Source organism: Hymenobacter sublimis, assembly GCF_023101345.1.
Classification (GTDB): Bacteria; Bacteroidota; Bacteroidia; order Cytophagales; family Hymenobacteraceae; genus Hymenobacter; species Hymenobacter sublimis.
This window is the reverse complement of the sequence record NZ_CP095848.1, coordinates 2439019-2554361: the sequence shown is the minus strand read 5'-3', so window position 1 is coordinate 2554361 and position 115343 is coordinate 2439019. Positions and strand designations below refer to the sequence as shown.

Annotated in this window: 93 protein-coding genes, 2 tRNA genes and 1 CRISPR repeat array (2 of these 96 only partly in view); of the genes, 45 read left to right on the top strand and 50 right to left on the bottom strand. The window is 58.5% G+C overall.

Features of this window, described 5'->3' with window-relative positions:
- Positions 1–4938: a CRISPR direct-repeat array (repeat unit 29 nt; unit sequence ATTTCAATTCCACACAGTCCGATTGAAAG); it reaches 1531 nt to the left of the window's first position.
- A gap of 195 nt (positions 4939–5133) precedes the next feature.
- The 9 genes from cas2 to MWH26_RS10610 form a co-directional block, all read right to left on the bottom strand.
- Positions 5134–5397, bottom strand: coding sequence for a CRISPR-associated endonuclease Cas2 (cas2, locus tag MWH26_RS10650; protein WP_247974263.1), 264 nt, complete (start codon positions 5395–5397; stop codon positions 5134–5136).
- 1 nt (position 5398) lies between these two features.
- Positions 5399–6406 (bottom strand): type I-B CRISPR-associated endonuclease Cas1b, encoded by a 1008-nt coding sequence (gene cas1b, locus MWH26_RS10645; protein WP_247974262.1) that lies wholly within the window; start codon positions 6404–6406, stop codon positions 5399–5401.
- Between the two features lie 84 nt (positions 6407–6490).
- Complete coding sequence (gene cas4, locus MWH26_RS10640; RefSeq protein ID WP_247974261.1) at positions 6491–7000, bottom strand: CRISPR-associated protein Cas4; 510 nt, start codon at positions 6998–7000, stop codon at positions 6491–6493.
- A gap of 57 nt (positions 7001–7057) precedes the next feature.
- Positions 7058–8125 (bottom strand): CRISPR-associated protein Cas7, encoded by a 1068-nt coding sequence (locus MWH26_RS10635; RefSeq protein ID WP_247974260.1) that lies wholly within the window; start codon positions 8123–8125, stop codon positions 7058–7060.
- A gap of 35 nt (positions 8126–8160) precedes the next feature.
- Positions 8161–9501, bottom strand: coding sequence for a hypothetical protein (locus MWH26_RS10630; protein WP_247974259.1), 1341 nt, complete (start codon positions 9499–9501; stop codon positions 8161–8163).
- A gap of 12 nt (positions 9502–9513) precedes the next feature.
- Entirely contained in the window at positions 9514–11673 is a 2160-nt protein-coding gene (gene cas3, locus MWH26_RS10625) for a CRISPR-associated helicase Cas3' (RefSeq protein WP_247974258.1), read from the bottom strand.
- Entirely contained in the window at positions 11670–12236 is a 567-nt protein-coding gene (locus MWH26_RS10620) for a hypothetical protein (protein ID WP_247974257.1), read from the bottom strand. The genes cas3 and MWH26_RS10620 overlap by 4 nt, the downstream gene beginning before the upstream one ends.
- Before the next feature lie 28 nt (positions 12237–12264).
- Positions 12265–12879 carry a CRISPR-associated endoribonuclease Cas6 gene (locus MWH26_RS10615; protein ID WP_247974256.1) on the bottom strand — a complete coding sequence of 205 codons (615 nt, stop codon included), beginning with the start codon at positions 12877–12879 and terminating at the stop codon, positions 12265–12267.
- Between the two features lie 359 nt (positions 12880–13238).
- The gene (locus tag MWH26_RS10610; RefSeq protein WP_247974255.1) at positions 13239–15338 is read right to left on the bottom strand and encodes an ExeM/NucH family extracellular endonuclease; all 2100 of its coding nucleotides are present in this window, start codon (positions 15336–15338) and stop codon (positions 13239–13241) included.
- 530 nt (positions 15339–15868) lie between these two features.
- Between MWH26_RS10610 and MWH26_RS10605 the strand changes: the two genes are divergently transcribed.
- The 8 genes from MWH26_RS10605 (at position 15869) to MWH26_RS10570 (ending at position 22138) form a co-directional block, all read left to right on the top strand.
- A complete protein-coding gene (locus MWH26_RS10605; RefSeq protein ID WP_247974254.1) occupies positions 15869–16432 on the top strand; it encodes a class I SAM-dependent methyltransferase in 564 nt (187 codons plus the stop codon).
- A 412-nt stretch (positions 16433–16844) separates the two neighbouring features.
- The gene (locus MWH26_RS10600) at positions 16845–18281 is read left to right on the top strand and encodes a sensor histidine kinase (protein WP_247974253.1); all 1437 of its coding nucleotides are present in this window, start codon (positions 16845–16847) and stop codon (positions 18279–18281) included.
- Positions 18282–18290: 9 nt separating this feature from the next.
- Positions 18291–18677, top strand: a complete 387-nt coding sequence (locus tag MWH26_RS10595; RefSeq protein ID WP_244696589.1) for a response regulator — start codon at positions 18291–18293, stop codon at positions 18675–18677.
- A 229-nt stretch (positions 18678–18906) separates the two neighbouring features.
- Positions 18907–19176, top strand: a complete 270-nt coding sequence (locus tag MWH26_RS10590) for a hypothetical protein (RefSeq protein WP_244696588.1) — start codon at positions 18907–18909, stop codon at positions 19174–19176.
- 14 nt (positions 19177–19190) lie between these two features.
- Complete coding sequence (locus MWH26_RS10585; protein ID WP_247974252.1) at positions 19191–19532, top strand: hypothetical protein; 342 nt, start codon at positions 19191–19193, stop codon at positions 19530–19532.
- Positions 19533–19561: 29 nt separating this feature from the next.
- On the top strand, positions 19562–19840 hold the full coding sequence (locus MWH26_RS10580) for a hypothetical protein (protein WP_244696586.1): 279 nt from the start codon (positions 19562–19564) through the stop codon (positions 19838–19840).
- Positions 19841–20114: 274 nt separating this feature from the next.
- The gene (locus tag MWH26_RS10575; protein ID WP_247974251.1) at positions 20115–20930 is read left to right on the top strand and encodes an alpha/beta fold hydrolase; all 816 of its coding nucleotides are present in this window, start codon (positions 20115–20117) and stop codon (positions 20928–20930) included.
- Positions 20927–22138 (top strand): PAS domain-containing sensor histidine kinase, encoded by a 1212-nt coding sequence (locus MWH26_RS10570; protein ID WP_247974250.1) that lies wholly within the window; start codon positions 20927–20929, stop codon positions 22136–22138. Before MWH26_RS10575 ends, MWH26_RS10570 begins: the two co-directional genes overlap by 4 nt.
- 38 nt (positions 22139–22176) lie before the next feature.
- Here the strand turns inward: MWH26_RS10570 and MWH26_RS10565 are convergent, their stop codons facing one another.
- Positions 22177–22809: a DUF1989 domain-containing protein gene (locus MWH26_RS10565; RefSeq protein ID WP_247974249.1), complete on the bottom strand. Its 633-nt coding sequence runs from the start codon at positions 22807–22809 to the stop codon at positions 22177–22179.
- Positions 22778–23470 (bottom strand): guanitoxin biosynthesis heme-dependent pre-guanitoxin N-hydroxylase GntA, encoded by a 693-nt coding sequence (gene gntA / locus MWH26_RS10560; protein WP_262920618.1) that lies wholly within the window; start codon positions 23468–23470, stop codon positions 22778–22780. Before gntA ends, MWH26_RS10565 begins: the two co-directional genes overlap by 32 nt.
- 823 nt (positions 23471–24293) lie before the next feature.
- Between gntA and MWH26_RS10555 the strand changes: the two genes are divergently transcribed.
- The 5 genes from MWH26_RS10555 to MWH26_RS10535 all read left to right on the top strand — a co-directional run bounded on the left by MWH26_RS10555 (position 24294) and on the right by MWH26_RS10535 (position 30186).
- On the top strand, positions 24294–25916 hold the full coding sequence (locus MWH26_RS10555; protein ID WP_247974248.1) for an OmpA family protein: 1623 nt from the start codon (positions 24294–24296) through the stop codon (positions 25914–25916).
- A 222-nt stretch (positions 25917–26138) separates the two neighbouring features.
- Entirely contained in the window at positions 26139–27146 is a 1008-nt protein-coding gene (locus MWH26_RS10550; RefSeq protein WP_247974247.1) for an SDR family oxidoreductase, read from the top strand.
- Positions 27147–27318: 172 nt separating this feature from the next.
- Positions 27319–28905, top strand: a complete 1587-nt coding sequence (locus tag MWH26_RS10545) for a sensor histidine kinase (protein ID WP_247974246.1) — start codon at positions 27319–27321, stop codon at positions 28903–28905.
- Positions 28906–29348: 443 nt separating this feature from the next.
- Entirely contained in the window at positions 29349–29741 is a 393-nt protein-coding gene (locus tag MWH26_RS10540) for a hypothetical protein (protein ID WP_247974245.1), read from the top strand.
- Between the two features lie 250 nt (positions 29742–29991).
- The gene (locus MWH26_RS10535) at positions 29992–30186 is read left to right on the top strand and encodes a hypothetical protein (RefSeq protein WP_247974244.1); all 195 of its coding nucleotides are present in this window, start codon (positions 29992–29994) and stop codon (positions 30184–30186) included.
- Positions 30187–30326: 140 nt separating this feature from the next.
- On the opposite strand, the gene MWH26_RS10530 is transcribed toward MWH26_RS10535, so the two are convergent.
- The 8 genes from MWH26_RS10530 to MWH26_RS10495 form a co-directional block, all read right to left on the bottom strand.
- Positions 30327–35330, bottom strand: a complete 5004-nt coding sequence (locus MWH26_RS10530) for a DNA repair ATPase (protein ID WP_247974243.1) — start codon at positions 35328–35330, stop codon at positions 30327–30329.
- A gap of 39 nt (positions 35331–35369) precedes the next feature.
- Complete coding sequence (locus tag MWH26_RS10525; RefSeq protein ID WP_247974242.1) at positions 35370–35792, bottom strand: endonuclease domain-containing protein; 423 nt, start codon at positions 35790–35792, stop codon at positions 35370–35372.
- A 188-nt stretch (positions 35793–35980) separates the two neighbouring features.
- Complete coding sequence (locus MWH26_RS10520; RefSeq protein WP_247974241.1) at positions 35981–38149, bottom strand: flotillin family protein; 2169 nt, start codon at positions 38147–38149, stop codon at positions 35981–35983.
- 273 nt (positions 38150–38422) lie between these two features.
- Positions 38423–38827 (bottom strand): PH domain-containing protein, encoded by a 405-nt coding sequence (locus tag MWH26_RS10515; protein WP_247974240.1) that lies wholly within the window; start codon positions 38825–38827, stop codon positions 38423–38425.
- A 40-nt stretch (positions 38828–38867) separates the two neighbouring features.
- Positions 38868–39521 carry an OB-fold-containig protein gene (locus MWH26_RS10510; RefSeq protein WP_247974239.1) on the bottom strand — a complete coding sequence of 218 codons (654 nt, stop codon included), beginning with the start codon at positions 39519–39521 and terminating at the stop codon, positions 38868–38870.
- 319 nt (positions 39522–39840) lie between these two features.
- A complete protein-coding gene (locus MWH26_RS10505; RefSeq protein WP_247974238.1) occupies positions 39841–40065 on the bottom strand; it encodes a hypothetical protein in 225 nt (74 codons plus the stop codon).
- A gap of 54 nt (positions 40066–40119) precedes the next feature.
- On the bottom strand, positions 40120–40821 hold the full coding sequence (locus MWH26_RS10500) for a PspA/IM30 family protein (protein WP_247974237.1): 702 nt from the start codon (positions 40819–40821) through the stop codon (positions 40120–40122).
- Between the two features lie 128 nt (positions 40822–40949).
- Positions 40950–41348, bottom strand: coding sequence for a CesT family type III secretion system chaperone (locus MWH26_RS10495; RefSeq protein ID WP_244696569.1), 399 nt, complete (start codon positions 41346–41348; stop codon positions 40950–40952).
- 196 nt (positions 41349–41544) lie between these two features.
- On the opposite strand from MWH26_RS10495, the gene MWH26_RS10490 reads away from it, so the two are divergent.
- On the top strand, positions 41545–42303 hold the full coding sequence (locus MWH26_RS10490; protein ID WP_247974236.1) for an XRE family transcriptional regulator: 759 nt from the start codon (positions 41545–41547) through the stop codon (positions 42301–42303).
- 196 nt (positions 42304–42499) lie between these two features.
- Here the strand turns inward: MWH26_RS10490 and MWH26_RS10485 are convergent, their stop codons facing one another.
- Complete coding sequence (locus MWH26_RS10485) at positions 42500–42967, bottom strand: hypothetical protein (protein WP_247974235.1); 468 nt, start codon at positions 42965–42967, stop codon at positions 42500–42502.
- A gap of 139 nt (positions 42968–43106) precedes the next feature.
- On the opposite strand from MWH26_RS10485, the gene MWH26_RS10480 reads away from it, so the two are divergent.
- Positions 43107–43997 (top strand): alpha/beta fold hydrolase, encoded by an 891-nt coding sequence (locus MWH26_RS10480; protein ID WP_247974234.1) that lies wholly within the window; start codon positions 43107–43109, stop codon positions 43995–43997.
- A gap of 337 nt (positions 43998–44334) precedes the next feature.
- Here the strand turns inward: MWH26_RS10480 and MWH26_RS10475 are convergent, their stop codons facing one another.
- Entirely contained in the window at positions 44335–45345 is a 1011-nt protein-coding gene (locus tag MWH26_RS10475; protein ID WP_247974233.1) for a J domain-containing protein, read from the bottom strand.
- Positions 45346–45624: 279 nt separating this feature from the next.
- On the opposite strand from MWH26_RS10475, the gene MWH26_RS10470 reads away from it, so the two are divergent.
- Positions 45625–48039 (top strand): PAS domain-containing sensor histidine kinase, encoded by a 2415-nt coding sequence (locus MWH26_RS10470; RefSeq protein ID WP_247974232.1) that lies wholly within the window; start codon positions 45625–45627, stop codon positions 48037–48039.
- Between the two features lie 55 nt (positions 48040–48094).
- Here MWH26_RS10470 and MWH26_RS10465 read toward each other — a convergent pair whose 3' ends face one another.
- The 4 genes from MWH26_RS10465 to MWH26_RS10450 all read right to left on the bottom strand — a co-directional run bounded on the left by MWH26_RS10465 (position 48095) and on the right by MWH26_RS10450 (position 51827).
- Positions 48095–48997, bottom strand: coding sequence for a histone deacetylase family protein (locus tag MWH26_RS10465; RefSeq protein WP_244696563.1), 903 nt, complete (start codon positions 48995–48997; stop codon positions 48095–48097).
- A 307-nt stretch (positions 48998–49304) separates the two neighbouring features.
- Positions 49305–50048 (bottom strand): LytR/AlgR family response regulator transcription factor, encoded by a 744-nt coding sequence (locus tag MWH26_RS10460; RefSeq protein WP_247974231.1) that lies wholly within the window; start codon positions 50046–50048, stop codon positions 49305–49307.
- Positions 50026–51081: a sensor histidine kinase gene (locus MWH26_RS10455; protein WP_247974230.1), complete on the bottom strand. Its 1056-nt coding sequence runs from the start codon at positions 51079–51081 to the stop codon at positions 50026–50028. The genes MWH26_RS10460 and MWH26_RS10455 overlap by 23 nt, the downstream gene beginning before the upstream one ends.
- Before the next feature lie 269 nt (positions 51082–51350).
- A complete protein-coding gene (locus MWH26_RS10450; RefSeq protein WP_247974229.1) occupies positions 51351–51827 on the bottom strand; it encodes a DUF4890 domain-containing protein in 477 nt (158 codons plus the stop codon).
- A 1104-nt stretch (positions 51828–52931) separates the two neighbouring features.
- Between MWH26_RS10450 and MWH26_RS10445 the strand changes: the two genes are divergently transcribed.
- From MWH26_RS10445 to MWH26_RS10435, 3 genes are all read left to right on the top strand, one after another.
- Entirely contained in the window at positions 52932–54503 is a 1572-nt protein-coding gene (locus MWH26_RS10445) for a TROVE domain-containing protein (protein WP_247974228.1), read from the top strand.
- Between the two features lie 1362 nt (positions 54504–55865).
- A tRNA-OTHER gene (locus MWH26_RS10440) sits at positions 55866–56014 on the top strand.
- Between the two features lie 307 nt (positions 56015–56321).
- Positions 56322–57725 (top strand): RtcB family protein, encoded by a 1404-nt coding sequence (locus tag MWH26_RS10435; protein WP_247974227.1) that lies wholly within the window; start codon positions 56322–56324, stop codon positions 57723–57725.
- A 617-nt stretch (positions 57726–58342) separates the two neighbouring features.
- Here the strand turns inward: MWH26_RS10435 and MWH26_RS10430 are convergent.
- Complete coding sequence (locus MWH26_RS10430) at positions 58343–58837, bottom strand: hypothetical protein (RefSeq protein ID WP_247974226.1); 495 nt, start codon at positions 58835–58837, stop codon at positions 58343–58345.
- Between the two features lie 404 nt (positions 58838–59241).
- Between MWH26_RS10430 and MWH26_RS10425 the strand changes: the two genes are divergently transcribed.
- A complete protein-coding gene (locus tag MWH26_RS10425) occupies positions 59242–59691 on the top strand; it encodes an OsmC family peroxiredoxin (RefSeq protein WP_247974225.1) in 450 nt (149 codons plus the stop codon).
- Positions 59692–59709: 18 nt separating this feature from the next.
- Here MWH26_RS10425 and MWH26_RS10420 read toward each other — a convergent pair whose 3' ends face one another.
- Complete coding sequence (locus MWH26_RS10420; protein ID WP_247974224.1) at positions 59710–60249, bottom strand: MOSC domain-containing protein; 540 nt, start codon at positions 60247–60249, stop codon at positions 59710–59712.
- 347 nt (positions 60250–60596) lie between these two features.
- On the opposite strand from MWH26_RS10420, the gene MWH26_RS10415 reads away from it, so the two are divergent.
- Both MWH26_RS10415 and MWH26_RS10410 read left to right on the top strand, forming a co-directional pair.
- Positions 60597–61280, top strand: a complete 684-nt coding sequence (locus MWH26_RS10415; RefSeq protein ID WP_247974223.1) for a Dps family protein — start codon at positions 60597–60599, stop codon at positions 61278–61280.
- A gap of 353 nt (positions 61281–61633) precedes the next feature.
- Positions 61634–61715, top strand: a tRNA-Leu gene (locus tag MWH26_RS10410).
- Between the two features lie 214 nt (positions 61716–61929).
- On the opposite strand, the gene MWH26_RS10405 is transcribed toward MWH26_RS10410, so the two are convergent.
- The 5 genes from MWH26_RS10405 to MWH26_RS10385 form a co-directional block, all read right to left on the bottom strand.
- On the bottom strand, positions 61930–63513 hold the full coding sequence (locus tag MWH26_RS10405) for an NFACT RNA binding domain-containing protein (RefSeq protein ID WP_247974222.1): 1584 nt from the start codon (positions 63511–63513) through the stop codon (positions 61930–61932).
- 33 nt (positions 63514–63546) lie between these two features.
- The gene (locus tag MWH26_RS10400) at positions 63547–64029 is read right to left on the bottom strand and encodes a hypothetical protein (protein ID WP_247974221.1); all 483 of its coding nucleotides are present in this window, start codon (positions 64027–64029) and stop codon (positions 63547–63549) included.
- A 6-nt stretch (positions 64030–64035) separates the two neighbouring features.
- Positions 64036–64809, bottom strand: coding sequence for an MBL fold metallo-hydrolase (locus MWH26_RS10395; protein ID WP_247974220.1), 774 nt, complete (start codon positions 64807–64809; stop codon positions 64036–64038).
- A 124-nt stretch (positions 64810–64933) separates the two neighbouring features.
- Complete coding sequence (locus tag MWH26_RS10390) at positions 64934–65311, bottom strand: response regulator (RefSeq protein ID WP_110978142.1); 378 nt, start codon at positions 65309–65311, stop codon at positions 64934–64936.
- A gap of 81 nt (positions 65312–65392) precedes the next feature.
- On the bottom strand, positions 65393–69469 hold the full coding sequence (locus MWH26_RS10385; protein WP_244696550.1) for a PAS domain S-box protein: 4077 nt from the start codon (positions 69467–69469) through the stop codon (positions 65393–65395).
- Between the two features lie 108 nt (positions 69470–69577).
- On the opposite strand from MWH26_RS10385, the gene MWH26_RS10380 reads away from it, so the two are divergent.
- Together MWH26_RS10380 and miaA are read left to right on the top strand one after the other, a co-directional pair.
- Entirely contained in the window at positions 69578–70708 is a 1131-nt protein-coding gene (locus MWH26_RS10380; protein ID WP_247974219.1) for a glycosyltransferase, read from the top strand.
- Between the two features lie 119 nt (positions 70709–70827).
- A complete protein-coding gene (miaA, locus tag MWH26_RS10375) occupies positions 70828–71724 on the top strand; it encodes a tRNA (adenosine(37)-N6)-dimethylallyltransferase MiaA (RefSeq protein ID WP_247974218.1) in 897 nt (298 codons plus the stop codon).
- 154 nt (positions 71725–71878) lie between these two features.
- On the opposite strand, the gene MWH26_RS10370 is transcribed toward miaA, so the two are convergent.
- Positions 71879–72217: a hypothetical protein gene (locus tag MWH26_RS10370; protein ID WP_247974217.1), complete on the bottom strand. Its 339-nt coding sequence runs from the start codon at positions 72215–72217 to the stop codon at positions 71879–71881.
- A 458-nt stretch (positions 72218–72675) separates the two neighbouring features.
- A complete protein-coding gene (gene pfkA, locus MWH26_RS10365; protein WP_247977085.1) occupies positions 72676–73647 on the bottom strand; it encodes a 6-phosphofructokinase in 972 nt (323 codons plus the stop codon).
- 267 nt (positions 73648–73914) lie between these two features.
- Between pfkA and MWH26_RS10360 the strand changes: the two genes are divergently transcribed.
- Positions 73915–74343, top strand: coding sequence for a tellurite resistance TerB family protein (locus tag MWH26_RS10360; RefSeq protein ID WP_247974216.1), 429 nt, complete (start codon positions 73915–73917; stop codon positions 74341–74343).
- Positions 74344–74532: 189 nt separating this feature from the next.
- Here MWH26_RS10360 and MWH26_RS10355 read toward each other — a convergent pair whose 3' ends face one another.
- From MWH26_RS10355 to MWH26_RS10340, 4 genes are all read right to left on the bottom strand, one after another.
- A complete protein-coding gene (locus MWH26_RS10355; protein WP_247974215.1) occupies positions 74533–75726 on the bottom strand; it encodes an aspartate aminotransferase family protein in 1194 nt (397 codons plus the stop codon).
- A 195-nt stretch (positions 75727–75921) separates the two neighbouring features.
- A complete protein-coding gene (locus tag MWH26_RS10350; RefSeq protein WP_247974214.1) occupies positions 75922–76401 on the bottom strand; it encodes a hypothetical protein in 480 nt (159 codons plus the stop codon).
- A 34-nt stretch (positions 76402–76435) separates the two neighbouring features.
- Positions 76436–76894 carry a hypothetical protein gene (locus tag MWH26_RS10345; protein ID WP_247974213.1) on the bottom strand — a complete coding sequence of 153 codons (459 nt, stop codon included), beginning with the start codon at positions 76892–76894 and terminating at the stop codon, positions 76436–76438.
- A gap of 30 nt (positions 76895–76924) precedes the next feature.
- Positions 76925–77476, bottom strand: coding sequence for an RNA polymerase sigma factor (locus MWH26_RS10340; RefSeq protein WP_244696541.1), 552 nt, complete (start codon positions 77474–77476; stop codon positions 76925–76927).
- 283 nt (positions 77477–77759) lie between these two features.
- On the opposite strand from MWH26_RS10340, the gene MWH26_RS10335 reads away from it, so the two are divergent.
- Positions 77760–78611, top strand: a complete 852-nt coding sequence (locus tag MWH26_RS10335; RefSeq protein WP_247974212.1) for a hypothetical protein — start codon at positions 77760–77762, stop codon at positions 78609–78611.
- A 12-nt stretch (positions 78612–78623) separates the two neighbouring features.
- Here the strand turns inward: MWH26_RS10335 and MWH26_RS10330 are convergent, their stop codons facing one another.
- Positions 78624–79358, bottom strand: a complete 735-nt coding sequence (locus MWH26_RS10330) for a DUF481 domain-containing protein (protein ID WP_247974211.1) — start codon at positions 79356–79358, stop codon at positions 78624–78626.
- A 349-nt stretch (positions 79359–79707) separates the two neighbouring features.
- On the opposite strand from MWH26_RS10330, the gene MWH26_RS10325 reads away from it, so the two are divergent.
- The 3 genes from MWH26_RS10325 to omp85 all read left to right on the top strand — a co-directional run bounded on the left by MWH26_RS10325 (position 79708) and on the right by omp85 (position 83079).
- On the top strand, positions 79708–80778 hold the full coding sequence (locus MWH26_RS10325) for a chemotaxis protein CheB (RefSeq protein ID WP_247974210.1): 1071 nt from the start codon (positions 79708–79710) through the stop codon (positions 80776–80778).
- Positions 80779–80938: 160 nt separating this feature from the next.
- Positions 80939–81481, top strand: coding sequence for a hypothetical protein (locus tag MWH26_RS10320; RefSeq protein WP_247974209.1), 543 nt, complete (start codon positions 80939–80941; stop codon positions 81479–81481).
- Positions 81482–81723: 242 nt separating this feature from the next.
- Positions 81724–83079, top strand: a complete 1356-nt coding sequence (gene omp85 / locus MWH26_RS10315) for an Omp85 family outer membrane protein (RefSeq protein WP_247974208.1) — start codon at positions 81724–81726, stop codon at positions 83077–83079.
- Between the two features lie 443 nt (positions 83080–83522).
- On the opposite strand, the gene MWH26_RS10310 is transcribed toward omp85, so the two are convergent.
- The 6 genes from MWH26_RS10310 to MWH26_RS10285 all read right to left on the bottom strand — a co-directional run bounded on the left by MWH26_RS10310 (position 83523) and on the right by MWH26_RS10285 (position 89309).
- Positions 83523–84479, bottom strand: a complete 957-nt coding sequence (locus tag MWH26_RS10310) for a transketolase family protein (protein ID WP_247974207.1) — start codon at positions 84477–84479, stop codon at positions 83523–83525.
- A gap of 115 nt (positions 84480–84594) precedes the next feature.
- Complete coding sequence (locus MWH26_RS10305) at positions 84595–85356, bottom strand: phytanoyl-CoA dioxygenase family protein (protein WP_247974206.1); 762 nt, start codon at positions 85354–85356, stop codon at positions 84595–84597.
- 122 nt (positions 85357–85478) lie between these two features.
- The gene (locus tag MWH26_RS10300) at positions 85479–86876 is read right to left on the bottom strand and encodes a vWA domain-containing protein (protein WP_247974205.1); all 1398 of its coding nucleotides are present in this window, start codon (positions 86874–86876) and stop codon (positions 85479–85481) included.
- A 153-nt stretch (positions 86877–87029) separates the two neighbouring features.
- Positions 87030–87932 carry a transketolase gene (locus tag MWH26_RS10295; RefSeq protein WP_247974204.1) on the bottom strand — a complete coding sequence of 301 codons (903 nt, stop codon included), beginning with the start codon at positions 87930–87932 and terminating at the stop codon, positions 87030–87032.
- Positions 87933–88177: 245 nt separating this feature from the next.
- Positions 88178–88627, bottom strand: coding sequence for a thioredoxin-dependent thiol peroxidase (bcp, locus tag MWH26_RS10290; RefSeq protein WP_244696531.1), 450 nt, complete (start codon positions 88625–88627; stop codon positions 88178–88180).
- Between the two features lie 112 nt (positions 88628–88739).
- Entirely contained in the window at positions 88740–89309 is a 570-nt protein-coding gene (locus tag MWH26_RS10285) for a lipocalin family protein (protein ID WP_247974203.1), read from the bottom strand.
- 223 nt (positions 89310–89532) lie between these two features.
- Between MWH26_RS10285 and MWH26_RS10280 the strand changes: the two genes are divergently transcribed.
- Entirely contained in the window at positions 89533–90873 is a 1341-nt protein-coding gene (locus MWH26_RS10280; RefSeq protein WP_244696529.1) for an NAD(P)/FAD-dependent oxidoreductase, read from the top strand.
- 324 nt (positions 90874–91197) lie between these two features.
- On the opposite strand, the gene MWH26_RS10275 is transcribed toward MWH26_RS10280, so the two are convergent.
- Positions 91198–93204, bottom strand: coding sequence for a M23 family metallopeptidase (locus MWH26_RS10275; protein WP_247974202.1), 2007 nt, complete (start codon positions 93202–93204; stop codon positions 91198–91200).
- Between the two features lie 373 nt (positions 93205–93577).
- Positions 93578–94192, bottom strand: coding sequence for a fumarylacetoacetate hydrolase family protein (locus MWH26_RS10270; RefSeq protein WP_247974201.1), 615 nt, complete (start codon positions 94190–94192; stop codon positions 93578–93580).
- Between the two features lie 311 nt (positions 94193–94503).
- On the opposite strand from MWH26_RS10270, the gene MWH26_RS10265 reads away from it, so the two are divergent.
- Genes MWH26_RS10265 through MWH26_RS20145 form a run of 3 tightly spaced genes read left to right on the top strand, consistent with a single transcriptional unit; the run spans position 94504 to position 96029 of the window.
- Positions 94504–95301, top strand: a complete 798-nt coding sequence (locus tag MWH26_RS10265; protein WP_247974200.1) for a M48 family metallopeptidase — start codon at positions 94504–94506, stop codon at positions 95299–95301.
- A gap of 24 nt (positions 95302–95325) precedes the next feature.
- Complete coding sequence (locus MWH26_RS10260; RefSeq protein ID WP_244696524.1) at positions 95326–95895, top strand: hypothetical protein; 570 nt, start codon at positions 95326–95328, stop codon at positions 95893–95895.
- Positions 95896–95897: 2 nt separating this feature from the next.
- Positions 95898–96029 (top strand): hypothetical protein, encoded by a 132-nt coding sequence (locus tag MWH26_RS20145; RefSeq protein WP_262921937.1) that lies wholly within the window; start codon positions 95898–95900, stop codon positions 96027–96029.
- A gap of 55 nt (positions 96030–96084) precedes the next feature.
- Here MWH26_RS20145 and MWH26_RS10255 read toward each other — a convergent pair whose 3' ends face one another.
- Entirely contained in the window at positions 96085–96795 is a 711-nt protein-coding gene (locus MWH26_RS10255; RefSeq protein WP_247974199.1) for an alpha/beta fold hydrolase, read from the bottom strand.
- Positions 96796–96871: 76 nt separating this feature from the next.
- The gene (locus MWH26_RS10250; protein WP_247974198.1) at positions 96872–98257 is read right to left on the bottom strand and encodes a UDP-N-acetylmuramate--L-alanine ligase; all 1386 of its coding nucleotides are present in this window, start codon (positions 98255–98257) and stop codon (positions 96872–96874) included.
- A 391-nt stretch (positions 98258–98648) separates the two neighbouring features.
- Between MWH26_RS10250 and dnaB the strand changes: the two genes are divergently transcribed.
- On the top strand, positions 98649–101207 hold the full coding sequence (gene dnaB / locus MWH26_RS10245) for a replicative DNA helicase (RefSeq protein WP_247977084.1): 2559 nt from the start codon (positions 98649–98651) through the stop codon (positions 101205–101207).
- A gap of 205 nt (positions 101208–101412) precedes the next feature.
- Positions 101413–101811: a response regulator gene (locus MWH26_RS10240; RefSeq protein ID WP_247974197.1), complete on the top strand. Its 399-nt coding sequence runs from the start codon at positions 101413–101415 to the stop codon at positions 101809–101811.
- Positions 101812–102036: 225 nt separating this feature from the next.
- Here the strand turns inward: MWH26_RS10240 and MWH26_RS10235 are convergent, their stop codons facing one another.
- A complete protein-coding gene (locus MWH26_RS10235) occupies positions 102037–102717 on the bottom strand; it encodes a hypothetical protein (RefSeq protein WP_247974196.1) in 681 nt (226 codons plus the stop codon).
- A gap of 209 nt (positions 102718–102926) precedes the next feature.
- Here MWH26_RS10235 and MWH26_RS10230 point away from each other — a divergent pair, with 209 nt between their 5' ends.
- The 10 genes from MWH26_RS10230 to MWH26_RS10185 form a co-directional block, all read left to right on the top strand.
- Positions 102927–103286 carry a winged helix-turn-helix domain-containing protein gene (locus MWH26_RS10230; protein ID WP_247974195.1) on the top strand — a complete coding sequence of 120 codons (360 nt, stop codon included), beginning with the start codon at positions 102927–102929 and terminating at the stop codon, positions 103284–103286.
- A gap of 326 nt (positions 103287–103612) precedes the next feature.
- Positions 103613–106162 (top strand): TonB-dependent receptor, encoded by a 2550-nt coding sequence (locus MWH26_RS10225; RefSeq protein ID WP_247974194.1) that lies wholly within the window; start codon positions 103613–103615, stop codon positions 106160–106162.
- A gap of 215 nt (positions 106163–106377) precedes the next feature.
- Entirely contained in the window at positions 106378–106674 is a 297-nt protein-coding gene (locus MWH26_RS10220) for a hypothetical protein (RefSeq protein ID WP_247974193.1), read from the top strand.
- A gap of 254 nt (positions 106675–106928) precedes the next feature.
- Complete coding sequence (locus MWH26_RS10215; RefSeq protein WP_247974192.1) at positions 106929–109358, top strand: TonB-dependent receptor; 2430 nt, start codon at positions 106929–106931, stop codon at positions 109356–109358.
- A gap of 172 nt (positions 109359–109530) precedes the next feature.
- Positions 109531–110238 carry an ABC transporter ATP-binding protein gene (locus MWH26_RS10210; RefSeq protein ID WP_311136859.1) on the top strand — a complete coding sequence of 236 codons (708 nt, stop codon included), beginning with the start codon at positions 109531–109533 and terminating at the stop codon, positions 110236–110238.
- Positions 110239–110252: 14 nt separating this feature from the next.
- Positions 110253–111671, top strand: a complete 1419-nt coding sequence (locus MWH26_RS10205) for an ABC transporter permease (RefSeq protein WP_247974191.1) — start codon at positions 110253–110255, stop codon at positions 111669–111671.
- Positions 111672–111675: 4 nt separating this feature from the next.
- Complete coding sequence (locus MWH26_RS10200; protein ID WP_247974190.1) at positions 111676–113061, top strand: ABC transporter permease; 1386 nt, start codon at positions 111676–111678, stop codon at positions 113059–113061.
- A 230-nt stretch (positions 113062–113291) separates the two neighbouring features.
- The gene (locus MWH26_RS10195; protein WP_247974189.1) at positions 113292–113876 is read left to right on the top strand and encodes a Crp/Fnr family transcriptional regulator; all 585 of its coding nucleotides are present in this window, start codon (positions 113292–113294) and stop codon (positions 113874–113876) included.
- Positions 113877–114390: 514 nt separating this feature from the next.
- Positions 114391–114927, top strand: a complete 537-nt coding sequence (locus tag MWH26_RS10190; RefSeq protein WP_247974188.1) for a (2Fe-2S)-binding protein — start codon at positions 114391–114393, stop codon at positions 114925–114927.
- A 91-nt stretch (positions 114928–115018) separates the two neighbouring features.
- Positions 115019–115343, top strand: the 5' end (the start) of a protein-coding gene (locus MWH26_RS10185; RefSeq protein ID WP_247974187.1) for an FAD binding domain-containing protein. The gene runs 698 nt beyond the window's last position; 325 of the gene's 1023 nt are visible here — the first part of the coding sequence; it begins with the start codon at positions 115019–115021; its stop codon lies off the right edge, out of view.

Below are 115343 nucleotides of genomic sequence, written 5' to 3'. Positions count from 1 at the left end.
GGGATGTGTACCAAGTGCTGGAGCCTGAATTTCAATTCCACACAGTCCGATTGAAAGGCACTACTGCGTGGGGCTCATACCCCACCGTCTTGCATTTCAATTCCACACAGTCCGATTGAAAGGTACGTCGGTGGGCGTTTTCTCGTATCTTACCCCTATTTCAATTCCACACAGTCCGATTGAAAGTACCCATTGAAAGTTGTTCGGCTAGACGCTGTAAATATTTCAATTCCACACAGTCCGATTGAAAGAGGACCGGGTGCCGGTGCTTCGGAAGGGGGCCGGCATATTTCAATTCCACACAGTCCGATTGAAAGCGACGGTCTTAAGGGTACCCCGCAGTTCCTTGATTAATTTCAATTCCACACAGTCCGATTGAAAGGCAAGTACTTTACTTGCCTACCTCGCGGCTACTAACATTTCAATTCCACACAGTCCGATTGAAAGTAGCGCGAGTACGATGCCTCCGACAATAGCCCTACCAATTTCAATTCCACACAGTCCGATTGAAAGCGACCAAGGAAAACCTAGTGAGGTAGCGGCCATTCTAATTTCAATTCCACACAGTCCGATTGAAAGCTTGCGCACCCGCGGCGGCTTCGGCTACTGTCACCTATTTCAATTCCACACAGTCCGATTGAAAGTGCGTTAAGCGGCACCGGCAACCTAGCTGCTACCACATTTCAATTCCACACAGTCCGATTGAAAGAATTAGCCGATGCTGCAAAGGCAGAGGCCGTTGCGAATTTCAATTCCACACAGTCCGATTGAAAGCACTAGCGACCTGTTACGCTACCTGGCGGAAGCCCGCATTTCAATTCCACACAGTCCGATTGAAAGTTGACCGCCAACGCAATAAGCTGCCCGTGTTTAATCATTTCAATTCCACACAGTCCGATTGAAAGTGCAACAGCGCGAAGGCACCGACCGCATTACCATCAATTTCAATTCCACACAGTCCGATTGAAAGAAGAACCACCACCACAAGCCGCTAGAGACAATAGACATTTCAATTCCACACAGTCCGATTGAAAGCGTCTCCAGTGAGTGCGGCCACTACAAGGGCTACACCTATTTCAATTCCACACAGTCCGATTGAAAGGTGGAATACGTCGCGCGAACGCCGCCAATAGTAATAATTTCAATTCCACACAGTCCGATTGAAAGTGGTGTGGGGTTGGTTACGGGTGGCGGGCACTGCTTATTTCAATTCCACACAGTCCGATTGAAAGGCTCCGAGGCGGGCGACGAGTTTACCACCACCACCTAATTTCAATTCCACACAGTCCGATTGAAAGGGTGGTCGAGGCGCAGGGCCAGGGCTTCGAGCAGGTATTTCAATTCCACACAGTCCGATTGAAAGTTTGGGTTTTGCTTCGACCTCTGGCTGAACCAGCGCATTTCAATTCCACACAGTCCGATTGAAAGCCAGTGGACACGGTGCTGAACACCTGGTACACGCTAATTTCAATTCCACACAGTCCGATTGAAAGCATCCGTTACGGCTTGCTTTAGGCTCAGCATCAGCATTTCAATTCCACACAGTCCGATTGAAAGGCTAAATCAACCCACAACTGGCTCGGCCGCTACCTATTTCAATTCCACACAGTCCGATTGAAAGCAGTGCTCTGGTTGGAAACGAGGAAACCAAGACCACATTTCAATTCCACACAGTCCGATTGAAAGATCCTGACGGTACCCACGACGTCCGCACCTACCACATTTCAATTCCACACAGTCCGATTGAAAGGCCTTCTTGCTGGGGCACAGCAATACGCTTGCCGAATTTCAATTCCACACAGTCCGATTGAAAGGTGTGGCCGAAACTCAAGCTGCCGAGCTTGCAACTAATTTCAATTCCACACAGTCCGATTGAAAGTCGCTAATCAGCCCTCCGAGCGAAGAGGCTTTGCGAATTTCAATTCCACACAGTCCGATTGAAAGTTGGTTTACGCGCATCACCCTAGATGAAACCATTAATTTCAATTCCACACAGTCCGATTGAAAGTAAACCGCCCCGACCGTTGTAGCAGTCGGGGCGGTTATTTCAATTCCACACAGTCCGATTGAAAGTAGTTCCATGACAGTACCAGTAGGCACCAGTTATAATTTCAATTCCACACAGTCCGATTGAAAGAGGTCTGAAATTGGCTTTCCCCGTCGAAGATGCTGCTATTTCAATTCCACACAGTCCGATTGAAAGCCAGCTTCTCCCCCTCGGGCACGACATGGCGCAGCAATTTCAATTCCACACAGTCCGATTGAAAGAGTTGAGTACTTGGAGTACCTCAATGAGAACTCCTACATTTCAATTCCACACAGTCCGATTGAAAGATTGAGCGTCGTAGTATCATTGCCGACTGCCAACACGATTTCAATTCCACACAGTCCGATTGAAAGGCTTCGAGGTAGGCGACGATTTCGGCGTGGGTCATTATTTCAATTCCACACAGTCCGATTGAAAGGCGCAAGGGCGCCTAAGCTATGAGCACGATTCTCTAATTTCAATTCCACACAGTCCGATTGAAAGGAGAAGCGTAACCGCAGCAGAAATGCCGGTAAAAGATTTCAATTCCACACAGTCCGATTGAAAGGAGTTGACGGTTCAGCTTCCGCTCCGGCGAGCAGGCATTTCAATTCCACACAGTCCGATTGAAAGTAGCTGTCGTTTCTGAGCGCGTGCCCTGGCTGTCTTATTTCAATTCCACACAGTCCGATTGAAAGTGCGCTCGAAAAAGCACATCGCGCCCATGGAATCGAATTTCAATTCCACACAGTCCGATTGAAAGGTGATGCGCGTAAACCAATCGGCTAATTTCTCCCCCTATTTCAATTCCACACAGTCCGATTGAAAGTAGTTCCTGTTCTGGAAAATCTACTCATTTCCGTGAATTTCAATTCCACACAGTCCGATTGAAAGGCTGTTGCAAAAACCATCGCCGAGTTCGGCTTTACCCATTTCAATTCCACACAGTCCGATTGAAAGTATGGTGGTTACACCTCCATCCTTAGGGCTACTCTTAATTTCAATTCCACACAGTCCGATTGAAAGGCTTGCTGGGCTGCTGGATCAGGCCGGCAGCCAGCAATTTCAATTCCACACAGTCCGATTGAAAGACACCGGTCCGGGCACGCCGAGCCGCATTGCCTCGAATTTCAATTCCACACAGTCCGATTGAAAGCGGGGCTACACACCGAACAGTTCCCCGCCTACTTCATTTCAATTCCACACAGTCCGATTGAAAGCCTTTTGGTGGCGTTACATCCCAGAAGCCTTTAGCTATTTCAATTCCACACAGTCCGATTGAAAGTGCCTGCATGATGTTCATTTTTACCTTCCATATATTATTTCAATTCCACACAGTCCGATTGAAAGGGACATCTCAGGGCAGTATTCTCAGGTGCCGTGCTCATTTCAATTCCACACAGTCCGATTGAAAGCCAGCAACTCGTGCACCTACCGCTGCTCACCTACCTATTTCAATTCCACACAGTCCGATTGAAAGCCAGCCCGCGTAGCACACCCGATAACTCCCGGTGCAATTTCAATTCCACACAGTCCGATTGAAAGGTACCGGCGCGACAAACCATTGACCACCGTAAAGCCATTTCAATTCCACACAGTCCGATTGAAAGTCACCAGCGAGCAACTCGGCGGCACGAATGTAGTACATTTCAATTCCACACAGTCCGATTGAAAGCAGCGCGACTTGCTACCTCTATTGATTTTCAAAGTATTTCAATTCCACACAGTCCGATTGAAAGACGCCACCCAGGACGACGGCACGTGTACGTACACCCATTTCAATTCCACACAGTCCGATTGAAAGTGGTTTGAACCGGCGGTCTGGCAAGGCTTGCTCGGATTTCAATTCCACACAGTCCGATTGAAAGGAAACACGTAGCGCAAGCTGTCCCACCCGATGGGGTATTTCAATTCCACACAGTCCGATTGAAAGTACACCTCGACATCCGCCGTACCTGCGGGCAGTTCCACATTTCAATTCCACACAGTCCGATTGAAAGTTTTCGGCAAAAGGGTTAACTCCATCAGCCGGGGTATATTTCAATTCCACACAGTCCGATTGAAAGCTGCGTGTCCTGTAGTGACCGATCCGGACCCAGACCATTTCAATTCCACACAGTCCGATTGAAAGCCGTGGCGTTGGTGGGTGGTAGCTGCAATCGTAGTCATTTCAATTCCACACAGTCCGATTGAAAGGCGGTATGAAGTCGCCTGCCTTTCAATGGTACGCGGATTTCAATTCCACACAGTCCGATTGAAAGCGGCGCGGCGTTCTAGCCCCAGCCCCAAACAATGCAATTTCAATTCCACACAGTCCGATTGAAAGAAACGCGCTTGAGAGCCTTAGAAACGGCCCTGCAAAATTTCAATTCCACACAGTCCGATTGAAAGCGTCGTAGTACAGCTCGTGCAGCACCCCGCGGCTGTATTTCAATTCCACACAGTCCGATTGAAAGAGCTACCCGTGCCCGCGTCCACATCTTCCAGATCGTATTTCAATTCCACACAGTCCGATTGAAAGCCGCGGGTGCCCGTGCCAGCTACTACGCGGTTGGAGATTTCAATTCCACACAGTCCGATTGAAAGTCGAAGCCTACACCCATCAACTGCCAGCTAACCTGCAATTTCAATTCCACACAGTCCGATTGAAAGCCTGGTGAAACGAGATACCACACCCAGCGCACACGATTTCAATTCCACACAGTCCGATTGAAAGGCGCACGGCGCTGAATTTCTCGGCCTTGTATTTCGCATTTCAATTCCACACAGTCCGATTGAAAGATGGGAGCATCAGCCGAGGCGTCCTCGAAATTGATGTATTTCAATTCCACACAGTCCGATTGAAAGGGATTCGACCTCGCTACTCGGCTGCATCGGTTGGCTATTTCAATTCCACACAGTCCGATTGAAAGCCGTGGCAAAAAGGCCGCTGGTGAAATTCAAAGCTAATACTTTACTCATCAAATGGTAACGTAAAGTCGTCGCATGGCAATCCTATGATTTTCCTGGGTTAGCGACGACTACTGGAAATCAAAGACTTATACTTTGTACTGTGTGATTAATGCTCAAATAATACGATCAACCAGTGCACCGACGACCTATTTCACTTATAAAAACGTGTCCAACTTGTTCTTTTCCTGGCCCACTACCTGCTTTTCCAGCCACTGCTGACTACGACTTTTGAAAATTAATACGCTGTCTTCGTCAGTATCTAGGAAGTTATGGGCTTTGGCCAGTAACTCCTTAAGTTTTACTTCGGTTATTTCGCCCTCGAAAACCGAGTTTTGAATCCAATTTAGGTAGCGACGACAGAGTTTGAGCATTTTGCCCACGCGCTTCTCGCGGATATCATATACCAGCAATACATACATCTTACCACCACGCTTTAAAGGGTTTGTATTCTTCCATCTGCATTAAGTGCTTAGTGAGCTTGTAGCACTCAAGCTTGATTAAGTGCTGGTAACTGACGCTACGCTTGAGGCTACGGTGTTGAATTGTTTCCTTCAGGCGCTCTTCAAAAACGCGTACCACAGTTTTCTTCGCGGGTTCTTTCAGTACGCAGCGGCCTAGGTCCTGCACAAAATCATTGGGGCGAATTTCTCGCTTGTTGAGTACCCGGAAAATCAGACGATCTACTAGCAGGGGCTTGAAAATCTCAGCAAGATCTAAGGCCAGCGAGAACCGGCGAGTACCAGGCTCGTGCAAAAAGCTAATGGTAGGGTTGAGCTGCGTATGATAGATCTGCGAAAGACAGGCCGAGTAGCAGAGCATGTTGCCAAACGACATAAGTGCGTTAAGTTCGTTTTGAGGCGGTTGAGTGGTACGCGTGCCGAAAGCGTAATCGGTAGGTACCAGCCGGTCGAAGCCGCTGTAGTAGGTCTGACGAATGTTGCCTTCCAGCCCCATGAGCTCAGGTACGGCATTGGCGAACGGTAGGGCAGCCACGTAGCCCTCTATCTGATCGATGTGAGCGGCTACGTCCCGGCCGCGGCTCTGGTAATAACGTAGGTTCTTGAGTAGATTGAACGCGGAACCCTCCACAAACTTGCGGGCGAGAGCAATGCGCTTGGTTTTAGACGTGTAATGTTGAGTTTGCTGCACCTGAAGCTTGCCTGCCAGCAGGTACTCCTTGGCCATGAACGAACCGGTATAGTGCTCGTAGTAGTCGAAAAAGTGCACTGAGACGCCGTTCTTACCTAGGAAGTTGTAGAGGCTGGAGTTAGCATCGAGTGAACCGAACACGTAGAGATCTGCCACATCCATTATGGGCAAATACTTCACTTGTCCGGGTAAGCCTTGCTCATCGTAAGCGGTGTATTGTAAAGTATTGTCCTTCCGGCTCAACCGGCCAGGATTGAACAGATAGTATGTCTTCCTCATATCATTAATTAAGCTGATTCCTTTTAGAAAGGCGGCACAAATCTCATTTCACATAAAACCAGACACCTAGCCCTATTGTACCACTCACTCGCCCACATAGCAAAACTCGTAGTAACTACACTGTCGGCAGAAAGGCTTATTGATAGTAGGCGGACAAGGCGTGTTATCGGATTGCAGCTGCTGAATACGAGTTAGCCATTGCGGAATATCTGCCCGGTCAGCAGGGGTGAGAGCAACGGCCAGCGTTTGACGAAGCTTCGGGTATTCCAATAGGGCCGTAGGGCCTTCCACGCCGGCTTCCTCCAGCAGCCAGAGATAGTACTTGAGTTGAGCAATGTGTGATTCTTCTAGCTTCTGCGATGTTTTGATTTCGTGAATAACACGCCGATGCGGATCATAGAAATCAATCTTGCTGCCGCCAATACTGACTTCCTTATACCGCTCAGCCCGCTGTGGGTAAGCTGTCTGGTGTAATAGCTCGCCGCCCGCTACGGCCTCGGAGGTATGCTCCATCCACAAATCACGGTCGAACAGCCACAGTTTGCGGTGGCAGACGTGGTAGTACTTGACGTGGGTGGCGGTGATGGTGCGCATAGAAGCAAAAAAGAATCCTGGCTCCACGCGAAGCAGAGCCAGGATAGCTGATGGGGTTTATACTTGCTGCTCGTAGCTGAATGCCCGCAGCCGGCGTGCTATTTCTTGCTCGGCGTCAGATAGCGCATCGGCGCGTTCTTCTTCCGTAAAGACGTATTCGGCGGCGCTAGGCGTAATAAACAAGTCCACGCCATTTACTTGTTCGAGCACAGGGCGAGCTTTCGGCCGCTCGCTGCCTTCTGATTCGGGTACCAGCTTCGCCCGGATGGCGGCCCCGATGGCGTTGGCGTTGTCGGAAACGGCAACGGCCAACGTCTTCATCAAATCAAACGTGCGACTTTGGTTGGTGAGAATGCGCCAGTCGAGCAGGGCTTTAGCCAGAGCGGGAATTAGCTTCTCGCGCTGCTCCGGCGGGCACACTAGGCACGGTCCGAAGGAATTCACGCCCGGTTGCCACCCAGTAGCTTGCAGGGCTTCGCGAATGGCGGGCGTCACTTCCGGCTCCGTGTCGTTGGTCGACACGCAAAACAGGGTGCGCATGTCCACGGCTACATCATACACGAATAGGCCACTGGCGCGGGTATTTTCAGGAATCCACTTCCGCAACACGCTCCGGTCGGTACCTTTTAACAAAGCAGCTAGTTCTTCCTCGCTTAACTCCTTATTATCGGCGTCCCGCACAATGACCTTGTGTAGAGTAGGCCGGTCGCTGCGGTCAAACGTGATGTTCTCGCTGCTCATGCCGGCTAGCAAAGGATGCAGGGGGCGCATGGCCGAGATAGAAAGTGGGCTACGCCTTTTCAACGTGCGGTTGTCACCACCTTTTTGGGCTCGCATCCAGCCGCCAACGAGTTGGTCAGGGTGCCGCGGGTCGCATGCCGACCACGGTTCACCTTCGCCAAGCTTGCCGTTCTTATCGAGGTTGGACACGAACGTAACGGGTGCGGGCGACAGGCCTAATTCCGCTAAAAATACTTCCAGCACCGAGCGTTTCACCTGTTGGCCGCTGGAATAAGGCATTCGGGTAGAAAATTGCGGGTCGTAGTAATATTTCTGTCCCTGGCTGACGCCAAACACAGTGTGCGAAGCAGACTTGAGGCCCCGGAGGTAGAGAAAAGAATTCATATAGAAAAAAGTAAAGACTAAAGACCAAGAGTTGATTACGCGGGAGTAGCCGCCTGTTGACGGTCAGCCAGCGCGTAGCAGAACCGCACCAGCGTCAGGAAATAGGGAAAGTTGTCGGGCGGCATGGTATCCACACGCTGCGCCAGACTCTTGAACTTGTCGAGCGTGTCGGTTGGGGCATTTTCTACCACCGTAGTGAGGGCAGCAATGAAATTGCGGCGGTTGCCCGCCTGCAACACGTCATCTACCGCATTAGCATTGCCGCGGCTGAGTTTTTTGCCGGCACTTCTGTGCAGCACCAGCAGGTCGGCAGCTTCTTCCGCGCGCGACCAAAGGGTTTCATCATTGAGCATGGCGAGTAACCAGGAAATGTAAACGTGGTAAGTAACTAAGAGCGAATTGTCGTTTTTGCTGTAATCGGGAAGTTTGGTTTTTTCGCCGGGCTTGGTGGCGGGCATCAAGCCGCGCAGGCCCTTCGGCAGCAGAGCGTAGGTACCGATGGCGCCGGCTTGACAGGCTTTGCGGAAGCCGAAGCCCGACCCAAACAGATTCTGAATAAAGCTGCGGTTGCTGGTGTATTCACCCTCCCCAAATAACTTCCGGTATAAGTCGAACGGCTTACGAATGCCCATCAAATCCACGGGCACGAAGCCCACGGTCGTGTTGGTTTGGCCAAGGTTGTACACGTACACGGTTTGGGTGCGAGCCGTGGGCGGCAGCAGTTTCACCAAGGACAGCAGCACATCCGTCCAGGGCGCAGTTTCGGCGCTCATGATGCCTTTGTCAACCGAAAAAGCATCAGCAGGCAACAGTTCTCCATTCTGGGCTCCTAAGCTTGCATTATAACTGCGTAGCCACTGGCCATTCCAAGTGTTCACTTGGTTAGGACGCAGTTCGTGGCGGTCCGTGAGCAAGCGACGATATACGTGCCAGCCTTGCTCCAAAGCCAGCAGCACTTCCGGCACGGGTATCAGCAGCGACAAAGCGCCCTGTACACCCACGCCTAATGCGCCTCCCACCCACGAAAGCATTACCTCATCAGCCGAAATAGGCATGGTGGCTCCACTTACTTGCCCCGATGTAGTAGCCAGCACGTCAGTACTCGGAAAACCTACCGGGCTTGAGCCTGCCGGGTCTTCCCGAATAAATTTCAGCAACTCACCAATGCGTTTGTTGCGGTCGGTAGCATCAGGATATTGGCCTTTTTTGAAGGGTGGATTACTGAGCCGGGAATTACCGCCATGCATGATATACTTTGGGTGGTCGAAAAACAGCGGGATAAACCGTTCCTCGAAATATTCAGCCACACTTAGGCTGAGTCCGTGGGCGGCATTGTAGGCGGCCAGAAACTGGCGGCCGATAACGGCAGTAATCATCGGCGAAGTGGATTAAAGGAATTCATAGCCGGTTTCGGCTAGCAGCCGCTCCATGTGCAGGCCTGTTTCGGGTGAGTAGGCTTGCTCATCAATCAGATAGGGATTGTTGCCGTGCGGGTGCTGGCGCAGTTTGGCTCGTTGAGCATCCCGGTAGTTCAGCGGAATTTCAAAGCGGGGCCGCTCGTCGGGCGAGGCCTGTGAATAAGCTTCGTAGTCTCGCAGCCACACGCCCGTAACTGAATCAATTTCCAGCAAATCCAGCAGCACCGACTTCGGTTCGTGGGTGAGCAGCGGCAACAAAAACTGGCCATTACGAAAGCGGGCGAAGCCGTCCAGCGAGGTCAGTTCTACTGTGGGGTACACGGCATCAATCAAGCCGGCCAAGTCCCGCTCGCGCAATACAATGCCTTGGTCGGGTAGCAGGTCGTAGGTGCGTTGCAGTACGTCCACGTCATAGGGTCGGGCAGCCGTTTTGGTCGTGGGTGGGGCCACTACGTACACAGGTTGCAGCTTACGTTGCGCCGGCTCCAGCCGACGGCGGTTTACGCGCCCGAAACGCTGGACCAAGGCATCAACAGGGGCCGTATCGGTCAGCATGCAATCAAAGCTGATATCCAGGCTTACTTCCACTACCTGCGTGGCTACCACGATACAAGGGCCCGGCTGCTCGTCAAACTCCTTTTTTAATTGATTTTCAAGCTCGGCCCGGTCCATCCGACGATACCGACTGTGGAGCAGCATCTTGGGCGTGTCCGGGTATAGCTCCTGCAAGTCGTGGTAAAGCTGTTGGGCGTCCTTTACCCGGTTACGCACAATTAGCACCTTAGCGCCGGCCTGCAACTGCTCCGCCAGCACGGCGCGAGTTGCGTCCCAATCGGGTAGCTTGTGCACAGTGTGGCGGTCATAGGTGTCCAGCTCTTCTTCGGTAAGGGTGGTGATGCGCGTGGCCTCCGGCCCACCAAGCAGCGCTAGTACCTGGTCGTAAAGAGCTGTGGGCATGGTAGCCGTGCCTACGTGGACCCGGCAGCCGATACCGTGTAGCGCCTCCACCAACCGGAACAGAATGGCTTGGGTAAGGGCGCCGTAAGTGTGAATCTCGTCCAGGATAACATCAGCGCCTTGCAAGTCAAGCAGTAAACTCTCATAGCCTCGCGTGGCAAACACGATGCCCATCAGCTGGTGCGGCGTAAGCACCTTCACAGCTGCCCCTACTTTGTCCTGCAGGGCTTTTTCTTCCTCTTTAGCTTGGTATGCTACTACCCGCGACGAGCCGTGTAGTAGCCGCACATCTACTTCCTGCTCCTGCAACGCTTCCCCAATGCGGCGCCACATGGCATTGATAGAAGCCTGAAACGGCAACGTATAAAACACCCGTCCCCGGCAACGGCGCAGCAGGTAGTTTGTCTTGCCTGCGCCGGTAGGCGCCGTTACCAGCGTGTGTGGCTTGCCCTCGTCGGTAGTTTGCTTGGTTGATAAGGGATAAAGCGGATGCGTCCCAGCAAAGGGCGCCAAATCGGGCGAGCGGAATAAGCGTGGCAGAGCCAGTGTGGTGCGCTGCTGCAGGGCTGAGGCCAGATGGTCAGCTGCCACCAGTAGTCCTTTCCACGGCGACCAGCCCAGTACCCGGCCTTCAATCAGCGCGTAGGCGCGCTCCGTACACCATTCAAATGCTGTTAAGGCTTCTGCTCGGCTGATGGGTTTTGTGGCTATTCCTACTTCCGTCAGGACCGCCAACGCCGGCCCCGACCATTCTTCCCACCGCTGGGCTGGCGCGTCCAGATGCGTTTTCTCAAAGTTCTCGCCCATCTGGTCGAAATCATACAAGCCATAGCCTGATGAGTCGCGAGCCAATGATTTATGGTGCGCTACCAACATGTCAAATAGCGGCTCCCATTGTATCTGAGGCAATAGGGGCAGGAAGAATAACGACGCCAACTCGTGCCGAAAAGGTTTGTCGGCCGGGGTACGCTTAGCAGTTAGGCGGCGCTGAAACTCAGGATGAGCTTTGCCAATGTCATGTAGCAAGCCCCCAAGCCGAGCCAGTTCCGGATTAAGATTTCGGCCATGTGCAATGGCTTCGGCGGCTTCGGCTACGTGAAGCAGATGGTCGGCGAGCAGCAAACCGCCATTTTCGGGACTTTTAGCCCGCAGCGCAGTAACAGATGCACTCATGACTGCGGCAGATAACGAACCGCGCGGCCCGTGATGGAAAGCTGCCCGTACATTGGCGCGTTGCCAGTGAAGCGGTTGAAGCCAACTAGAAAGCTTCCTTCACTGGTGCCGTCTTCAGTAAAGTGCAGCTCGAATCCGTCCAGGGCCTCAAACCCTTCCTGGGAAAGCTCTTGTATTGGCCCCGTGGGCAGTACAAGGTCCTCGTTACGACAAAGGCACAAGTGTTGTCGCGCTGCTCGTTCAGCATCTTCTCGCGTCGAGAAAGCCAGGTGCAGCACCGGATTTAGCAGCACATTACGTAGTAGGATCCCCCGGTCACGCCCCAGAATCCGACCCGTACGCTTTTCTTCTTTGAAAGCCCGCGCATGAACTACCTCTTGCTGTTGGCTCAAGGTATCATAGCTCAGCCGGTGCCGTAGAATCTGCGCCACCCCTAACTTCTGGCGCATTCCTTCAATTACAGAAGGGGTGAGAAACTGTTGGGAATAGGTCTCTCCATCTCTTACCGCCGTCCAAGGCTTGAGGTAGCCAAAAGGGCCAGTGTACTTTACCGCGTAAAGCATATCACAAAATCAATAAATCGTGTAAAATCTATTCCAGCGCCCCGCACCCCAGCCCCGTGCTATGGCCTACGCCCACGCACCAGGCAAAGCGGATTTGCTCAGCGGTGCCGGTTACGATGACGGGGCACTGACTGGCGCGGCACTGCACGGCCTTATAACGGAAAAGCTTGGTTTTAGCCCCAGCATAGTGCCGGTCGAAGCGGACGGCGGCACCGGTGTCGTCGAGGCCGGCTTGACGGAGCTTGTGGCGCAGGGTGGCCGTGAGCAACTCGTCGGCGCGCGGGTCTTCGTACGTGAGGTGGTCAGCGGGTTTGCCGGCTTCAACCTCCCACTTTACAAACACGGGACTCAGCACCCGCAACCACTGCTCGCCATCTTGGAACTGGGGTGGCGTAATGAGGCGCGCGTCGCGGACGGTGAGGCCCAGGCCCAAGTCCGGCTCCCGGATGACACCGCCGACAAGTTGATGAATCAGCTGCGGGTCGTGGGCGGAAATAGACCAATGGGCACCGTTTCGATACTGTAAGCCGTTGCGCCCGGCTTGGCCACCGCGCAGCCACGACAGGGAATAAAGGGAGAGGCCATTGTGCAGTTCGTCATTATGACCTAGCCACCGGTGAAACGCGCCCTTAAGCGTAGGCAAGTGGTCAAAAGGCAATGGTTTACCGGCTGTGAGGTATAGGCTCAAGCGCATAGAAGCTCGCTAACTATAATAGAATGAAGAGCTCCCAAGATGGAGAATATTTTAGGTAAACAAATGGGAATACTAAAAAAATAAGTATTTCAAGCTGCGCATTAATAATACAGCTTTCTAAATAAGTTGGCAGAAGCCTGCTGATTGCTATGCACCTAGGCTGTATAGATAGTAAGAATGTTTAGGCAAAAAGAACGTCATGCCGAGCGCAGCGAAGCATGACGTTCTTTCCGTTACTGTCTACGCAGCCTGATAAGACAGTTATTATCACCACTAGCCAGAGGCTCACTAACAATCCTGCTCGCAGCTTACTCTTTCATCACCCGCTGGGTGCGGTTGAGGTTGCGGCCTTGCAGGCGCACCTCGTAAATGCCGGGGGCCAAGTGGCCGGTGTAGCGGTTGAGCTCGGCCTGAAGCAGGCTACCGGAGCCGTGCAGGCGAAGCATGGGTATGCCCTGGGGCAGAAGCACTTCCAGCGTGAGTGGGCCAATGTTTTTAGGCAGGTCAGCCAGGGTAAAGGTGCGGCCGCCCGCGGCGGGCTTGGGGTACACAAACAAACGGGGCGTGTTCATATTGGCGGGGGTAATGCCGGCGAAGTTTACGCCAATGAGCACCGGGTCGTGGTCAGAGGAGCGGAAGGGGGTGCTTACGTCGGTGGCCGCGCCGGCCACATCGAACTGCAGAAAAAGCGGCTCCCCGGAGTTGATGTTCCACTTGTGCACGTCGATAAACCCCACCATATTGGACGTAACGATGCAGTGGTCGAGGGAGCCGGTGAGGCCCTTGAAGACGTAGGAGGCGCTGGTGGGCGGCGTCACAACGACCAGCCCCGCAGCCCGCATGATGTCAATGGGGTCTTCCTCGTAGTTGGCGTTGTAGTCGCCAATGCAGACGACCCGCTTAGTGCCGGCCGGTACCACGGTGGTATTCACGAACTGCACCAGGGCATTGGCCTGATTCCGGCGCCGGTCGTTGGAGCCGCCCTGGCCGTCGTTTTGGTCAGCATTGACGCCCGTGCCGCTGCCCTTGGACTTGAAATGGTTGATGACAACGGCCAGCGTATCGGGGCGGGCCTTGCGGCGGGTGGTAAACACCTGGGCCAGGGGTGGCCGCTCAAATACGCCCGTTACCGTAGCTACCCGCGCCTCCCCAAGCGGCGCCACCACGGCCGGCTTGTAAATAATAGCGCACCGAATGACATCCGTATTGTTCGGCTGCTGGGTAGTTCCACCGTCGTTCACGAAAGCGTACGTGCCGGGGCCCTGGGCTTGGTTGAGGCCGTTCACCAGGTCCTGAATGGCGGAAGCCGGGCCCGTGCCATCGTTTTCAATTTCCGTGAGGCCAATGATGTCCGGGTTCATCTGAACCAGCCCCTGAATGATTTTGCTGCGCTGACGGACGAAGTCGGCGGGCGTTTTGGCTCCGCGTGGGGTCGGGAACCCGCCGCCGGCCCCGTCGCCGTTGAAGTAGTTGAGCACGTTGTAGCTGGCTACTTTCACATCGAGGGGCCCAAATACGGGCACGGGTGGGCGCGTAACCACCAGGGCCGGGGCGTCGGGGCCGGGCAGGGGCTGCACCCGCCACTTCCCGAAGCCATACCCCAGAATGCCGCGCAGCTGGGCCACGGTGCTACCCACCCGAACGGTGCGCAGGGTGGGGTCGAGGAAGGGAACGGGGGTAGGGTTGGTGGCCGCGCTGCCATCGTCCAGCAGAATGGAGCGGTCGAGGTTGGCAGCTTGGTAGGCATTGATGGCCGCCAGGTTGCTGGTGCCGGTGCTCCGGGTGCCGGTGGCGGGGTCGTCGTTTGGGTCAATAAACTGGGTGGGTTGATACACGGGCCCGCCGGTAGTGAGGGTCAGCTCGCCGCGCTGGCGCAGGGTGTACACGTCGGAAACGGTGAGTGGTACCGGAAACTGCACCCGCATGCCCTCGTAGCGCTCCAAGGCCGCCCCGGAGTAGGGGGGCAGCGGCAGGGTAGTGAAGGCGGGCAGCGCATTGCCGCTGGAGAGTACCGTAACGGTAGCCTCGGTGAGCACGGCCTGATCGAAGGAGGGCGCGGCCCCAGCTTCCTGCACGGTTCCGGTTAGCTGCACTTTGTCGCCCAGGGCTACTTTGGTTTCCGGCTGCACCACAAACAGGGCATCGGAGGTGGCGGGGTTGCCATCGGAAGCAGCGGCGGCTTCCTGCACGTAAAATCCTCCTGGCGTCAGGCCCGGATATATCCCCGTCACGATGGCCTGAATGGTGTAGCTGCCCGGCTTGGCCGCCCCCGCACTACCCTGAATACTGCCGATGCGCGTAATGGCAGGCTCCTTGCGCGGCGGCTGGCCCCCGCTAGTAGCCGAGGCGGGGGCGTGAAGCCAGCAGGAAAGCAGCAAGAAAATCAAGGCAGAATGGCTGTGGCGCATGGGGCGGGACGAGTTGTCGTGTAAATAGTAATTATAAAAGTAATATTTAAAAGTGAAATAATTATAAATAACTCCGAAGGCCTATATGTTCTTCCCGGGTATTTACATGGTACAGGCTTAGGGTTACCGCCGTAGGTAGGTACTTTCGCAATAGGCTAAACAAGTGACTGAAGTAAACTGATTTCCAGCGTAATACGGCCCACTCATATAGAGCAGTACCGAGCCGCCTCGCTTGAACCACGAGGGTAGATTGGCAACGTCAGTCGGGGAAGTGTCAGCTCTCGGTATGAGGGCTCTGTTCCGCCTGTATTTTCACGAGGCAGTATTAAAAACAGCGGCTGGCCTCGCCATGCAAGGGCTTGCCCCAGCTTCTTCGCCTCGCTGGGAATGACAGTTCCTCGTTTCCGCTTTTGCTGTTTGCCCTGCTTATACCGGAGAGAAACGGCCTTATGTGGTAGCCTGAATCGAGTTGCCTCCGTACAACCAGCAACCGGTTCGCGCGTTATTTCCTTTTCCAGCCGGTGCGGCTTATGCTTTCTTCCTTTGTCGAAGAGTTCTTTCGAAATCCGGCCACGGTGGGGTCTTTGGTACCCAGCTCACAAGCCCTAACCGACAAGGTAATGGAGCCTATCGATTTCGATACGGCTACCTGTATTGTGGAGTACGGACCCGGAACGGGAGTTTTCACTGAGGTCCTGATGAAGCGGCGCAAAGCCGGCACTGCCCTGGTGCTCGTGGAGGTAAACCGGCGGTTCTGCCAGTTGCTGCAGCAGCGCTACGCCAGCCACGCCGACGTGCACGTGCTGCATGGCTCAGCCGACCAAACCGGGGACTACCTCCGCCGGCTGGGGCTACCCCAACCGGACTATGTGGTGTGCGGCTTGCCCTTTTCGTCGTTGCCCCGGCGGCTGGGGTGGCGTATTCTGGAGCATACCCGGCAGCTGCTAGCTCCGGCCGGCAAGCTGATTCTCTTTCAATACTCGCTCCAAAATAAGAAGCTGTTTGCCCGGTTTTTCCGTGCCCTAACCGAGACCCACGTGCTGCAGAACCTACCGCCGGCCTACGTGCTGGTGTACCAACCGGCAGACGAATAGCTGCCTTGCAGAAAGCGACTGGTGCCTACCGCGCGTTGGTACGGGCTTGCGTAAGCAAAGTATTTCCAACCAGAGGCCTTGGTGTAAGGGCCGGAGGTAGGGGCTAGGCCAGCGGCGGCAGGCCCACTCTAACACCTTGCCTATGAGCAATAACCGCCCACGCGCTGGCTGGGTAGCGGCAGCACCCGGTTGCAGGGGTAGCGCGGGGTGGGAATATTTCTAGAAAATATTTTCTAGGCCAGACGATACGGCTGCGTGTGAAAGTGTAAATTCGGCTGGAGCGCTGTAGTGGCGCATGATCGGTTGTGGAGGTACAAACAGCTAAGAGCTCAAAAAAACGGAGCGCTGCTACTTTATTCTAACGGGCCCTTTCAGCCGAATAGGATAACTAAACTCATATGCTCGTCTGCTCATGAACATAGACATGCAGCTGGTAGAAAATGAGCAACGGTTTCGCTCGTTGTTCGAAAATAACCCCGACCTGGTGCTGTTTCAGAACCAAACCGGTGTTATTCTGGATGCGAATCAGGCTTTTCTGGAGGTGGTACACCGGCCAAAGGAAGCGGTGCTGCACCGGCCCTTTTCCGACTTCCTACCTCCCGACAAAGCCCCGCTGTTTGCCGAGAAACTGGCCGAAGCCTTCCGGGGTCATAAGGTAGAATTTGAGGTGGAGGTGAAGATTAACGGCTCCGAGCCCCGGGTGCTGAACGTAACCAAGGTGCCGCTACGGGTTGAGGAGAAGGTAGCGGGCGTGCACATGGTGGCCAAGGATATTACCGTGGAGGCAGCCTCCCGATCCATCATTGCCCAGCAGGCCCGGCGGCTCAATACCATCTTCGAGAGCATTACGGATGCGTTTTTCCTGCTCGACCGGCGCTGGACGTTCAACTTTGTCAACAGTGAGGTGGAGCGCCTATTGGGGATGAGCCGGCAGCAGCTCCTGGGCAACACGGCCTGGCAGGTATTCACGGGCCAAAATCTCGACGAGTTTTATCAGCAGTGCCGGCTGGCTATGGCCTCAGGAAACGCTGTGCACTTTCAGGCCTTCTTTGAGCCCCGGCAGCTGTGGCTGGAGGTAAAGGCGTTTCCTTCCGAAGAAGGCCTCTCGGTGTACTTCACGGACGTAACAGACAAGGTAAAGGCCCACCAGGAGCTGTACCGCCAGAACACCGACCTGCAGCAGTTCGCCTACATCGTGTCGCATAACCTGCGCGCGCCCCTGGCCAATATGCTGGGCCTAGTTGACTTGCTGGTTGGCCAGGAGCGGGAGCAGCGGCAGACCCCGGAGTACGAGCAGCTGCTACACCACTTGCTGCTCAACACCCGCCAGCTCGACACCGTCCTGCACGACATGAACACCATCCTAACGGTGCGCGACAAGCAAGGGGTGTCGGAGCCGGAGCAGGTGCCCCTAGCCGAGGTAGTGCGGCAAGTAGTTGACAGCCTCCGGGATTCTTTGGACGAGTGCGGGGGCGAAATCCACGCCGAAATACCCGCCAAGCTGTGCGTGCGCGGCATCCGGGCCTACCTCTACAGCGTTTTCTTTAACCTGCTCTCCAACGCCATTAAGTACCGCTCGGAGCAAAGGCCGCTGCGCATTACCATTACTGCCACGCCCAGCCAGCCGGGGCCCGGCACGCAGGTAGAAGTAGCCGACAACGGCTCGGGTTTCGACACGCAAAAAGCCGGCGCGGATGTCTTTAAGCTTTACAAACGATTTCATACCCAGCCGGAGGGGCGCGGATTGGGCTTATACCTAGTAAAAACGCATGTTGAGGCAATGGGCGGACGCATTACGGTGCACAGCACCGTGAATGTCGGCACCCGGTTCCTTGTACATTTATCCTAAAGAGCAAGCATGCATACCGTGTTAATCGACGACGACATGACGAGCATCTTCCTGATGCGGCTGCTGCTGCAGCGCGAGGAGTTTGCCGATTCCATTACCTCTTTTCAGTCGGCGCAGGAGGCCCTGTGCTATTTGCAGCAGGCCCCGGTGCCGGAGCTGCCCCAGGTTATCCTGCTGGATTTGAACATGCCCGTAATGAACGGCTGGGAGTTTCTGGAGGCGCTCCGGCCCGTGGCTCCCCACGTGCTGGACCACACCCGCATCTATATCCTCACCTCGTCGTTGGCCCAAACTGACCTGGCCCGGGCCGACCAAAATCCCCTGGTTACCCGCCTGATTCATAAGCCCTTGGATAAGTCGGAAATCGAGCTTATTAAGGCTGAAGCTGCGGAGTAAACCCGTAATGGGCGGGCCGCAAACGCGAGTCTGGGGCAAGAGGTGGCGCGCTACGTAAGATTCCTTTGGGCTACTAACTAGGAAGTTGGCTAGGGAATACTGAACTTAACTGCGGCGGGCGGGCTTGCTACCGGTATAAGCACCGCTTCTAGCCAGCGCCTTTGCCATTTTCGGCACCTGTCGGCCCCTTGCGCAGCACTTCTGCCACGCGCTTTTTTCCCATCTGCTCATGTCTGCTTTTTATCAGCCCTCCGCCGAGCTGCTGCGCGCTCTTGGCTTCGTTGTATTTGCTTCTCCGCCCGGTCAGTTGCGCTACAGCCGCAACAGCGCCTGCGGGCAGGAAACTATAGTAGTATATGAGGATAGGGAGCTGACCTTGCTGGAAGTGGTGAATGGGCAAATGCTTTACAACTTTCAGGGCCGGGTGGCCTCGGAGGCTGAATTTCGCGTGCTACTGCGCCAGGTGAACTGGGCCGCCGAGCTTTCCCCTGTTACATAATTTTTCTATTCTGCATGACTGATTCTTACTTGCGAAGCCTCGGCTTTGCCGCGGTTTCCACCACACGCGGTGCCAACCAACCCACGTTTCGCCAGGCTTGGCGCTATCAGCACGAAGTCGCCACCCAGGACGGCGCCCGTCTGTTCATTGAGCATCCGCTGGGCATTGAAGGCTGCCGGTTAAGCAGCTTGGCCGCCCCGCTCGCGAGGCAGGATGTGTTTGCCACAGTAGCCCTGCACGATGAATCGGGCCTGGAAGCAGCCATAGAAAATTTCTATGCTGCGCACGGGGGCCGCGGAGCCGTGGCCGCGCCGGTTGCTACCAGCGCCTACTTGCCTTACCGCCGCCAGCAGTAAGGTCCGCTTCTTCATTTTTTCCTTACTCCGTGGACCAAGACCTGCAACTCAGCCTGGCTAACAACGCAAAAGAATGGTTGGCTTTATCACTTTCCATTTCCTCAGCCGAAAAAGTAGCCTTCAGTAAAATCCACGACGGATTCTTTACTACCTACGGCGCCGACTTTATGGCGCACGTGTACCGGACTACATTTGAGCAGACGCTGCAGAACATGCCGGACACGGAGCGCATTAAGCTCCTATCAACCTTTAAGAAGGCTATGGACCAGGCCATAGATGAGCACTACGCCGCCATGCATAATTCCTGATCAGGCCTTGCTCGATTCGCTAATGGCTTAGCCGTTTTTCTCTGCCACGGCGGTCAGCAGCTCTGCCCTCGCAAATAGGGTAAACCCTACTGCCCTCCACTACTTGCTGAGGTGCGGTAGGGTTTGCTAGTGTGAAGCGGCTGTAAGCAAGAGTAGTTTACTTGCCTGCTCATACTCCTCAATTCTTATAAACCACTACCTTAGGAGCAGAAGACAGCGCACGTAGCCCTAGCAAAACCGCGTTACCGCGGGCGCTGGCTGTCGGTTCCACGGTATGGATGTTCTCACTCGCAACAACGTCAGCATTTCCGGGGTAGGGGCGCAGGCCATGGTATTGGTGCACGGCTTCGGCTGCGACCAGCGCATGTGGCGGCTGGTAGCCCCAGCTTTCGAGGCGCGCTACCGGGTGGTTCTGCTTGACTTGGTGGGCGCCGGCAACTCCGACCTAACCGCCTACGAGCCGGGCCGCTACGGTACCCTGCTGGCCCACGCCGAGGATGTGCTGGCCGTGCTTGCGGCCCTGCACCTGCACGAGGTTGTGTTTGTGGGGCACTCCGTTAGCGCCATGATTGGGGTGCTGGCCGCCATTCAGGAGCCGGCCCGCATTGGCCGGCTGGTGCTGGTGGCGCCTTCCCCGCGCTTTCTTAATGATACCGACTACCTCGGAGGCTTCGAGCAGGCCGACATTGAGGAGCTACTCGAGGCCATGGACGACAACTACTTGGGGTGGTCGGGGGCTGTTACGCCGGTGATTATGGGCCACCCCGACCGGCCCGACTTGGCGGCGGAGCTGAACGCCAGCTTCTGCCAGACCAATCCGACTATTGCCCGGCACTTCGCCCGCGTCACCTTCCTCTCAGACAACCGGGCGGATCTGGCCCGGGTGCCAACTCCAACCCTGGTTTTGCAGTGCGCCCACGACGCGCTGGCGCCCCTGGCCGTGGGCGCCTACCTCCACCAGCACTTGCCCGTGAATGAGCTGGTTGTCCTGGACACCTCCGGCCACTGCCCGCACCTGAGCGCCCCGGCCGCCACAATCAGGGCCATTGACCACTTTTTGCTGGGGAAAACCCCTACACCGGAGTCATGAGCACACCCAATGATGAGCTGCTCCCGGAGCTGGACCTACGCCTGACGCAGGAAAATCTGGATGACCTCTACGAACACGCACCCTGCGGGTACTGCTCCTGCCTCCCCGATGGCACCCTGGTAAAGCTAAACCATACCCTGCTGAGCTGGCTGGGCTACGAGCGGTCTGAGTTGGTGGCGCGCCAGTGTTTGCAGCAGCTGTTTACCGTGGGTGGCCGCCTGCACTACGAAACGCACTGCGCCCCGCTGCTGCTAGTCCGCAACCAAGTGCGGGAATTGAGCTACTCACTCCGGCGCAAAGACGGCTCTACCCTGCCCGTGCTAATGAACGCCCAGTTGTTGCGCGACTCCGACGAGCAGCCCTTGCTCGTGCGCGTGACCTTGTTCGACATTACGGAGCGCCGCAAGTACGAGCAGGAGCTGTTGCGGGCCAAGGCCCAGGCCGAGGAGCAGCGCGAGCAGCTTGCTCAGGCCAATGAGTTGCTCACCAGCAAAAACGAGCAGCTTACCCGTATCAACTCCGATCTGGACAGCTTCGTGTACACCGCCTCCCACGATTTAAAGCAGCCCATTGAAAACATGGCGGGCCTGTTTCAGGAGCTACGGCGCACCGTCACCTTCCACGACCCCGAGGCGGCCGACATGATGGGCATGTTTACCCAGGCCCTGCAACAAATCCTCACAACTATCAAGGGGCTGACGGAGGTAGTGCAGCTGCAGCGCCAGTTGGAGCAAGTACCCCTGGAACTAGTGGTCCTGCAGCCTTTCACGGAAGAAATTATTAGGAGCCTGCAGCAGGTAAACGGCCAGAACGCCACGTTCACTCTCGACTTTGCGGCCGCTCCTACCGTGTGCATGGCCCGGCCCGGCTTGCATAGCATGCTATACAACCTGCTCAGCAATGGCCTGAAATACGCCGAGCCCGGCCGCCGCCCGCACATCCGAGTCAGCACCGCAGCCTCCGACGACGCAACCGTGCTCAGCGTCCAGGACAACGGCCGGGGCATCGACCTAACCCGCTACGGCCGCCAGCTGTTTCAGCTGTTTCGTCGCTTCCACCCCGAGGTAGTAGGTTCCGGCATGGGGCTTTACCTAGTCAACCGCTTAGCCCACCAAGCCGGCGGGCGGGTGGAGGTGGACAGCACTGTGGGGCAAGGCACCACCTTTCGGGTGTACCTGCCCCAGCACACTACCTGCCAACTCTCCTAAGAACAATACGCCAAAGGGTCGTTAGCTGGCTTTCTGTGCTAGGCGGTAGCAGGGTCAGCCGTTTCTGCCGCCGGAGTTGCCGGATCCAGAATCTGGTAACCGATGGGTTTAAAGGCGTAATTATTCGACATTTCAGCTGAGCAGGCCGTCATGCCAATCAGCAGGTCGGTTTTGGCCTCCAGAATAACGTAGTCGCCGGCTTTGCTTTTGGGAGGCAGCACATCCACCTTGCCCGTGGTGCCGTCCACGGTTACGTGCATGAAGATATTGAAGCATATAGGTATGGCATCGGGGCTGATGCCATACTGCTGCAGAGCCTCGCAGAGGTTGCCAAAGCAGCCCCGGTGCGGATGCTGATGCCCGTAAATGATGCGAAACGTATCGGCGCTGCAGGGCGTGAGCAGGAAGTCGTGGCGGCCCACGGTGTCTTCCACTAGCTCAAACATCACGTTGCTCCGGTTAGAGTAGAAGGGGTGCCCTTTGGTCAGAAAAATAGTTTCGGCGTAATCGATGGTACGGCCCGAGGACAAGTATTCGGCGCGGTCAGCGAGGTTATAGCAGATAAAGTCGGAAACCTGCTCGCCTTCAATGTCAACTACTTTAAGCTGTTGGCCTTTGCGCAGGATGAAGGCCGTGCCACTACGCGGCGGAATGATGGTTAACTGAGTCATGTTGGCTTAAAAAAGGACATTTCCATGCTTGGTCGTAGGCTTTGCCAGTGTACTGGTAGGCTTCTGAGGCGGTGCCAAAATCCTGGAGCATGGGGTTGATGGAGCCGGAATAGGCCACGTCGCGGGTACGGATGGTGTCGCGCAGGTTCTCGTAGCGGCCGTTGGCCCGGATCTGCTCGAACTGGGCATGGGCGTTGAACACCAGGGTAGGGTAGGTGAACCGCCGCGCCGGCCGGGAGCTGCCCGGGTGCAACCCAATCACAAAAAACGCTTCCTCCTTGAGGCTAAAGCTGAAATCAGGAGAGGTAGGGTCGGCCACCACCCGCCGGTCGTAGCCGTAGCGCTGGGCGTCCAGGTTAGACAGCGCTTGTAGGCGTTGCCAGAACAGCTCCTCAAACAAAGCCTCGTTTGGTACGTCAGGGCCCTTGAAGATGATGGCGGCGCTGTGGTAGAGCTTCTCCGACTGCCGGTACGTGTCCACAAACTCGTACAGAAACTCCAGGATAGCCGCGTCGTCTTTGGGGCAGGCCAAGTGGTCAACCACTAAGCACTGCAGCTGCTGCCAGGTAAGGGCCGTTTTGGCGGCCACGCACGGGAAATCTTTCTTTTGTATAAAAGAAAGATACTCGTCAGTGTATATATTATTTTGAATATCAACCATGTGTACTGTCTGTTTTCGGCGAGAAGCCAGGAAAAATTAAACTTCCCTCGTTGTGCTTTACGCGGAAAGTCGACAGTACGTTCGTACGGTTGAGCTGGCAGACGCCCCCATTTTTTGGTGACGGTATGGTTCAGGTTGGAAGCCCTGCGGCCTACTAGTTGGCTACAGAAGTTCGCAATCTGTTAACTGAGCGGTAGTTACTCAGCAGTGAATGCATACGAAAAAACGGCGAAGAGGTGCTGAATACACCTGCGGATTATGTTTTTATCAGTAAATAATTAGCGTAAAATCATGTACAATAAAGTGTAATAGCAGGAGCGAGATACCAGCAACTTACTTGCAACGGTTGAGCTTGCGCAACAACACCGGGCGGGCACGTTAGCAGTAAGCCAGAGCCGGATTGTCAGGTAGCTGGAAAACCGTGCTAACTGGGTAAACCTTACACCACGCGCCGCCGAAGCACATGGGGTGTTGGCATATGCAGTAGCATACTGCTTGCCCTCATGTCGCTGGAGGTGAGGCTCTTTTGTCGGTTTGCTACCACACGTGCTGAATAGGTCGGTGGAATAGACGCTTCTACTTGGCCATCATGGTATTACTACCTCTGCAATAGCCTGCGAGTTGGTTTGTATGCCCGACGCAACGTGCTTTTTGTCGTTGAAGTAGTCTCTGTGTTTACTTCTTCCTATCATTCAGATTAGGGCCTGTGGCAGCACCGAAAAGAGTGAAGATTTTGGCTACCATGTTTTCTATGGCATTATATTATGATATTTATGTAAATTAGTTATTGGAGTAACTAAGCGAATTCCCTGCGCAAACCAGTATGAGTCAGGAGCAAACGTTAGCAAACACGGTACAAGCCAGCCTAACGGGTGAGGCATTGGCGCCTTTGAGCGCTGCCGTGCAGGCTACGGCACCGGCCGTTCAACAGGCAGTAAGCCACATGCTGGCGCTGGTAATTCCGGCTTTTGCCAGCCGCAGCCAGCAACCTGCCGGCGAGGAGGCCCTGTGGAGCTGGATGGAACGGGCCCCCGCTCCTGACTGGACGGGCCTGCTTAACACTACAGAGGCTCACTCCTGGCGCGGGCGGGGCGTAGCTTTGCTAGAGGCGCTGTTGGGCCCAATTTATGCCAGCCGCACCCGGCAGATTAGCCAGGCTGGCGGCGTGCCCGCGGAGGCCATGCCCCTGCTAGTGGACGTGGTGGTGGCCGCAACCCTGGGGGCCCTGCGCCACCATGCGGCCGCCCAGCAACTAGATGCCACCGGTATTAGCCGCTGGCTGCAGCAGCAACCCGGGGCGCTACCCCATGTGCCACCGGCAGAAGCAGCGGCAACTCCGCCGCCCCGCCCGGAGCCCACCCAGGCAGCCCGTCCGGCTCCTCCCCGGTCTGCCACGCGCCCCGCCCGCAAGGCCAACCGCCTGGGTACAGCCCTGCGCACTTTCTTGCACGTGCGGCTACCGCGGCGCTACTGGCCCGTGCTGTTGCTACTACCTGCCCTGGCGTTTGGGTTTGGTATTGGGCGCTGGAACTCTCCTTCTTCGGCTGCCCGCCAGCAGGTGGCCCTGGCCTCACCACCATCCGCGCGCGAGGAAGCTTCCCCACCCGTTGAGGCCCAGCCTAGCCCCGATGCCGCGGCCTACCTAGCAGCTAACCTGACAACGACGACCGAACCTGCTCCGCCCGAGGCGGCCCCCGCACATTACGCCGTTGGCCCAGAAATGTACCTGGATTACCCCGGCCAACCGGTGCTGTTGCTGCTCGGGGATGGTACCAGCCAGCGCGTGGCCGCCCGCTCCACTGAATACCAACTGTACCGCCTGCTGGCCGGCGCCGCCCAGCCCTCCGGCCCCCTGCGCCAAGAGGCAAACTGGATTCCAGTTGATCAGGCCTATTTCCAAGCCGGGCAGACGACGCTGCCGGCGGCGGCGCAACAGCAGCTGCGTAACCTGGCCAACATCCTACGGGCGTTTCCGCGGGCCCGTATTCAAGTAAGCGGCTACAGCGACAGCCTCGATGGGCAGCACTCAACCCAGGCCCTGAGTGAGGAACGGGCCCGGGCAGCCGTGCGCGCCCTGCGCGGGTTCGGCATTGGGGCCAACCGCCTGCAAGCGCGCGCCAGCGCCGGCCCCAACGACTACGCTTCCCCGGCCACCGACGAGGCGGGCAACTATTATCACCCCTACCTGAGCCTGCAATTCGTGGGCAACCTGCCGGCGGGCGTCATCGTCCGGAACCCGGCAAGCGCGGCCCTTGCCGGCAAACCACGCTCGAGCGCTGCTTCCCGCGCGGCAGCACGCCTGCACACTTCCAAAAGCGCGCAAGCTAGGGCCCGGCGCGCAGCCCGGTTGCGCCGGCTCCGAGCCAAAAAACAACACCGAGCCAGAAAGAAACTGTGGTTTCAGCGGTTGGGTCAGCGCATTCGGGGCGAACGGGCCAGCCGCTAACCAAGCCCCGTGTATTTGCCCGGGTAGTAGGGGCCAGATTGGGTTGGGCGAGGCTGACCAGGCTGCGCCGCACCAACCGGAAGCAGGGTTAGCTAGCGTTGAGGTAAAGGGCAAAACAGCGCTAGTACGCCAGCGGGAGTACTACCCGCCGGCGACAGGTAAGAATGGGCTTTAGGCAAGAAAATGGATAACTAATCTCGGAATGGCTCGTTGCATAGAACTATGAAAGATGAAAACAAACTCAGCCGCCGTCAGATAATCAGTGGGTTAAGTGCCAGCTTGGCCGTTGCCACTGTAGGATCCGTGTTACCCGTGGAAGGAGCCGCCCTCTCGCCCGAAGCGGCCCCCGAACCCCTGAAAGACCCGACCACTGCCTACCCCCGGCCCCCATTTAAAAGCCAGACCCAGCCCTGGCCGGGGCTGGCCTCCAAAATGGACCCCGTGCCCGACCACGGCGAGAAAAGCTACAAGGGCTCCGGCCGCCTCAAGGGGCGCAAGGCCCTGATTACGGGCGGCGACTCCGGCATGGGCCGGGCTGCCGCCATTGCCTACGCCCGCGAAGGCGCCGATGTAGCCATCAACTACCTGCCCGCCGAAGAAGCCGACGCCAAGGAGGTAGTGGCCCTGATTAAGGCCGCCGGTCAGAAAGCCGTAGCCATTCCCGGCGACCTGCGCGACGAAGCCTTCTGCAAAAAGCTGGTTGAGGATACCGTGCGCCAACTGGGCGGGCTGGATATTGTGGTTAGCAACGCGGCGCGGCAGCAGCAGCGCCAGTCCATTATGGACCTCACCACGGAGGACTTCGACGCGACGATGAAAACCAACATCTACGCCCCGTTCTGGATTATTAAGGCGGCCTTGCCCCACCTGAAGCCCGGCTCGGCCATTATCGGTACTACCTCCGAGCAGGCCACCGACCCTTCGGCCGACCTGTACGACTACGCCCAAACCAAAGCGGCCACCACTAATTTCGTCCGCTCCCTGGCCAAACAGCTGGCCCCGAAAGGTATCCGGGTGAATGGTGTGGCCCCCGGTCCCATCTGGACGCCCCTGCAAGTTAGCGGCGGCGCCACCCAGGAGAAGCTCCAGAAATTCGGCGGCGACACCCCCATGAAGCGCCCCGGGCAGCCCGTGGAGCTAGCCTCCATTTATGTGCAGCTCGCTGACCCGCAGGCAAGCTACGCCACCGGGCAGGTGTACGGGGCCAGCGGCGGTGCCGGCATGCCATAGCCCGCCGCCGCAGTACCCCTTCGCAAACATGCACCACGCCCCGGCCGCCACCGGGGCGTTTTTTCAGCACAACCAGGAACCGATGAGTGGCCCGAGAAGGCCTTGCGCCCGCCGCCGTTCGTTTTTGTGTTGGCTACGTTAAAGGCCACTTTTAGCTTTCGATTTTGTTGTTATGGACTCTGGCGTGTCCCTTGCTCAGCAGTTGCAGGCCCTGGAAACAGTACCTGATTCGTACATAGTTGTCTCGCCTGAGCTGATTATTCTCACGGCCAGTAACGCTTATCTTCTAAACACCCTGAAACGGCGGGAGGAGCTGGTGGGCCGCTACCTCTTCGATGCCTTCCCCGACAACCCCGCCGCGCCCGAGGCCAATGCCGTGCGTAACTGGCGGGCCTCGCTGGAGCGAGTAATTGCCACCGGCCAGCCCCACCAAATGGCCTTGCAGCACTACGATGTGCTTGACCCTGACCGGCCGGGCCATTTTGTGGAGCGTCACTGGAAACCGCTGAATACCCCCGTGTTTGACGCGCAAGGAAAGCTGCGCTACATCATTCACAGCAGCGTCAACGTGACGGAGGAGGTACTCTCGCGCCGGGCCCTACGCGTAAGTCAGCACCGGGAACACGACGCTTTGGCTGAGGCGGAACGGGAGCGGCTACGCCTGAGCCACTTGGTGATGCAGGCCCCGGCCGCCATCTGCCTTCACCACGGACCCGAGCTGGTGTACGAATTCGTTAATCCCTACTACCAGCAGCTGTTTCCGGGCCAAGAGCTGGTAGGAAAACCTATGCTGGATGCTGTGCCCGAGCTGCGGGATTCGTTTATGTGGCATCAGCTGCAGGAAGTGTACCGGACCGGCCGGAGCCGGCAGGAGCATGAGGTGTGCATTCCGCTGACGCGCCCCGCCCAGGCCGAGCCCGCCGATGCGTATTTCAACTACACGTTTCAGGCCCGCTACACTGAGCATCAGCAGGTAGATGGAGTGTACGTGTTTGCCTTTGAGGTGACGGAGCAGGTGCGGGCCCGCCAGCAGGTATTGGCCCTGAATCAGGAGCTAAACCAGGCCAACCAGCAGCTCACCCGCGTCAATGACGACCTCGACGGCTTCGTGTATATGGCCGCCCACGACCTGCGAGGCCCCATTAACAACCTGGAAGGGCTGGTGCAGGCGCTCAGTGAGACGCTACCCGATCCGCCCCCAGCCGAAGCAAGGATGCTGCTGAACATGATGCAGGATGCGGTGCTACGCTTCCAACGGACGCTGGTGCAACTCAGCGATGTACTGCAGCTGCACCAAGCCCACGACCCCGTGGCGCCCCCCGTGGAGCTTGCTACCATTGTGGACGACCTGCGCCAGGACTTGCTGCCAGCCCTGCAGCAAACCGGCGGTGTCTTGGAGGTCGATGCCGACGCTTGCCCTCAGGTGGCTATGCCGGCCAAGAGCCTGCGCTCCTTGCTGTATAACCTGCTCAGCAATGCCATTAAGTACCGCCACCCCGACCGGCCGCCCCATGTGCGCATGAACTGCGGCACCCAGCACGGGTTCTGGCACCTGACCGTACAGGACAACGGCCTGGGCCTAACCGCCACCCAGCAAGCTTCGCTGTTTGCCCTCTTTCGCCGCTTTCATAACCATGTGGAGGGCTCTGGCCTGGGCCTCTACACCGTTAAAAAAATAGTGGAAAACCTAGGCGGCCGCGTAGAAGTGCACAGTGAGCTAGGCGTAGGCTCTACATTTTCAGTCTACATCCCAAGCTAGCCCTAGCTGCTTTGGGCATGGTATGGGTAGGAAACCCGCTATTCAGATACTGGTTTACCTCCCGCAGGTGGGCGGCGGTTTCGCTGCCGCTGCTGGTCAGGTTCAGCTAGGCCATGCGGTTGGCCGTCAAGCACGCGCAGAGTGTCTTAGCCCTTGGGCGTGCTTGACGGCCAACCGCGGCCGCCGTACTTACGAAGAATATGTGCTGATGCTCGATAAAGAGCTGGTTGTCAGCGCTGGTGGTGAGGTATTGCTTGCCCATAAGAAGGTAAATTAAGTGGGTAGCAAGGGAGGGCTGATGGGTGGAGGTACCAAAGCTCTGGCTATCAGAGATACTAAGGTTCAAGTCACGCGGCACTGAACTCTAGCGCGACAGTGGAATACAATCTTCACGCTGTGCTACATTGGCGCCAGCTGGGTTAGCTAAATGAAAAAGGATACATGTGGAAGAATCAGGTTACGGAGAGCATTTTGATGGAATGGATTTTGACTGGTTTGCAGTTGACACTTCAGGAGAGATAGGCTTGTTTGCGTCGAGTGGATATGGAGAAATACCACTTGAAGTAAGACGTAACTTTCAGGCTTACGATACGATTACTTCTGGCTTCATATTACCGAGGCTTGGTACCTCAGCTGTCTGGAAAGACTACGCTTGGTATGGCTTGTTTGTATATGACTGGCTTCATTATAGTGGTCCTTATATAAAACAAGCTGAGCCTGTTATCCTGTCATCTAGAATTCATGCTGACCTACGAAAACGGATTTTGGCTATACCAGGCCTGCCGCATCTAAATGTACTCTTCTCCACAGCGCGGGAAGTGGTCATACAGAGGTAGCTTCTAGAATTTACTGTATGTCCTCCGCGCTCAATCTACCAGCAATGCTTTCCCGCTATCCAGCATCTGCTGAAAGAGCTAACCGATGCCGGAGTTGCTAGGAGATAAGCTGCCAGACAGCATAGACGATCAGGACGGTTCCAAGAAGGGTAGTTAAGTAGAAGCCTAGTTTCGAGGGAGAGCCAATGACAAAATGAGTTGGTAAAAGAGGATCATACCAAATAGAAAGTGAGGATTCTTTGGAATAGCCGTGGTCATTGACTTCCTGAATTATCTGGCGGTTGTCCTCAGTAAGAAAGCAAATCGTGGCGTACCGATCATCATCGGTTTTCCGGAAGCTGATAACAGTGCCTTGCGTGCGGAGTCCGCGGTGATGCAGCCGCAAGAAGCGTCGCCTGCTATGTTGACCAGCAACCGGCAGGGCACAACCCGCAAGGATTGTTAGTAGGAACTCGGTAAGCGAATTGTGCGTGAACATCTTGGCCCTTACAATAGCAGTGAATGTCAGGCGAAAAGGCTGAGTTAATTTGGCAACGTCAGCACGCGAGATGCTTCGGTTGCACCTCTGGCGTTCTGGATTGATGCTTACTCCCGTTTCAACGCCTCCCGAATTCCGCTCAGGCCACCGGCAATGTTTTCCAGCTTATCGAGCATCTGTAGGAGTTGGCCGGCGCCGGAGTTGCGCAGGTTGTCGAGGTAGGTTTGCTTGATTTGCTGCCAGCGGGCGGCTTGCTCGGGGGTGAGCCAGCCGAGCAGCTCGCGCAGTTTGAGCAGGTTGGCTTCGGTGGCGCTGGTCAGGGTTTGGGCTTCGCTTTCGTAGTGGGCGGCCAGGAGCTGCTCAATTTCCTGGTCGTTCATGACGGGGCGCACTTTCTCGGCCAGCTTGTTCATGTTGCGGTAGGAGCCCTGGAGCTTGAACGGCGGCTCGGTGCGGTAGGCGTCGGCCTGGGCGGCGCTGGCAATGTAGGCCACATTCACGCGGGCCACCACGTCGCGCAGGCGCAGCAGCTTTTGCAGCACCGCCACATATTCGTTCAACTCCTCGGGCGTCTGGTTGCCCTCGAAGCTGAGGCCGTCCTGCTGCCCGGTTTCGGCCAGGCGGATGAGGGCGGGCACGTCCTGGGGGCTTTGGGTGGCGAGGCGGGCCAGGGCCGCGTTGCTGGTGAGGGCGTTTTCGAGGTAGGAGAGGCGGAAGGCGTCTTCAGAGCCCGCCGTGAGAATGTCGCCGAGGTTATAGATGTCGGCGCGGTTGGCTAGCATGTCGGGCAGCTGGAACACGTCGCCGCTTTCGGTGTAGGGGTTGCCGGCCATCACCACTGCCACCTTGCGGCCGCGGAAGTCGTAGGTGCGGGGGCGGCCCTGGTACACGCCCTCAATCTTGCGCTGGGCGTCGCAGAGGGAGATAAACTTCTGCAGAAACTCGGGGTTGCAGTGCTGGATGTCGTCCACGTAAATCATCACGTTGTCGCCCATCTCGAAGGCCAGGTTCAGCTTCTCCAGCTCCTGCCGCGCCCCGGCGTTGGGGGCCTGGGCGGGGTCTACACTCGTCACGGCGTGTCCGATTGCGGGCCCGTTGATCTTCATGAAGATGAGGCCCAGCCGGTTGGCCACGTACTCCATGAGCGTGGTTTTGCCGTAGCCGGGCGGCGAGATGAGCAGGAGCAAGCCCATCAGGTCGGTGCGCTTACCTTCCCCCGCCGTCCCGATCTGCTTAGCCAAGTTGGCCCCGATGATGGGCAGATACACCTGGTCGATGAGACGGTTGCGCACGAAGGAGGTGAGCACGCGGGGCCGGAAATCTTCCAGGCGCATGTCCTCGGCGGCCCGGGCCAGCAGCTGCTTTTTCACCTCCTGAAACGCCTCGTACTGGACTACCGTGGCGCGGTCGTAGTGCAGCAGTCGGCGGCGGAAATCGGGGAAGTTGAGCTGGTAGGTCCGGTTTTCGGGGATGCGTGGGTGGCTGCCCTGGAGGTTTTCGAGTATTTCGAGGGTAGGGGTGTGCACCACGCGGGCCGGGTCGTAGGTGCCAGTGAGCAGGAGCACGGCAGTTTCGAGGGCTAGCCCAGCGGACCCCACCCCCAGCCCCTCCCCGGTGGGGAGGGGTGCGTTCTGGAGTGAGGGCACTTGCTTTGCTTGCATAGCCGTCTGGCTCCCCCTCCCCACCGGGGAGGGGGTTGGGGGGTGGGGTCCACGGAACTGCGCCGCCTGCACCCACTGTCGCACCAAGTTAAACTGCGCTACCGGCTGGTCCTGGAGGCCCATCACCGACTGCTGAAACAGCTCCGTGGCCTGGCGCTCCTGCAGCTGCTTCTGTAACTGCTGGTAGAGCTCGGCGGCTTCGGCGGCAATGATGAAAGTGCCGGTGTGGGTCAGCTCGTGGAAGAGGTAGTCGCCGGCATCCGCCACCTGGGCGGGGGTGAACAGGCCGGTTTGCTCCGCGAAACGGTTTACGGCCATTTGCAGCTCGGTTTTGAGCTCGTCGAACTCCTGGGAATCGGGGAAGACCTGGAGCAGCACCCCGATGCCCTGGAGCTGCCGCTCCCAGTGGGCCCGCTGGTCGGGGTTGGCGAAGCGCAGCCAGTAGAGGGCCGCGGCGGCGCGGGTGTCGGCCGGGTAGCGGAGTAAGTCTGCCGTGCGCGTGAGGCGCACCAGGGCCGTGAGCAGCAGGGCGGCGTCGTGGTCGTGCACGCCTTTAAGGTAGCCTTCCTGGTAGCGCGCGGCCATAAACTGCTGCACGTAGGCCAGTAGCTCGGCGGCGCTGAGGTGGCCTAGCTCGGGTACGGACAGCACAGCGGGGTGGCCCGCTTCCGCATCGGCGGGCGTGGGGTGCTGGGCCGCCTGCAGAATGCGCCAGGCCAGGAACTCGGCCCGGTACACGTCCTGGTTTTCCGACAGCACGGTTTGTTCCCAGACGGGCTTGGAGGCCAGCAGGGTCGGGTCGGTTATCTTCTGGAAGAAGTTGGTGCCGGTGAGGTGGTAGTGCAGGTCGCCGTCGCGCAGCACCACGGTCAGCTCCAGAGGCTGGGTGTTGACGGTAAAGGCATGGGGGCCGAACTTAAGGGTCTGGCCGCCGTCGGCGTAGAGGTCGGCCCGGTCGCGGAGCTGGCGCACGGCATCCTCGCGCAGGGTTTTCAGCCGGCTCTGTACGTCGTCCGACTTCACCGAGTCGCCGAGGTTGATGAGCTCCTGGGCCGTTTGGCGCACCTTTTCCACCATCACGTCGGCAGCAAAGTACCCGTTGATATCCGCCACCGATTCCAGGCGGGTGAGGCGGCTTTGCACGGCCTTTAGCAGCCGCTCGGCGCTTTGCAGCAAAGCCGTGGCGCGCTGGTTGCGGGCCGCTACCAGGGCCGTTTTCTTCGACTCGAAAGCTTCTACTACCTGCTCGCGCCGGGTGGTGAGCTGCTCAATGAACTGGTCGAAGTCGGGAAACTTGCCTTCCAACTCTTCGAGCTGCACCATGAGCTTGGTCAGGTACTCGTCGCACTTGGCGGGCGTATCGGCCAGGTCGAGGTAGTTGGTCAGGGCCTGCTCCAGCAGTTTGAGCTGGGCGGTAAACTCGGCCTGGGCCTCGGTGCCGGCCAGGGCTTGCCGCCGCCGCTTCAGCGCCGCCCGAATCTGGTTGAAGCGGGCGTACACGGTCGAGATGTTGTCGATGATGGCCGTGGTCTGGGTCGGGTCGGGGATGGGCAGGTTGCTCACTACCTCAATCAGCAGCTCCAGCTCCTGGGCCACGGCGGCCGTTTCCTGCTCGCGCTGATCGGCCTCTACGGTTTTCTGCACCTGCTCTACGCCTTCAGCTATGGCCTGCACGCGCTGGGAGTAAGGGGCCAGGGCATCGGGCTTGAGCAGAAAGTCCACAGTTTGCAGGGCCACTTCTTTGCTCAGGGCTTCCAAGTCGGTGGCATGCTTTTCCACGGCCGGCAGCTCCACGTAGCGCAGCTCCTTCAGGGAAATTACCTCGCCCCGCACCCCGCGCAACTCGCCCAGCAGCTGCACAAACTCCGTGACGGTATCGGGCGCAGAGCGGCGGATGCGGCCTATTAGCTCGTCGGCTTTCTGGAAAATAGTTTGGGTTTGCTGGGCGGCGTTTTTGCGGATGCTCTGCACCTTCTCAAACTCCTCCACGGCGGCCGTGGCCGTCTGGCGGATTTCACCCAAGGGCTTGGCCAGGGCCTGGGCGGCGGGCTCGCGCAGCCAGTGGTAGGCGTCGGTGAGGCTGGTCGTTTGGCGAATCAGGTCGAGGTAGAGGCCAGCGTAGGAGTCGTCCTTACTGGTCAGCGTCAGGATTTCCTGCACCTCGCTCATGGCCCGCACAATCTCCTTGTTACCCAGCTTGTAGAGGTAAGAATCGGAGGTGACGGGCAGCTGGAAATCCGGGGCGGTGTAGGGCGTCTGCCAGATCTGCACGGCGTGGTGCTTCTTGGGCTCATCGTCGGCCCGGAAGTAGCACAGCTCCCCATTCTCGAACAGAGCATAGCCGTGGCACACGATGGGGTTATCGACGCGCTGGGCAATGCGGTTGTAGCTCAGCAGCAGGTAGGTGCCGTGGTCCTTGTTGAAGAACACATACAGGGAATCCTCCCCGTTGGGCGACACGACGCGCTTCTCGAACAGCATCTCGCGCAGGCCGTTATCGAAGAGCTTGTTGTCGCCGGTTTGCAGGTAGAAGCCGTGCGGAAAGATCAGGCCCTGCCCGTCGGGCAGCAGCACGCAGGCATCGGCCAGGGCATCGAGGCGCTGAGCAGTTTTGAGCTTGTGGTTGAAGATGAAGTAGCGGTACTGCTGCTCCTGGTAGGGCCGGATCTTGAGCAGAATCAGATTGCCCACTACCGCATAGTAGATTTCCGAGTCGTCCAGGGTCTGATCCTTATCGTCGACCGGCTCGCTCAAAATGCCCTGCCCGGTGCTGGTGTTGTCCTCCACCTTAATGGTCAGGTCGCCGCCCACGGTTTCCACGAACACCTTGTCCTCGATACTGATGTGGGGGTGCTTGCCGCCGCGCTGCATGTCACGGGTGGCGCGCTTCCATTGGAACTCGTGCTGGGGCGGAAAGGTGTACTCGTGGTCGGAGCGGTTGTCGAGGTAGGTAAGCGTCTCGCCCTGCATTAGCCACTTAAACGTCTTTACGTCGGAAGCACTCTTGCCCACCCGAAACACCATAAACAAGTGCGCCCCAATCACCGCGAACTTCACGAACTGGGTGTTCTTGTAGTAGCGGTACAGGTTGCGGAACTCCTCCAGAAACTGCGGGTTCTGCAGCAGCTCCAGGCCCAGCGGCCGGAAATCGTGCTCGGCATATTCGTACACCCCAAATACATCGGCCAAGTCCGGCTCCGCTTTCAGCCCCAGCACCACGTTGTACCCGAAGATGAACCGCTGCCCCACCGGCACCATGTCCCAGGGCACGCAGTTATTTTCAGTGGTAATGCGGCCGGTGCCTAGCAGGCGCGTATCCACGGCCCCAAACACCTGCTTGCGCTCGGTATTGAGCAGGTCCAGGCGCTGGCGCAGGTCGGTGCTGCTCTTGAGCAGGCGGTTGCGCAGAATTTCGTAGGTGCCGGTTTCGAGTTGGGTAGTTTGTTCCATAAAAGCAGCCCGAACATCAGCTAGGGCTAAGACTAGAAACTAGTTCCCCTCCTCAGTTGAGGAGGGGCTAGGGGTGGTTGACGATGATAGAACGATGGTCTGAAAAGCAGCCTCAATAGTCGCTAATACACTCTCGATATGTTGCAAGCATAGCTCGTTCTCAAAGCGCAGCACTTTCAGGCCTAAGCTGCCCAGATAAGCGTCCCGTTCGGCATCCTGCGCCTCACCATTAGCCGTGAAATGTCCGGCGCCATCCAGCTCTACCACCAGCTTTTTGCTTGAGCAGTAGAAGTCCACGATGTACGGACCGATGCCATGCTGGCGACGAAACTTGCGGCCGGCTAGTTGGCTGCGCTGAAGTGCTTTCCAGAGCAGAGCTTCGGCAGGTGTGAGGTTGCTGCGAAGTGTGCGGCGGATAGCTTTTTGATAGCCTAGATTATGAATGTGATTTGTATCAGGCATAGCTATAGAAGTCTAGAGGCTAGTTCCCCTCCTTATCCAAGGAGTGGGTAGGGGTGGTTGAAACACTAGATTTAGAAAACTAAAACTAGTAGGTTGTTCAGACGTGCGGGTCAACCACCCCCAACCCCTCCTCATCTGAGGAGGGGAGCTAGTTTTTAGTTTTAGTTTCTAGCTGGGGTAGTCAATCTTTACTTCAGCTCTAGCATCTTGGCCGGCTTGTCGCCGATGCCCATCACCTGCGCGGTGCTGGCCAGCTGGGTGATGGTGGCACGCGTGGCGTCGTCGCCGGCTTGGTTCATCATCTTTAGCAGTAGGGCCGAGACGCTGAGGTTCTTCATGTCTTCACTGCTCAGGCCGAACTGATCCACAAAGCGACGCAGGTTGGTTTTGAAGTCGCCGCCCCCGTCCAGGGAGAAGAAGGCGTCTTTCACGGTGCCCAGCACTTCGGAGTTGTGCACGGCGCGGTCCACCATCTTACCCTTCGTGATAGAGCCAATAATCTGGTCGAAGAACATCGTTTCCCCGCCCACAATGTCGATTTTGGCGGCCTTGAGGGCCTCGCCGATAACATCGGCCTGGGAGGCGGCAATGTCCTTCTGAATGCTAATCTGGGCCAGCTCCACCGACTTTTCCTTGTCGAGGCGCAGTTTGAACTCCTCGTGGTCTTTGCCCACGCCATCGAGCTTTTTCATGGCGTCGGCCTTGGCCTCGATGCCCTTGGCTTCCACCGCAAACTTCTGCTCCGATACGGCGGCTTCGGCCAGGCCCTTCTTCTGGTCGGCGTCGGCTTTGGCCTGAATGATGTCGGCGTCGGCGAGGCCTTTTTCACGGTTGATTTTGGCGGCTACCAGGCCTAGTTTTTCGTCGGCTTCGGCCTGGGCACCGGCTTTGGCTTGAATGGCCTGGGCTTCGGCGGCGGCGGTAAGCTGCAGCACCGTGGCCTCGGTTTCGCCTTCTTTCTGGCGGGCGGTGGCTTTGGCTTGCATCACCTGGGCTTCGGCTAGGCCCACGGCGGTGGCTTTGCTGGCTTCGGCTTCGGCCAGGGTACGAATGGCTTGACCCTTGAACTCAGCGGCGGCTTTCTCGGCTTCGGCGTCAATTAGGGCCTGCTTGGCGCGGAACTCGGCGGCTTGTTTTTCCATGTCGGCATTGCCTACCAGAGCCACCGTGGCGGCTTCGGCCTGCTGCTTGGCGGCGGTCAGGGCCACCAGCTTTTCGCGGTCGGCCTGGGCCTGGGCGCGGGTGTCCTTTATCTTTTCTTCTTCCTGAACCGTGGCTTTTTCTACCGTGATTCGCTCCCGAATGATGGTTTGGATGTTCTTTTTCTCTTCTTCCAGAGCCTTTTCCTTTTCAATCTGGGCCAGGGCCACAATCCGCTCCCGCTCGTTGGCCTCCAGGGCTTGGGCCTGCGCGACGCGCTCGGTTTCCACGGCGTCGGTGCGCTGCTTGTTGCGCTCGGCCACCAGCACCTGCCGGTCGCGGTTCTGCTCAGCCACGCGCACTTCTTCTTCGGTGGCAATGCGGGCCCGCTCTGATTTCAGACGCTCTTCCTGCTGTACTTTTTCGGCCTCCGCGGCTTCACGAGCCTTGATATTGGCTACCTCGCGCTTCTGCTTTTCCTGGTTTTCAATCAGCTGCTTTTCCAGCTGCAGGATGGTTTCCTGGGCCTCAACGTCCTGCTTCTTGATGGTTTTCTGCTGCTCCCGCTGGATGGAGTTGGCCTGAATCTTCTGCTCCGAGGTCAGGGCAATGATTTTCTTGATGCCCTCGGCGTCCAGAATATTGTCTTGGTTGAGCGCGGTCAGCGGGGTTTGCTCCAGGTAGTCGATGGCGCAGTCGTCGAGCACGTAGCCGTTCAGGTCGGTGCCGATAATGCGCAGGATTTCCTGCTTAAACTGCTCGCGGGAATTATACAACTCGATGAAATCGAAGTGCTTGCCTACCGTCTTTAACGCTTCTGAAAACTTGGCGTCGAAGAGGTTTTCCAGGGCCGCGGGGTCGGAGGCGCGGTGGGCCCCGATGCTCTGAGCCACGTTCAGCACGTCATCGTGGGTTTTGTTGACGCGCACGAAGAAGTTCACCTTCACATCGGCCCGCAGATTGTCTTTGCAGACCAGCCCTTCGGAGCCAGCCCGGGCAATAACAATGGTTTTGAGCTTGATGTCCATCACCTCCATCTTGTGCAGGATGGGCACGATGAAGATGCCGCTAAAGGAAACCTTGGTTTCGCCCATGCCGGTCCGGACGAGGGCTTCGCCCTGCACCGCCTTCTGGTACATGCGGGCAATGATGGCTAGAAAGCCCAATAAGAGGACGGCAACGATGAGTATCACCGCCAGGGAGAGTTGTTCCAACATGGAAGTAGGGGGTAGGGGTAAAGAAATAGATTCAGAGGTAGGGCGCCCTAGCTAGGGCGCGGGTTGGTAGAGACTAGGGATGCCGGTTCCTGTCCGCGCAGGGCAGGAGCCGCCGGCAGAAGGTTAGGAAAGAAAAGGTTGGGGTAGGCTCAGCGCCAGCGGGTAGCTCACGGAAACAGCCACTCGGCCAGCCAAGCGAAGAAATCGGCCAGTAGGCCATCCAGCAGCAGACTGCCCAGCCAGTGCCAGAACGTTTTTAGAGTACCCAGCAAGTCAATCATGACGGATAGCAGGATTAAGCTGTAACAACCCAGCCAGAAAACCAGCCTTGGCGGCGGGTGATACCAGCACGGAATCAAACTTGCCGTAGCGTATTGCCAATCGGTCGTCGAGCGAAAGGGCCGGGGAGCTAATGGGGGTATGGGTAGGATAGATGCTGGTAATGTCCTGTCCTGCCAGGCGCAGGCGCAGCGGCCCGGATGTAATAATGAGTTTCTGCGGCGTAATGGTGTAGGCAGTGGACAAGAGTAGATAGATAATAAAGCAGACCGGTACGAGCACCACCAGGCCTGCTACCCAGCGTTGCTGGGCTACGGCCAGCAGCAAAAAGAAGCCCAGGCCGCCCAGAATCGGCCCGAAAAGCCACCAGCTTATATTGGACTTAAACACCTGATTCATGGCGAGTAAAGCGTGCACTAAAGGTAGCAGAATTTAGCACTCAGGACACCTCGTAGGGTTCAATTACGTAGCAGCGGCGCTGCTCATCATAATCAATCACCAGGGCCGAGTCGCCCTTGCGCAGCTCCGTGGTGGCGTCGGCGGCTCGCACGTTGAGCATCAGGGGGGCGCCGTTGGGCACTGCCACGCTGGCCTGGCCCAGGTGCTGCTGGCTGGCGGGTAGCAGAATGGTGCAAACCTTGCCCAGGGGCCGGGTACCATCGTGGTGGTCTTTCTCGAAGGCGGCAAACACATGCACGAACGGCGTGGTCAGGACCTTGGCAACCAGCAGCGCCACCAGCAGCAACGGCAGCAGTAGCAGCAACCCCAGCTGCCAAGAGCTGTTACCCAGGTAATAGTTAAGCAGAATGCTGCCTACCCACAGCGGTAGGGCCACAAAAGCCACAAACACCATCAGCGGCACCCGACCCAGGTTGAAAAAAGCCAAAGCGTGATTTAACCAACTTACGCCCATGCCCTCAGGGGCGTGAAAGTGGGTGTGGTGCAGCTCCGGGTGATGATGCACGTCCAAATCCAGGGACTTGAAATCGAGCAGGCCGGTAATTACGGTCAGCCAGTAGAGCAGCACAAATACCAGTAGGGCCGTGGGCAGCAGATTGGCTGGCAAAAGCGCCGCGTGAAACAGGTCAGTCATCGTACCAAAAAAGCAAGCCGCGCCGCATTAGCGCGCATCTAGGTCGGAAAGAACCGAAAAAGCCAGCAAAGCTCCACCATATTAGCAGGTTACTACCCCCACCGGCAGCTACCGCAGCGCGCGTTTTTCGTGCTCCGGCCGGCACAGGTAGCGGCTTACCCTCGCGCCGTACAGGCCAATGCCAGCAACCGGTATTCTGACCACCGACGAAGGTGGTAGCTGCTCAAACAGGTTCAGCAGACTGGCCGTGGTCAAAAAACCACGCCAATCCAATGGAGTAGTTTCATGGGTTGAGGTAGGGAAGAGGGCCAGGGAAACGTTACGCTGCCGGGGCTGATGGCGGAGTTACCAGGAGTTCCAGCTCGGCGTTGCGGCGCTGCAGGCGCTTGGCATAGTTCCGGTAGGCGTTAAGAATGAGCACCCAGCCAAGTACCATCATAGAACCCATTTCTTTTGCCTCGAGATAGTGCAGAATGCGGGCTAGGGCAATGAGAACTATCGTGGCGCTGCCTGCATACAGGAGAATTTTTTCACGGGTATTCATGTGCATTGAATCTAGCCTGGGTTCATGATATATCTGAGCTATTGACAGCATTGCCTACAGCCCCAGCTTCGCCTTGAGAGCTTGCAACTCCGTAGCGGCCTGGCTGCTGCCATCTTTGCCCAGCGCCCTGTCAATTTCCTGGTCAATGGATTTGCTTTCCTGGGCAATCTGCCCGTACGATTCGGCCAGGGCTTCCTCGGTAGCTACCTTTTCCTTCATACGTTCCAGCAGGGCCACCGTGCCCGATGAGTCGAGCTGGGCTAGCTGTTGGTTGATGGTTTTGGTGGCGGCGCTAACCGTAACGCGGGCTTTGAGGGTGCGCAACTCATTGTCCCACTGCGAAATGGTTTGCTTAAGCTGCTGCACATTCTCGTCGAGCTGCCGGGCCGAGGCCTCGAACTTCTCCTGCTCCTGGGCGGCGCGGATGGCGTGGGCCTCGTGCTGGGCCTTTTTGGTTAAGGCTTCCGTGGCGAGGCGGTCAGCTTCGGCCGGAGCCAACTCCTGGCGGCCCGACTTCTGGAGTAGCTGCACTGCTTTGCCCTCGTATTCGAGCGCCTGCGCCCGCCCGGTTTCGGCCTCATTACGGCTGCGGATGGCCAGTGCTTTCACCTCGGCCAGCGCGTGCAGGGCTTTGTCTAGGTCCTGGCGCAGGTCGCGCAAGGCTTGCTCCGTGAGCTTAATTGGGTCTTCGAGCTGATTAACGGCCGAATGCGCTTCGGCCTGGCCGATTTTAAAGAGACGCGTGAAAAGGTTCATAGCAGTGTAGGATGAATGAGGGGTAGCGCGAAGCTCCAGCTTCGCATCCTAGGTAGAACGCCGGTGGGCAGTACGGGGCCTTGGCGCGGGCCACATCGGACAAAGCTGGAGCTTCGCCGCCTCGAAGATCAAGCCTTGGAAAAGGCAATCAGCTCGTCGCTGAATTCGCTGAGCAGCAGGGCCAGGGAGTTGAATACCGCTTCCAGCTCGGGCCGGTCGAGGTGCTCTAGCTGCAGGGTGTCGCGGAAGATGACCTTGCGGCCCGACTCATCCAGCACGAAGGCGCCGTGGATGATGTCGCGGTTTTTCTGGAGCAACTGCTGGTACACCTCGCAGGAAGGGCCCGGCAAATCCAGCAGGTGCTGCTCCAGAATCAAAAGCGGTTCTCCGCAGCTAAGCACCAGATGCCGGATACCCTGGTCGAGCTTATTGACAACCAGAACGTTGGCGGCCGCCTCTTCGTGGCGGATATCAAAGCCCAATTCCAGCAAAAAGCCCTTGATAGTTGTAAAGTAGCGGTTGACCATACAGTGGATATAAGGGTAGAAGAAAAAGCGAACCGAGTGCTACCTGCCTTGGCCAGGTAGAGCCAGCGACTAAGTTTGGCTCAAAAAAATAGCTGAATTCAGCAAAGCAGTTCACTGTATTCTGGTAGTTTTACGATGCAATGGTACTGAAGTTTCAGTATATGCTCAAAGTTTGAGCGAAAATATTTTTGCTACGATGTCACACGTCGGAAAGAACATCCGCAAGATAAGAACGGTTAAAAAGCTGAGTCAGGCGGCTTTTGCCGAATTATTCGGGCTGGCCCGTCCCAGCGTAGGGGCTTACGAAGAGGGCCGCTCGGAGCCCAAAATGGAGACGCTAATTCAGATTGCTCATCATTTTGGCCTTTCCGTTGACCTGCTACTAACGAAAGAACTGACCGTAAACGACCTCTATGGTTTTGAGCGGTACCAGCAACCAGATACCCCAGCGGCCGACGCCGCTTCGGAGGGAACTTCGGGAGCTACTCCCTACGTGCCCACGGCCCGGCTCATGGAGTACATTGTGCGGCACCACGACGCCGCTTTTGTGCAGGGCCTGGCTACCCTAACGTTTCCGCCCGAGCTAGGGGGCGCCACCCGGGCCTTTGAGATGCAGGGCGCGGATATGCAGCCCACCGTTCGGCACCAGGATGTGCTGCTAACCTGCCGGGTAGACAAGGCCACGCTGCGCCTGCGGGCGGGCCGCCTGTACGCCTTCGTGCTGCAAAATCAACTGTTGGTGCGCCGGCTGCTGGAGCACCGTTCCGACAACGTGCTACGCCTGCGGGCCGATAACCCCGACTATCCGGTGCAGGACGTGCCTTTTACAGATGCCCTGGAAGTATGGGAAGTGCAAGGTGTGTTCAGTACCTACTTGCGCCCACCGGCCTTGGTAGAGGAGCGGGTAACGCGCCTGGAGCGGCAAGTGGAGGAGCTGCTGGCCCGGCTAGGCTAGGCTACCTAACCGGGGAGGTAGAAAATAGGGGGAAGTTGGAATCAGAAAAAACCGGTTTGCCGGCCATCCGCAAGCCTGTCGTCCTCGTCCGTCAGGTCCCGTAACCCAAACAACGGCCGATCAGAAGCTGCGCCCCCAGGGCAATGACGACGGAAAGCACCATGCCGGCTGGCCTACCCATCTTCGCCCGCGCAACCTAGTGCGGCAGTGGGCCCGGCGTATAGGCCGCCCATTCGCTTTCCAGGGCTAGCTGCAGGTCTGGTTGCTGGCTGCCCACGGACCAGTCCAGCGCCTCCGCGGCAGCACCAAAGAACTGGATATCGTAGTGCATGAAGTGCCGGCTTATATGAATAAGGCTTTCTACTACCAGCTGGTTATAGAGGTTAGAAGAGGGTAGCACCACGCCTACCTGCTGCAGGGCGGGCACTGAAATCCGGGGGAGCCAGTTGGTTGCCAGCCAATACTGATCGTCGAGGCTAATATTGGGCAGGTAGTGCAGGTCGAGAATGGCAGTGTGAACTACGCCGAGCTCCAGCAGGTAGACCACAGCGTTCATGCCTTCCTGAAACCGGGTCATGCGCTGGTGGGGCGCGCGCCATTGCACGCGCAGGAGTGATACATCAGAGCGGTATTGTACTTGTAAGTCGGATAGATTCAATAACATCGTAGCTGCCTGCGCAGAAAACAGGCGAAAATCGGCGGGGTAAATGGGCTGGGTGCCGATACGGGAAATGGGGCAAACAGTTGAGCTTGCCCCAGCTCTTGCCCGCAGAGTGCGGAAGGAAGCGGATATTTGCCCCCACATGAGTACTTCTACTTCTCCGGCTTCGGCCCCTGTCCCGGCCGCCCTGCCGTCCGCTATTCGTTTGTTGCAGTTGAAATTTCGGCTGCTAGCGGCGCTTTCTACAGAATTGGCTTTTGGTGCCGCCTGGAAGCTGTTTACTACCCCGCGCCGGCTGCCCGAAAAGAAGTGGGAGCCTGCCGCCCTGGCCGGGGCGCGCCGCTTCGAGGTAACCATCAATCGGGGCCAAGTGGCCGCCTACGAGTGGAACCCGGCGGGCCAGCGCACGGTGCTGCTGGTGCACGGCTGGGAGCATCGGGCCAGCTTCTGGGGGGCCATGGCCCGCCACCTGGCCGCAGCGGGCTTTCGGGTAGTAGCCCTGGATGCGCCCGCCCACGGGGCATCCGCCGGTACGCGCGTAACGCTGCCCGCCTACGCCCGCGCCGTGCAGGCCGTAGCCGACGAGCTGGGCGAGGTGTACGCCGTGGTGGCGCATTCCTTGGGTGGGGCTGCCACGGCTGGTGTGCCCGTGCGCTTTAACCAGACCAAGGGCGGCCAGTTGCCCCGCTTGGTATTGCTGGCCGTTCCGGGGAGCACCAGCGCCGTGGCCCAGCGCTTCGCTGAGCTGCTCCAGCTGCCCCCGGCAGTGGTGGCCCGCATGGCCCGCTACGTACGCGAGCAGCACGGCCGCGACGCGGAAAGCTTCAGCCTCGTCCGCACCGGCCACCGCTTGCCCGTGGGCCGTGCCATGCTCTTTCACGACCACGACGATGCTAGTATTCCCTTCGCCGAGGCCCAGGAAATAGCCGCCAGCTGGCCCGGCCTCGACTTCCGGCCCACCACTGGCCTGGGCCACAACAAAATCATGCGCGACCCTGCAGTGCTGGAACAGGTAGCCGAGTTTCTACGGTAAGCAAGCACTCCGGCCATCCTCCCGGCGCAGAATGAACCAAATATCACTTCCTGAAGGCTATGAGGCGAAGAGCAGCCGTTTTGCAACGAATTTAGAGCTAAAAAACGTCATGCCGAGGCATGGCCGAAGCATCTCGCGGGCTGACATTGAGGTAGTAAACCAAGTGTCAGCCCGCGAGATGCTTCGGCTATGCCTCGGCATGACAAGCTGAGAATTGCTGTTCACGCGCTCCACCCCAGATTCCTCCTGCGTCGGAATGACAGCGTGGGGAGCGAACCAAGCACAGCGCGCGAGGTACGCCTGGATGTAGGCTGGGAAAAGAAGTGAAGGAGTTGATTTACACCGTTTCGTGACCCTCGGCAGCAAGTTGGCGCAGCACTTCGCGCAGGCCCTCCGGCTCCAGCATACGCTGACGAACGTGGGCTAGGTACTCCGCCTCGGCGCGCAGGTGGCGCTTGAGCTGGCGGATTTCCTGCTCCCGTTTCTTGCCGGTACTCCCGAAAAAGCCGTTTTCACCGAATTTCAGGGCGTTCAGCTGCTGTTTAAGCTCCGTTGTTTGTTGATGCAGGGCCTGGGTGTAGCGCGCCAGCACGTCGTCGTCGGTGGCCTCGGTGGGGCCGGCTTCCGAGAGTAGCTGCAGCAGGGTGTACAGGTCGTTGGTTTCGTAGGCCTCGGTAATGCGCTGCATCAGAGCCGTTTTCTGCTGCTGGGCGGCTGGGTCGCGGGCCAGGTCGGGGTGATGCAGGCGGGCCAGCTGGCGGTAAAGGGTTTTGGTGTTCGACAGCAGGCGCTGCTGCTCTTCCCGGGCCTGCTGGGCGGCCGCTTCCTCGGCTTTCTGGGCCTTGGATTTGCGGCGGGTGCGGGCGTGGGCCGCCGCTTGCTCGTGGGGCGGCAAGTTGGGGTCGATGGTAGGGGTAGGGGCCTCGGAGGCAGGAGCATCATCCGCTTCCTCCACCCGGCGGCGCGGGGCGTATTTACGCAGAATATCCTCGGCATCTTCCCCAAACCTATCCTGCAGGGCCCGCGCATTGCCGACTATCACCTCCTGAATCTGGCGGTGCTCCAGGCGGCTGAAGTAGTCGAGCAGCAAGGCTTCTTCCAGGGGCCCGAACAGGGCGCGGCGGGCTTCCACCACGGTAGCCGCCGCGGGGCCCACCTGCTGCCAATAGCGGCGGCGCGCTTCGGCCTGCTCCTGGCGCACTTCCCGCAGGCGCTGGCGCAGGCCTTCTACCTGCTCCACGGCCGCCCGAAACGCCTGCTGGGCCGGGGTGCCGGGCGCTTCTCTCGGGGCTGAAACGGGTAGGGCGTTGGCGGCGGGCAGGTCGGTGGCGGGGTTATGCAGATTCATGGGGCAAAGGTAAGGCAGGAGTTACGTGAAGCCGGCGGGGTAGCAGGCGCAGGGCCACTACCTAAAACCAGCCCCGTTTGTACCCGTATATTCTGGGTAATAGCTCCCAGGTAATTAGAACTTTTCCCGCTTATAGGTGCTGAGCAGGGCCTCTTGGTGACGCAGGTGTTAGTGTAGCGCTTCAACTGGGGCTGGTGTGCTACTTTCGCTTATTGTTGTACGGTGTATCTATGGTAGCTTTTCTAGGCTGCTGATTTCGCGTAACTCTCTTATCTCTCCGTGCTTTCACTTCCGCTGAGTCTGGCTCCTGCCGACGAGTTGTTGCCCGCATTGCTGGATCTATCAATTAGTGGCATCGTGTGTTACACGCCAGTGCTGGATGCCACGGGGCAAATACTGGACTTCGTCTTTTCCTACGTCAATCCAGCGGCTCAACGCCTGCTGGGGATGCCGGCGCAGCCTACCACTACGTATCTGCAGCAGTTTCCGCAGGCGAGGAGCAGCGGGGCCTTTGCCTTCCACGTCGCGGCATTCGGCTCCGATGAGCCCCGGCACTATGAGGAGCTCTACCAGGATGAACAGTATGACACCTACTGCCGGGTAGTGGGCCGCCGCCTGGGCCAGCACCTGCTGGTGAGTTTTTCCTTTAGCCAGGAGCACAACGAGCGCGCCGCTGAACAGGCCCTCCGCCAGAGCCAGGCCCGCGAGCAGGCCGCCCGGGCGGAAGCCGAGCGGCAACGAGCAGAGCTGACGAACATATTTGAGCAGGCGCCCGTGGCTATTGCCATCTTCGAGGGGCCCGACCATGTCATCAAACTGGTAAACGCGGCCCACCTGGAGCTTTGGGGAAAAACGGCCGCGGAAGTATTGCATAAGCCCTTGTTTGAAGCCATTCCCGAAGCAAAGGGAGCGGGCTACGAGGAGTTGCTGGCCGGAGTCATGGAAACCGAAAAGCCCTTTGTCGCCAAAGAGCTGTCGGCCAACCTGAAGCGCCACGGCCAGCAGGAGCTGGTGTATTTTGATTTTGTGTACCTGCCGTGGCGAACTGAGCAGGGCACCGTATCGGGCGTCATTGTGGTGGCTACCGACATAACCCAGCAGGTAAAGGCTCGGCAGCAGGCGGAGGCGCTACAGGCCGATTTGGTGGCAGCTACCCGGCACCAGGTGCAGGAACGCAACACCTTGTTTCAGGTATTCGCGCAAACGCCGGCCGCCATCTGCATACAGCGCGGCCCAGACCACCGGTACGAATACGCTAACGCCGCGTACCTGCAGTTTTTTCCGGGACGCCAGATTCTGGGCAACACCGTTGCGGAGGCCATTCCCGAAACCGTGGACAGCGGAGTGCTAGCCCTGCTCGACCACGTGTATCAAACCGGCGAAACGTACTACGGCGAGGAGCTGCCCCTGCTGATTGCTCAGCCTGAGGGCCCGCCGAAGCTGATGTACTTCACCTTCACCTACCAAGCCTTCCACGAAAACGGGGAGATTGTGGGTATTTCCACCTTTGCCTACAACGTAGCGGATCAGGTGCTGGCCCGGCAGCAGCACGAGGTTCAGCAACGCCGGTTACATGAACTGTTTGAGCAGGCGCCAGTAGCCATTGCTATTTTCCGGGGGCCGCAATACGTCATTGAGCTGGCCAACCCGGCCGTGTGCGCCATTTGGGGCCGCACGCCGGAGCAGGCCCTGGGCACTCCCTTATTCGAGCTGCTGCCCGAAGCGGCGGGCCAAGGCTTCGAGCAGTTGCTCGATGGGGTAATGGCTACCGGCGTGCCCTACGTCGCCAACGAGCTGCCTTCCCACATTGATCGGCACGGCCGCCGCGACTTGGTGTACTGGAACTTTGTGTACCAGCCCTTGCATGATGGGGGCGACCAAATTACGGCCGTGACGGTGGTGGCTACCGAGGTAACCGAGCAGGTGCTGGCCCGCCAACGCGTGCAGGACCTAAACCAGGAACTGGCGGCTTCCAACGACGAGCTCAGCAAAACCAACGCCCAGCTCACGCGCACCAACATCGACCTGGACACCTTCGTGTACACGGCCTCCCACGACCTCAAGGCGCCCATCACCAACATCGAAAGCATCATGCTGGCCTTGCGGGAGCATCTGCCCAGGGAAGTTCAGCAGCACGAGCTGATTAGTCATTTGCTGGACCTGCTCGACCACACGGTGGCGCGCTTTCAAACTACCATTGCCCAGCTTACCGACCTCTCCAAGCTGCAATTGGCCCACGCCGCCCCTGCCGAGCCGGTGCTACTCGCGGCGGTGGTGGAAGATGTACGCCTGGACCTGGCCCCCGACCTGCAGGCCGCCGCTACCCAGCTCATGGTGGAAGTAGCCCCGGATTTGCTGATTTCCTTTGCCCCGCAAAACCTGCGCAGTATCGTGTACAACCTGCTCAGCAACGCCGTGAAGTACCGCGACCCGAACCGTTCGTCCAGGGTGCAGCTGCGCGCCGAAAGCACACCGCAATACGTGCTACTTACCGTGCAGGACAATGGCTTGGGGCTGAACGAACTGCAACAACGCCAGCTGTTTGGCCTGTTTCAGCGCCTGCACACCCACGTGGAGGGTACGGGTGTAGGCCTCTATATTGTGAAGCGCTTGATAGAAAATGGGGGCGGCACTATCAGGGTGCAGAGCGAGGTAGGGGTAGGCTCAACCTTTACGGTTTCGTTTCCGGTGTAACTCCGGCCGCCTCCTTTGTTCATTTTTACGCTGGCGAGCCTGCGCCCGGAGTAGGCTACCCAAACACTTCGTAGGCCACCCGGAAGGTGGTACAGTGGGCATCCACAATGTCGCGGAGCTGCTCAGAGTAGCCGCCGCCCATGCTCACGGCTACGGGCAGCTGGTGCTGCTGGCAGAGGCGCAAAACGTATTCGTCGCGGCGGCGGCAACCGGCTTGGGTTAGGGCCAGCTTGCCGAGCTTGTCGGTAGCCAGCACATCAACGCCGGCTTGAAAGAAGATGAAATCGGGCTGAACTTGGGCGAGTAGGCGAGGTAGGGTGTCGTGCAGCATGCGGAGGTAAGTTTCGTCGTCGGTGCCCAGGTCCAGGGCCACGTCCAGGTCCGACTGCTCCTTGCGCAGGGGGTAATTGGCGCCGGCGTGCATGGAAAAGGTAAATACGCGCGGCTCCTCCCGGAAAATGCTGGCCGTGCCGTCGCCCTGGTGCACATCTAGGTCCACTACCAGCACTTGGCGCACCAAGCCGTGGTGGAGCAGGTGGGCGGCGGCAATGGCTATGTCGTTGAGCACGCAAAACCCCTCGCCCCGGTCGCGGAACGCGTGGTGGGTGCCCCCGGCCAGACTCAGGCCAATGCCGTGCTCCAGGGCCTTGCGCGCCGACTGCACCGTGCCGGCCGAGCTGCTCAGGGAGCGGCGCACCAGCTCCGGACTCTGGGGCAACCCCAGCCGCCGCACCTCCGCCGCCGAGAGCTGCAAGTCCCGCACGCGCTGCCAGTACTCCATGGAATGTACCCGCAAAATATCCTCCTCGGCGCACAACCCCGGGTCGTAGAAATCTTCCGGTGGGGCAATGCCCTGCCACAGCAACTGCTCCCGAATCAGGGCATATTTGGCAATAGGGAAGCGGTGGCCGGCGGGCAGTTGAATGCTGTAACGGTCGGAGGTTGCAAGGCAGGGCATTAGGCGAGAGGAATCGGGGTGCCGATTTGTACGGCTGACGAGCGGAAAAGCTGTGGCGTCGGACGAAAGCCGCGTAACTCAGCGCTACGTACGTTTCTCCTGGTTCCGCTGACTTTCGGTTCTGCGCTTACCAGAAACGGAGTAGCGTTTCTGGCACTATCCGCCCGTCATCGTGGGGCTGGCTTTTCTGCTTACGCCTTTCCTATAAGCCCGTCATCCTGGGCATTCCGTGCATCAAGCGGCGACGAAGGACGACGGGCCTTTTTATTCGCTCAATCACCATTTCACCATGTCACCATTTCACCCCCTAGTGCATGTTGCGCTCCTCAATCAGTTTGAAGAAGGCCTCCGCGTATGATTCGCCGATGGGGATAATGGCCTCGCCCATATAGATGCGGTTTTTGCGGATGGAGTCAATGTGGGCCACGGCCACGATGTAGGAGCGGTGCACGCGCACGAAATCCTGGGGCGGCAGGCGGTCCTCGAAGGCCTTCAGGGAGTTGAGAGTAAGAATGGGTTTGGCCCCGGCGTAAATCTTGATGTAGTCCTTCAGGCCCTCCAGGTAGCGGATGTCGCGCAGGTTGAGGCGCTGGGTGTGGTAGTCGGCCTTCACGAAGATGTAGTCGTCGTGGGGGGTAGCACTGGGCGCGGCCGGCGGGGTAGGGGCCGGGGCGGCAGCCGGCTCGGGCTGGTGGGGCGCCAGGCGTTCTTGGGCTTTCTGGGCGGCTTTCACGAACCGCTCAAAGGCAATGGGCTTGACCAGGTAGTCTAGGGCATTCAGGTTGAAGCCTTCCAGGGCAAAGCCCTCGTAGGCGGTGGTGAAAATTACGAGGGCCTGGGGCTGCATGCTGCGCACAAACTCGATGCCCGTGAGGTCGGGCATTTGAATATCGAGAAACAGCACATCTACTTGTTCCTGTTGGAGCACCGTCATGGCTTCGAGGGCGCTGCGGCAGGTGCCCACCAGCTCCAGAAACGGTACGCGCTCCACGTAGCTGGTGAGCAGGCGCAGGGCCAGGGGTTCATCATCAACGAGCAGGCACCGGAGCATACGCTAAAGTCAGAGTGAGTTCTACCATAAATTCATCGTCGGTTTCCTCTACGTGCAGCTGGTGGCGGCCGTCGGGGTAGAGCAGGTGCAGGCGCTGGCGCACGTTGGGTAGCCCGATGCCGGAGTTGGGGTCGTGGCCGCCGGTGCGGGGAAAGCGCGAGTTCTGCACCGTGAATAGCAATTGGTCTTCGCGCACAATCAAATTCACGGCAATGCGCGAAAAGTTCTGGGCGCTGATGCCGTGCTTAAAGGCATTTTCCACGAACGGAATCAACAGCATAGGCTCAATTAAATGCCCATCCAGAGGCCCATCCACGGTAAACCGAATGTCTACTTCCTCGGGGTCGAGGCGCAGGCGCTGCAAGTCAATGTAGGTGCGCAGGTACTCCGTCTCGCGGGCCAGCGGCACCCTAGCGGCGGCCGACTCATATAGCATGTAGCGCATGAGTTGGGACAGTTGCATGATGGCCTCCGGCGTGTCGTCTGATTTCAACTGAGCCAGGGAGTAGATGTTGTTGAGCGTGTTGAACAGGAAGTGCGGGCTTACCTGCGACTTAAGAAAGGCCAGCTCGGCCGTGAGTTGCTTGTTTTCCAGGTCGCGCCGGGCGCTATCGGCGTCAAACCATTCGCTGGTAATGCGCAGGCCGCTACTAATAATCCAGACCAGAATGCCCATCACCCACAGACCCTGGGGCGGCCGCGAGTAGTGCATGGCGCCCGGCGGCCGGTGGTGCATGGGCTGGATAATGCCCGCCATCCGCAGTAGCATGGGCATGTACATCAACCCCAGCAAACCCAAGGCTACCAGGAAATAAAGCGCAAACTTCTTCCGGGCAAAAAGGCGCGGAATCAGCACGTAGTAATTCAGGTAGAAGTAGCCCGCCAGCTGCAGCGGCAGCGTCAGGTGTCGTAGCTGAAATGGCGGCGGGTTATCCGACAGCAGACGCGGAATAAAGGCTACCCCCACCCAGGCCGCGACGTGCACAACCACGCGCAGCACCCGCTGACGAGTGGTTTTGTTCTTGCTTAACATCAAGTGGCTGGCTGTGCTTACAATCGGTAAGAATACGAAGGGCCTTGGAAACCCGTGCCGCTGAGCCGCACGAAGGACCTACTTCCGTCAGAGTAGGCCCCCAGTAGCGGGCCGTTTAAACTGGAGCAGGTCTTTCGTGCGGCTCAGCAGCACGGGTACGGGTCAGGAATTAAGCAGCGCCTCTCATGAACATGTCCTGCTTCGACTATTCGGCCGCCGGATCAAGCACGATGGTCTAGCATTTTTCAGACACTATCTGGTTGCGCCGCTTAGCGGGTGCCGCCGGCTGGCGGGCCGGGGCGGCGCATCCGCTCCTGCTTTTTGGCCTGGTACTGCTGAAATTGCTCGGGCGTGAGCACTCCTTGCAATTTAGCATTGGTGCTTTCATCGAGGCTGCGCATTTGCTGCATGCGAGCCTGACGGTCGGTAGTTTCGCCGCTGGCGCGCAGGGTCTGCATCTGTTGCATTTGCTCTTGCTGAATAGCGGCCACCTTAGTTTGCTGGTCGGCCGTGAGGTTGAGCTCCTTGGTCATTTCCGCCAGCATGTTGCCGCGTCCGCCCCGGCCACCCGCACCACCACGGCCTTCTGTGGGAGCCGTGGCGTCAGTGGCAGTGCCTTTGGCTTTCACCTTGTCTTTCTTGGCTTTGACTTTGGTTTTAGCGGGAGTGGTCTGGGCCAGAGCGGCGGGAGCGGTAGCGCCGGCCAGCAGACCGAGCAGGAGGGAAGTTGCCAGAAACTTTTTCATAGGGTAGTAAAGGAAGAAAGAAGAAGTAAACGCTGACCTGGTTTAGTAGATCAGTGCTCAAACCTACTCCTGGCCTTTCCGGGGCGCTAAAAACATCTACTAACCCCGTCATTTCCTCGACGCTACCCCCGCTTTAGCTGCAACAGCAGCTGCACAAGGTTAGAGCTGAGGTGAACAGGACTGATATGCAGAGACGCGACACTTCGCGTCTCTTCGTTGAACGGTCTGTACCGCATGTGGCGCTAAGCAGGTTGTTCTGGTAGCAGACGCGAAATGCGCGTCTGCTGCTACACCGTTACACACTATGCAAAAACTCCTTAATCAGAATGAAATATCGTTTGTCTGGTAAAGCAAAAGGGTAAAAATTTAGTTTTATTCTTTCTAAATAATTAATAAAAACCTTGAAATAAACCTTTGAAAGGGCATTTAATTTATGTGTGAAAAATATTTTAAAAATTTATGAACCAAACTTGTTGGTAAGAAAATAACTTTTCTACCTTTGTCGCGTTCAACAGCCCAAACGCTAACGACTTTTACACCTTTCCTGTCATGTGCCGCCACTTTAATCAAGATATGCCATCACTCAGCAAGCTGGATCGGGAGATTCAGCCGGGGTTCGGCGCGCCAGCAGACAGGTAAGGTTTCTACTCTAGAACCATCCTCCGCAAACGCCCGAATCATATCAGATTCGGGCGTTTTTGTTTTCATCTTCTATCTATCCTACTTCCCATGATGTTATTCTCTTTACCCCTCGCACTCCATCCGTATTACCCTCAATTGCCCGCGACTATCAGTCGTTGCGACTTGGCAAAACGGTAGTAAACCGGAGTAGCAGCAATGGCTAAAGGCTAGCACCTCTGCGTAAGCAAACACGGTGTAAACTTGGCTTAGTCAAATTAATTTATCTGGTTATTTAAAATAAGATCATCCTATTTTTGGGGTGTAAAGGGAAAGTATTGTCTTTGATTTTCTAAAGTTTTATTTAATAATTCGTGCGTGAATTATGCTGGAAAAAGTGTGTGCTTTCCTAGGTAAAAAGTACGAGTTATTTATTCTGGTTATAGCCGTCATTCATTAGTACTCACTGCCTGATTTTTCTATCCGATGCGTTTCAACTTCCCCTTCCGCCCGCCTACTCCGGCTCCGGTGCTCAACCACGAGGGTGCACCGGCTACTATGCTCACTCCCGCGCTGGAGCTGTACGCCGCCGTGGCTACTGCCGCCCTCAGCGACCAGTTCTACGAAACCGCCGATACCCGCTTAGTGCGTCTGCGCGAATTAGTGGCTCGCAACGATGCGGAGTTCGTGGCCCGCCTAGCTGTGTATGCCCGCGAAAGGCTGTATTTGCGCTCCGTGCCGCTGGTATTGGCCGTAGAGCTGGCCCGCTTGCACCAGGGTACCAACCTGGTCAGCCGCCTGGTAGCTCGTGTGGTACAGCGCCCCGACGAAATCACGGAGCTGCTGGCCTATTACGCCCAAGCCAACGGCCGCACCGGCCTCAAAACCCTCAACCGTCTCTCCAAGCAGGTGCAGAAAGGGTTGGCCCAAGCCTTCAACCGCTTCGACGGCTACCAACTGGCCAAGTACGACCGGGCCGGCACCGTGCGCCTCCGCGACGCCCTGTTCCTGGTGCACCCGCGCCCCGCCGACGAAGGCCAGCAAGCCTTATTTAACCAGCTGGTGGCCGGCACCCTCCCTACGCCCTACACCTGGGAGACTGAATTGTCGGCTCTGGGACAGGTAGGATTTACGTCGGAGGCAGAGCGGGCGGCCGCTTTCCGCCAGAAGTGGACGGAGCTAATTGGTAGCGGCAAGTTGGGCTACATGGCCCTGCTACGCAACCTGCGCAACATCCTGCAGGCTGGTGTACCAGCCGAGGCAGTAGCGCAAGTGTGTGCCACCCTCGCCGATGCGCGGGCCGTAGCCCGCAGCAAGCAGCTGCCCTTCCGCTTTCTGGCCGCTTACCGTGAGGTAAAGGCTTTGGAAGCAGGCACGCTGCAGTCGGTGCTGATGGCAGTGGGGTTGCGCCAGAGCCCGGTGCCGCAGGTGCTGGAAGCCCTGGAAGCGGCCATCGGCCACAGCGCCGCCAACCTGCGCGGCTTCGGCTCGGAAACTCGGGTAGTGGTAGCTTGTGACGTGTCGGGCTCCATGCAACAGCCTATTTCTCAGCGCAGCAAAGTGCTGTACTACGACGTGGGCCTGGTGCTGGGCATGCTCCTGCAGAGCCGCTGCCAGAACGTGGTAACCGGCATGTTCGGCGACACCTGGAAGCGGCTGACGCTGCCCCGTGGCCCCATTTTGCGCAACGTGCAGGAGTTTTACCGCCGCGAAGGCGAGGTAGGCTACAGCACTAACGGCTACCTGGTTATCGAGGACTTGCGCCGCCGCCGGGAGGTAGTAGATAAGGTAATGCTCTTCACCGACTGCCAGCTCTGGAACTCTCACTTCAACGGCACCAACATGGCCAAAGAATGGGCGGAGTACCGGCGCACCGTTGCTCCACAGGCCCAGCTATACCTCTTCGACCTAGCCGGTCATGGCACCGCGCCCCTGCAAGTACACCCCGAACAAGGTGCAGCCCTGATTGCCGGCTGGTCGGATAAGATTTTCGACGTGCTGGCCGCCCTCGACAATGGCGGATTCGCTCTTACCGAAATCGAACAGATAGTGTTGTAATGGGCAACTAGAATATCCCATTTAACTGTCACACGGCGCCCTGCGAAGCATCTCGCCCGGCTAACAATAGAACAGCTGTAGAGACGTGACACTTCGCGTCTCGGCGTCAGAACGACCAGGAACCGCGCAGTCTAAATAACGTCAGCAATGACAAGACGCGAAGTGTCGCGTCTCTACAGCCGGGCAAAGAAGCGCCAGATGCTGCGGTAGTACTGACATCAGATCAAGTAATCAGGCATCATAGAAACATGTCTGTCAACTAATTATCCTCCGTGTTGCATAGTTCTCCAGCATTCCTATCCCATTATTTCTACCTAAACCACGCGGCCCCGGGAGTGGCTTGCGGCAACCCGAAAAGCGGTGCCACTCCCGGGTTACGGCCCGACAATACCTACTCTAATGAACCGAGAACTACAACAATAAATAGCCCATAGCACCCTCGACGCCCTGGCACGAGGCAACTACGAAAACCCGGTGGCCCGCTGAAAAACGGCAAACTGGTAGAAGTCCAAACAGAACCGTGCCAGAAGTTCGAAACGCCGTTACCCCGTAAAATGGCTAAAATATAGCTGGAGCGTAGTTTTTTACGTTTTTCAGTATATCATAATCATCTTTTGTAACGTTCATAGCCATGAAGTTCTCTTACCAAACTCCTCGTATGGTAACATAAGTACTCCCAGAAGCTATGGCTTCTACTGCTTGGGACGGCGGCTGACCACCTGATGGCTGCCGCCGGCCGGGGCGGCTTACCGCCGAAGCGCTGTGCTTCGGCGGCCCGCTCCAAACCGGCTGACTTCCGCCCGTTTGGGTGCCGTAGGCAGGCGTTACTTCGTCTTGGTTGAATACACCGGCATCCCCGGTGTAGGGTTCGATTCCCATCCCGCAGTTCCGGCTGCGGGGTACTCGCCAGCCGCTTGTTGCCCCAACGCAGAGGGTCAGCCGCATTATCACCCTGCCGGGTGTCGTAGGGCAGCGTTACTTCGGGTCGCCCGTTCGATTCGGGCCAGTCCAATCAGGTTGTTTCTCTTGGACTGTAGCTCAGCTAGGTAGAGCAGAACGGCCTTCGGGCCGGTCATTTCGCTGCTCGTTTGTTGCCCCGGTAGGTTTTGTTTTTTCCGCGGGAGTGGGTGCCGTAGCCAGGCCATACTTCGCGCTCTTAACGCCCAGGTCGCGGGTTCGAATCCCGCTGGTGGCTGCTTCGGTGGCCGCTGTAGCTCAGTCAGGTAGAGCAGGATAAAAGGCCTGGTGCTTGTTAGCCCCACCCCCACGGAAAATAAAAAGGTGAGTGTCGGAAGAAAGCGCTACTTCGTTGGTTGGCCTTCTGTAGCCCGCGGGTTCGAATCCCGTCTTGTCCGACTGCGGGCAAGTGGCTGAGTGGTCAAAAGCACCCAGTTTACAGAACGCTTTTCGCTGATTACCTCACCGCTGGTACTATCTGTTCGGGTGCCGTAGGGCGACCATACTTCGCACTGTGGTTGCCCGGGTCGTGGGTTCGAGTCCCACCAGTTGCTACCCTTGGGTGGTGGCTGTAGCTCAGAAGGTAGAGCAGGATATAGGGGCCGCCCACCTGTTGCCCCGAACAGATTTTTTTGAATACTCTTGAGCGGCCGGAAGGTGTCGTGGAGCAGGCATACTTCGTCTGAAAACCTAAGGGCCTGTCCGCCTTATTACCCTTCTAACCGCTCTTTTTCTCTGGCTTTCGGATGCCGTAGGGTCGCGTTACTTCGGCCTGACTGCGGGTGCACACCCACCCCTCAGGATACGCGACTCGCCCGTTGCTCCGCAGCCGAAAATTTCTTCTAGTACATTCTTATTCGCATGGCCTCACAACTACGCGGCAACGACCTTCGGCAGCTTGGCTTCCCGGAAGGTCGGGCCATTGGACTCGCGCTGGCTCAACTGCAGCGCAAGCACCTCAAAAAACTTTCCCAAACCGACCAGCTAACCCTGCTCAAAAGCCTGCTGGCTGACCCTTCTACCTACCTCACCCACCTCGACTGGAGCCACACGGCCGCCGCTTTGCTACCCCCGCCCAGCCGGCACATTGCCCTTACGGAGCGCAAGGAATACGCTGTATTTGGCGCCGAGTACATTGAGCAGGGTGCCATCCATCAGATGGAAACGGCCATGAAGCTGCCCGTAACCGTGGCTGGGGCCCTCATGCCCGACGCTCACCACGGCTACGGTCTGCCCATTGGCGGGGTGCTGGCTACGGATAACGCCGTAATTCCCTACGCCGTGGGTGTGGACATTGGCTGCCGGATGGCCCTGTCGGTGTTTGCCTTGCCGCCTAAGTTTCTGGAGCAACGGGTACAGGAGCTGCGTAAGCTGCTGCTGGACCACACCAAATTCGGCAACCGCGACGTATTCCGCCACGGCCAGAAGCTGGGGCACGCCGTCCTCGACCGCCCGGAGTTCCAGGAAATTCCCTTTCTGCGCAACAAGCTCGACACGGCCGCCGCGCAAATCGGCTCCTCCGGGGGCGGCAACCACTTCGTGGAGTGGGGCGTGGTCGACATCACCGACCCCGCCAATGAGCTGGGCGTGCCGGTAGGTCAGTACCTGGGGTTGCTTTCGCACTCCGGCTCCCGGGGGCTAGGGGCCAGCATCGCCAACCACTACACCAAACTGGCCCAGGATACCTGCCAGCTACCCGCCGAAGCCCGCCACCTCGCCTGGCTCGGCCTCGACACGGAAGCCGGACAGGAGTATTGGGCGGCCATGAACTTAGCCGGCGACTACGCCTCGGCCTGTCACCACCAGATTCACCAGCGCCTGGCCAAAGCCCTCGGCGAGCGGCCCCTGGCCAAAGTGGAAAACCACCACAACTTCGCCTGGAAAGAGCGCCTGATGGACGGCCGGGAGGTAGTGGTCCACCGCAAAGGAGCCACGCCGGCCGGCAAAGGGGTGCTCGGCATCATTCCGGGCTCCATGACGGCCCCCGGCTTTATCGTGCGGGGGCGGGGCGAGGCGGCGTCCTTGTCGTCGGCTTCCCACGGCGCGGGTCGGCAAATGTCGCGCACCCGGGCCAAGCAGGAGCTGGGCGAGGCCGAAGTGCGCCGCTACCTCCAACAGCACGGTATTGAGCTGCTGGGCGGGGGCGTCGATGAGGCGCCCCAGGCCTACAAAGACATTCACGCCGTGATGCAAAGCCAGACTGAGCTGGTGGATGTGCTGGGCTCCTTTAGCCCGCGCATCGTGCGCATGGAAGGCGGGGTGTAGGGTTTTGTTACACATGAAAAAGGCCCCGATGCATTATCATCGGGGCCTTTTTCTATTTCGATGCAGCTAAGGTCGGTGACGCCGGTGACGGTACACCGCCGTGACATGGTAGGTAGAAGTGGAAAATACGCCCGGGCCGTGGGATCGAACCGGCAGAGCTGGTAGCAAATCAGCTAGCAATAACAGCGCTACAGCAGTAGCCGCCAGGTTGGGAGTGGAGGCACACGAGTTCATGCTCAATGAAGTAAGACATACGCAACACTGGAAATGGCCTGCTACCGATGTGTGGGCGCAAGGCACTAAAGTATAGGACGGACGCCGAACAGTACCTGGCTTAGAAAGCCAGAGAACATAAGGCTGCCCTATATACGTTGACAAAGATAGAAGTGGATTTACTAATCAGCGGATTTTCCGGGTTTAAACTGGGTGTATGCTCGACGAACTAGGCTTTATGGCCTATAAATCAATAATACAGCCTTCTAAAAAGAACACAAATTTATACGCGCCTGGCTATGTAATGCGACACTTGTTAAGCCAGAAAGACGTCAGCAGCTTGCCCGTGGTGGGGCAGGGGTATGTTGACCCGTTGCTGAGTTAGTAAGAACTTATGGTCCGTATTAGCTAGCCGCGGAGTTTCCCCGGGCCGACGTGCTTTTGGCTGGCTGGCTCGATTCAAGAGCAGTAAGCAGCCGGGCTACCTCAGCCGCCTCGGCCGTAAAGGCCGCATGCCGGGCCTGTAACAACGCCTGGGCCGTGCTGCCGCTCCGGACCAACTCCATGCGGGCCTCCTCGGCAAACTCGCTGAGCCACACCGGGGGAGTGGCCCGACCAGGAGCTAGTACGGCCGTCAGGGTTGGTAGAGAGGCTAGTCGGCGGCGGGCCCAGGCGGCGCGTTCTGGCATCCGGCTCAGTTCCAAAGCCATCTGCTCGGCGCGGTGCTGACAGGCGCGCAGGTGTTCGCGCAGAGCTACGGTATCAGCCGCCTCGGGCGTTGGCTCGGCGGGAGTGGCCTGCTGGGCCAGCGTAAGCGCGGCCTGGGGCAACGAGGCGGCCATGGGCAGCTTCCGCACCCCGCGCTCCACCTGCGACACCATGGCTTTGCTGAGTTCCATACACCGGCCCAAACCAGCTTGGCTCAGACCAAACCACGCCCGTAGCCGCGGCAACGGGCTAATCGGTTCATCACGCATAACAAGGATTGCTTTACTACTGAAAAACGTGCAAAAATAGTAAAGCAGCTGTCTGGTAAAGAATTTTCTTGTCAGGATTTGCTTGAAGTAAAAAGCTAGGCATCTAGGGCAGCTCAGGGGTATCCATTGGTTCCGGCTGGTGTGCTTGTTGGCCTAAACAACCAAGGGTAGGCACTCGGGAGCAATGGGCTACCTTTTTTAGATTATGCCGGGAATTTTGGATTTATATTAGCGGACAACTGTTTTGCTTGTTGCAATTCGCTATGGCAGCGAAGTCAGGTTCCCACAATTATTATTTGATTAGTTAGCTTTTTCAGTAGATAATCATGGCTGTTTCCCCCATTAAGCGTACAGCTACTGCTCGCTGGCACGGCCGTGGTACCGATGGCACGGGCCATCTTACCACCGGCAGCACTATTCTTGACAACTGTCGCTACAGCTACCATACTCGTTTTGAAGAGGGCATTGGCACGAACCCGGAGGAGTTGATTGCTGCGGCTCATGCGGGCTGCTTCGCCATGAAGCTGGCTTTCGGCTTGCAAGCGGCCGGCTTTAGCGTCGAATACATTGATGCCCGCTGCGAAATAGTGCTGCAAGAGGGGTGCATCCGCGAATCGAACATAACGGTAGAGGCATCGGTGCCGCGCCTACCTGCCGCCCGGTTTCAAGAACTAGTGGACGATGCCCGGCAAAACTGCCCAGTTTCGCAGGTGCTGCGCGTTGATACCCGCTGCACCGCTCAGCTGCGCGAGGTGCAGCAGACAACCACCAGTTAGCGCCAGGAAGCTATGCCATTAGCTGCCTGGCTCCGCTGGCGGTGTGGGCTCTATCCGCACTAAGTCGCCGGCGCGCATGAGGCCTCCCTGCACAATGCGGGCCGTAAGACCACCGTGGCCGCGCATGGCATTATAGCCGCCCGGACCCAGTTCTTCCTCCATGCGGGAGCAAGGGTGACACTCGCCCGTAATTTCCAGCACTACCTCTTCTCCGATGCGGATTCGCCGGTTTTTCAGGGCCAGCAGGTTCAGCCCGCTCACGGCCAGGTTGCGCCGCAGGCGGCCCGGGTCAACAGGCTCAGGCAGACTCAGGTAGCCCGCTACCGCCGCTAGGTGCTCATGCTGAATCAGGGTTACCTGGCGCTTGCCGCCGGGCTTGGGGCGGGCATGGTCGCCGTGCAAATGGCGGTCGGTTTCGGCCGTAGCTTCGGCCACCGCTAGCATTGGCTCGCGCCGCACGGGCCGCAGTCCAATCCACTCCAGACGCCCAACTTGGGGTAAGGTGTTCAGCATCTGCGCAATTGTTGATTTATCGTCGCCGAAAAAAGGAAAAGGCATAACAAGGCTAGTTTACAAGTAGCAGTCAAGAACGGCCCATCAGGTCATGTTGCCGTTAATGGAACACGGTAGCGGAAGCCTACCTGGAAAGGACGGGCCGGGCGGGGCTCAGCGCAACTACGAAGTTACTCTCTGCGCCGGCGCTGGCAACCGCAACCGTCCGCCCACTCGATCAACTAGGCCCGAGGGCTGACCGCTGAGCCTAGCTAGCCCGGGGTAAGAAACGTGCTGCCTTCGGGGTAAATATAGCCGCCGCGCTAACCTGCGCCGCACTTATGCGTATGGTAACACGGCGGTGCGCTACTGGCTGCCCGCCCTTCTCCGTACTTTATTTTCCTGCAACTATCATGGCCAAAACCACCGCCAAAAATGCTGCGGCCGCATCGGCTGCCCCTACTGCTTCGGCTACTAAAAAGGCTGCTTCCTCGAAAGATAATGGCGCTGCCAACGGCCAGACTGGCCCAAGTGTGCAGCCCATCCTGAACCAGCAGTTCAACGCGCCTGCTCCTCTGCAGAAGTATGGCACGGTGTCGCAGCGCCTACCTATTGGCCTGGATGCCAACATTCGCCAGGAGAGCGTGGAGATGCTGAACCAGATGCTAGCCGACACTTGCAGCATCCGCGACATGTACAAAAAGCACCATTGGCAGGTAGTAGGCCCTACTTTCTACCAGTTGCACCTGCTGTTTGACAAGCATTACGAGGAGCAAGACGCTCTAATTGACATGATTGCCGAGCGCATCCAGATTCTGGGTGGCGTAGCCGTGGCCATGGCCGCTGACATTGCCGAGGTGACGAGCATCCCGCGCCCCCCGCGCGACCGGGAAGAAGCTCCCGTGCAGGTTTCGCGCCTGCTGGAGGCTCACCAAATTATTCTCAAGAACTGCCATGACTTCGCTAAGCGCGCCGACGAATCTGGCGACGACGGCACCAACGACCTGATTGTGAGCAATGTGATGCGCACCAATGAAATGCAGGTATGGTTCGTCTCGGAGCACGTAGTAGACACGCCCCTGGCCCGCGCTGAGTAGCTGCTTACACTTCCTATTGCACCAAAAAAGGCTCCCGCGCGGGAGCCTTTTTTGCGCACTATAGCCTGGGAAGGCTTATGCACTGTGAAGATAGACGCAATAGTAGGAGTAGGGAGTTGAAGCAAGCTGTGAAACGGAACAGCTGAAATCAGTTGGAAAAACATAGCAATTGTTTCCGGCTGACGCTGAGGCTGAAACCTTAGAATAGAAGCTAAATCAAGGCTTGCTTCCGAAAAAATAGCCTACCGGATTTGGAGCCTAGCCTTCAGCCCTCTACTTTTGTCCTCGATTCGCCGCCTCAGTGAATCCGAAAGCCTCGGCTTTTGCCAGTGAAAGAGTACTTACCATTATCTGCGCACGTGGTGAAACTGGTAGACACGCCATCTTGAGGGGGTGGTGCCTTCGGGTGTGGGAGTTCGAATCTCCCCGCGCGCACTCTACAACAGCCCCGCTTCGGTTTCCGGAGTGGGGCTGTTGGTTTTTACGCGGCGGCCATCGTAGCCGAGAGTTTTACTACTGATAGGTCCCGTAGAACCCTTGACTTGAAATGATCTTCCTGCTTGCCACCCCGCGCTACCCTAGCAATAGGTCAGGTACTTTCAGTTGCTGGCATACATAAAAGCTGCTACCCAAAAATCTGCCTGCATACTTACTCTGCCCGTTCAAACGGATTGGCGGGTACTACTAGCAGTACGTTTTCGCGTTCCACTACTACTTGGCCGGCAATGGCGCCCTTGGGCTTGCGTACAAATTTCTTGGGCGTGTACGTGACCGGGCAGAGGGAGTCGTTTTTGCGGCGCGAGTACCAGGCAGCCAGCTGAGCGGCACGTTCCAGCACCGGCGCCGGCACCGCGTGGCCAGGCCGCTGCCGCACTACCACGTGGGAACCCGTGACGTCCTTGGCGTGCAGCCATAGGTCGTCTTTGTGGGCGTAGCGCTGAGTGAGTAGGTCATTGTTTTGCGCATTGCGGCCTACCAGAATGGTAAAGCCGCTGTCTTCGAATACCTTAAACGGCAGCTCTTGAGCTGCTTTGGCCGCCGAAGCTGGATCGAGGCCGTGCTGTTTGCGCCACTGCCGCAAGGTGCGTAGCTCGCCAGCGGGTAGGGCTGCTAACTCTTCCAGACGCTCCAAGCACCAGAAGGCTTCCGTTTCACGGCGCTCGGCGCGGGCGTTGAGCTCCCGGGTTTCCAGCTGCTGATTTTTGGCTTTGCGGTAGAGGTTCTGGGCCGTGCGCTGGGGCGTTTCGGTAGGCTTAAGCTTGATCGTGCGCGGCTGGTTATCCTGGTAGAAATCAACGACTTCTACCTGCTTGGCGCCGGCCGGAATCTGGGTGAGGTGGGCCATAATCAGGTCGGCGGTTTGGCGGTAGCCCACGGTATTTTCCAGGGCGTGTAGGCGGCGTCGGGCGTGCTGGGCGCTGGTAGCGGCTTCATCGGCGCGCTTTTCTAGTTGCTGGCGCAACTGCCGTAACTCGGCTTCGTAGGCGCGGCGGTTGAGCAGCAGCGGCACGAAGCGACGCAGCGCCCCAATGGGGTCAGTTGCTGGCAGGGTGTACTCTACCTCGCCCACGGGCAACAAACTCAGGCGCGTGCGGCCGTCCAGGCGAATGATGTAGAAAGCCGCCGGGTTTTCCAGCTCCAGCACGGTTTCGCGTACAAGCTGCCACTTGGTTTCTAGCGGGGCGGGGTCATAGCCGCGAGTGCGCAAGTAAGCCAAAGCCACATCGTTGAGGCTGGGGTAGGCCTTAAGCGGATTGGCGGGCAGCTCAGTAGGCCTGAGAGGGGTAGGGGCCGCAGCATCGACCACCGGTAGTAACTCCGCATCGGCGGTGTAACGCTGATGAAATAATTCGGCGGGCGCCTCGGGGGTAGGGCGGAATACCGCGTTGGGTCGGGTGCTGTATAACTTGAACAAAAGAGTGGCCCCACTCTGAAAGCTTAGCTGTAGCACCCGGTCGTTAGGCCAAGCGGCCACCGCTGCTACTTGCTGGCCTAGCAGTTCTGGTAGCAGGTCCACAGAGTTCTGCCGGGCCCGGTGAAACGATTCGGGCATCGCCAGCATGGGGCCAGCCGCGGCCAGGTGTGCCTTTAGCCAGAATTCCTGCGCACCATTTGTCAGGCCAATCACCAATTCATCCTTCTCCTGCGAAAAGCACGTTGCTACCGTGTAACCGGCCAATTGTTGAGCAAGAGCCGGCGCAAGTTGGCGCAGAAAGTAATAGTTGGTGTGCATGAAATAGGTAGGAAGCTACGATTCAACCACTTGCTACAGAAAAAGTAAGCGAGTGAGAATACGCCTATTTTCAGCTGCCGCAAGCCGGAACGGCAGCAGTGTAAACAGGATGATGCAGAGTGGAAATAGAAACGGAAGTAATAGCTGTGGTAAGTGAAGTTTACCGTCAAGCATTGGCTCCCATAACAAGGCAGAAACGCCCATTGCTATCAGAAAGGAAGAAATACTACCAAACCCAAAAGCTATCAGACTTGCGCGCTGCCGAAGCAGTAACACAGTGCCAGAACCATATGGATTCGGTTCGATCCAGCCGGTAACTTGCGGCCACGTTGCCCAATTAGTGAACATAGAGAGCCGCCAGATAGCAAACCTATTGGCCTGAATTGTACCTCGAAAAAGCTCTTTTTGAGGGATAAAAGTAGAAGAGCAGGCTGTGTTTGCTTCGACAATGCGTAGCACATCCTCAGGCGCGAGTTTCGATACGAGGATGTCTTCTGTTGATGGTATCCACCACATAATAAACTAAACCTGCACTGTCACGCGCAGGCCATCATACGCCAGCTTGATGAAGCTGGGTAATTCGGCCTCAATTTCGCGGTGACGACCCAACTGGTGGCTAATGTGGGTGAGGTAGGCGCGGCTGGGAGCCAAGTCTTCCAGAATAGCCACGGCTTCCCGCAGGGTGAAGTGGGATATGTGCTGCTCGTGGCGCAGGGCATTCAGCACAATGACTTCGGAGCCACGCATGCGTTCCAGGGCCTCCGGCCCGAGGTGGTTGGCGTCGGTGACGTAGGTGAAACTGCCTACCCGGAACCCTAGCACCGGTAGCTTATAGTGCAACGCCCGAATTGGTTGAAATTCTACGCCTTCTACCCAGAAGCTTTCCGTGTCGCTGAGGATGGGGTGCATCTGGACCTGCGGAATACCGGGGTACTTGTGCTCGGAGAAGATGTAGGCATACTCGCGCCGGAGCTGGTCCAGTACCCGCGGCTCGGCGTGCAGGGGCATGTCCTGCTGCTGGCGGAAATTATAGGCCCGGATATCGTCGAGGCCGCCCGTGTGGTCCTTGTGCTCATGGGTGAACACCAGCGCATCCAGGTGGTTGATGTGCTCCCGCAGGGCCTGCTGCCGGAAATCAGGGCCCGAATCGATGATGATGCTTTTGCCTTGTACCTGCAGATGCACCGACACCCGCAGCCGCTTGTCGCGGTAGTCCACAGATCGGCACACTAGGCAGGAGCAGCCAATGACGGGCACGCCCTGCGACGTGCCCGTACCAAGGAAGGTGATTTCCATGAGAAATAGGGTCTTGGGGTCCTGGGGTCTTAGGGTCTTGGATGATGTGCCACTACACAGAAGTGAGTGTAAGTAAAACCGCCATCCAAGACCCTAAGACCCCAGGACCCCAAGACCCAACTAATTAACCGATGTACTGCTTCACCACACGCACGAGGGCATCAAAGTCCAGGGGCTTAGGCAGGTAGTCGGTGACACCGGCTTCCCGGAACTGCTCCATAGAGTAGTTGTTGGCGTTGCCGGTAATGGCAATAACCGGAATTTTGGCAATGCGCGGGTCGGAGTGGCGGCGGATTTCGCGGGTGCATTCCATGCCGTCCTTCACGGGAATGTTGATGTCCATCAGCACGCAGTCAATGGGCTGACTTTCCACCTGCTTAATGACTTCGCCGCCATTTTTGGCCGAGACAATGCGATACTTCTGGAGTTCCAGAATTTTCTTGGTCAGGTTCAGGATAACGGAACTGTCCTCGGCAATCAAGATAGTTTTAGAGTCGGCCATGAGAGGGAGAAAGAGTGGATACTTCGGTGAGGGGTTGTGAGGATGTTGTCAAACGCCAGGCGCGAAAAGCGAGGTGGCTGGCTACAAGGCCCGGGTAAGTGCAGGGTAGGCGGCCTTGAATTGTGCAAAGTAATCAAGCAGACGTTGAAAATCCGCCGGTGTATTTTCCGTACGGCCATTTTTCAACTCATGTTCTAATGCTTTGGCACATTCTGCCATCTCCTGAATACCCAACGTGAAACCCGTGCCTTTTAATTGGTGCAAATGTGGCAAAATCTGCTCGTACTGCCCGGCACCTACTAATTCAGCCGCTTCGCTGAGCACCTGCTCGGCTTCCTGCTCGAAGTCTTGGTAGAGCTCAGCCGCAAACTCGCCGCCGCCCAATTGCCGCAACTGCTCCACAATTTCCAGGTCGATGGGTGGAATAGTGGCTGGCTCGGTGGTCGTTGCGTCCGCCTCGGCTGGCAGCACGGCCGTAGCCGTGGCGCGGCCCGTGGTCCAGCGCCGCAACACGGCGTACAGGTCCTGGCTTTTCACTGGCTTCGAGACGTAGTCGTCCATGCCCTGCTGCACAAACCGCTCAGCGTCTTCCTTCATGGAGTAGGCCGTCATGGCCACAATGGGCGGGCAGGCACTGCCCAGGCGCTGCCGGATTTCCTGCATGGCAGTAACCCCATCCATTTCCGGCATCTGGATGTCCATGAAAATTAAATCGTAGGTAGCCTTAGGCGCCGTGGCCTGACTGATGGCCTCGAAACCGTCGGAGGCCACCACAATGTCGCAGCCCAGCTTGTCGAGTAGGCGCGTGGCTACCTTCTGGTTGATGGGGTTATCATCGACTAGCAGCACCCGCGGGGCTGATTCAAAGCGCACCACTTCCTGGGGCCGTTCCCGCGCCGTGAGCCGCTCCTGCACAATTTCCTCCTCGTTGTGGGCTACCTGGCAGCGAATTGTGAACCAGAAAGTCGAGCCGTCGCCCACATTGGAGTAAATGCCGATTTCGCCGCCCAGCAGGCTGGCGAGCTGCTTGCTGATGGCCAGGCCCAGCCCCGTGCCGCCAAAGGCTTTGGTCGGGGTCGTGTCGAGCTGGGTGAAGTTGGTAAACAGCAGCTTCTCGTTTTCCTCCGAAATGCCAATGCCCGAGTCCTGCACGGCAAAGCGCAGGGTATGCTCCTCCCCATCCGTCACGGTCGAGGACACGATAATGCTCACCGTACCGGCGGCCGTAAACTTGATGGCGTTGGAGGTAAGGTTGCTCAGGATTTGCAGCAGCCGCGTTTCGTCCGTGATAATAAAGCGCGGCGTGTGCGGCGTGATGTGGTACGTGAAATTCAGATTCTTTTGGTTGGCCCGGTTGGCAAACAAGGAGTGAATCTTATCCAGGGTGTAGTGCAAGTCGATGCCGGACTCGCTGAGTTGCAGCTTGCCCGCCTGAATTTTCGACAAGTCCAGAATATCATTCAGAATAGCCAGCAGGGCATCGGAGGATTTACGCAGGGTATCCACGTACTCCTCCTGCTCCTCCGATGACACGGTCTGGTGGAGCAAATCAATCATGCCAATGATGCCGTTCATGGGCGTGCGTAGCTCGTGGCTCATGTTGGCCAGGAACAGCGTTTTGGCCTCCAGGGCCTGCTCGGCGGCCTCCTTGGCACGGCGCAAGTCGTCCTGCATCTGCTTCATCTCCGTGATGTCGCGGGCAATGCCTTCCGTGCCGGCTGCTTCTCCGTTGCCTACCTGACGGGCATTTACCAGCACGCTCACTGCATGGCCATCTTTGTGGCGCATGGCAATTTCGAAGTTGCGGGCCTCGCCATTCTGGCGCACGCTTTCCAGCAGGGAAGCGCGCTGCTGCGGATACGTGTAATAGTCGCCGATGTAGTGACCCAGGGCCTCCTCCGGGGTATAGCCCAGCATGTCCATCACCGAGGGGCTGAGCAGCGTGAGCATGCCGTCGGCATCCGTGCGGTAGTACACGTCCTGGAACGACTCGAAAATGGCCCGGAACTTCTCTTCTTGCGCGGCCAGCTCCAGCTGGGAGCGTTTCGTCTCGGTAATGTCGTGGGCAATGCCCGATATTTCCTCAAAGGAGCCGTCGTCGAGGTAGATAGGGTTGAGGTAGATTTCGCGCCAAGTGTCGTGGCCCCGGGCATCGCGCAGGCGTACCTCAAACCGCTGCGGATGACCCTGGAAGGCCTTGCGGTAATTCTCAATGAAGGCCTTGCGAGCGTCTTCCTCCATCAGGGCCACATCGGCCTGCCAGAGGTTCACGTTCAGGGCCGGGTACACGCCGTTGCGGCGCAAGAAGTAGGCGGCGTAGTTGCGGTTAAAGGAAGCCAGGCGGGAGTGCGTATCCACGGACCACATCAGGTGGGAACCGCTCTCAAAAATGGCGTTCAGGCGGGCGTTCTGCTTCTGAATCTGAACCTCATTGCGCTTGCGTTCAATGGCCAGGGCCACCTGGTTGGAAATAAAGTGCAGAATCTCAATATCGGCCGCCGCGTAGGCATCGGCCTTCTGGTAGTCCTGCACGGCGATGACGCCAATGATTCGCTCCCCAATGCTTAGGGGGGAGCAGAGCATGACCTCGGGCATCAGTCCGTAGGCCGTAATGGTGCCGGTCTGAATTAGGTCCTGCAGCTCCTGGCGCAGCAGGTACTGGGGCCGCCCCGTCCGGATGATGTACTCCGACACGCCCGAGGAGAAGGGCCGGGCCATCATGCTTTGGTCGCCGCCCTGGGCGTTCTGATCCACGAAATAGGCGAACTGCAGCTGGGTGCGGGCCTCGTCGCAGAGGGCAATGTAGAAGTTATTGGTTTCAATGATCTTGCTTAGCTCCCGGTGAATGGCCCCGTAAAGAGAGTGCAGATCCTTGGAGCTAATGGCCAGATTAGCAATGCTATAGTACACCTTCTGCAGGCGCTCGGCCTTGATGCGGTCCGTGATGTCGTGCAGAATGGCGCGGGTGCTTACCGGCTCGTTGTCCTGCCAGGAGCAGCTGATGGAGCCGATCAGGTGAATCGGCTTGCCCGATTTGGTCAGGAACACCGTTTCGAGCTTGTTCACCTTTTCGCCCTTGTACAGGTTGCGCAGCTGGTAAAGCAGCTTGGCCTTGTAGTAGGGGTGCACCACATCCGAGAGGGTCAGGTGGGGTAGGTCCTCGTCTTCGTAGCCCAGCTTTTCCTTCCAGGCCTTATTCACGAACAGAAACCGGTTGTCGATGCTCAGGTTCTGAATCAGGTCGTGGGCATTGTCGAGGAAGTCCTGGAGGCGGTTGCGGTTGTCGGTGAGGGCGCGCACGGCCACCTGCTTGTCGGTAATATCCCGCCCTACAAACAGAATTCCGGTAATAACGCCCTGTTCGTCCCGCTCAAATTCAGAGTGCCAGAAAAAGGTGCGGCCCTGGCCGGAAATCGTCAGCAAGGAGCGTTCCGTGAAATCCTGCAGCTCCTCTTCATCAATGGCCCGGTGGAAGGCGTAGCGGCGCGGGGCCTGTTCGGCCACCGGCGCAAACAAAGTAAAGTAGTCCTTGCCGTAGAGGGTAGGGGCCGGGCGGCCCGTCAGCTCGCAGAAATACTCGTTAACGTCCTGGATGCGGGCTTCTTTATCGAGCAGCAAATAGCACATGCCGGCCCGGCTGAGCACGTCCCGAAACTGGCCGCGAGAAAAGTCGGCCAGCTGCGAAACTACGGAGTCCTTGAGGCCGGTAGCGGCCTGCACCGTTGGGTTCACGTAGGCCGCAATGTCGCGCAGGGTCAGCAACACCAGCAGGGTTTCGCCGGCACTCAAGCGGCTGAGTGTGGCCCAGGCTTCCAGCCGCTGGCCGTCGGGCCGGTGGCCGCTCCAGCGGGAGGAGGTCTTTTGGCCCGTTTGGATAACCTTTAGCACCAGTTCCCGCAGCTGCAGTTCCGAGGTGAGATGGTTGTCGGCGGCGGACTCCGGGCTGAGGGCAAATGCCATGGGGCCAGCGCCTAACAGCATGGGCCGGGTGGTGCCCAGGTACTGGACCGCCCGCTGGTTGCAGTCAAGCAAAGTTCCCGTTGAGTCGTAGAGCAGCAGGCTGTCGAATGACTCTTCAAACAAAGCCCGATACACGTCGGCTGACAAGCCGGAGCCCTGGGGGTAGGCTGCCGCCGATGTACTCTGAAGTGTGTTCATGGAAGAAGGAGGATGCACGGGAGCAGGCTTGGCGCAAGGCCAGGCACCGGATGAAGTTCTTAAATTGGCGACAATTCCTGAAACTACCGCCCTTTCTCGACTAGGAACTTGCCCTCTCCTGCGCCGCTTCGCCTGGTTTTCACCGTTACCACAGATTTAAATTACGACCAACGGATGCAGCGCATCTGTGGTTCCCTGGCCCGGGCTGGCTACCACGTGCTACTGGTAGGGCGGCAGTGGCCAAGTTCCTTGCCCCTTACCCCGCAGCCCTACCAGCAGCACCGCCTGCGCTGCTGGGCTACGCGGGGCAAGCTGTTTTACCTGGAGTTTACTGTGCGGCTGCTGCTGTTTCTGCTGGGCCAACGGGCTGCCGCCTGGTGCGCCATCGACCTAGATACAGCCCTGCCCGTGTGGCTGCGGGCCCGGCTGGCTCGCCAGCCCTTCATCTACGATGCCCACGAGCTGTTTACGGAGGTGCCGGAGGTAGTAGCCCGCCCCCAAGTGCAGCGGTTGTGGCGGTGGGTAGAGTGCTTTATTGTGCCGCGCGCCACGCGGGCTTACACCGTGGGCCCGGCCCTGGCGGCCCTGCTGGAGCAGCGCTACGGTCGGCGCTTCGAGGTAATCCGCAACATTAGCCGCCTCACCGACGAAGAGTTGCCCCCAGCCCCGGTTGCCGCGCCGGCTGGCGGCTTTATCCTGTACCAGGGCGCCCTGAATGCCGGCCGCGGCCTGGAACAACTGCTGACTGCTATGCCGCAAGTACACGGCCGGCTGGTGGTGTGCGGCGAAGGTGACTTATCGGCTGCTCTCCGGGCCCAGGCGGCCCACTTGGGCCTGCTGGCAAGTGGGCAGGTAGAGTTCCGGGGCTACGTGCTGCCAGCCCAGCTGCGGGAGCTAACCCGGCAGGCCACGGTAGGCGTGATGCTGCTCGAAAATCAGGGCCTGAGCTACTACTACTCCCTGGCCAACAAGTTCTTTGACTACCTGCACGCCGGCATCCCGCAGGTGGTTATTGACTTTCCCGAGTACCGGGCCCTCAACGAGCAGTACGAGGTAGCCGACCTAATTGCCGATCTGGAACCGGCTACGGTGGCGGCGGCGCTTAACCGCCTGCTGCCGGGCGGTGATGCCGCCCACTACCACCAACTAGCCCTCAATTGCCGGCAGGCGCGGGCTCAGCTTAGCTGGCAGCACGAAGAAGCGCGGCTGCTGGCCTTGTACCGGGAAGTAGTAGGGTAGGGGCGGTAGCAGAGCCTAGTATTGGCTGCGGTAGTGTTGTTGGCTTAGTCAGCGCGCAGGGCCCGCGCAAGCTCTGTACGCCCGTATCTTTGCCGGCTCACCTTCCTGCTACCCTCGCCATGCTTGCCGAACTTACTGCTGCCACTGAACCCACGCTTTTGGTTGTTACGGGGCCAACGGCCGTCGGCAAAACGGCCTTGTGCGTACGCTTGGCCCAGCAGCTGCAAACGGAAATCGTGTCGGCTGATTCGCGGCAGTTTTTTCGGGAGCTGAACATTGGCACGGCCAAGCCTACCCCCGAGGAGATGCAGGGCGTGCCGCATCACTTCATCAACTCCCACAGCATTACGGAGGAGTACAACGCCGGCCGGTTCGAGCAGGATGCGCTGGCCCTGCTGGCGCAGTTATTTCAGCGGCACCGGGTAGTTATCCTGACGGGCGGCTCGGGCTTGTATTTGCACGCCGTAACCGAGGGCCTGGATGAGCTGCCCGCCGCGCCGCCCGCCGTCCGGGAGCAGTTGCGGGCTGAGTTGGGTGCCCACGGCTTGGAGCCCTTAGTAGCGGAGCTTGAGCGCCTCGACCCCGTAACCCACGCCCGCATCGACCGCCAGAATCCGCAACGGGTGCTGCGGGCCCTGGAAATTAGCCGGGCCACGGGCCAGCCCTTTAGCTCTTTTCACGGAGCCACGGCCGCTTCCCGGCCATTTCGGGTAGTGAAAGTGGCCCTCACCCGGGAGCGGGACGAGCTTTACCAGCGCATCGACCAGCGCATGGATCAGATGCTGGCCGCTGGCTTGGAAGAAGAGGCGAGAAGTCTCTACCCCCACCGCCACCACAACGCCCTCCAAACGGTGGGCTACCAAGAGCTATTCCAATACTTCGAGGGGCACTACGAGTATGCCGAGGCCGTGCGCCTACTCAAGCGCAACTCCCGCCGCTATGCCAAACGCCAGCTCACCTGGCTCCGCCGCGACCCGCAGTACCAGTGGTTTCATCCGGATGAGGTGAACTTGTGAGATGGTGAGTTGTGCCATGAGGAGCGGAGCGCGGCTATCCGTGCTGACCAGCATGGCTACCCCTTCTAATGTGACGAGCCCTTACCTCCGCGCTGGAAGTAAGGGCTTGTTACTGAAGCAACAGGTGCGCCATTGTGCAACAGCGCCGTCTGCTTTAGAACTGCCGGCCTACCTTTAGTTGTAGGGTGGCAAGGGAGTTGCCAAATGTGTCGTTTTGAAAGGATGTTTTGCCTCCGACCAGCCATTGTGAAGTGGAACCTAGGCTTACATCCAGGTTGAGGGAAAACATGTAGCCGGCATGCAAGCCCTGCTCGTGGTCGAGCGTGAGCGTCTGAGCTCCTGAATTCCAATCGACAATACGGGTAGCCGGGGCGCCGTAGCGGTTGGAGTAGCCAACGTAGCCGCCCCCGCCTAAGGCAAATAATACCTGTTTGTTGTTGCCAAAGGGGTAGAGGTACACTTCCTGCTCAAGGTTCACAGCTTCATAGCTCATGGCATACGGAACGGTGACACCCCTGCTGCCAGCCGTACGCGGATCATTCAGATTATACGGTGCATACACCGTCGCGTACGATTCGCGGCTGCCACCGACAAAAGCTAGGCGCGTGCCGGTACCCAAATACCGGCCAAAAAAGGGCGCGTACTCGATGTGTCCCTTTAGAGCCATATAATCGCCGGTACCCATGCCAGCCGAGCCCACCGCTAGGTGTAAACCGGCGCGATGCGGTGCGGGCGCAAGTGGCGCCTGAGAGTAAGCCGGAAGTGTGGTGGAAAGTACGAGCGCACTGAGAATAGCGGTGTAATGCATGTTCAACTTGCTTAGTGAGTTAAGAATACCAGAGGAGTGAATATTGAGTGAATATATAGGAAATAAATTAAGCTAAAAGCGGCGCCCCTGTTGCACAAGGACGCCGCTTTTAGCTTAGTAACAGGAAGGGGAGTTACTTAACCCTACACGCTCAATATTTCTACCATGCGCATGAAGCTCTGGTTGATCATCTTCTTTTTGTGGATGGTATCTACGAAGGGGGTGTACACGAGCTTGCGGTCTACGATGCCGGCCATGACGTTACGCATACCGTTCGTTAGGCCCTCTACGGCCGCAATGCCAATTTGGGAGGCCAGCATGCGGTCAGAGGCAGACGGGGCGCCGCCGCGCTGGATGTGGCCGATAATAGTTACGCGCGTGTCTAGTTCCGGAATGGCTGCTTTCACCTGCTGGGCCACGTTGTGCACGTTGCCTTCTTCCTCCCCTTCAGCTACTACCACCAGAAAGGAAGTTTTCGAGCGCTGCCAGCTGGATTTAAGACTATCAATTACGGCTTCGGTAGACATTTGCGTTTCCGGGACCATTACAATTTCGGCCCCACCGCCGATGGCGCACGGAATAGCAATGTAGCCGGAGTCGCGGCCCATCACTTCCACAAAAAAGCAGCGGTCGTGCGAGTCGGCCGTGTCGCGGATTTTGTCGATGGCCTCTAGGGCCGTATTCACGGCCGTATCGTAGCCAATGGTATAGTCGGTGCCGTACAGGTCGTTATCGATGGTGCCGGGAACCCCCACCGTCGGAATGCCAAACTCCTGCTCAAAAATCATAGCACCGGTGAAGGTGCCGTTGCCCCCGATGGCTACTAGGCCGTCGATACCATGGTTAACCAACTGGTCGAAGGCCTGCTGGCGGCCTTCCTTGGTCAGAAATTTCTGGCTGCGCGCCGATTTTAAAATCGTGCCCCCCTTTTGGATGGTGTTGGCTACGGACGCGGAATCCAGTTTAACAAACTCACCCTTGATCATGCCGCTGTAACCGCGCATGATGCCGTAAACTTCAATGCCGTGGTAAACGGCCGTGCGTACCACCGCGCGGATAGCCGCATTCATGCCGGGCGCGTCGCCTCCGCTGGTGAAAACTGCAATGCGTTTCATCATAAATCTGTTCGGTACTCAAACAAAAGCCCGACAAAGCCGGGCCGGGCAAAGGTGGTAAATCCGCGGGGAATGTACAGCTTGTAGCCCCGTAAAAGATAAAATAGGTCCCACGGACGGCTATTTTTTCTCGGGCTGCGTATGCGAGCTATTGCACAACGGGCCGCAACTGGCTATCTTGACTAGTACAATGGCCCGGCCCCGATTACGGGGCCGTTGTGCTTTCGGCTGCCCTGTCCCACCCATTCTACCTAATGCCCCGTTCGTATGTTTGGTTTTTTTGAAAATGAACAGACCAAGAAAGTCAAAAGCCACATCATGAACCTGGTGGCACTGGCCAAGGCCGATGGGCATATTGACGAGCGGGAAATGAGCTTCATTGTAGCCGTAGGCAAGAAAAACGGCATGCGCGCCGACGAGGTACGCTCCATTGTGGGCAATGCCAGCGCCGTGCGGCTCATTATTCCGGAGAATGACTCCGAACGGTTCGACCAGATTTTCGACTTGGTCGACATGATGCTCGCCGATGGGGTAGTAGACGATACCGAAATGGACTTCTGCGTGGATATGGCTGAGAAACTCGGCTTCCGCAAGGATATAGTGGCCGTGCTGGTGCGCAAAATCTCCCAGGGCGTGAAAGACGGCTTCCCCCGCGAGCAGATCAAGGAGGATACACAGGCGTTTTTGGAGAACTAAATAGGAGCAGAAAGGAAAGCTAGCGAGGCGCCAGTTGTTCTGGTCATTTGCTACCCCGGTTAAGCAGCGCAGCCCTTGGTATCCGTGATGACACCAAGGGCTGCGCTGCTTAACCGGGGTGAGGTTCTGTTCGGGCTAGCATCTGCGGCATTTGTCCAGATGCGTATGGTGCCTTGTTTGGCCGGCGGGTTACTGCACTACTGTATCAATGGCGCGTAGCAGCGCGGCGCAAGCCTCGTCAATTTGGGCGTCGGTGATGGTTAGCGGTGGGGCGATGCGCAGGGAATTGTCGCAGAACAGGAACCAGTCGGTGAGGATGCGCTCCTGCCAGAGGGCGTGGTCGATGATGGGCTTAAGCACTTCGAAAGAGTCAAATTCCACCGCCATCAGTAGCCCCCAGCCCCGCACCTCCCGAATGGCCGGATGAACCAACTGCCGGCGGAAACGGGCCGCCTTTTCGGCCACGCCGGCCAGCAAATTCTCCTCCTGAATCACCCGCAGCGTAGCCAAGGAGGCCGCGCACGACACCGGATGGCCCCCAAACGTAGTGCAGTGCCCCAGAATAGGATTGGTTTTAAAACCGGCCATAATTTCTTGGGAAGAAATAAAGGCCCCAATGGGCATGCCGCCGCCCATGCCCTTGGCCGTGAGCAAAATATCGGGCTCAATGCCGAACTGCTCAAAGGCCCAGAACGTGCCGGTACGCCCGAAGCCGCACTGAATCTCGTCAAGAATAAGCAGGGCACCAACCTCAGTGCAGCGTTGGCGCAGGGCCGGCAGGTAGCCGGGGGCGGGCACCCGCACGCCGGCCTCACCCTGCACCGTTTCAATGACCACGGCGGCCGTGTGCTCGTCGATTAGCTGGAGGTCCTCGAAGTTGTTGTGGCGGAAGTGGCGCACATCGGGTAGCAAAGGACGGAAGGCGTTTTTGAAGCCTTCGGAGCCGGTGATGCTCAGGGCCCCGTGGGTAGAGCCGTGGTAGGCGCTGTAGCTGGACAGCAAGCCCGTGCGGCCGGTATGGCGCTTGGCCAGTTTTAGGGCGCCTTCTACGGCCTCAGTGCCGGAGTTGGTGAAGTACACATTGTCGAGGTGGGCCGGCAGGGTGTGGTGCAGGGCTTCGGCGAGCTGGGCCGGCGGGGCCTGTACTACCTCTCCGTACACCATCAGGTGCAGGTACTTATCGAGCTGATTCTGAATGGCCTGGAGTACGCGCGGGTGGCGGTGGCCCACGTTGCTGACGCCAATACCGGAAATTAAATCGAGGTAGCGCTGGCCTGCGGCATCGTACATGTACACACCTTCGGCACGCTCAATTTCGAGCAGCAAAGGAAAATCGGAAGTCTGGGCCTGGTGGCGCAGGAATAGCTGGCGGGGAGTAAGCATACGAGGAAAACAGCTGCGGGCCGCAAAGGTACGGCGGAGGCCGAAGTTTGCCGACCGGGCCAAGGGAGCCCCTCGCCAACGAACTACCCCACGTGTTGGGGTGAACTTCACTGAACCCTGCCGGTGGCCACAAAAAAAGCGACTGCCAGGGCAGCCGCTTTTCGCGCGAAGGAAAGGAAGGAAAGGAAAGGGGCCTTACTCGTCGGAGCGGGAGGCGGGGGAGAGGGTACGGGCCCCGCGCCGGTCGGCTACGCGCTTAATGACCTCGCGAGTAAAGTCGCGCTCGGCCATGTAGAGCTTGCCTACCTGCCGGATGCTGAGCAGCTTCTGAAACTTGGTGAAGTAGTCTTTCTCCAGCTTTACTTCCTGCTCGCGCAGGTCCATGGCCTGGGTTAGGTTGTCCTTGATTTGCTGGTCGGTGAGGGCATCGGGGGCCGTAATGCGCAGTTGGCGCAGCCGGCGGTTCAGCTCCCGGCGCTTGTCGCTGAAGTCGTTATAGACGGGCCAGAACTTCTGGGCCTGGTCTTGGGTCAGGGCAATCTTATCGGTGATGTAGGCAATCTTGGCGTTTTCCAGTTGGCTTAGCCGGTCCGGCCGGCCGGCCTGGGCAAAGGCCGTGGCAGAGGCCACGGCCAGTACCAGCACCACCAGAACGCTACGCAGAAAATATTTCATGGGAGAAAAGCGAAGTAGGCGCAAAAGGTAAGACTTAGAGGTAAATGTCCTCGGTGGGCTGCGCGTCCAGCACGTCCTGCACCTCGGCGGGGGAAGCGTGCAAGTACTCCTCGGCGGGCACCTCCGGGGTAGCGGCGGGCAGCTCGGCCAAGTCTGTCAGGGACAGGCGCTGGTCGCTGGCCAGTAGGTACTGCACCATTTCGTGGCGCGGCACCCGGGCCAGAGAATCAGTGGCGGATACGGGCGCAGAGGGCGCGGAACTCAGCCAGAAGCAGGCTGCAAAGCCTCCCAGCACTACCCCAGAGGCCAGGGCGGTGCGCACGGGCCCGGTTAGGGCGGCCAGCCAGCCCCAGGCAAGCGGGCCCGCCGGATCGGCCGCTTGCACGCGCTGCATCACCCGTAGCGGCAGTTGCTCAAAGTAGCGGTCCGGGGGCGCCGAAAGCGGGGGCTGGGGCCGGCGCCGGTGTTCGTCCAGACGAAAAGGAGTGTTCATATCGGTTAGAGGCCCCGGGGGGCAGCGGGTTTAATCGTTAGGTGACTGCTGGTTAACGTACTGCTCAATTTTCTTGGCCGCGTGGTGGTACGAGGCCTTCAGGGCGCCTACGGATGTGCCAGTTACCTCGGCCATCTGCTCGTAGGGCATTTCATCGTAGTAGCGCAGGTTAAACACCAGCCGCTGTTTGTCGGGTAGGCGCAGAATGGCTTTCTGGAGCCTGCGCTCCACTTCGTCGCCGGCCAGGCTCTCATCGGCCTCCAGCTTGGCGGTTAGCTCGGCGCCTACGTCGTGGAGGGGCAGGAAAAACCGGCGGCGTTTGCTTTGCAGCCAGCTAAGGCACTCATTGGTTGCAATGCGGTAAATCCAGGTATAGAGCGAGGCGTCCTGTCGGAAATTCTCCAGGTGGTTCCACACTTTGATGAATACATCCTGGGTTAAATCATCGGCATCATCATGGTCGACTACCATCTTGCGCACGTGCCAGTACACCTTTTGCTGATACTTGCGCACCAGCTGGTTAAAGGCCACGTTGCGGGAGGCCGGGTCACGAAACTTGAGTAGTATCTCCTGGTCTTCCAAGGGGCGCAGGGGAGCGGGTTAGGGCGGGGTAGTTGCTAGGTTAGAGGCAGTAGGCGCCGGCAGGTTTAACGCAGGAAAGGAATATATTGCTGCCGGGCGGTGGATAGAAGAGGTAGGAAGCTGTTTTTCAAATAGGTAGATTAGATAGATAAAGACTATGAAACGTCATGTTGTACTGTTACTGTGTTGTATTGTCGCGTGTACTACCCGCGCCGTTGGGCAAATAAAGCCAGAGGAAGTTGAGATATGGGGCTTGCCGGCCGGCACATCCACGACAGATTTCGTGGCTGAGCTAAACCGCCGCAAAGAAACAGTTTGCATGGCGGCCATCAGACCCCTGGGCTACCCCGATGCTAAGGTTATCGTTTTGCCGACCATTATGTTGGTTACACTCCGCTCGCAACCAACGCCGCCGTGCCGGGCCCAGACGCAAGCTGATGCCCAAGTTATCAGTCAGTTGAATGCCGCTTGGCAAATGCGCCAGCTTCATACGCCAGAGTTTCAGGTGGCTTTCAAAAGCCTACCGGCGGTCCGGATGCCAGACACCGCCGCGGTGCGCGCCCTGCGCCGGAAAGCGCCCCGGCTAAACCAGGCCCGCTATGAGGCCGCCCTGCAGCAACTGCAGCGCCAAGTCGGCCCCACCTTTGAGCAGGCCGTGGCTGCCCTCTGTTATGCTACTGCTGACACCGTGCGCAAAAAAGCCGTGGCCCAGGCTGCCAGCCGGCTGCAATCCGCGGTTCAGGCCCAGCAGCTACTCCCGTTTCTGCGCGATGCTAGCGCCGGCGTTCAAGTGATGCAACTGCTGCGCGGCTACTACCGCTACCACCCGCCTACCACTGCAGAGTGGGCCCGCCTCATGCCTGAACTAGTGGTGGGGCTCACTACCCCCGACCCAATAGTGGCCACCGGCCTGGCTACTTGGCTAACCGAGCAGCAGGTGCCGCGCACGTACGCCCGCCAGCTACTCACAAAGGGGGCCATTACCCAACTCGAAATCCTGCACGGTCGCCACCCCGATTTGGTCGTGTTCAAACAGCAGTTGTATCCTTTCCTAAGCTACCTCTCCGCCACTGAAATCAGAACGGAACAGGCGGCCCTGGCTTACTTAGGGCAATTTCAGCCGCGTAAGAAGTAGCCCGTAGCCGCGCTACTTGGTGCTGTAGGTCACGCCCACCGTCACGTTGGTGTTGTCGGTGGGTTTGCCTTCCAGCACGCGCCGCTCAAAGGTGTAGGAGTAGGTGCTGCTGATGGCGAAGCGGGGCGTGAAGCGTAGCGCCAGCGTTGACTGTTGCGTAACGCGGTAATCCTGAAAGTTCTGGAGGTTGGGTTGGTAGAAGGTAATGGAGTTCAGGCTGAAGACGCGGTAGGAATACGCCGCTTTTAGGCGCGTGGAATTGCGCGAAACAAAGCGCGTAGAGCCATCCTGAAAGTACGTCGATTCCCGAATGAGCAGGTTGCTGACGGCTACCTCCCGGCCCAGGGAATCGGAGTAGAAGGCCCAGCCGGGTCCGGCCCCCACCTGAAAGCGGTTATCAATGCCGCGCAGGTTGCTCCGCTCGTAGCCCCCGATGCCGTAGAAGCGGAACCGGCCTTTCCAGTAGTAAGGGGTTGTGTTCAGCAGCCATTCCCGCTCCTTTAGTAGCCGGTCCTGCTTGCCGAAAATAAAGCTTCCCGTAACCGGAGCCCCAAAGTGCAGCCCCCGCAGAAACGTAACCGAGTGATTAGTAGAAAAGAGCGTTCGGTTGACCCCGCCGGAAGTGTACTGGCCGGCCAGTTGCCCGGAGTAGCGAATCAGGGTGGTGTCGGGTTGCTGGGCGTGGGCCGCGGAAGCACTAAGGGTCAGCAGTAGGCCCGCAGAAAACAGCAGAAAAGAAGGACGCATACTCAGGGAGGAAAATGGTTTCCTCAAAGTGTCCGCAAGTATACACGGCGCTGGCTCAGCTTCTAGGCGTGCTACGCAGATAACTGGGGCGGCTTTCCGCAGCAGCTAGGTTTTTGGGCGGTAGCCTGGCCCGCGGAGTTGGGGCACTCTTGGCACCCGGGGCCGGGCCGTGGGGTAGGCCCTTGCCCCCCGCCGAAAGGGCTCAACATAAACTGAGCAGCAGATTTCGCGTAGTAAAACGTTAGAACCTGTCCGGAACTTCTCCCGCTTAGTAAGGCTCCTCAAGCACGCAGTTGGTAGGTGATGGTAGATAGAGGTTCAGTTCTCGCCCAGAAATAGTTCATACTGAATGCCTTCTGCCAAAAAAGCCGACTCCGCCACTTCGCCGGTTCGAGATATTGTAGTAATTGGGGCTTCCACCGGTGGCATCCAGGCGCTACTTGAGCTGGTACGCACCCTGCCCCACGACTTTCCGGCGTCCATTTTTGTGGTGCAGCACGTTGCGCCCTACGCCCCCAGCCTGTTGCCGGAGCTGCTCAGCCGAGAGTCGGCCCTGCCCGCCAAACACCCCCGCGACGGGGAGCAGATGCGCCCCGGAGTTATTTACGTGGCCCCACCCGACCAGCACCTCCTCATAGAGCAAGACAAAGTGCTGGTAAAAAGCGGCCCAAAAGAAAACCGGTTTCGGCCCTCCATTGATGCCCTGTTTCGCTCGGCGGCTTACGGCTACGGTCCGCGCGTGATTGGGGTGGTGCTCACAGGCTACCTCGACGATGGCACCTCCGGGCTGTGGAGCATTCAGCGCCTGGGGGGAGTGACGGTGGTGCAGGCCCCGGAAGATGCCGCCGCTCCCTTCATGCCCCTGAATGCGCTGGAGTTTGTAACGGCTGACCATGTGGTGCCGCTAGCCGAGCTTTCGGCCCTGCTGGTGCGCCTGACTGCGGAGCCCGCAAGTGCTAGCCCCCGCGTAGCCAAAGCCACGCGGGACCTGCTAGAAATAGAATTTTCCATTGCCAAAAATGACAATGCTTTTGAGCTCGGCATCATTCAGCAGGGCGAGCTAACCCCCTTTACTTGTCCAGACTGCCACGGTGCCCTCACCCAGCTGATTGAAGGCAACCTGATTCGGTACCGCTGCCACACTGGCCACGCCTACACCATCAGCGCCTTACTCTCGGAGCTGTCGGAGTCGGTGGAAAGTATGCTCTACCAGTCCATGCGCGGGCTAGAAGAAAGCAAGATGTTGTTGCAGCACCTGGGTAAATACTTCGCCAAAAATGGGGAGCAACCCACTGCCGATACGTTTTTCACGCAGGCTGATCAGGCGGGCCAGCAGGCCCGCCTGATAAAAAGCTCCATCTTCAAGCATGAAATTCTGAGCGCCGACATTCCTGCCCGGGCGCCGGAGCAAAACACGTAGCGGCTTAGCCTGCTGGTCTGGTTCTGGAGTAGCAACGGCTTAGCTTGCTGGTCTGATTCTAGAGTAGTAGCAGGCTAAAAACTGGCCGTCGTCAAGCTACCCAACCGCTTTTGGTGCGTAGGAGTAGGATGCGCTACTTCTGCTGAGGCGCCCTATCGTTATGCACCTGGACGCCGAATTTCAAGGAGTGGCCGTGCCCGAAGCAGCCTTCTACGCCCAGCTGGGCCTGCAGCTGGAGCTGCTAACGCTGGCTGATTTAAGCGAGTGGGTTGATGAAGTTCTGTTGGGCGAGGGTGCTCTGGATAAGTTCTTTCTGGAATTATACCGCCACCTGCGCACGGGCAGGGCGCAAGTGGCTCCCTACTTGGCGCGGGCTTGTCAGGGCGAGTCGTTTTCGGTGCGCCCGGTGTTGGGGTGGCTGCAGCAGCGGCTGGCAACGGGCGCCTGGCCGTTGGGCCGGGCTATTCGAGCGGTCTACCGCTTACGCACGCTTGTAGAGTCGGACCGGGAAGTAGGCTGGATTTACGGCCTGGCCGCCGACTACGAGCGGGCTGCCGACGGCCCGGCCGAAGGGCTGCGGGAGGTTTACCACGAAACGGAGGCCTTTCTGGCTTGCTACCAGGAGTACACCTTCCCTAACCGGCATCAATGGCTGTACCTGGATGCCATACTACCCCAGCGGTGGGCCCACCTGCGACACTAGACGTCCGAATTACCTGGAGCTGTTACTAGGTAGCAAAAAGTGGCCTGCTTCGGCTCCGCCGCTGTAGGATGGCCTACGTAAGGAAACAGCCTTGCCTTTCATTAGCCGAGGTGGTGCTTGTCGTGGGAAGGCTGGACATGAGTTGCAAGCGGCCATGGTTACGCTGGGTAACAACTGCGGGCTGGAGTGCGTTGTAGCAGCCCGTTGCCTTAGCGTTGAGCTGTCTGACTACACTTTACAAAATGAAACCACCCCGCCACATAGTTCTGGTGCTACTGTTGCAGGGCCTGGGCCTTACTGCCTGGGCCCAACAGCCCGACAGCCTGTCCTTTATCCGCTCCAAGCGCATGTCGGACGCCGACTTGGCCAAGAAGCGGGAGGGTAGGTTCGTCACCGGCCTGCCCGACCTCTCCTCGGACCCCGTGACGGGCTTCGGGGTGGGCATCAAATCCAATGTGTACTGGAACGGCACTCGTGCCAATCCCCTGTTCGCCTACACGCCCTACCTGGCTCACCTCAAGGCCAACGTAGCCTATTACACCACCAATGCCCGCGAGCTGTCTTTGTCGGCTGATGTGCCCTACTACCGGGGCTCGCGCTGGCGGTTTCGGGTCGACTTCAAGGCCCAGCAAAACCCCGCCAACCTGTATTTCGGCCTTGATGAAGCCACGCTGGGCCAGCTGCGGCTACCCTCGGAACCGGCCAGAACATTTGCTACCTACGCTGCCTACAACGCGGCCCGCAAGCAACTGCGGCCCGGCCAGGCCGGGGAGGCCTCCTTCGTCAGCGACGCGCTGTCGAACCGCTTCCGCGAAACCGAGTTTATGCTCAACCTCAAAGCCGACTACGCCCTGGGCAAAGGCCGGTGGCGGGTAATGGGCGGCTACGAGTTGCAGAATCTGCAGTACAAAACCTTTACCGGCACGCGCACCGAAGCCACCAATCCGGCCACCGGCAACGCCGAGAAGGCGCCCAACGGCAAGTCGCTGCTAGAGCGGGACTTCGAGCAGGGGCGAATTTTCGGCCTCAACGGAGGGTGGGTGTCCTTGATGCAAACCGCCCTTATTTACGACACCCGCGACTTTGACCCCGATCCTACGAGAGGCCGGTATTTTGAAGCGGCCAACGAGTTTTCAAATAAGCTTATTGGCTCGCAGTTCAACTTCAACAAGGTGTTCCTGCAAGGGCGGGCCTACCAGAAGCTACCCTTTGGCAAACGTACCGTGCTGGCGGGCCGGGCGGCGGCGGGCACTATTTTCGGCCGCGAAGCGCCGTTTTTTGAGTTCCAGGACCAGTGGAGCCCCGATGGTAGCATCAACGCGCTGGGCGGGCGGCAGTCCTTGCGCGGGTACCGCCAAAACCGCTTTCTGGCCCGCACGGTGGCCTTTACCAACGCCGAGCTGCGCGTGCGCCTGGCCGATGTGAAGCTGGGCAAGCAGAACTTCGGGCTGGGCGTGGCGCCCTTCTTTGATGCCGGCACCGTGCGCAACCGCTGGCAGGACCTGAGCTTCCGCGACATCAAGACCTCCTACGGCATGGGTGCCCGCGTCGCCTGGAACCTGTCCACCATCGTGTTCCTGGACTACGGCCGCTCCTAAGAAGACCAGCTGCTGTTCTTTGGTATCGGACAGGTGTTCTAGGCCGTGTGGAGAGTTCTGCTAAATGAATGCTCACACCAGTTAGGTCGTCATGCTGAGCGGAGTCGAAGCATCTCTACCTCTGGCTAACTCTATCGTGAGGGCGAAGCAGTAGAGATGCTTCGACTCCGCTCAGCATGAAGTGCTATTATGTTAATGTGTGCACACTCCCTATTCACAGCCCCTAGGCTACGTTTGGCAATTCGGTAAAGGTTTCTTGTCATTCCGACGAAGAAGGAATCTAGGTCGAACTCCAGGGGCTAACCCAGATTCCTCACTGCGTTCGGAATGACAACTGTTAAGCGCAGCTCACTTCTAAAGCAAATGATAGGCTGCCCAACACGCCACCGCCCCGGCTGCTACCAGAGCAACCGGGGCGGGGTTCTTTAGCTGGGGCTGGAAGCTTACTTCCGGCGGGCCATTACTTTCTCCACGGCGGCCACAATGGCCTGCTCGTTGAGGCCGTATTTCTCCATCAGCTGGTCTGGCGTGCCCGACTCGCCGAAGGAGTCGTTGACGGCTACCATTTCCAGGGGCAGGGGCTCCTCGCGGATGAGCAGCTGGGCGATGGAGTCGCCGAGGCCGCCGTTCATCTGGTGCTCCTCAGCCGTTACCACGCAGCGCGTCTTGCGCGCCGATTGCAGCACCAGCTCAGCGTCTAGCGGCTTGATGGTGTGGATGTTAATGATTTCGGCATTGATGCCTTTCTCGGCCAGGAGCTTACCCGCCAGGATGGCCTTCCACACCAAGTGGCCGGTTGCGAAAATGCTTACGTCGGTGCCTTCATTGAGCACAATGCCTTTGCCTACCTCAAACTGCTGGTCGGCGGGGGTGAAGTTGGGCACTACCGGGCGGCCAAAGCGCAGGTACACCGGGCCTTCGTAGTCGGCAATGGCGATGGTAGCGGCTTTGGTCTGGTTGTAGTCGCAGGGGTTGATGACGGTCATGTGGGGCAGCATCTTCATCATGCCGATGTCCTCCAGAATCTGGTGAGTCGCCCCGTCTTCGCCCAACGTCAGGCCCGCATGCGAAGCGCAGATCTTCACGTTCTTGCCCGAGTAGGCAATGCTCTGCCGAATCTGGTCGTAGACGCGGCCGGTGCTGAAGTTGGCGAAAGTGCCCGTGAAGGGAATTTTGCCCCCGATGGTAAGGCCGGCGGCCAGGCCCATCATGTTGGCTTCGGCAATGCCCACCTGGAAGAACCGGTCGGGGTTGTCCTTGATGAAGGCATCCATCTTGAGCGAGCCAATGAGGTCGGCGCAGAGCGCTACCACGTTGGGGTTGGTTTTGCCCAACTCTTGCAGGCCCGCGCCAAAGCCGCTGCGGGTATCCTTGGATTCGGTGTAGGGAAAGTCTTTCATAAGGTAGGAACTTGGGGTCTTAGGGACTTAGGGTCTTATTTTTGGTTTAGAAGAACGTCATGCAGAGGCGCAGCCGAAGCATCTCGCGTGTTGACGTTGTGGTAGTGATTCAACATCAGCACGCGAGATTCCTCGCAGGCTCGGAATGACGTTCTTTAGTGGGGTGCAATTCCAGCCGCTCCCGCCACTGCAATCCATTGGGTAGTTCAGCGGTGCTGAATTCCAGATGAATCACACGGCGCGGGTGGGGGCTGGTGCTGCGGTTGGAAGCGTGCAGGGTAAGGGGCTGCATGAGCATCAGGCCGCCGGCTGGCACAGGGCAGGTAACCGCCTGGGGCGTATAGCTAGAATGCTCCTCATTCAAGATGACGCCGTGGCGGTGGGAGCCGGGCACCACGCGCAGGGCGCCGTTGGTTTCGTCGCAGTCGTCGAGGTGAAGGCGTAGGGTGATAATGCTTTCCAGAATGGCGTGGGGAGGCCGTACCGTTACCTCGTCGCCTTTGCTGCTCCAGGGGCCGTAGCCGAGCAAATTCAGCCGTCGGTCCACGCTAATCATCACGTCTTGGTGCCAGGCCACCAGCCAGTTAGAGCCGGCTGGCTTATCAAAGTAAATAGCTTTGGTGAGGTGGGGAGTAGCATTCGGAAACAGCGCCGCCAGCACTTCCCGCAGCCGGGGCGTCAGGAGTTGCTCCCGTAGCTGCGGAATCTCGCCCAGCAGGTTGCGAATGGCAAACACGTCCTGGCTACGCCGGAAGTTGGATGAAGTGGCTTCTGCTGCCTCGATGGTTTCGAGCAGAGCTGCTACCTCTACCGGGGAGTAGATGTCGGGTAAGGTTGCGTAGCCTTTTTTCCGTAAGTGTTGAACTGCCCCTGGCATAACGTCATGCAGAGCGCAGCGAAGCATCTCGCATGGCGTCGTTGCAGGCGTCAGCACGCGAGATGCTTCGCTGCGCTCTGCATGACCGTTCTCGTTTATCTTCTTCACTGGTGCAGTATTTCTCATCTCCCGAAAATGCTGACCGAGCTGGTTTGGCCCGGCCGGATGGTGAAGTTGCGGACATCGGTGAACTTGCTGCCGGTGGCAGTTTTGGTGCGAAACACCAAGCGGTACGCCCCCGGCTGCATCGGGAGGTTAATCTTGCTGCTACCCCCGTCGGGCAGGTTGTACACCCACGTCTGCGACTCGTCGTTATTGAGCCGGTAGATGCTGCCGTAGCCCTTCAGGTCCGACACGATGTTCAGGATGCCGGGCGCTTCGTAGGTTACGGGCGTTTCCTGGCCCTGCTTCACCGAGATGCGCCGGATCTGGCGGGGTAGGGTCAGCAGCTCCACCTCGTAATTGCCGGCCAGCAGCTTTTGCCGGCTCCCGAATGGTAGGGCCACCACTGTAGCCGGGTTGCCCTGGGCCCGCACTACCGCCTGCACCGTACCGTAGGGGTTGGGCGAGAGGCCGGGATTTTGGAGCCAGAGGGTGCCCTGAGGCGTTTTGTACGTGAGCACATTGGCCTTGCCGGGCCGAATGGGCAGGTTCTGCTGGCGTACCGGCGGCACCGTGTTAATGACCAAATCGTAGCTCTGCAGGGCGTCGATGTCGAGCACGTCGGGTTTGCCCTGGGCGTCGCGGTAGTGCACGTAGTTGTACTCCGGCTGCTCCGTGACGTTGTTCAGGAAGGTCATGTTCACATTCGACTCTACTGGCCGGCCGGCCTCATCGGTCAGGTTGACGGCCACTGTGGTTTTGGCCAGAGTCTGGGCCACTACATCGTTGAGGATGGTGCGAAAGGTCTTCACATCGGCCGCGTTGTAGTACTGCCCCAGGCATTCCAGCTGCTTGCCAAACTCCCGCTCGGCCCCAATGCCAATTACGAACGGCTTTAGAAATACGTGCTTGCGCTGCAACGCTAGGGCCGTGGCACACGGGTCGCCCTTGCAGGATTCCAGGCCGTCGGTAATCAGAATCAATACGTTACGCGCCGTACGGTCAACTGGAAAGTCCTGGGCCGACTGCAAAAGCGAGTACGTAATGGGCGTGTTGCCTTTGGGCTCAATGGTTTTCAGCCGCGCTTTAATGGCCCCCGCGTTTTTGGGCGCGAAGGCCACCTCTAGCTTCGAGTCCTCGCAGTTGTTTTCCTTGTTCTCGTGCTGATGCCCGTAGGCGCGCAAGGCTAGCTCCAGGTTGGGGTAGGCATTGAGCGAGTCCACCATCTTCGAGAGCAGGTTCTTGGCCACGTCCCAGCGCTGCTGCCCTTCCCAGGGTGCCCGCATCGAACCCGACGCGTCGAGCACGAACAAGATACGGGTAGTCCGGGGCTGAGTAGGGGCTACGTTTTGGGCACGGCTATGCCAGGGAGCCAGCAGGCTCATGAGCAAGCACGCAACCAAAACCAAGTAGCGCATTTCAGGCGAGGAGTAAAAGAGCGGCTATGCTGAGCGGAGCCGGAGGCGCAGTCGAACCATCTCTACCGCTTCGTTGGATGATTGGAGTTAGCCAGAGGTAGAGATGCTTCGACTTTACGGCCGCCAGATCAAGCAGGACAGACGCGTAAGATATTAGTAGTCGCCTGCCTTTTCCACTGCTAGCTGCTGCAGGGCCTTCTCGAGTTGCTCGTCGTTCGGGGCCACGCCGTGCCACTTGTGTGAGCCCATCATGAAGTCGACCCCGTAGCCCATCTGCGTGTCCATCAGCACCATAATGGGCTGGCCCTGGCCGCTGAGCTGCACAGCTTCTTCGATGGTGGGTAGCAGTTTTTCGAGGTCGTTGCCGTCAGTTTCGAGCACGCGCCAGTTGAAGGCTTCGAACTTGGCACGCAGGTCGCCGAGGCCGCCGATTTTGTCGGTGGGGCCGTCAATCTGCTGACCGTTGCGGTCCACGAAGGCAATTAGGTTGTCGACTTTGTGGTGGGGGGCGTACATGGCCGCTTCCCAAATCTGGCCTTCTTCCAGTTCCCCGTCGCCCATCAGCACAAATACCTTCCGGTCGTCGTTGTTGAGTTTTTTAGCTTGGGCGGCCCCAATGGCTACGCTCAGGCCCTGACCCAGGGAGCCGGAAGCCACGCGTACGCCGGGCAGGTGCTCGTGGGTAGCAGGGTGGCCCTGCAACCGGGAGTTCAGCTTACGGAAGGTAGCCAGTTCGCCCACGGGGAAGTAGCCCGAGCGGGCCAGCACCGAGTAGAATACCGGCGAAATATGACCGTTGGAAAGGAAAAACAGGTCCTGCCCAACGCCGTTCATGTCGAAGGGCTCGGGCGTGTGCTTCATCACTTTGAAGTAAAGCGCCACCAGCAGATCGGTGCAGCCCAGTGAGCCGCCGGGGTGACCGGAGTTCACGGCGTGCACCATGCGCACGATGTCGCGCCGCACTTGCGAGGCAATTTGCTTGAGCTCGGCTACGGAAGCGGTAGCATCGGGAGCGTGGGTTTCGGAAGATGCGGCAAATGAAGTGTCCTGAGCCATGAGTTCAGTTAGGAGTTAATGGGAAAGCAAAGGTAGGAAGTTGGGCGAAGGGGAGAGGTGATATGCCGTGGGCTTGTTCGGGCGGGGCACCCCACCTCACGGCCCTTCTTCGGCGGAGAGGCAGGAGCCCGACGACTGACGGCAGCCAACCGGAGAGGTGGTTCACAGGAAAACCTAGTAAAGGAATTACTACCGCCGTAGCCCACAAAAAAGCCCCGCCGAAACAGGCGAGGCTTCTACGTTTGTTACAGCAGCTGGGCCGCGTGGTTCTTGGTATCGACTTTGGTAATGACTTTTTCAATACGGCCCTGCTCGTCAATCAGGAAGGTGTAGCGCATGGTGCCCATGTACTTGCGGCCGTACATCGATTTTTCCTGCCACACCCCGTACGCTTCCGCTAGCTTCTTGTCGGCATCTACCAACAGCGGGAACGGTAGCTCGTACTTGGCGGCGAACTTCTGGTGCGACTTTTCCGAATCGATGCTCACGCCCAGCACCTGAATGCCGGCCCCGAGCAGGCTCTGGTAGTTGTCGCGCAGGTTGCAGGCCTGGGCCGTGCAGCCCGAAGTGTCGTCCTTGGGGTAGAAGTAGAGAGCTACTTTGCGGCCCGCGTAGTCCTGGAGGCGGTGGATGGTGCCGTTTTGGTCGGGCGCTTCAAAGGCCGGAGCCTGTTCGCCCACTTGAGGTAGTGCCATGGCGCGAAGGTAAGAGGAGTAGCGAAATAGTGAGTTGTGACATGGTGAGTTTGCCATTCTGTAGGCGCAACTGGTGCGGTTTGAACAGAAAACTCACTATATCACCAACTCACTACTCACCTACCGGCTGGGGCGTGAACAGGAGGTTTTCGACGGGGAAGCCCAGGTCCTGGGCGTGGGCTACCAGCCGGTCGCGGATGCTGCGCTCCAGGTGCGGGGTGCGGCTTAGTAGCCACAGGCTCTTGCGGCCAGGCTCGCCTACCAGGGCGTAGCGGTAATCGGAAAGGTCCAGGTCCAGAATCCAGTAGTCGCCCTCGAAGGGCCAGAAGAACTGCACTTTCAGCTTGCTGTTGGTGCTGTCCACGGCGCGGGCCGTGGCGGTGGCCGTTTCTACGGGGCCGTTGAGACTTTCCTTATGGCAAGTATTCACTACCCTCACTTTGCCACCGGGTTGCAGCTTATACTCGGCCGTAACGTGCTGGCAGCCTTTCTCGAAGCGGGTGGGCAGGCGGGCCACCTCGTACCACAGGCCCATGTACTTGTGCAGGTCTACGTGCGGCACGGTGGGTAGGGGGGCGTGCAGTTTGCGGCGGGCGTAGGTGTACGCGGCCACGCCGGTTGTAACCACGGCGGCCGCGGCGGCAAACAACACCGGACGACGGCGTTTGAGCAGGTTAGCCATAATAAGAAATAGGTAGGAAGATGCCTCCAGTACGGGCCAGCTGGCACGGGGGATGCCCGCGCGGCCCGGTCCCGGAGTGTTGGGGCCGGATATTACCTCTAAATCAGGAAATAGGACCCTGGGCCAGATGGTTATGGACGGGCGAAACCCGGGGCAGAGTCGACAGTAGCAGCCGGTTTGTGCGCCCGACCGTATAGTTGGTAGCTATTCTTCCTTTCCGCTTATGCTGCACCTGGAACAACTCTCGCTCAATATTCCGGACACGACCAAGCCCCGCGTGGTGGTAATTGGTGGTGGTTTTGGGGCCGTAAACCTGACCAAGTACCTGCCCGACGACCAGTTTCAGGTAGTAATGCTCAGCAAGCAGCATTACTACGGCTTCTGGCCCCTGCTTTACCAAGTGGCTACCGCCGGCCTGGAACCCGAGTCCATTGCCGAGCCCATCCGCAAGCTCTTCGACGACCGGAATGATTTTCACTTCCGCTTCGTGCGGGTCACGGCCATCAACCCCGCCGCCAAAACCGTTACTACCCTTATCGGTGACGTGCGGTACGACTACCTGGTTATTGCTACCGGCACCAAGTCGAATTACTTTGGCAACGAGCAAATCAAGCACAACTCCTTCGGTCTTAAAAACCTGACCGACGCCGTGAACCTGCGCAGCCAGCTGCTGCAAAGCTTCGAGCAGGCCAATATTACCAAGGACCCGGCTCAGCGCCAGAGCCTGCTCAACATTGTTATTGCCGGGGCCGGGCCCACGGGCGTGGAGCTGGCCGGCTCCCTGGCCGAAATGCGGCGTCATGTGCTGCCCCGCGACTATCCTGGCCTCGACTTCCGGCTGATGAACATCTACCTCGTTGATGGCCTCGACCGGGTGCTGCCGCCCCTCTCCCCCGAATCAAGCAAAAACACGCACAAGTACTTAGAGGAACTAGGCGTCAGCATCAAGCTCAACAAGCTGGTGTCATCGTACGACGGCGAAACCGTGACGTTCAAGGATGGGGAGCAAATTCAGACCCACACCTTGGTGTGGGCCGCCGGGGTAGCTGGCGCCACCGTGGAGGGGCTGCCTCCAGAGTCTCTGGAGCGAGGCCGTTACCTGGTCAACCACTTCAACCAAGTGCTGGGCTTCGAGGATATTTTCGCCATCGGCGACATTGCCCTGATGAAGTCGGAAAAGTGGCCGAAGGGTCACCCCCAAGTGGCTCAGCCGGCCTTGCAGCAAGGCCGGCTGCTGGGCAAAAACCTGACGCGCCAGCTTCGCAACCAAGCCTGGGAGGCGTTTGAGTACTTCGACAAAGGCTCCCTGGCCATTGTGGGTCGCGCCCGCGCCGTGGCCGATTTACCGGGTAACAGGAGTCTGAAAGGCTTTATTGCCTGGGTAGCCTGGCTGTTCGTGCACATTTACTACCTCATCGGCTTCCGTAGCAAGCTGATTGTCATGACCAACTGGCTCTACCGTCTCTTCACCTACCAGCGCGGCACCCGCATCATCATCCAGCCCTACGTGCAGCCCGGCGACAAAGTGGGCGAAGAATTCGTCCGCCAACAAACCGTCGATTAACTGTCATCCCTCACACCTGCGTTTCTCACCCCTGTCATTCCGAACGAAGGAAGAAACCTGAGTTAGCCTCACTATCGAAACCCAGATTCCTCGCTCCCGCTCGGAATGACAAAGAACAGTTTGACGTTTATTTAGGAACTGTCCTCCGGAGCCCCGCGAAGGACCTTATCACGCTTGTACGAGTCGTAGCAACTGACAATCGTGTTACTGTAATGAGGTCCTTCGCGGGGCTCCGGATGACAGAAGCAGCTTTGAAATCGAGCAAAACAAAGGGCGGCTTTCCTGCTAAGGAAAGCCGCCCTTTTAAGTGGCTGACAAGCCAGTTTATAGTGTTACGTGAATAGCCTTTTCATTGCCAGCCTGGTCGGTGAGGTAAAGGGTAGCCGGACCACGCAGGGCAGGGCCCAGCTTATCGTCGCGCTCCGTGAACAGGGTGGAGTTCTTGTGCTCAAAACGCAGCAGATGAAACTGCCCGTTGACTTCCAGCTTGTAGCTAGCCAGACCCGAGAGGTCGTCGCCAACCTTGAACACTACCCCTGCCGCGCCCCGGCTAATCAGGCGGCCGGAAGGCGGAATGGTATCCGTAAATAGTCGGAACTGCCCGAAGGTTTTGATGGGAGCCGTGATGGTGTTGCCCTGCCACTTGCCGCCCACATAGGCCTTGCCGCCCTTGGCCGTAACGGCGTAAATAGCGGTGCGGCGCGGGTCCGCTACGGGTGTTTCGGGCTTCAGGGTGAGGGCCAGGGTTTCGAACAGGGGAGTGCGGGGTTGTTGCACCGTCCAGAGGCCCGCCTTATAGCTGGTTTGCACATACAGCGTGTCGAACAGCGTGTGGGGGCTAAAGCCCAGGCTGAGGTTGGCCGTGGAGAAGCCATATTCCTGCCCCGCCGGAATCTGAGCCTGGCGCTCAAACCGCTTCGTGATGCGGCCAAACTGCAGGGAATCGGGGCGGCCGGCACGCAGGTCGTAGAGGTACACGTTCTGGCTCTGCTCGGTGTAGCTGGGTTTGAGGGTGAGGCGGCGGTTGCCCCTGAACAGAGTCAGGTTGCCGCCCACGGCGGCCGTATCGGGGTCGGCCGCTACGGCCACCAGCAGGTTGCGGCTAACATCGTAGCGCAGGCCCGGCGTTTTCACGGCCGCCGAGCGGGTTTTGCGGTAGGCCGGCTCCGTGCCGCGCAGCACAAAGCGCAGGGGTGTGCTGTTGCCGTACGAATCACTCATCCGGATTTCCACGCTGTAGAGCTTGCCGGCTTCTACCCGCAGCTTGCCCTTGCTGGGTCCGGTTTTGTAGATGCTCAGCTCGTTGCCATCATCCACAAATAGCTTTTCCAGCTGCCGGCCCTGGGTAGCGCGCCACTCGTAGTCCATGTGCTGATTAACCTGCCGGGAGCCGAGTGGAAACGGAATATTATCGACGACGTGACTGTACAGAGGCTGGCCGTTCACCTGCACTTCTACCTTCTGAAACCCATTCTTATTCCAGGCCTGGTCGAATCGGTCGAAGCCCTGCACCAGTAGGCCTACCGTGCCATAAGCAGGAATCGTGTCGGCCCACACGTAGCCACCCCCGCCCGGCAACGGCGGGGCCTTGGGCACGAACACGGCTTTGCCAAAGCGGCCCTGCACGCGCGCATCAATGCCTAACGCCTCCACCGCAAAGGCTTGCAGGCTAGGAGCTACGTGGTCCTGGACTTCCTGGAAGCCGCCCCACTGCAGCGGGTTCAGCTGCCCGCCTTCGGCCGTGCGCACCTCCCAGTGCAAGTGGGGGCCCGCTGAGCCGCCCGTATTGCCCGACAGCGCCACTACCTCGCCGCGCTTCACCGGAAACTGCTCGGGCTTAAAGAACAGCTCCAGCTCGTAGGTTTGCTTCTGGTACTGCTGGCGGCGCATTTCTTCGGCCACGGGCCCCTTAAAGTGGTTAAGGTGGCCGTACACCGTCGTCAGGCCGTTGGGGTGGGTGATGTAGAGCACGTTGCCGTAGCCGAAGCTGCTCTGCTTCATGCGCGAGATGTAGCCCTCGGCCGCGGCGTATACCGGCAAGTCAACCCGGCCATCGGTCTTGATATCGAGGCCGCCGTGGAAGTGGTTGGGCCGCAGCTCGCCCATGCTGGCAGCCAGGAAATTCTGCTGGCCCGGCTTGATGGGGAAAAGGAAGTAGCCGGGAGCAACCGGAGGCACGGCAGCGGGGGTAGCAGACGGCTGGGCAACCTGGGGTTTCTCCGTTGAGTCGGGCTCCTGGCCCCCACAAGAAGCGGGCTGCAGCCCCAGCAGCAGAAAAGGAAGGGCCACGCTCAGCAGGCGGCGCGACCGGTTAGTCAACAAAACAGGCATTCAACAGAAAAGGAATTCAGCAACGGAAAAGGGGTGGCCGCCCTCGGCGACCGGGCACGTGCTAGCCATTATCGTGCCTTCCCCGGACGGACAGCCACCGAATAGGGTTACACAAGTACGGGCTATTGAGACGCGACAGGTAGCTACATCACCCTTCGATTCGCGCTTCGGTAGTACAGCAATTGGGAGCTTAACAGCCCACTGCTGGCCCTGCCGAGCAGCGCGAAGAATTTGGCTTACCTGCTTTGCCAAAACCAGATTCCTCACGTTGCTCGGCAGAGCACGCCACACAACCTCAGCACCAACGAGATGTAAACTGACGATTGGCCTAGCCACCCGGGGCGCCTCTCGAGTTCGGCAAACGCGGTAAACCTTACTTTACGGCCAGGTCCAGCAGCTTCTCGCTGGCCAGGTAGCCGGTCAGCTGGTCCCCAATTTTTACCGGACCCACGCCGCTGGGCGTGCCCGTGAAAATAAGGTCGCCCATTTTCAGGGTGATGAACTGGGAGATGTAGCTGATGATTTTATTGAAATCGTGGAGCATGAGGCTGGAGTTGCCCTGCTGGCGCACCTCGCCATTTACTTCCAGCCGGAAATCGATGTTCTTGAGGTCTGGGAAATCAGCTACGGATTTGAATTCCTGCGAGATAGGGGCCGAGCCGTCGAAGCCCTTGGCCAGTTCCCAGGGTAGGCCCTTGCTTTTGAGTTTGCTTTGCAGGTCGCGGGCCGTGAAGTCGATGCCCAGCCCAATGGCATCGAAATAGGTAGGAGCAAATTTCTCCTCGATGTTTTTGCCGTTTTTGCACACGCGCAGCACCAACTCAATCTCGTGGTGGATGTCCTGGGAAAAATCGGGCATGAAAAACGGCTGGTTGCGCTGGAGCAGGGCCGTATCGGGCTTGGCGAAGATGACGGGCGCGTCGGGTGTTTCGTTCTGAAGCTCAGCGATATGTTCCGCGTAGTTACGGCCGATGCAGAGGATTTTCATGAGGTAGAAAGGCTTGCGTAGTAAGTAGGGGTAGGGGTCGGAAGGAAACTGAGCGGGCAGAAAAGCGTGCTGTGGCGTAGCAAAGCAGCCTGGCTAACCCGGATTCATTCAGGGCAAAGTCCTCAAAAGTAGCCTTAATTCGCGGCGCCAAAAAAGCAAAATTCGTCCCTGCGCTCCGGCTGTCGGTGGTGCTGCAAACATTTTGCCCGCCGCCTCACGTATAGCATTCCATCTACTGCCTGCTACCCCCGCCCAAAACCCAAGCGGAGCGGTAGCCCCGCTCTTGTCTCTGTCTTCAGCACCTTTACCACATGAAACTCCCTCAAATTGCTCTGGCTAGCTGCCTGTTTCTGGCTAGTGCCTGCGCCACCGTACCTATCACCGGCCGCCGGCAGCTCAGCCTCGTTTCCGACACCGAAATGAACACCATGGCCGCCACGGAATACCAGAAGGTATTGGCTTCCAGCCAGGTAGTAAACAGCGGCAACGAGGCGGCCATGGTGAAGCGAGTGGGCCAGCGCATTCAGCAGGCCGTGGAAATGTACTTCCGCCAGCAGAATGCCCAAGCCCAACTGGAAGGCTACGCCTGGGAGTTTAACTTGCTGAATGATAAGCAGGAAAACGCCTGGTGCATGCCCGGGGGCAAGGTGGCAGTGTACACCGGTATTCTGCCTATCACTCAGGATGAAACCGGCCTAGCCGTGGTAATGGGCCATGAAATTGCCCACGCCGTAGCCCGCCATAGCTCCGAGCGAATGAGCCAGCAGATGGCCGCCCAGGGGTTGGGTGGGGTCTTGTCAGCGGCTGTGGGCCAGAGTCCCACGGTCACCCAGAATGTGTTCCTGCAGGCTGTGGGCGTAGGCTCCTCGCTGGGCATGCTCAAGCACGGGCGCAGCCAGGAGTCGGAAGCTGACCACTTGGGGCTTATCTTTATGGCCATGGCTGGCTACAACCCCGACGGTGCCGTGGCGTTCTGGCAGCGCATGGACGCCCGGGAAAACAGCGCTTCCCCACCCGAATTCCTTTCCACTCACCCCTCAAATGGCACGCGCATCGCTGACATCCAGAAGCAGCTGCCCGAGGCTCGCACGTACTATAAAGGCCGTTAAGCACGGCCCGTTTATCTAGCTCGAATGAATCGTTTTCTGCGTTTATTATTTTCCGGCTTGGCGGGAGGAGCACTGCTGGTAGGCGGGCTGAGCGCCTGCGAAACCACCAAGCGGGGCTTTCCCGAAGTAAGCTCGCCCTCCACCGACCCCGATGCCGTGAACCGTCGGAAGCTGGAAGCCAGCAGCAAGCAGGTGGCGGAAGTAGCGGAAGGAAAAATCCGCTACATCGTGCCTCGGGAGCAGCTTTCTGCGGCCTTCACCCGGCAGTTCGGCGACGGCACGGCCATCGACAAAACGGTTATTCGCAAAGTACAGGAAACGGCCAAGGACAAGGCTGTGTACTACCTGGTAGGCATGGGCTTGCGCAACGGCATGTTTCGGGCCATGGCCCTGCCCCTGCAAACTTCTTCTGATAACAGCCTGTACCTAAGCTCGAATGCGGCCCGCTACATCATCACGGGGGTAGGCTGCACGTTTTGCTTTTTCAACTTCGAGAAAAACGAAATTGTGGGCACCACCTGCGAGGAAAACACCGGCGGCAGCCGCTGCGACCTGCGCGTGGAAGAAACCAACGGCTTTTTTCAGCGTCGCTAGCCATGCTCAGTCGGAAATGGATTCTGCGCCTCTCCCTTACGGCCCTGGCCCTGCTGGTTACTACCGACCGGCGCAAACCGAAACCCGTGCCCCCAGCACCCCGCCCCGACGACCAGGACAAGCAAACTGAATAAGAGAAAAGCCCGCCAACTGGCGGGCTTTTTCGTGCGTGAGCAGTAGTGCTACTTATCAAATCATACCTTCCTGTACCGTTTCCACGAAGCGGGCAATGCGGTTAACCAGTAAGTCAGGGTTTACCTTTTCCAGGGCGTGGGGCGTGTTCATGATGATTTCGAAGGTAGCGCGGGGCATGTGGTCGGCGAAGTGGCGGGAGGCATCTACGCCGGCCGTTTTGTCCAGCTCCCCCACCAGTACCTGTACTGGTACCTCCAGCTCAGAGAGCTTGGCGGGGGTCAGCAGAGGTGCTTCCCCGAGGTTACGCAGCATGGCGCTGGTGGCGGTTAGTAACTCGGGCAGGGGGGTAGGGGCATGCAGGCGCGTAAGCTGCTCCACAACTTGCGGCGCTTTTTCGCGCATGGCCTCGGCATCGAGCCGGCGCATCTCCCCCAGGGCCGTGGCCGGCGACCAGTCGAACTTGGTGCCCAGGGTAGTGATGCTCCGAAACAGCTCGGGCGCGGTTACGGCGGCGCTCAGGGCGGCGTAACCGCCCATGCTATAGCCAAATACATGTACCGGTGGCAAGCTTTGGCGCTGGATAAATTCCGTTACTTCCTGGGCAAAGCACTTCATCGTGAAGTCGGCCGCCGCCAGGGGGCGGCCGGCGTGCCCGGTAAAGGAAAAGGAGTGCACCGCGTAGAAAGGCGGCAGCTCCCGGGTTAAGAATTTCAGCTGCGCTTCTGAAGCCAAGGCCCCATGCAGAAGCAAAATAGTGTGTTGCATGTCTTGATTCCGACAGCGGTAACGGGTGCCTGATCCGCCCCCACAAGGGAGATGAGCGGGTACCCGTTGCCTGGTGCTACTTTGTCACTTCGGTGGCCAGTTGGGTCAGGTCTAGCCCGTCAAACGTGCCCGAGGTCATCATCAACAGGTTCGCGTTCTGCCAGTTCTGGGCGTGCAAGAACTCGGCTAGCTGCCGGCTGTCGGTAAACACGTGCAGGTCGGGGCGCTGAAAGGCTTGCTGCACGGCTTCGGGGGGGAGGGGCGGCAGGCGCTTGTGCTCCAGCACGTGGGGGTTAAAATACACCACGGCCACGTCGGGCGTGTCAAAGGTATGGGCGTACTGGGGCAGGAAGGCCGGGTTAAGCGAACTAAACGTGTGCAGCTCCAAGCAGGCCACCAGCTTGCGCTTCGGGTACTGTTTCTTGAAGGCCGTGGCCGTGGCTTTCAGTTTGCTGGGCGCGTGGGCGAAGTCCTTGTACACCACCGAGTCCTCGCCTTCGCGCACGAGTTCCAGGCGGCGGGCCGCGCCCTTGAAGGAACCTAGAGCCTCGTAGAAGTCCTTGCCCTTGATGCCCAGTTGCTTGCACACTTCCTTGGCCGCCGAAATGTTGCGCAGGTTGTGCTCCCCGAACACCTTCACGGGCACCTCATCGTCCTTTTTGGTGATGAGGAAGGTCTTGCCCTCGCGGATCACGTGCTCATGCGGGCCGTAGCCGATGTAGGTAACATCGGGGTTGCTGGGCACGGTCACGAGCTGGACCTGCTCGTCGTCTTGGTCGTAGATGAGGGTACCCGCTTTGGGCGTCATCTCGGCGAAAATCTTGAACTGCTCGCGGTAAATTTCCTCGGTCGGGAACACGTTGATATGGTCCCAGCTGATGCCGGAAATCACGCCAATGTGGTGCTGATACAGGTGGAACTTAGGCCGCCGGTCGATGGGGGAGGAAAGGTACTCGTCGCCCTCAATGATGATAATGGGCGCGTCGTCGGTGAGCTGCACCATCAGCTCAAAGCCCTCCAACTGGGCGCCTACGGCGTAGTCGAACTGCCGCTGGTGGTAGCGCAACACGTGCAGAATCAGGGAGGTAATGCTGGTTTTGCCGTGGGAGCCCCCAATCACGACCCGCTGCTTGTTGCGGGAAGCTTCATAAATAAACTCCGGGAATGAGTACACCCGGAGTCCCAGTTCCTGAGCCCGCAGCAGCTCCGGGTTGTCCGGGCGGGCGTGCATGCCCACAATCACGGCGTCGAGGTCTTGGGTTATCTTTTCCGGAAACCACCCTTCCGTCACCGGTAGCAGTCCAGCCGTGGCCAGGCGGCTTTTAGCGGGCTCAAAAATTTCATCGTCGGAGCCCGTTACCTGGGCCCCGCGCTGGTGCAAGGCCAGGGCCAGATTATGCATAATACTGCCCCCGACGGCAATCAGGTGCAGACGTTGGAGCGAAGAAGGAGTAGCAGTCATTCAATATATAGGTAAGCAGGCGGCAAAGGTAAGGTTTCGGGTGAAGTGATGGGTGACGGGGTGAATCGTGACAAGTGACAGGTATAGTAGGTAAACTGCTTTTGTCACCACACCCTATCACCTACCCCTGGTCACTTGTTGCCAGCCACCACACAACAAAAAGAAACCTTTCCCACCCCTTCCAGATTGTAGGACTCAGCCGTTAGCTTTGTACCCCTTTGCAAAAATGGGCGGTGAGTGGGAGGAAATATCCCGGTGCTCAGCTACAAACCGCCCAACCTGCTTACCTTGTAGTGCTTACCTAGTGATGAACGACCGGATGGATGACCGCCTGAAACTATCGGCCTCGCGGGCCAAAGCCGCCTGGAGCAGCCGCCCCGCCGCGGTACCCATGGGAGGGCCGGCCGGCAAGCTGCCGCCCCAGGCCCTGGAGCTGGAAGCCGCCGTACTTGGGGCCCTGATGTTGGAGAAGGATGCCCTCACCACCGTAATTGATATTCTCAAGCCCCAGAGCTTCTACAAAGATGGGCACCAGCGCATCTTCAAGGGCATTCTGAACCTATTTGACAAGTCGGAACCCATTGATATTCTGACTGTCACGCACGAGCTGCGGGAAATGGGGGAGCTGGAAGCGGCCGGAGGGGCGCACTACGTGGCCAACCTAACGTTCAAGGTCAACTCGGCGGCCAACATTGAGTACCACGCCCGCATCATCACCGAAAACGCCATTAAGCGCGAGCTAATTCGCATTGCCAGCGACATTCAGCGCGACGCCTTCGAGGACACGACCGACGTTTTCAACCTGCTCGACAGCACTGAACAGTCCTTATTTGAAGTGTCCGAATCGAACATTCGGAAGAACTTCGACGACATGCGCAGCCTGATGGGCAAGGCCATTAAGGAGCTGGAGGAAAAGAAGGACCAAAAGGATGGCCTGACCGGCGTGCCCTCGGGCTTCTCGGCTCTGGACCGGGTAACCAGCGGCTGGCAACCCTCTGACTTGGTGATTATTGCGGCCCGGCCTGGCATGGGCAAGTGCCTCGGCAAAGGCACCAAGGTGCTGATGTTTGATGGCACGCTGCGCAACGTGGAAGACGTGCGGGCCGGCGAACTGCTGATGGGCGACGACTCGACTCCGCGCCGGGTGCTGAGCATTGCCCGCGGCCGGGAGCAGATGTACTGGGTGCGCCAGAACAAAGGCGAAAACTACCGCGTCAACGAAAGCCACATTCTGTCCCTGAAGCGGAGCCGCACCGAAGGACCGCACCGCCACGGCGACGTGCTCAACATCACGGTAAAAGAGTGGCTGACAAAATCCGAGAAGTTTCGCTCTAATTACAAAGGCTATAAAGTAGCCGTGGAGTTTGCCGCCCAGCCCGTGCCGGTTGACCCGTATTTCCTAGGGCTATGGCTCGGCGACGGCTCCTCACACAACTGCCGCATCACGGGTCAGGATGCGGAAATCATTGAGTACCTGCATGAGTACGCCGCCGAGCTGGACATGCAAGTGACAGTAGGGGTAGTAGAAAACCGTTGCAACAGCTACGGCATCACCCGCGGCCGGCAGGGAGGTAGTCTGGCGCAGTATTCCTTGCAAGACGAGTTGCGTCAGCTGGGTGTACTTGGCGACAAGCACATTCCACAAGCCTACCTCAGCAACAGCACCGAAAGCCGCCTGCGCCTGCTGGCCGGCCTGATTGATTCCGATGGGCACCTGGACCCAGTATCCAACGGCTACGAAATCACGCAAAAAAACCACCGACTGGCCCGCCAAATTAAGTTTTTAGCTGATTCGCTGGGCTTCCGTACGTCGCTAAAAAAGAAGAGGGCCGCTATCAGTGCCCGTGGCTACGAGAGTGAAGTGTACCGCGTGCGCATCTACGGCGACATCAACCGGGTACCGGTACGGGTGGCGCGCAAGCAGGCCCAGCCGTGGGCCAGCAAGGTTGATTGGCGCCTGACCGGCATTTCGGTGGAGGCGGACGGCGAGGATGATTACTACGGGTTTAGCATTGATGGTAACCGCCTGTTTCTGCTTCAAGACATGACCGTGACCCACAATACGGCCTTCGTCGTATCGGCCATGCGCAATGCGGCGGTGGAGTTCAAGAAGCCAGTGGCCATCTTCTCGCTGGAAATGTCCTCGTTGCAGCTCGTGAATCGTTTGATTTCGGCGGAAGCGGAACTGGACTCGGAAAAGATTAAGAAGGGCAACCTAGCCGACTACGAGTGGGCCCAGCTGAACCACAAGATTTCGGCCCTATCCTCGGCCCCGATTTACATTGACGATACGCCGGGCCTGAGCATCCGGGAGCTGCGCACCAAGTGCCGCCGCCTCAAGGCCCACCACGACATCCAGATGATCATCATCGACTACCTGCAGCTGATGACGGGTAACACGGATGGCAAGGGTGGGGGCAACCGTGAACAGGAAATTGCCTCGATTTCGCGGGCGCTCAAGGGCATTGCCAAGGAGCTGAACGTGCCGGTGCTGGCCCTTTCCCAGCTTTCCCGCTCCGTGGAAACGCGCGGCGGCGACAAGAAGCCCCAACTCAGTGACCTGCGTGAATCAGGTTCTATTGAGCAGGACGCCGACATGGTAATCTTCCTATACCGACCTGAGTACTATAAGATTACGGAGGATGAAATGGGCAACCCTACCCAGGGCACTGGTGAGGTAATCATTGCCAAGCACCGAAACGGCTCCTTGGAAACCGTGCAGCTGAAGTTCATTGGCCGCTTCACCAAGTTTGCTGACCTGGACGGGGCCGGCGGCTTTGGCGATGCGGGCTTCAACCCCGGGGCCTTCCCCAGCAGCACCTTCGACGACGACCAAACCGGCTTTGCCCCGAACACCATCCGACTGGGCTCCCGCATCAATAACGATGGGCCACCGCCCGCGCAGCCCTTCCCGCGCAGCACCTTTGATGATGGGCCGCCGCCCTTTTAACTCCTCTTTCTGCAAGCGCCAGCTGGTTTCCGGCTGGCGCTTTTCGTTGGTACCCTCGGCGCAGTGCCACGGCGCTACGTAATGTTAGGCTACATCAGGCGCAATAATTACGTGAAAAGTACCCTGTAAATCCGTGTTTACGCTGATATAGGAATATAGTATAAAGGCGACTTTTGGCCTGGCGTTATTGCTTTCAGCTCTGGTTATGCTTCCCTTTCACGTACTCCTGATAGAAGACGCCTGTATTTTTCAGTACGGACTGAGCTGGCAACTCGCAGCCTGGGGCTTCCAGCATGTGGTAGTGGCGTCAACGAGCCAAGAAGCCGTGCGAGCGGCTGCCCGGCAGCGGCCAGACCTTATCCTTGTTAGCGCAAGCCTGAAAGGAACTCCGGGCGGTCTGGAAACAGTCCGGCTGATTCAGCAGCAGTACGCAAGCCTGATTCCGGTGCTGGTACTCCAGGACCACCGGCCCGGTGGGGAGCCACAGATGCTACCCTCGCAGTTGTTGAACTATCGTTGCCTACCCAAGCCGCCCACTGTGGAGGAACTGCAAGAAGGAGTTGAGCTAAGCATCCGTGACCTTGCCCTAGTGACGGTAAGCTAACTAGCCGACGTAATGAGCGTACCCGCTCACTCCACGTTTAGCTGTTGCGCTGAACGTGGAGTGAGCGTACCCGCTCACTCCACGTTCAGCGCAACAGCTAAACGTGCAGCCGCCCGCACCAGCTAGAAATGCCCAATAGCGGAAGCAAAAAGGGCCGCGGAAACTATTTCCGCGGCCCTTTCTAGGGAATCAAGTAACTGGTTGGGCTAGTACCGCCGGAAGCGGCTAGACCCCGCTCCCGAAATCGGAGCTGCTGCCGGACGTGCCGCGGTAACCTGTGCTCCGGCTGCTGGAGGCGGAGTGGTCGTTGTAGTCGGAGCCGGAGGAATAGGTAGAGCCATCAGAGTTGTAGCTGCCAACCCGGTTTTCATTTTGCCGGTCGGAACTGGCTCCGGCGTTACGGTTCGGGCCCTTATCCATGCGGCGGCTCTCGTCGACTTGGGAAGAGGTAGAATAGTCGGAAGGATGCACCCGGCTACCGGAACGGTAGTTCTGGTTGGGCCGCTGCGACTCGGTGCTGCCAGCGTATTTGCTGCCATACTTGTTGCCCGATTTGCCAGAAGGCTTGTCCGACGACTTGCCGGAGCGCACAGCCAGGTAGCTTAGGCCGGCCAGCGCTACTGCGCCGGCTACTTTTTGGGTGGTGGTCAGTTTGGTGATTTGCTCCCAAGAGTTGGGCAGAAACTCACGGACGCCCTGGGGCAGTTGGTCAACAATTTTTTGCAAGCCAGCTTGTTCCATCCAGTTCTTGGCTCCGCCAGATTGCTGCTGATTGGAGGCATTGCTAGTAGATTCAGCGCCTGACTTTTGCTGGGTGCCAGCGTTTTGTTGCGCGTTCTGGGGCTGATCAGCTGCGGACGAGCCGGCCGCCTCGTTGGTAGGAGTGGCAGATTTAGTAGGTTCCATGCAGTTGAATTGCGTTAAGGGGTAAACGGATAGCAACAGCCAGTCTGACTGCTTGCTACCCTATGCGCAAAAAACGGCCTGTAGGTTGCAGATGAGGTTATGTTTTTTCTGATTTAGATGCTACTGCACTAGGCTGTGCGCCTCATGTAGGCTGTCATTTTCTTGCTGCGGCTGCAATTTCAAACTCTGCGCCCGCACATCTTTACGGCATGAAAAACCTGCTCCGTAACGACCTAACGTTCCGCCTCAACGGCCGCCTTTGGGTAGAAACTCCCGACGACCGGTTCATGGGAATTGGTAGGCTGGAGCTGCTCACCCTCATTCAGGAGCACGGCTCTATCTCGAAGGCGGCCCAGCAAATGGGCATGTCGTATAAGCGGGCCTGGGACTTAGTTTCCTCCTTCAACGCCCAGAGTACTACCCCTTTGGTGCACACCCAAACCGGCGGCAAGCGCGGCGGCGGCGCCGAAGTTACCCCCGAAGGCCAGCAACTCATCCAGGAGTTCCGGGCCTTGCAGGATAGGTTCCAGGAGTTTCTGGCAGCAGAAGAAAAGAGGTTACTATTATAAGAAGGTACTGCCCCACAGAACGTCATGCAGAGGCGCAGCCGAAGCATCTCGCGTGCTGCTAGTGCCAAAGCATTGGTCATGCTGAGCTTGCCGAAGCCTCTCTACCGCTGACTAACTCAATCGTGGGGGCGGAGCGGTAGAGAGGCTTCGACTACGCTCCGCATGACGGTCTTTTCTTGTTGCCAAGATTCTTTTGGCACCTCTAACCATTTCCGATTTCTAGCGTTATGTTTGGCAAAATATAACGCATGTCCAACGCTACGCTTCCTCTCCTGCATTCTGCGAAATTCCCGTTACTGCTGCTTGGCAGCTTGCCGCTCGTGAGTGTGGCTCAGCAGAATTCGCGGCCGCTCCGGCAGCCAGCGCTAACGGACACGACGCGGCTGGGGGAGGTAGTGGTGGCCGCTTCGAAGGTGGAGGAGAGCATCTTACAGTCGCCGGTGACGGTGGAGAAGCTCACGGCGCGGCAGCTGCGGCTCACGCCGGCTCCGTCGTTTTTCGAGGCCATTGAGCACGTAAAGGGCGTGCAGGTGATTACGCCGAGCCTGGGCTTCAAGGTGATAAATGCCCGAGGCTTCAGCAATACCACCAACGTGCGCTTCGTGCAGCTCGTGGATGGCATCGACAACCAAGCGCCCCACATCGGCGGACCCATTGGCAACGTGCTGGGGCCGAGCGACCTGGACATTCAAGCGGTAGAAATAGTACCCGGTACGGCCGCCGCGCTTTACGGGCTGAACGCCATTAACGGGTTGGCAAATTTCAGCACCAAAAACCCCTTCCGCAGCGAGGGGCTGAGTCTGCAGCAGAAGGTGGGCGTGAACCACATCAGCGACCCACACACCGGGGCCCACGCCTTTGCCGAAACCAGCGTGCGCTACGCCAAAGCCCTGAGCCCCAAGTTGGCCTTCAAAGTAAATGGTACCTACCTGCGCGGCTACGACTGGATGGCTACGGATCAGACCGACATCAACCCCAATGGCAACGCCACCACCGGCCTGTTTGGGCCCGATAATCCCGCCCGCGACCCGGTAAGCAGCTATGGCAACGAATCCTCCAACCGCTCGAACCTCACGCTGGGCGGCAAAACCTACCAGGTGGCCCGCACCGGCTACCAGGAGCAGGACGTGGTAGACTACCGCCTGCAAACTGTGCGCTACGACGCCGCGCTGCACTACAAGCTGACGCCCACGGCCGAGCTAGTCTATACCTACCGGGGTAGCAACTTCGATAACGTGTACCAGCGCAGCAACCGTTTTCAGCTCACCAACTACCACCTCCAGCAGCACGCCCTGCAATTGACCACGCCCGTGGTGCAGGCCCGCGCCTACTTCACCCAGGAAAACACCGGCCGGAGCTATAACCTGCGCTCCATGGCCGAAAACCTGGACCGTAGCTTCAAGCCCGATGCCCGCTGGAACCAGGACTACACCGCCGCCTGGAACGCCGCCACCCAGGCCGGCCAGACGGTAGCCCAGGCCCACGCCGCGGCCCGCACCGCCGCCGATGCCGGCCGCCTGCAGCCCGGTACGCCCGCGTTTCAGCAGCGCCTGCGGGAGCTAGCCGACATTAACAACTGGGACCAGGGCGCGGCCCTGCGCGTGCAAGCCGACCTGCTCCACGCCGAAGGGCAAGTGAACGTAGGCGAGGCGTTGCGGCGGAACGGCAAGCTTCTGCCGGCCTGGGCCGACGTGTTGGTGGGCCTCGACCACCGCACCTATTTTATTCAGCCCGACGGCAACTACTTCATCAACCCCGAACGCGGGGAGGACCCGTACAGCACGCTCACGTACGGCAAAACTGGCGGCTTTGTGCAGGCCGGGGCGCGGGTGTTCCAGGAGAAACTCCGCCTCACGGCTACCCTACGCGCCGACAAAAACGACTACTTCACTACCCGCTTCAACCCGCGCCTGACGGCCGTGTACTCGCCCACCCAGCGCCATAACTTCCGGGTAAGCTACCAGAGCGGCTACCGTTTTCCGAGCTTGTTCGAGGGCTTTTCCAACGTGAACAGCGGGCAGGTAAAGCGCATTGGAGGGCTAAGGGTAATGTCGGATGGGGTGTTTGAGAATAGCTACCTGCGCAGCTCCATCGATGCGTTCAGCGCGGCCATCACGCGCGACGTGAATACGGGCGGCCTCACCCGCAGCCAGGCTATTGCCAAAAACCAGGGCACCTTGGTAAAGAACCCCTACACCTACCTGAAACCTGAGCACATCAAGTCCTTGGAGCTGGGCTACAAGGCGGCCCTGCTACCCGACGGGCGCCTGCTGGCCGATGTGGATTTCTACTACAACACCTACCGCGACTTTATTGCCCAGGTAGAAGCCTACGTGCCCGTTAACGCGGCCGGCCAGCCCCTACCCACCGGCACCGACCTCAGTACCATTGCCACCGCCCTGAGTGCCCGCGCCGGTCAGGCCCGGTACCGCCTCTGGACCAACTCCCAGAGCCAAGTCTACAACTACGGTGGCTCCCTGGGCCTGCGCTACGACGTAGCTGGCGGTTACCTGGCCGGGGCCAACGTCACCTACACCCGCCTCGACCGCACCGAATCGGCCGACGGGCTGGAAGACGGCTTCAACACTCCACGCTGGGCCTACAACCTCAGCCTGGGCAATGAAGATGTTTATAAGCGCTTTGGCTTCGGGCTTAACTACCGCTGGCAGACCCGCTACTACTCCCAAACCTTCCTGGTAACGGGTTACGTGCCCGCCTACAGCACCCTCGATGCCCAGGTTAGCTACACGGTGCCGACCCCTAACCTGCGCTTTAAACTTGGCGCCAGCAACCTGCTCAACCAGTACTACGTGAGCTACCTGGGCGGCCCCAGCGTGGGCGGCCTCTACTACCTGCAGGTAACCTACGGACTGTAAGCACGGACCTACTGCGCTTGTCGGGTTGCCGTGTAGTAGAAGGGTAGGGTCTGGGGCACTGCTTTAGTAAGCCGCATTTTAACCTGTTTTTATTAAATGCATCATTGATGCATATGTAATTTTTATTCTACCTTGCATCTCATTATGTGGAAACAAGGGTAGTGCGTACAGGGCGTAGAGTCATAGCGTGGTGGCTATTAAGCCTGCTACTTCGGGTGTTGGCACCCGAGGCCGCTGTCCTGCGCCTGCACTTCCACCAGCACACCGAAGATGTGCCCCTGACCAGCAGTACGGTTACGTTGGGCAAGCACAAGGCCCTGCTTTCGGCCAAGCATCAGCACTGCTTTGCGGAGCAGTTGTACAATGCCCCTTTCCAGCCGGCGGTGCCCATTAAGCTGCCGGAACCCGTGCGCCTGCTGGCCTATGCACTGTACCGGCCCCAGGCCCCGGTGTGCCGAGCCTCCCACCTGCTGGATGGGGCTTCTCTGCGCGGTCCGCCGGCCCACGCCTAATTCTTTACGGGCTTTTGCTACCCCTCGGGGCCGGGCAACCTGCCGGGTCTAGCCGGCTGCGCTGATATTTCCGCGTCCGTAGTGGCCTACGCCCTTTTTCTGGCGGCCTGCAAGCAGGCTAAGGGGGCCCTGCTGCTTTGCAGCGGGTCATCCGGCGCGCTAGGCATGTAACTGCCTACCTCTTCTTCCTTCGTTTTTCTGGTTCATTATCAGGAGCTGACCTTTCAGCTCACGGGTCCGTGCGGCCTTTTCCTATGCCACGTATTTTCCTGTTTCTGCTACTGTTTCTTCCCCACCTAACCTTTGGCCAAGTAACCGGCCGTATCAGCGGCCACCTCATCAGCCCCACGGGTCAAGCCCTCGAAGGCATTACAGTAGTGGAAAAATCCGGCCGGTTTTCGGCCCTCTCCGACGCCGAAGGGCACTTCTCCCTGAATCAGCTGCCGTTGGCCGAATACACGCTTGTCACGCGCAGTTTGGGCTACCAGGAAGCGCAGCGCACGGTTATTCTTAGCGCCGAAACACCCGCCCTGGTGGTCGATTTTACCCTGCGCCCCAGCACCAATGCCCTGCAAGAAGTGGAAGTATTGGGCCGCAAGGAAACCACCTATAAGAGCGACTACAGCTTTGTGGGCACCAAAACGGCTACCGCCTTGAAGGATGTGCCGCAGTCGATATCCACGGTAACCAAGGAGCTGATGGAGGACCGCCAGGCCCTGCGCCTACCCGACGTGGTGAAAAACATAGCCGGCGTCACGCAGTATTCGCACTACGACGACTTGACTATCCGGGGCTTCCGCAATGGCTACGAGAGCGGCTTCCGCTTGCTCAACGGGCTGCGTTCGGGCTTCAGCTACGGCAACTCCTTTACCCAGGCCCCGCTGACGGTGAACCTGGAGCGCGTGGAGGTGCTGAAAGGCCCCGGCGCGGCTCTGTACGGCGACATCAACCCCGGCGGCACCGTGAACATGGTGACCAAAAAGCCCCTCGATGTGGCCCGCAAAGCGGTGAGCTTTTCCAGCGGCAGCTTCAACACCACCCGCGCCACGGCCGACTTTACGGGCCCGCTGAATGAGCGTAAAAACGTGCTCTACCGCTTGAATGCTGGCTTCGAGAAGTCGAACACCTTCCGCGACGTGAACGATACCCGCTCCGTGATGGTAGCGCCCACCGTCACCTTCCTGCCCACCGACAAGACCACCCTCAACGCCGAGCTGGTGTATACCCACGTGGATGGGTTTCTGGACCGCGGCCTGCCCATTCGGGGCGGTGATTTGTACGCCCTGCCCCGCTCGTTTACCCTCAGCCAACCCAGCGACTATTTCCGCACCAACTCCTACTACCTCAACGCCTCGCTCAACCACCAATTCACCGATTGGCTGTCGCTGAATGCTTCCTACCTCGACTTTACCTACCACGAAAACCTGAGTGAGCACCGCACCCTGAACACCTACGCCGACGCCCCAGCCAACACGGTGATGAACCTGCGCTACTTTGACCGGCGCGCCGAGGAGTACACCAAAAACCTAGCCGCCTACTTTGCCCTAAACCGCTCTACGGGCTCCGTTGCCCACAAAGTGGTGCTGGGCCTGGACTACATCCGCTTCAACACGGATAAGCAGAGCACCATGTTTGAGGCCCGGCAGAAGCTGGTGAATGGGGTAGCCACGCCGCTGACCTTCGACCTGAAGAATCCGGTGTACGAAATCCAGGACCCAACCAAGTACATCCGCCGGCCGCTACCCCAGTTTTTCATCGACTACCTCAACTCGGTGTACCATACCACCGGCCTCTACGTGCAGGATCAGATAGCCGTGACGCCGCGCCTAGGTTTGCTGCTGGGAGCCCGCTACGAGCTGTTTGCCGATGAGCGGGACTACGGCGACGGCTCCGAGAACATCAGGCAGCGCAAGCTGCTGCCCCGCGCCGGCCTCACCTTCGCCCTGCGCGATAATCTGAACTACTTTGCCTCTTATAGCGCCGGTTTCCGCCCGCTCAAACCCGAGTACGTCCGGTTTCCGGCGCGCTACGGCCGCAGCTCCGCCTTCGACCCCGAAACCAGCTACCAACTGGAGACTGGCCTAAAGGGCGAGTTCTTCAAGAAAGCCTTGTTTGGCACCGTGGCTGTGTACCAGATTGTGAAGCGCAACCAGCTGGTGAGCACCGGCTCGCTTACGCCCGACGGCGCGCCCGTGTACCGCCAGAACGGCGAGGCCCGTTCGCGCGGAGCCGAGCTGGAGCTGACCGGCAACATCGTTTCCAACTTGAGCCTGAACGCCAGCTACGCCTTCAACCACTCCGAGGTGCGGAATGCCCAGCTGGCGGCCGAAAACGGGCAGCCCCTGGCCAACGCCCCCAAGCACTCGGCGGGCCTCTGGACCAAGTACACGTTCACGAAGCCGGCGTTGCGGGGTTTCGGGGTGGCTGTGGGCGGCAACTACGTGGCCGCGCGCCGCACCGAAAACCGGGTAGTCAACACGACAACGGGGGAGGAGTACTGGGGGCAGTGGCCTGCCTACACGGTGCTCGATGCGGCCTTGTTCTACACCGTGGACAAGTTCAACTTCCACCTGAATGTGAACAACCTGCTCGACAAGTACTACTTCCTGGGTGGCTACGACTACTTCCGCACGAGCCCCGGCGCCCCGCGCAACCTCATGGCCACGGTGGGCTACACCTTCTAAGGGTTTCTTAAACAAGAGGCTCATTCAAAAACCGTGTCATGCCGAGCCGAAGCGAAGCACCTCTACTGCGGGCTAATTCCTGTCGTGAGGACGAAGCGGTAGAGATGCTTCGACTCCGCTCAGCATGACAGTTCAGAAGGGGCGAATGCCACGATACACTACCTGTTTGCATATGACCTACATTCTGGAAGCGCGCGACTTGCGCAAAGAGTACCCAAGTAAGCTGGCCCTGCAGGGGCTGAATTTGCAGATTGAGCCCGGTGAAGTGTTTTGCCTGCTGGGCCAGAACGGGGCGGGGAAGTCCACAACCATCAACCTGTTCCTGGGCTTCATTGCACCGACTTCGGGGGCGGCCTTCGTGAACGGGCTGGAGGTAGCCGCCAACCCGCTCAAGATCAAGGAGCACCTGGCCTACATTCCCGAGAACGTGATGCTCTACCCGCACCTAACGGGCCTGGAAAACCTGGCCTTGTTCAGCAGCCTGGCGGGTTTCAAATACAAAGAGGCGGAGTTGCTTGACTACCTGCACCACGCCGGGCTGCCCGCCGAGGCCGTGCGGCGGCGCGTGGGCACCTACTCCAAGGGCATGCGCCAGAAGGTGGGCATTGCCATTGCCGTAGCCAAACACGCCCAGGTGCTGCTGCTCGACGAGCCTACCTCCGGCCTCGACCCCAAAGCCTCCAACGAGTTTTCGCAGCTGCTCACCCAGCTCAGCCAGGAGGGCACGGCCGTGCTCATGGCCACCCACGACATCTTCCGGGCCAAGGAGGTAGGTACCCGCGTGGGCATCATGCGCGAAGGCGAGCTGGTGGACGTGCGCCCCACGGCGGCCCTGAACGCCCAGGAGTTGGAGCAGCTCTACCTCACCTACATGCACTAACTAGCCCACTCCTGATGATGCATAGTATTGCGCAAAAAGAATTCGTGAGTACCCTGCGCGACAAGCGCTTTTTGGTGCTGAGCGTGCTGGTGCTGGCCTTGCTGCTGGCCGCTACCCTGGTGGGGCGGGCCAGCTACCAAACCCAGCAGCGCGAGCGGCAACTGGCCCAACATACCGTCAACGACCAGTTTCGGCGGCAGCCGGCGCGCCACCCACACCGCGTGGCCCACTACGGCTCCTTCGCGTTTCGGCCCAAGTCGGGGCTGAGCTTGCTGGATGCGGGCATTGATTCGTACACGGGCACGGCGGTGTACCTGGAGGCCCACCAGCAGAACAGCGTCAACTTTAGCCAGGCCCAGCAGTCGGGTTCTCTGATTCGGTTTGGGGAAATGACGGTGGCCTTTGTGCTGCAGATGCTGGTGCCGCTGCTCATTATCTTCCTGTGCTTCGGGGCCTTCACCCAGGAGCGCGAAACCGGCACCCTACAGCTGTTGCTAAGCCAAGGCATATCGTTGTGGCAAGTGGCCTGGGGCAAGATTTTGGGGTATAGCCGCGCCGTGGCGCTGGTGGTAGCCCCGGCCCTGGCCCTGGCGGCGCTACTGCTGTTCTCGGGCGAGGAGTTTGCCTCTGGTCCCGACCTGGTAGCGCGGCTCGGGCTGTTTGTGCTCAGCTACGCCGTGTACTTCTTCCTGTTTATTGTGGGGGCCGTGGTGGTGTCGGCGCGGCAGGCTAGCTCCCGCGCGGCCCTAGTAACGCTGCTGGGCCTCTGGATTCTGGGCTGCATTATTCTGCCCAAAGCCACCGCCAACCTGGGCGCTACCCTCTACCCCACGGTTACCAAGGCGCAGATGGATGCCGCGGTGCACGAAGAAGCCCAGCACGGCATCAACGGCCACGACCCGCAGGACCAACGCTCGGCCGCCCTGAAGGCAGGGCTGCTCAAAAAGTACGGCGTCGATTCCGAGGAAAAGCTGCCCGTGAGCGTGGGCGGGGTACTCATGACCGAAAGCGAAGCGTACTCGGCCCAGGTTTACCAGGAGCACTTCGCGGCCCTGAACGACACCTACCGGCGCCAAAACCGCATTTCCGACTGGGTGGGGCTGCTAAACCCCTACCAGGCCATTCGCCCCCTGTCGATGGGCTTGGCCGGCTCCGACTTTGCCCACTACGTGCACTTCCAGCAGGCCGCCGAGGCTTACCGCTACCGGCTGGTGCAGCGCCTCAATGCCCTGCAAACCAGCATGGGCCACGGCGATAAGGAGCGCAAGCTGGAGGCCAGCACCTGGCGGCAGCTGCCGGTTTTTGCCTACCAGTCGCCCACGTTGGGCTGGGCCTGGCCCCACCTGCTGCTGCCCGTGGTGGCCCTGTTGCTTTGGGCCGTGGGCCTGAGTTGGCTGGGGCTGCGGCTGATTTCTACCACCCCACTTGTCTGATCTGATGATGAATACATTCTGGCTTCTGTTTTCCGCTGAGTGGCGACACTTTCGCGCTGCGAAAGGACTGGTGCTGCTCTGTGCTTTGCTGCTACTCACGGGCCTCTATGGCATTTACTACGGCACCACCGAAATTGAGCGCCAGCGCCAGCACCTGGCCGCCTTACCCGAGCTGACGCGCCGCAACGTGGAAGAACTCAAAGTAAAATTTCCTGGCCCCGCCGACGCCGGCGAAATCGGTTACTACCACTCCACCTACGCCGTGCACCACCCCAACGCCTGGGCGTCCCTCTCTTTGGGCCAGCGCGACGTGAACCCCTACTACGTGAAGCTGCGCCTGCTAGGCCTGCAAAACCAGCTCTACGCCACCGACAACACCAACCCCATGAAGGTGCTGAGCGGCAACTTTGATTTGGCGTTTGTGCTGGTGTACCTATTCCCGCTGCTCATCATTGCCCTGAGCTTCAACCTGCTGTCCAGTGAGCGGGAAGAAGGCATCCTGACCTTGCTGCTGGCCCAGCCTGTACGTTCCAGCGTGGTAGTAGGCGCCAAGCTCGCTTTCCGGCTGGCCGTGGTGCTAGGGCTGGCCTGGCTGCTTTCGGTAGTGGGCATGCTTTGGGCGCAGGTGCCGCTGGACAGTCGGGTGGTTACTTGGTTGGGCCTGAGCACGCTATATTGCCTGTTCTGGTTTGGGGTGGCGCTGGTCGTCACGGCCCTGCAGCGCACCTCGGCTTTCAACGCGGTAACCCTGCTGGGCGTGTGGCTGCTGCTGGTAGTGTTGGTGCCCAGCCTACTGAACCTGGGCGTGGCGGCCGCGCATCCGGTGCCGCAGGGCATCGAGCTGACCATCAAGCAGCGCGAGGAAATCCATGCCGGCTGGGACCGGCCCAAGGCCCAGACCATGAACCGGTTCTTTGCCCTGTACCCCCAGTGGCGCGACACGGCTACCATCCGGGAGCGGTTTGTGTGGCGCTGGTACTATGCCTTCCAGCACCTCGGCGACGTGGCCGTGGCGCCGCAAGCTGCCGCCTACGCCACCGGCCTGCAGCAGCGCTACGACCTGGTCGAGCAGTTGAACCTACTCTCCCCGGCCATCAACGCCCAAGGTAGCCTCAATGCCCTAGCTGGCACCGACCTGCCAACCCACCTGCAGTTTCAGCGCAGCGCCACCGCCTACCACGACGCGCTCCGGGCCTTTTACTACCCCTACCTGTTCCGCCAAGCCGAATTCTCCCACCACGATTACGCCCTGGAACCTACCCACACGTTCACCAGCCAGCCCGAACTGAGCACCGCCCTGCGTGGCCTGGGCAAACTGCTGCTGAGCGTGGCGCTGGTGTACGGTCTGGGCTTTGGCCTGCTGCGCGCCCGCCCCATCAGTCCGCGCTAAAGCCGAGCCCTAGCAGTAGTATGGCTTTGCCTACCTTTCTAGGCGGTTCTGCAGAGGTGGAGCCGGGGCATTTGGCGTGCTGAAGCTAGCTTGCAACCCCGCAATCCGGGCGGAATGCGTTGGCTTTGCCTCTGCAGAGCAGCCTGTATGTCTTGTCATTCTGATAAGTTGCGGCGCAACCCTTACCGTCGTCAACTGACAACCTGCCTTCTGATTTTCTCTTTGAATACATGCTCGACGCCCTGCGTACCTACTTCTCGGGTAAGCTCCCGCTCACCGAAGCTCAGTTTGCAGACTTGGCCGGGTTGCTTACCCTGCGCCACCTGGCCCGGCACGAGGTACTGGTGCGCCAGGGAGAGGTAGGGCGCTACGGGGCGTTCGTGCTGAAGGGCTGCCTGCGCAGCTTCGTGACGGACGAGCGGCAGAAGGAGCACATCCTGCAGTTCGCGCCCGAGAATTGGTGGATTTCCGACCAGCACAGCTTAGCGCGGCAGCAGCCGGCGCTCTTTTCCATTGACGCCTTGGAAAACTCCGAGGTGTTGGTGTTCGGGCCGGCCTTCTACACCCGGCTCCACTCCTTCGGGCCAGAGTTCCAGACGTTTTTCTACCAACTCCTGCAAAACAGCCTGGTGGCCCTGCAGCGCCGCCTGATCGGGGTGTTGAGCGCCCCTGCCGAGGCGCGCTACCAGGAGTTTTTGCTGCTCTACCCCACGCTGGCCCGGCGGCTACCCCAGCGCCACATTGCAGCCTACCTCGGCATCACACCCGAATCCCTGAGCCGCATTCGGGGTGAGCGGGCTAGGGGAGAGGGGTAGAAAGCCTGCAAACACAGCGCTAGACCGACGAGACGCCACATCCTGCGCCTCGTCCGTCGTGCGAACAGCCGGCACCGCGCAGGTCAAACAACCTCAGCAGCCGAAGTACAGCGGAGCTAACCGCAAGCCGCAACATGCTGCATCTCTACAAGCAGTACGGGGGATTTTTACGTCTCTGGCGGCCGGGCCATCACGCGCAACATGCTGCGGCTCCACAAGTGGTACCTATGACTATACAGAGCATTCTGGCCCTAGGCGAAGGCCAGCGGCGCTGAGCCTTGCACTACTTCCGCTGCATTGATTTAAAATTTAGAATCATTATGTATATATCGTTAACTGGCTGAATGTTAGCCTTTCATTGTTGAGTGTATTCGGGCATAGGATTATAAGCAGGATAAATGCGCCGCAAAGCAGAACGCGGCCGCTAGGAGTGGCGTAAGGAAACAAGCCGTCGGGCTGCGTAGGCCAGACTTTCTGCGGCTTCTCACCACCTCAACATCTTCGGCTTCTTTCTATGCTACACCAATCCACTACCTCCGCGGCGGCGGATGGCGGGGTTGCTGCCCCACCGCCTACCGGCACGGTGCGCCTCACCATCAACGGCCAGCAGCACACGCTGCAACTCGCTCCCTGGACCACCCTGCTCGACGCCCTGCGCGAATACGCCCACCTCACGGGCACTAAAAAAGGCTGCGACCATGGCCAGTGCGGCGCCTGCACGGTGCTCGTGAACGGCAAGCGCATCAACAGCTGCCTCTCGCTAGCCGTCATGCACGAAGACCACGACATCACCACCATCGAAGGCCTGGGCAGCGAGGAGAATTTGCACCCCCTGCAGCAAGCCTTCATCGACCACGACGCCTTCCAGTGCGGCTACTGCACCCCGGGCCAAATCTGCTCGGCCCAGGGCCTGCTCAACGAAGGCCGCGCCCACACCGAAGCCGAAATTAAGGAGCACATGAGCGGCAACCTCTGCCGCTGCGGGGCCTACGCCGGCATTCTCAATGCGGTGAAGGAGGTAGTGGAGAAAGAATTAAAAATGAAAAATTAAGAATTAAAAATGACTCGCGCAGAATTGCTAATGCCTCTCTGCAGGGCCTGCAATTCTTAATTTTTAATTCTCAATTTTTAATTGAATCCGCATGAACCCTTTCACTTACACCAGCCCTACGGCCGTCGAGGACGCCGTGCGCGACAATGCCGGCCACCCGGGCGCATCTTACATCGGAGGCGGCACCAATATTCTGGATTTGATGAAGGAAAACGTGGCGCGCCCCACCCACCTCGTCGGTCTGAACAAGCTGCCGCTCACGGCTATTGAGCCTACCCCCGAAGGCGGCCTGCGCCTGGGCGCTCTGGCCACCAACGCCGATACAGCCTGGAACGAGGAGGTAAAGCGCCGCTACCCGCTGCTCAACCAGGCTATTCTGGCCGGGGCCTCGCCCCAGTTGCGCAACATGGCCACCA

Coding starts and splice junctions, on each gene's coding strand:
- miaA (WP_247974218.1), top strand. CDS start 70,828: ATGCTTGCCGAACTTACTGCTGCCACTGAACCCACGCTTTTGGTTGTT.
- MWH26_RS10305 (WP_247974206.1), bottom strand. CDS start 85,356: ATGCCAGGGGCAGTTCAACACTTACGGAAAAAAGGCTACGCAACCTTA.
- MWH26_RS10500 (WP_247974237.1), bottom strand. CDS start 40,821: ATGAACCTTTTCACGCGTCTCTTTAAAATCGGCCAGGCCGAAGCGCAT.
- MWH26_RS10325 (WP_247974210.1), top strand. CDS start 79,708: ATGCCTTCTGCCAAAAAAGCCGACTCCGCCACTTCGCCGGTTCGAGAT.
- MWH26_RS10490 (WP_247974236.1), top strand. CDS start 41,545: ATGTCACACGTCGGAAAGAACATCCGCAAGATAAGAACGGTTAAAAAG.
- MWH26_RS10385 (WP_244696550.1), bottom strand. CDS start 69,469: ATGAACACACTTCAGAGTACATCGGCGGCAGCCTACCCCCAGGGCTCC.
- MWH26_RS10415 (WP_247974223.1), top strand. CDS start 60,597: ATGGCCAAAACCACCGCCAAAAATGCTGCGGCCGCATCGGCTGCCCCT.
- cas4 (WP_247974261.1), bottom strand. CDS start 7,000: ATGCGCACCATCACCGCCACCCACGTCAAGTACTACCACGTCTGCCAC.
- MWH26_RS10455 (WP_247974230.1), bottom strand. CDS start 51,081: ATGTTAAGCAAGAACAAAACCACTCGTCAGCGGGTGCTGCGCGTGGTT.
- MWH26_RS10515 (WP_247974240.1), bottom strand. CDS start 38,827: ATGAATCAGGTGTTTAAGTCCAATATAAGCTGGTGGCTTTTCGGGCCG.
- MWH26_RS10260 (WP_244696524.1), top strand. CDS start 95,326: ATGAATCGTTTTCTGCGTTTATTATTTTCCGGCTTGGCGGGAGGAGCA.
- cas1b (WP_247974262.1), bottom strand. CDS start 6,406: ATGAGGAAGACATACTATCTGTTCAATCCTGGCCGGTTGAGCCGGAAG.
- MWH26_RS10505 (WP_247974238.1), bottom strand. CDS start 40,065: ATGAATACCCGTGAAAAAATTCTCCTGTATGCAGGCAGCGCCACGATA.
- MWH26_RS10600 (WP_247974253.1), top strand. CDS start 16,845: ATGAACATAGACATGCAGCTGGTAGAAAATGAGCAACGGTTTCGCTCG.
- MWH26_RS10240 (WP_247974197.1), top strand. CDS start 101,413: ATGCTTCCCTTTCACGTACTCCTGATAGAAGACGCCTGTATTTTTCAG.
- MWH26_RS10300 (WP_247974205.1), bottom strand. CDS start 86,876: ATGCGCTACTTGGTTTTGGTTGCGTGCTTGCTCATGAGCCTGCTGGCT.
- MWH26_RS10205 (WP_247974191.1), top strand. CDS start 110,253: ATGATGCATAGTATTGCGCAAAAAGAATTCGTGAGTACCCTGCGCGAC.
- MWH26_RS10250 (WP_247974198.1), bottom strand. CDS start 98,257: ATGACTGCTACTCCTTCTTCGCTCCAACGTCTGCACCTGATTGCCGTC.
- MWH26_RS10370 (WP_247974217.1), bottom strand. CDS start 72,217: ATGAGCTATGAAGCTGTGAACCTTGAGCAGGAAGTGTACCTCTACCCC.
- MWH26_RS10195 (WP_247974189.1), top strand. CDS start 113,292: ATGCTCGACGCCCTGCGTACCTACTTCTCGGGTAAGCTCCCGCTCACC.
- MWH26_RS10310 (WP_247974207.1), bottom strand. CDS start 84,479: ATGAAAGACTTTCCCTACACCGAATCCAAGGATACCCGCAGCGGCTTT.
- MWH26_RS10610 (WP_247974255.1), bottom strand. CDS start 15,338: ATGCGCCACAGCCATTCTGCCTTGATTTTCTTGCTGCTTTCCTGCTGG.
- MWH26_RS10435 (WP_247974227.1), top strand. CDS start 56,322: ATGGCCTCACAACTACGCGGCAACGACCTTCGGCAGCTTGGCTTCCCG.
- MWH26_RS10460 (WP_247974231.1), bottom strand. CDS start 50,048: ATGCTCCGGTGCCTGCTCGTTGATGATGAACCCCTGGCCCTGCGCCTG.
- MWH26_RS10585 (WP_247974252.1), top strand. CDS start 19,191: ATGACTGATTCTTACTTGCGAAGCCTCGGCTTTGCCGCGGTTTCCACC.
- dnaB (WP_247977084.1), top strand. CDS start 98,649: ATGGGAGGGCCGGCCGGCAAGCTGCCGCCCCAGGCCCTGGAGCTGGAA.
- MWH26_RS10405 (WP_247974222.1), bottom strand. CDS start 63,513: ATGCACACCAACTATTACTTTCTGCGCCAACTTGCGCCGGCTCTTGCT.
- MWH26_RS10285 (WP_247974203.1), bottom strand. CDS start 89,309: ATGGCTAACCTGCTCAAACGCCGTCGTCCGGTGTTGTTTGCCGCCGCG.
- MWH26_RS10355 (WP_247974215.1), bottom strand. CDS start 75,726: ATGCTTACTCCCCGCCAGCTATTCCTGCGCCACCAGGCCCAGACTTCC.
- MWH26_RS10445 (WP_247974228.1), top strand. CDS start 52,932: ATGCGTTTCAACTTCCCCTTCCGCCCGCCTACTCCGGCTCCGGTGCTC.
- MWH26_RS10605 (WP_247974254.1), top strand. CDS start 15,869: ATGCTTTCTTCCTTTGTCGAAGAGTTCTTTCGAAATCCGGCCACGGTG.
- MWH26_RS10270 (WP_247974201.1), bottom strand. CDS start 94,192: ATGAAAATCCTCTGCATCGGCCGTAACTACGCGGAACATATCGCTGAG.
- MWH26_RS10295 (WP_247974204.1), bottom strand. CDS start 87,932: ATGGCTCAGGACACTTCATTTGCCGCATCTTCCGAAACCCACGCTCCC.
- MWH26_RS10330 (WP_247974211.1), bottom strand. CDS start 79,358: ATGCGTCCTTCTTTTCTGCTGTTTTCTGCGGGCCTACTGCTGACCCTT.
- MWH26_RS10215 (WP_247974192.1), top strand. CDS start 106,929: ATGCCACGTATTTTCCTGTTTCTGCTACTGTTTCTTCCCCACCTAACC.
- MWH26_RS10575 (WP_247974251.1), top strand. CDS start 20,115: ATGGATGTTCTCACTCGCAACAACGTCAGCATTTCCGGGGTAGGGGCG.
- MWH26_RS10235 (WP_247974196.1), bottom strand. CDS start 102,717: ATGGAACCTACTAAATCTGCCACTCCTACCAACGAGGCGGCCGGCTCG.
- MWH26_RS10530 (WP_247974243.1), bottom strand. CDS start 35,330: ATGGAACAAACTACCCAACTCGAAACCGGCACCTACGAAATTCTGCGC.
- MWH26_RS10450 (WP_247974229.1), bottom strand. CDS start 51,827: ATGAAAAAGTTTCTGGCAACTTCCCTCCTGCTCGGTCTGCTGGCCGGC.
- MWH26_RS10545 (WP_247974246.1), top strand. CDS start 27,319: ATGGACTCTGGCGTGTCCCTTGCTCAGCAGTTGCAGGCCCTGGAAACA.
- MWH26_RS10485 (WP_247974235.1), bottom strand. CDS start 42,967: ATGTTATTGAATCTATCCGACTTACAAGTACAATACCGCTCTGATGTA.
- MWH26_RS10475 (WP_247974233.1), bottom strand. CDS start 45,345: ATGAATCTGCATAACCCCGCCACCGACCTGCCCGCCGCCAACGCCCTA.
- MWH26_RS10630 (WP_247974259.1), bottom strand. CDS start 9,501: ATGATTACTGCCGTTATCGGCCGCCAGTTTCTGGCCGCCTACAATGCC.
- MWH26_RS10345 (WP_247974213.1), bottom strand. CDS start 76,894: ATGAACACTCCTTTTCGTCTGGACGAACACCGGCGCCGGCCCCAGCCC.
- MWH26_RS10510 (WP_247974239.1), bottom strand. CDS start 39,521: ATGACTGACCTGTTTCACGCGGCGCTTTTGCCAGCCAATCTGCTGCCC.
- MWH26_RS10520 (WP_247974241.1), bottom strand. CDS start 38,149: ATGTTGGAACAACTCTCCCTGGCGGTGATACTCATCGTTGCCGTCCTC.
- MWH26_RS10480 (WP_247974234.1), top strand. CDS start 43,107: ATGAGTACTTCTACTTCTCCGGCTTCGGCCCCTGTCCCGGCCGCCCTG.
- omp85 (WP_247974208.1), top strand. CDS start 81,724: ATGAAACCACCCCGCCACATAGTTCTGGTGCTACTGTTGCAGGGCCTG.
- MWH26_RS10620 (WP_247974257.1), bottom strand. CDS start 12,236: ATGCTTTACGCGGTAAAGTACACTGGCCCTTTTGGCTACCTCAAGCCT.
- MWH26_RS10550 (WP_247974247.1), top strand. CDS start 26,139: ATGAAAGATGAAAACAAACTCAGCCGCCGTCAGATAATCAGTGGGTTA.
- MWH26_RS10425 (WP_247974225.1), top strand. CDS start 59,242: ATGGCTGTTTCCCCCATTAAGCGTACAGCTACTGCTCGCTGGCACGGC.
- MWH26_RS10275 (WP_247974202.1), bottom strand. CDS start 93,204: ATGCCTGTTTTGTTGACTAACCGGTCGCGCCGCCTGCTGAGCGTGGCC.
- MWH26_RS20145 (WP_262921937.1), top strand. CDS start 95,898: ATGCTCAGTCGGAAATGGATTCTGCGCCTCTCCCTTACGGCCCTGGCC.
- MWH26_RS10525 (WP_247974242.1), bottom strand. CDS start 35,792: ATGCCTGATACAAATCACATTCATAATCTAGGCTATCAAAAAGCTATC.
- MWH26_RS10555 (WP_247974248.1), top strand. CDS start 24,294: ATGAGTCAGGAGCAAACGTTAGCAAACACGGTACAAGCCAGCCTAACG.
- MWH26_RS10570 (WP_247974250.1), top strand. CDS start 20,927: ATGAGCACACCCAATGATGAGCTGCTCCCGGAGCTGGACCTACGCCTG.
- MWH26_RS10420 (WP_247974224.1), bottom strand. CDS start 60,249: ATGCCTTTTCCTTTTTTCGGCGACGATAAATCAACAATTGCGCAGATG.
- pfkA (WP_247977085.1), bottom strand. CDS start 73,647: ATGAAACGCATTGCAGTTTTCACCAGCGGAGGCGACGCGCCCGGCATG.
- cas3 (WP_247974258.1), bottom strand. CDS start 11,673: ATGAGTGCATCTGTTACTGCGCTGCGGGCTAAAAGTCCCGAAAATGGC.
- gntA (WP_262920618.1), bottom strand. CDS start 23,470: ATGGTTGATATTCAAAATAATATATACACTGACGAGTATCTTTCTTTT.
- bcp (WP_244696531.1), bottom strand. CDS start 88,627: ATGGCACTACCTCAAGTGGGCGAACAGGCTCCGGCCTTTGAAGCGCCC.
- MWH26_RS10395 (WP_247974220.1), bottom strand. CDS start 64,809: ATGGAAATCACCTTCCTTGGTACGGGCACGTCGCAGGGCGTGCCCGTC.
- MWH26_RS10320 (WP_247974209.1), top strand. CDS start 80,939: ATGCACCTGGACGCCGAATTTCAAGGAGTGGCCGTGCCCGAAGCAGCC.
- MWH26_RS10255 (WP_247974199.1), bottom strand. CDS start 96,795: ATGCAACACACTATTTTGCTTCTGCATGGGGCCTTGGCTTCAGAAGCG.
- MWH26_RS10230 (WP_247974195.1), top strand. CDS start 102,927: ATGAAAAACCTGCTCCGTAACGACCTAACGTTCCGCCTCAACGGCCGC.
- MWH26_RS10280 (WP_244696529.1), top strand. CDS start 89,533: ATGCTGCACCTGGAACAACTCTCGCTCAATATTCCGGACACGACCAAG.
- MWH26_RS10390 (WP_110978142.1), bottom strand. CDS start 65,311: ATGGCCGACTCTAAAACTATCTTGATTGCCGAGGACAGTTCCGTTATC.
- MWH26_RS10400 (WP_247974221.1), bottom strand. CDS start 64,029: ATGTGGTGGATACCATCAACAGAAGACATCCTCGTATCGAAACTCGCG.
- MWH26_RS10190 (WP_247974188.1), top strand. CDS start 114,391: ATGCTACACCAATCCACTACCTCCGCGGCGGCGGATGGCGGGGTTGCT.
- MWH26_RS10265 (WP_247974200.1), top strand. CDS start 94,504: ATGAAACTCCCTCAAATTGCTCTGGCTAGCTGCCTGTTTCTGGCTAGT.
- MWH26_RS10360 (WP_247974216.1), top strand. CDS start 73,915: ATGTTTGGTTTTTTTGAAAATGAACAGACCAAGAAAGTCAAAAGCCAC.
- MWH26_RS10430 (WP_247974226.1), bottom strand. CDS start 58,837: ATGGAACTCAGCAAAGCCATGGTGTCGCAGGTGGAGCGCGGGGTGCGG.
- MWH26_RS10595 (WP_244696589.1), top strand. CDS start 18,291: ATGCATACCGTGTTAATCGACGACGACATGACGAGCATCTTCCTGATG.
- MWH26_RS10495 (WP_244696569.1), bottom strand. CDS start 41,348: ATGGTCAACCGCTACTTTACAACTATCAAGGGCTTTTTGCTGGAATTG.
- MWH26_RS10590 (WP_244696588.1), top strand. CDS start 18,907: ATGTCTGCTTTTTATCAGCCCTCCGCCGAGCTGCTGCGCGCTCTTGGC.
- MWH26_RS10200 (WP_247974190.1), top strand. CDS start 111,676: ATGATGAATACATTCTGGCTTCTGTTTTCCGCTGAGTGGCGACACTTT.
- MWH26_RS10565 (WP_247974249.1), bottom strand. CDS start 22,809: ATGACTCAGTTAACCATCATTCCGCCGCGTAGTGGCACGGCCTTCATC.
- MWH26_RS10350 (WP_247974214.1), bottom strand. CDS start 76,401: ATGAAATATTTTCTGCGTAGCGTTCTGGTGGTGCTGGTACTGGCCGTG.
- cas2 (WP_247974263.1), bottom strand. CDS start 5,397: ATGTATGTATTGCTGGTATATGATATCCGCGAGAAGCGCGTGGGCAAA.
- MWH26_RS10210 (WP_311136859.1), top strand. CDS start 109,531: ATGACCTACATTCTGGAAGCGCGCGACTTGCGCAAAGAGTACCCAAGT.
- MWH26_RS10635 (WP_247974260.1), bottom strand. CDS start 8,125: ATGAATTCTTTTCTCTACCTCCGGGGCCTCAAGTCTGCTTCGCACACT.
- MWH26_RS10465 (WP_244696563.1), bottom strand. CDS start 48,997: ATGCCCTGCCTTGCAACCTCCGACCGTTACAGCATTCAACTGCCCGCC.